At 63.5% G+C, this 114,880-nt stretch carries 105 protein-coding genes and 1 riboswitch (2 of these 106 running past the window's edge); of the genes, 64 read left to right on the forward strand and 41 right to left on the reverse strand.

Annotation, left to right across the window (positions count from 1 at the left end; genetic code table 11):
- The 6 genes from FJ977_RS04740 to FJ977_RS04770 form a co-directional block, all read left to right on the forward strand.
- Nucleotides 1–505 carry the 3' portion of a methyltransferase gene (locus FJ977_RS04740; RefSeq protein WP_140768998.1) on the forward strand. 311 nt of this gene lie to the left of the window's left edge, so the window shows 505 of its 816 coding nt (coding positions 312–816); its start codon lies off the left edge, out of view; it ends in the stop codon at nt 503–505.
- A gap of 80 nt (nt 506–585) precedes the next feature.
- Nucleotides 586–1,446: a S49 family peptidase gene (locus FJ977_RS04745; RefSeq protein ID WP_140769000.1), complete on the forward strand. Its 861-nt coding sequence runs from the start codon at nt 586–588 to the stop codon at nt 1,444–1,446.
- A 140-nt stretch (nt 1,447–1,586) separates the two neighbouring features.
- Nucleotides 1,587–1,772: a membrane protein gene (locus FJ977_RS04755; RefSeq protein WP_013896713.1), complete on the forward strand. Its 186-nt coding sequence runs from the start codon at nt 1,587–1,589 to the stop codon at nt 1,770–1,772.
- A gap of 26 nt (nt 1,773–1,798) precedes the next feature.
- A complete protein-coding gene (locus FJ977_RS04760; RefSeq protein ID WP_140769004.1) occupies nt 1,799–2,686 on the forward strand; it encodes a 4-(cytidine 5'-diphospho)-2-C-methyl-D-erythritol kinase in 888 nt (295 codons plus the stop codon).
- A gap of 1 nt (nt 2,687) precedes the next feature.
- The gene (gene moaB / locus FJ977_RS04765) at nt 2,688–3,242 is read left to right on the forward strand and encodes a molybdenum cofactor biosynthesis protein B (protein WP_140769006.1); all 555 of its coding nucleotides are present in this window, start codon (nt 2,688–2,690) and stop codon (nt 3,240–3,242) included.
- Between the two features lie 142 nt (nt 3,243–3,384).
- A complete protein-coding gene (locus FJ977_RS04770; protein ID WP_140769008.1) occupies nt 3,385–3,804 on the forward strand; it encodes an aldehyde-activating protein in 420 nt (139 codons plus the stop codon).
- Nucleotides 3,805–3,810: 6 nt separating this feature from the next.
- On the opposite strand, the gene FJ977_RS04775 is transcribed toward FJ977_RS04770, so the two are convergent.
- Together FJ977_RS04775 and FJ977_RS04780 are read right to left on the reverse strand one after the other, a co-directional pair.
- Nucleotides 3,811–4,785, reverse strand: coding sequence for a hypothetical protein (locus tag FJ977_RS04775; RefSeq protein WP_140769010.1), 975 nt, complete (start codon nt 4,783–4,785; stop codon nt 3,811–3,813).
- 144 nt (nt 4,786–4,929) lie between these two features.
- On the reverse strand, nt 4,930–5,457 hold the full coding sequence (locus FJ977_RS04780; protein WP_140769012.1) for a glycosyltransferase: 528 nt from the start codon (nt 5,455–5,457) through the stop codon (nt 4,930–4,932).
- Nucleotides 5,458–5,607: 150 nt separating this feature from the next.
- On the opposite strand from FJ977_RS04780, the gene FJ977_RS04785 reads away from it, so the two are divergent.
- The gene (locus tag FJ977_RS04785; protein ID WP_140769737.1) at nt 5,608–6,762 is read left to right on the forward strand and encodes a PA0069 family radical SAM protein; all 1,155 of its coding nucleotides are present in this window, start codon (nt 5,608–5,610) and stop codon (nt 6,760–6,762) included.
- 153 nt (nt 6,763–6,915) lie between these two features.
- Nucleotides 6,916–7,611 carry a ribonuclease HII gene (locus FJ977_RS04790; protein WP_140769014.1) on the forward strand — a complete coding sequence of 232 codons (696 nt, stop codon included), beginning with the start codon at nt 6,916–6,918 and terminating at the stop codon, nt 7,609–7,611.
- 238 nt (nt 7,612–7,849) lie between these two features.
- On the opposite strand, the gene FJ977_RS04795 is transcribed toward FJ977_RS04790, so the two are convergent.
- The 7 genes from FJ977_RS04795 to FJ977_RS04825 all read right to left on the reverse strand — a co-directional run bounded on the left by FJ977_RS04795 (nt 7,850) and on the right by FJ977_RS04825 (nt 13,457).
- Nucleotides 7,850–8,341, reverse strand: a complete 492-nt coding sequence (locus tag FJ977_RS04795; protein WP_140769016.1) for a F0F1 ATP synthase subunit B — start codon at nt 8,339–8,341, stop codon at nt 7,850–7,852.
- Between the two features lie 10 nt (nt 8,342–8,351).
- Nucleotides 8,352–8,954 (reverse strand): F0F1 ATP synthase subunit B, encoded by a 603-nt coding sequence (locus FJ977_RS04800; protein ID WP_056564126.1) that lies wholly within the window; start codon nt 8,952–8,954, stop codon nt 8,352–8,354.
- 64 nt (nt 8,955–9,018) lie between these two features.
- Nucleotides 9,019–9,243 (reverse strand): F0F1 ATP synthase subunit C, encoded by a 225-nt coding sequence (locus FJ977_RS04805; RefSeq protein WP_013896722.1) that lies wholly within the window; start codon nt 9,241–9,243, stop codon nt 9,019–9,021.
- Nucleotides 9,244–9,327: 84 nt separating this feature from the next.
- The gene (locus FJ977_RS04810; RefSeq protein WP_019856924.1) at nt 9,328–10,086 is read right to left on the reverse strand and encodes a F0F1 ATP synthase subunit A; all 759 of its coding nucleotides are present in this window, start codon (nt 10,084–10,086) and stop codon (nt 9,328–9,330) included.
- 84 nt (nt 10,087–10,170) lie between these two features.
- Entirely contained in the window at nt 10,171–10,578 is a 408-nt protein-coding gene (locus tag FJ977_RS04815) for an AtpZ/AtpI family protein (RefSeq protein WP_140769018.1), read from the reverse strand.
- Between the two features lie 256 nt (nt 10,579–10,834).
- Entirely contained in the window at nt 10,835–12,019 is a 1,185-nt protein-coding gene (locus FJ977_RS04820; protein ID WP_140769019.1) for a cell wall hydrolase, read from the reverse strand.
- Between the two features lie 145 nt (nt 12,020–12,164).
- Nucleotides 12,165–13,457 (reverse strand): MFS transporter, encoded by a 1,293-nt coding sequence (locus tag FJ977_RS04825; RefSeq protein WP_140769020.1) that lies wholly within the window; start codon nt 13,455–13,457, stop codon nt 12,165–12,167.
- 117 nt (nt 13,458–13,574) lie between these two features.
- On the opposite strand from FJ977_RS04825, the gene FJ977_RS04830 reads away from it, so the two are divergent.
- Complete coding sequence (locus tag FJ977_RS04830) at nt 13,575–14,492, forward strand: LysR substrate-binding domain-containing protein (RefSeq protein WP_140769022.1); 918 nt, start codon at nt 13,575–13,577, stop codon at nt 14,490–14,492.
- Nucleotides 14,493–14,509: 17 nt separating this feature from the next.
- Here FJ977_RS04830 and der read toward each other — a convergent pair whose 3' ends face one another.
- Entirely contained in the window at nt 14,510–15,949 is a 1,440-nt protein-coding gene (gene der / locus FJ977_RS04835) for a ribosome biogenesis GTPase Der (protein WP_140769024.1), read from the reverse strand.
- A gap of 63 nt (nt 15,950–16,012) precedes the next feature.
- Nucleotides 16,013–16,678: a tetratricopeptide repeat protein gene (locus FJ977_RS04840; protein ID WP_140769025.1), complete on the reverse strand. Its 666-nt coding sequence runs from the start codon at nt 16,676–16,678 to the stop codon at nt 16,013–16,015.
- Nucleotides 16,679–16,893: 215 nt separating this feature from the next.
- On the opposite strand from FJ977_RS04840, the gene FJ977_RS04845 reads away from it, so the two are divergent.
- Nucleotides 16,894–17,901 (forward strand): polysaccharide deacetylase family protein, encoded by a 1,008-nt coding sequence (locus FJ977_RS04845; protein WP_140769027.1) that lies wholly within the window; start codon nt 16,894–16,896, stop codon nt 17,899–17,901.
- A gap of 33 nt (nt 17,902–17,934) precedes the next feature.
- Here the strand turns inward: FJ977_RS04845 and sbmA are convergent, their stop codons facing one another.
- Both sbmA and FJ977_RS04855 read right to left on the reverse strand, forming a co-directional pair.
- Complete coding sequence (sbmA, locus tag FJ977_RS04850) at nt 17,935–19,194, reverse strand: peptide antibiotic transporter SbmA (protein WP_140769029.1); 1,260 nt, start codon at nt 19,192–19,194, stop codon at nt 17,935–17,937.
- A gap of 111 nt (nt 19,195–19,305) precedes the next feature.
- Nucleotides 19,306–20,463 carry a YbfB/YjiJ family MFS transporter gene (locus FJ977_RS04855; RefSeq protein ID WP_246682818.1) on the reverse strand — a complete coding sequence of 386 codons (1,158 nt, stop codon included), beginning with the start codon at nt 20,461–20,463 and terminating at the stop codon, nt 19,306–19,308.
- 440 nt (nt 20,464–20,903) lie between these two features.
- Here FJ977_RS04855 and FJ977_RS04865 point away from each other — a divergent pair, with 440 nt between their 5' ends.
- From FJ977_RS04865 to FJ977_RS04875, 3 genes are read left to right on the forward strand one after another with little or no spacing between them, the layout of a single operon-like run.
- Nucleotides 20,904–21,866 (forward strand): LysR substrate-binding domain-containing protein, encoded by a 963-nt coding sequence (locus FJ977_RS04865; protein WP_140769031.1) that lies wholly within the window; start codon nt 20,904–20,906, stop codon nt 21,864–21,866.
- Between the two features lie 26 nt (nt 21,867–21,892).
- Complete coding sequence (locus FJ977_RS04870; protein WP_140769033.1) at nt 21,893–23,149, forward strand: aminopeptidase; 1,257 nt, start codon at nt 21,893–21,895, stop codon at nt 23,147–23,149.
- Nucleotides 23,150–23,174: 25 nt separating this feature from the next.
- Nucleotides 23,175–23,531, forward strand: a complete 357-nt coding sequence (locus FJ977_RS04875; protein ID WP_140769035.1) for a DUF488 domain-containing protein — start codon at nt 23,175–23,177, stop codon at nt 23,529–23,531.
- A 220-nt stretch (nt 23,532–23,751) separates the two neighbouring features.
- Here FJ977_RS04875 and FJ977_RS04885 read toward each other — a convergent pair whose 3' ends face one another.
- Complete coding sequence (locus FJ977_RS04885) at nt 23,752–24,102, reverse strand: ArsC family reductase (protein ID WP_140769040.1); 351 nt, start codon at nt 24,100–24,102, stop codon at nt 23,752–23,754.
- 170 nt (nt 24,103–24,272) lie between these two features.
- Between FJ977_RS04885 and FJ977_RS04890 the strand changes: the two genes are divergently transcribed.
- Nucleotides 24,273–24,629, forward strand: coding sequence for a metalloregulator ArsR/SmtB family transcription factor (locus FJ977_RS04890; RefSeq protein WP_140769042.1), 357 nt, complete (start codon nt 24,273–24,275; stop codon nt 24,627–24,629).
- Nucleotides 24,626–25,105: an SRPBCC family protein gene (locus FJ977_RS04895; RefSeq protein ID WP_140769044.1), complete on the forward strand. Its 480-nt coding sequence runs from the start codon at nt 24,626–24,628 to the stop codon at nt 25,103–25,105. Before FJ977_RS04890 ends, FJ977_RS04895 begins: the two co-directional genes overlap by 4 nt.
- Before the next feature lie 93 nt (nt 25,106–25,198).
- On the opposite strand, the gene FJ977_RS04900 is transcribed toward FJ977_RS04895, so the two are convergent.
- The 8 genes from FJ977_RS04900 to FJ977_RS04935 all read right to left on the reverse strand — a co-directional run bounded on the left by FJ977_RS04900 (nt 25,199) and on the right by FJ977_RS04935 (nt 32,584).
- Nucleotides 25,199–25,552, reverse strand: coding sequence for a SnoaL-like domain-containing protein (locus FJ977_RS04900; protein WP_140769046.1), 354 nt, complete (start codon nt 25,550–25,552; stop codon nt 25,199–25,201).
- Nucleotides 25,553–25,691: 139 nt separating this feature from the next.
- A complete protein-coding gene (locus FJ977_RS04905) occupies nt 25,692–26,309 on the reverse strand; it encodes a 2'-5' RNA ligase family protein (RefSeq protein ID WP_140769048.1) in 618 nt (205 codons plus the stop codon).
- Between the two features lie 152 nt (nt 26,310–26,461).
- Nucleotides 26,462–27,889 carry an aldehyde dehydrogenase family protein gene (locus FJ977_RS04910; RefSeq protein WP_140769050.1) on the reverse strand — a complete coding sequence of 476 codons (1,428 nt, stop codon included), beginning with the start codon at nt 27,887–27,889 and terminating at the stop codon, nt 26,462–26,464.
- Between the two features lie 38 nt (nt 27,890–27,927).
- Nucleotides 27,928–29,013 carry an ABC transporter ATP-binding protein gene (locus tag FJ977_RS04915; RefSeq protein ID WP_140769052.1) on the reverse strand — a complete coding sequence of 362 codons (1,086 nt, stop codon included), beginning with the start codon at nt 29,011–29,013 and terminating at the stop codon, nt 27,928–27,930.
- A complete protein-coding gene (locus FJ977_RS04920; protein WP_140769054.1) occupies nt 29,003–29,611 on the reverse strand; it encodes a cupin domain-containing protein in 609 nt (202 codons plus the stop codon). Before FJ977_RS04920 ends, FJ977_RS04915 begins: the two co-directional genes overlap by 11 nt.
- A gap of 176 nt (nt 29,612–29,787) precedes the next feature.
- Nucleotides 29,788–30,855, reverse strand: coding sequence for an ABC transporter substrate-binding protein (locus FJ977_RS04925; RefSeq protein ID WP_140769055.1), 1,068 nt, complete (start codon nt 30,853–30,855; stop codon nt 29,788–29,790).
- Nucleotides 30,856–30,881: 26 nt separating this feature from the next.
- Nucleotides 30,882–31,703: an ABC transporter permease gene (locus FJ977_RS04930; RefSeq protein WP_140769057.1), complete on the reverse strand. Its 822-nt coding sequence runs from the start codon at nt 31,701–31,703 to the stop codon at nt 30,882–30,884.
- Nucleotides 31,700–32,584, reverse strand: coding sequence for an ABC transporter permease (locus FJ977_RS04935; RefSeq protein WP_140769059.1), 885 nt, complete (start codon nt 32,582–32,584; stop codon nt 31,700–31,702). Before FJ977_RS04935 ends, FJ977_RS04930 begins: the two co-directional genes overlap by 4 nt.
- Before the next feature lie 350 nt (nt 32,585–32,934).
- Here FJ977_RS04935 and FJ977_RS04940 point away from each other — a divergent pair, with 350 nt between their 5' ends.
- The 6 genes from FJ977_RS04940 (at nt 32,935) to FJ977_RS04965 (ending at nt 38,579) form a co-directional block, all read left to right on the forward strand.
- On the forward strand, nt 32,935–34,092 hold the full coding sequence (locus FJ977_RS04940) for a fumarylacetoacetate hydrolase family protein (protein WP_140769061.1): 1,158 nt from the start codon (nt 32,935–32,937) through the stop codon (nt 34,090–34,092).
- Between the two features lie 103 nt (nt 34,093–34,195).
- Nucleotides 34,196–34,360, forward strand: coding sequence for an ATP-binding cassette domain-containing protein (locus FJ977_RS04945; RefSeq protein WP_140769063.1), 165 nt, complete (start codon nt 34,196–34,198; stop codon nt 34,358–34,360).
- Between the two features lie 223 nt (nt 34,361–34,583).
- Nucleotides 34,584–35,519 (forward strand): substrate-binding domain-containing protein, encoded by a 936-nt coding sequence (locus FJ977_RS04950; protein WP_140769065.1) that lies wholly within the window; start codon nt 34,584–34,586, stop codon nt 35,517–35,519.
- A gap of 117 nt (nt 35,520–35,636) precedes the next feature.
- Entirely contained in the window at nt 35,637–36,623 is a 987-nt protein-coding gene (locus FJ977_RS04955; RefSeq protein ID WP_140769067.1) for an ABC transporter permease, read from the forward strand.
- Nucleotides 36,624–36,626: 3 nt separating this feature from the next.
- Complete coding sequence (locus FJ977_RS04960; RefSeq protein ID WP_140769069.1) at nt 36,627–37,418, forward strand: ATP-binding cassette domain-containing protein; 792 nt, start codon at nt 36,627–36,629, stop codon at nt 37,416–37,418.
- Between the two features lie 138 nt (nt 37,419–37,556).
- The gene (locus tag FJ977_RS04965) at nt 37,557–38,579 is read left to right on the forward strand and encodes a LacI family DNA-binding transcriptional regulator (RefSeq protein WP_140769071.1); all 1,023 of its coding nucleotides are present in this window, start codon (nt 37,557–37,559) and stop codon (nt 38,577–38,579) included.
- Nucleotides 38,580–38,892: 313 nt separating this feature from the next.
- On the opposite strand, the gene FJ977_RS04970 is transcribed toward FJ977_RS04965, so the two are convergent.
- Nucleotides 38,893–39,483, reverse strand: coding sequence for a TetR/AcrR family transcriptional regulator (locus FJ977_RS04970; protein WP_140769073.1), 591 nt, complete (start codon nt 39,481–39,483; stop codon nt 38,893–38,895).
- Between the two features lie 479 nt (nt 39,484–39,962).
- Between FJ977_RS04970 and FJ977_RS04980 the strand changes: the two genes are divergently transcribed.
- Together FJ977_RS04980 and FJ977_RS04985 are read left to right on the forward strand one after the other, a co-directional pair.
- The gene (locus FJ977_RS04980) at nt 39,963–43,148 is read left to right on the forward strand and encodes a multidrug efflux RND transporter permease subunit (RefSeq protein ID WP_181179600.1); all 3,186 of its coding nucleotides are present in this window, start codon (nt 39,963–39,965) and stop codon (nt 43,146–43,148) included.
- A 15-nt stretch (nt 43,149–43,163) separates the two neighbouring features.
- Nucleotides 43,164–44,318: an efflux RND transporter periplasmic adaptor subunit gene (locus tag FJ977_RS04985; protein ID WP_140769079.1), complete on the forward strand. Its 1,155-nt coding sequence runs from the start codon at nt 43,164–43,166 to the stop codon at nt 44,316–44,318.
- Between the two features lie 44 nt (nt 44,319–44,362).
- On the opposite strand, the gene FJ977_RS04990 is transcribed toward FJ977_RS04985, so the two are convergent.
- A complete protein-coding gene (locus FJ977_RS04990) occupies nt 44,363–45,271 on the reverse strand; it encodes a LysR substrate-binding domain-containing protein (protein ID WP_140769081.1) in 909 nt (302 codons plus the stop codon).
- Between the two features lie 101 nt (nt 45,272–45,372).
- Between FJ977_RS04990 and FJ977_RS04995 the strand changes: the two genes are divergently transcribed.
- The 9 genes from FJ977_RS04995 to FJ977_RS05035 all read left to right on the forward strand — a co-directional run bounded on the left by FJ977_RS04995 (nt 45,373) and on the right by FJ977_RS05035 (nt 57,641).
- Complete coding sequence (locus FJ977_RS04995) at nt 45,373–46,161, forward strand: 2OG-Fe(II) oxygenase (RefSeq protein WP_140769083.1); 789 nt, start codon at nt 45,373–45,375, stop codon at nt 46,159–46,161.
- Between the two features lie 122 nt (nt 46,162–46,283).
- Nucleotides 46,284–47,009, forward strand: coding sequence for a GntR family transcriptional regulator (locus tag FJ977_RS05000; protein ID WP_140769743.1), 726 nt, complete (start codon nt 46,284–46,286; stop codon nt 47,007–47,009).
- Between the two features lie 56 nt (nt 47,010–47,065).
- The gene (locus FJ977_RS05005) at nt 47,066–48,169 is read left to right on the forward strand and encodes a mandelate racemase/muconate lactonizing enzyme family protein (RefSeq protein ID WP_140769084.1); all 1,104 of its coding nucleotides are present in this window, start codon (nt 47,066–47,068) and stop codon (nt 48,167–48,169) included.
- 1 nt (nt 48,170) lies between these two features.
- Nucleotides 48,171–49,355 (forward strand): mandelate racemase/muconate lactonizing enzyme family protein, encoded by a 1,185-nt coding sequence (locus FJ977_RS05010; protein WP_140769086.1) that lies wholly within the window; start codon nt 48,171–48,173, stop codon nt 49,353–49,355.
- 260 nt (nt 49,356–49,615) lie between these two features.
- Nucleotides 49,616–51,280, forward strand: coding sequence for an ABC transporter substrate-binding protein (locus FJ977_RS05015; protein ID WP_140769088.1), 1,665 nt, complete (start codon nt 49,616–49,618; stop codon nt 51,278–51,280).
- Between the two features lie 134 nt (nt 51,281–51,414).
- Complete coding sequence (locus FJ977_RS05020) at nt 51,415–53,775, forward strand: molybdopterin-dependent oxidoreductase (RefSeq protein WP_140769090.1); 2,361 nt, start codon at nt 51,415–51,417, stop codon at nt 53,773–53,775.
- 2 nt (nt 53,776–53,777) lie between these two features.
- Entirely contained in the window at nt 53,778–54,731 is a 954-nt protein-coding gene (locus FJ977_RS05025; protein ID WP_081294671.1) for an ABC transporter permease, read from the forward strand.
- Complete coding sequence (locus tag FJ977_RS05030; RefSeq protein ID WP_140769092.1) at nt 54,728–55,606, forward strand: ABC transporter permease; 879 nt, start codon at nt 54,728–54,730, stop codon at nt 55,604–55,606. Before FJ977_RS05025 ends, FJ977_RS05030 begins: the two co-directional genes overlap by 4 nt.
- On the forward strand, nt 55,599–57,641 hold the full coding sequence (locus FJ977_RS05035; protein ID WP_140769094.1) for an ABC transporter ATP-binding protein: 2,043 nt from the start codon (nt 55,599–55,601) through the stop codon (nt 57,639–57,641). The genes FJ977_RS05030 and FJ977_RS05035 overlap by 8 nt, the downstream gene beginning before the upstream one ends.
- A gap of 37 nt (nt 57,642–57,678) precedes the next feature.
- Here the strand turns inward: FJ977_RS05035 and FJ977_RS05040 are convergent, their stop codons facing one another.
- Nucleotides 57,679–58,581, reverse strand: a complete 903-nt coding sequence (locus FJ977_RS05040) for a LysR family transcriptional regulator (RefSeq protein WP_140769096.1) — start codon at nt 58,579–58,581, stop codon at nt 57,679–57,681.
- Between the two features lie 115 nt (nt 58,582–58,696).
- Here FJ977_RS05040 and FJ977_RS05045 point away from each other — a divergent pair, with 115 nt between their 5' ends.
- From FJ977_RS05045 to FJ977_RS05070, 7 genes are all read left to right on the forward strand, one after another.
- Nucleotides 58,697–60,352, forward strand: coding sequence for an ABC transporter substrate-binding protein (locus FJ977_RS05045; RefSeq protein WP_140769098.1), 1,656 nt, complete (start codon nt 58,697–58,699; stop codon nt 60,350–60,352).
- A gap of 172 nt (nt 60,353–60,524) precedes the next feature.
- Entirely contained in the window at nt 60,525–61,394 is an 870-nt protein-coding gene (locus tag FJ977_RS05050) for a DUF427 domain-containing protein (protein WP_140769100.1), read from the forward strand.
- 93 nt (nt 61,395–61,487) lie between these two features.
- Nucleotides 61,488–62,252 (forward strand): SDR family oxidoreductase, encoded by a 765-nt coding sequence (locus tag FJ977_RS05055; RefSeq protein WP_140769102.1) that lies wholly within the window; start codon nt 61,488–61,490, stop codon nt 62,250–62,252.
- 250 nt (nt 62,253–62,502) lie between these two features.
- Complete coding sequence (locus FJ977_RS35700) at nt 62,503–62,658, forward strand: hypothetical protein (protein WP_181179603.1); 156 nt, start codon at nt 62,503–62,505, stop codon at nt 62,656–62,658.
- 27 nt (nt 62,659–62,685) lie between these two features.
- Nucleotides 62,686–63,660 carry an ABC transporter substrate-binding protein gene (locus FJ977_RS05060; protein ID WP_140769103.1) on the forward strand — a complete coding sequence of 325 codons (975 nt, stop codon included), beginning with the start codon at nt 62,686–62,688 and terminating at the stop codon, nt 63,658–63,660.
- Nucleotides 63,661–63,738: 78 nt separating this feature from the next.
- Nucleotides 63,739–64,818 (forward strand): glycine betaine/L-proline ABC transporter ATP-binding protein, encoded by a 1,080-nt coding sequence (locus tag FJ977_RS05065; RefSeq protein WP_140769105.1) that lies wholly within the window; start codon nt 63,739–63,741, stop codon nt 64,816–64,818.
- Nucleotides 64,815–66,794 (forward strand): ABC transporter permease subunit, encoded by a 1,980-nt coding sequence (locus FJ977_RS05070; RefSeq protein ID WP_140769107.1) that lies wholly within the window; start codon nt 64,815–64,817, stop codon nt 66,792–66,794. The genes FJ977_RS05065 and FJ977_RS05070 overlap by 4 nt, the downstream gene beginning before the upstream one ends.
- Nucleotides 66,795–66,815: 21 nt before the next feature.
- On the opposite strand, the gene FJ977_RS05075 is transcribed toward FJ977_RS05070, so the two are convergent.
- A complete protein-coding gene (locus FJ977_RS05075) occupies nt 66,816–68,174 on the reverse strand; it encodes an NAD(P)/FAD-dependent oxidoreductase (RefSeq protein ID WP_140769109.1) in 1,359 nt (452 codons plus the stop codon).
- 258 nt (nt 68,175–68,432) lie between these two features.
- On the opposite strand from FJ977_RS05075, the gene FJ977_RS05080 reads away from it, so the two are divergent.
- Entirely contained in the window at nt 68,433–69,152 is a 720-nt protein-coding gene (locus FJ977_RS05080; protein ID WP_140769111.1) for an XRE family transcriptional regulator, read from the forward strand.
- Nucleotides 69,153–69,200: 48 nt separating this feature from the next.
- On the opposite strand, the gene FJ977_RS05085 is transcribed toward FJ977_RS05080, so the two are convergent.
- The 4 genes from FJ977_RS05085 to FJ977_RS05100 all read right to left on the reverse strand — a co-directional run bounded on the left by FJ977_RS05085 (nt 69,201) and on the right by FJ977_RS05100 (nt 73,063).
- The gene (locus tag FJ977_RS05085; protein ID WP_140769113.1) at nt 69,201–70,241 is read right to left on the reverse strand and encodes a DUF3445 domain-containing protein; all 1,041 of its coding nucleotides are present in this window, start codon (nt 70,239–70,241) and stop codon (nt 69,201–69,203) included.
- 9 nt (nt 70,242–70,250) lie between these two features.
- A complete protein-coding gene (locus tag FJ977_RS05090; RefSeq protein ID WP_140769115.1) occupies nt 70,251–71,216 on the reverse strand; it encodes a PDR/VanB family oxidoreductase in 966 nt (321 codons plus the stop codon).
- A complete protein-coding gene (locus FJ977_RS05095; protein ID WP_140769116.1) occupies nt 71,213–71,809 on the reverse strand; it encodes a dimethylamine monooxygenase subunit DmmA family protein in 597 nt (198 codons plus the stop codon). The genes FJ977_RS05090 and FJ977_RS05095 overlap by 4 nt, the downstream gene beginning before the upstream one ends.
- A gap of 120 nt (nt 71,810–71,929) precedes the next feature.
- Nucleotides 71,930–73,063, reverse strand: coding sequence for an aminomethyltransferase family protein (locus FJ977_RS05100; RefSeq protein ID WP_140769118.1), 1,134 nt, complete (start codon nt 73,061–73,063; stop codon nt 71,930–71,932).
- 287 nt (nt 73,064–73,350) lie between these two features.
- Between FJ977_RS05100 and FJ977_RS05105 the strand changes: the two genes are divergently transcribed.
- The 16 genes from FJ977_RS05105 (at nt 73,351) to FJ977_RS05180 (ending at nt 91,145) form a co-directional block, all read left to right on the forward strand.
- Entirely contained in the window at nt 73,351–73,638 is a 288-nt protein-coding gene (locus tag FJ977_RS05105; protein ID WP_056564288.1) for a hypothetical protein, read from the forward strand.
- A gap of 12 nt (nt 73,639–73,650) precedes the next feature.
- Nucleotides 73,651–74,028: a hypothetical protein gene (locus FJ977_RS05110; RefSeq protein ID WP_140769120.1), complete on the forward strand. Its 378-nt coding sequence runs from the start codon at nt 73,651–73,653 to the stop codon at nt 74,026–74,028.
- A 39-nt stretch (nt 74,029–74,067) separates the two neighbouring features.
- Nucleotides 74,068–74,223: a hypothetical protein gene (locus tag FJ977_RS05115; RefSeq protein WP_181179683.1), complete on the forward strand. Its 156-nt coding sequence runs from the start codon at nt 74,068–74,070 to the stop codon at nt 74,221–74,223.
- A gap of 14 nt (nt 74,224–74,237) precedes the next feature.
- Complete coding sequence (locus tag FJ977_RS05120; RefSeq protein WP_140769124.1) at nt 74,238–75,641, forward strand: amino acid permease; 1,404 nt, start codon at nt 74,238–74,240, stop codon at nt 75,639–75,641.
- A 44-nt stretch (nt 75,642–75,685) separates the two neighbouring features.
- Nucleotides 75,686–76,375 carry a hypothetical protein gene (locus FJ977_RS05125; RefSeq protein ID WP_181179606.1) on the forward strand — a complete coding sequence of 230 codons (690 nt, stop codon included), beginning with the start codon at nt 75,686–75,688 and terminating at the stop codon, nt 76,373–76,375.
- Nucleotides 76,372–76,701, forward strand: a complete 330-nt coding sequence (locus tag FJ977_RS05130; RefSeq protein ID WP_140769126.1) for a hypothetical protein — start codon at nt 76,372–76,374, stop codon at nt 76,699–76,701. The genes FJ977_RS05125 and FJ977_RS05130 overlap by 4 nt, the downstream gene beginning before the upstream one ends.
- A gap of 103 nt (nt 76,702–76,804) precedes the next feature.
- On the forward strand, nt 76,805–77,701 hold the full coding sequence (locus FJ977_RS05135; RefSeq protein ID WP_140769128.1) for a glutamine amidotransferase family protein: 897 nt from the start codon (nt 76,805–76,807) through the stop codon (nt 77,699–77,701).
- A gap of 4 nt (nt 77,702–77,705) precedes the next feature.
- Nucleotides 77,706–78,437, forward strand: a complete 732-nt coding sequence (locus FJ977_RS05140) for a GXGXG domain-containing protein (protein WP_140769130.1) — start codon at nt 77,706–77,708, stop codon at nt 78,435–78,437.
- A gap of 6 nt (nt 78,438–78,443) precedes the next feature.
- Nucleotides 78,444–79,772, forward strand: a complete 1,329-nt coding sequence (locus FJ977_RS05145) for a glutamate synthase-related protein (protein WP_010914750.1) — start codon at nt 78,444–78,446, stop codon at nt 79,770–79,772.
- Nucleotides 79,773–79,807: 35 nt separating this feature from the next.
- Nucleotides 79,808–81,115 carry a type III glutamate--ammonia ligase gene (gene glnT / locus FJ977_RS05150; protein ID WP_140769132.1) on the forward strand — a complete coding sequence of 436 codons (1,308 nt, stop codon included), beginning with the start codon at nt 79,808–79,810 and terminating at the stop codon, nt 81,113–81,115.
- A 93-nt stretch (nt 81,116–81,208) separates the two neighbouring features.
- Nucleotides 81,209–82,462: a sarcosine oxidase subunit beta family protein gene (locus tag FJ977_RS05155; RefSeq protein WP_140769134.1), complete on the forward strand. Its 1,254-nt coding sequence runs from the start codon at nt 81,209–81,211 to the stop codon at nt 82,460–82,462.
- A 16-nt stretch (nt 82,463–82,478) separates the two neighbouring features.
- Nucleotides 82,479–82,754, forward strand: coding sequence for a sarcosine oxidase subunit delta (locus tag FJ977_RS05160; RefSeq protein ID WP_140769136.1), 276 nt, complete (start codon nt 82,479–82,481; stop codon nt 82,752–82,754).
- Entirely contained in the window at nt 82,754–85,735 is a 2,982-nt protein-coding gene (locus tag FJ977_RS05165) for a sarcosine oxidase subunit alpha (RefSeq protein ID WP_140769138.1), read from the forward strand. The genes FJ977_RS05160 and FJ977_RS05165 overlap by 1 nt, the downstream gene beginning before the upstream one ends.
- Nucleotides 85,728–86,351: a sarcosine oxidase subunit gamma family protein gene (locus FJ977_RS05170; RefSeq protein ID WP_140769140.1), complete on the forward strand. Its 624-nt coding sequence runs from the start codon at nt 85,728–85,730 to the stop codon at nt 86,349–86,351. Before FJ977_RS05165 ends, FJ977_RS05170 begins: the two co-directional genes overlap by 8 nt.
- A 269-nt stretch (nt 86,352–86,620) precedes the next feature.
- The gene (locus FJ977_RS05175; protein WP_140769142.1) at nt 86,621–88,990 is read left to right on the forward strand and encodes an aminomethyltransferase family protein; all 2,370 of its coding nucleotides are present in this window, start codon (nt 86,621–86,623) and stop codon (nt 88,988–88,990) included.
- 445 nt (nt 88,991–89,435) lie between these two features.
- The gene (locus FJ977_RS05180; protein ID WP_140769144.1) at nt 89,436–91,145 is read left to right on the forward strand and encodes an APC family permease; all 1,710 of its coding nucleotides are present in this window, start codon (nt 89,436–89,438) and stop codon (nt 91,143–91,145) included.
- Nucleotides 91,146–91,217: 72 nt separating this feature from the next.
- Here the strand turns inward: FJ977_RS05180 and FJ977_RS05185 are convergent, their stop codons facing one another.
- The 5 genes from FJ977_RS05185 to FJ977_RS05210 all read right to left on the reverse strand — a co-directional run bounded on the left by FJ977_RS05185 (nt 91,218) and on the right by FJ977_RS05210 (nt 100,020).
- A complete protein-coding gene (locus FJ977_RS05185; protein ID WP_140769146.1) occupies nt 91,218–92,573 on the reverse strand; it encodes an LLM class flavin-dependent oxidoreductase in 1,356 nt (451 codons plus the stop codon).
- A gap of 192 nt (nt 92,574–92,765) precedes the next feature.
- Nucleotides 92,766–95,906, reverse strand: coding sequence for an efflux RND transporter permease subunit (locus FJ977_RS05190; protein ID WP_140769148.1), 3,141 nt, complete (start codon nt 95,904–95,906; stop codon nt 92,766–92,768).
- Between the two features lie 243 nt (nt 95,907–96,149).
- Entirely contained in the window at nt 96,150–97,292 is a 1,143-nt protein-coding gene (locus FJ977_RS05195) for an efflux RND transporter periplasmic adaptor subunit (protein WP_140769150.1), read from the reverse strand.
- Nucleotides 97,293–97,340: 48 nt separating this feature from the next.
- Nucleotides 97,341–97,946 carry a TetR family transcriptional regulator gene (locus tag FJ977_RS05200; protein ID WP_140769152.1) on the reverse strand — a complete coding sequence of 202 codons (606 nt, stop codon included), beginning with the start codon at nt 97,944–97,946 and terminating at the stop codon, nt 97,341–97,343.
- A gap of 433 nt (nt 97,947–98,379) precedes the next feature.
- A complete protein-coding gene (locus FJ977_RS05210; RefSeq protein ID WP_140769156.1) occupies nt 98,380–100,020 on the reverse strand; it encodes an acyl-CoA synthetase in 1,641 nt (546 codons plus the stop codon).
- A 202-nt stretch (nt 100,021–100,222) separates the two neighbouring features.
- On the opposite strand from FJ977_RS05210, the gene FJ977_RS05215 reads away from it, so the two are divergent.
- Nucleotides 100,223–101,188: a sugar-binding transcriptional regulator gene (locus FJ977_RS05215; RefSeq protein ID WP_140769158.1), complete on the forward strand. Its 966-nt coding sequence runs from the start codon at nt 100,223–100,225 to the stop codon at nt 101,186–101,188.
- Between the two features lie 87 nt (nt 101,189–101,275).
- Complete coding sequence (locus FJ977_RS05220) at nt 101,276–103,330, forward strand: bifunctional aldolase/short-chain dehydrogenase (protein ID WP_140769160.1); 2,055 nt, start codon at nt 101,276–101,278, stop codon at nt 103,328–103,330.
- Nucleotides 103,331–103,397: 67 nt separating this feature from the next.
- On the opposite strand, the gene FJ977_RS05225 is transcribed toward FJ977_RS05220, so the two are convergent.
- From FJ977_RS05225 to FJ977_RS05235, 3 genes are all read right to left on the reverse strand, one after another.
- The gene (locus FJ977_RS05225; RefSeq protein ID WP_140769162.1) at nt 103,398–104,450 is read right to left on the reverse strand and encodes a substrate-binding domain-containing protein; all 1,053 of its coding nucleotides are present in this window, start codon (nt 104,448–104,450) and stop codon (nt 103,398–103,400) included.
- Nucleotides 104,451–104,498: 48 nt separating this feature from the next.
- Entirely contained in the window at nt 104,499–105,494 is a 996-nt protein-coding gene (locus FJ977_RS05230; RefSeq protein WP_140769164.1) for an ABC transporter permease, read from the reverse strand.
- 81 nt (nt 105,495–105,575) lie between these two features.
- Entirely contained in the window at nt 105,576–107,087 is a 1,512-nt protein-coding gene (locus FJ977_RS05235; protein ID WP_140769166.1) for a sugar ABC transporter ATP-binding protein, read from the reverse strand.
- A 137-nt stretch (nt 107,088–107,224) separates the two neighbouring features.
- Here FJ977_RS05235 and mtnK point away from each other — a divergent pair, with 137 nt between their 5' ends.
- Nucleotides 107,225–108,499 (forward strand): S-methyl-5-thioribose kinase, encoded by a 1,275-nt coding sequence (gene mtnK / locus FJ977_RS05240; protein ID WP_140769168.1) that lies wholly within the window; start codon nt 107,225–107,227, stop codon nt 108,497–108,499.
- Nucleotides 108,496–109,590 (forward strand): S-methyl-5-thioribose-1-phosphate isomerase, encoded by a 1,095-nt coding sequence (gene mtnA / locus FJ977_RS05245; RefSeq protein WP_140769170.1) that lies wholly within the window; start codon nt 108,496–108,498, stop codon nt 109,588–109,590. Before mtnK ends, mtnA begins: the two co-directional genes overlap by 4 nt.
- A 10-nt stretch (nt 109,591–109,600) precedes the next feature.
- Here the strand turns inward: mtnA and FJ977_RS05250 are convergent, their stop codons facing one another.
- The gene (locus FJ977_RS05250; RefSeq protein ID WP_140769172.1) at nt 109,601–110,140 is read right to left on the reverse strand and encodes an Lrp/AsnC family transcriptional regulator; all 540 of its coding nucleotides are present in this window, start codon (nt 110,138–110,140) and stop codon (nt 109,601–109,603) included.
- A gap of 48 nt (nt 110,141–110,188) precedes the next feature.
- Between FJ977_RS05250 and FJ977_RS05255 the strand changes: the two genes are divergently transcribed.
- The 4 genes from FJ977_RS05255 to dhaL all read left to right on the forward strand — a co-directional run bounded on the left by FJ977_RS05255 (nt 110,189) and on the right by dhaL (nt 113,911).
- Nucleotides 110,189–111,364, forward strand: coding sequence for an MFS transporter (locus FJ977_RS05255; protein ID WP_140769173.1), 1,176 nt, complete (start codon nt 110,189–110,191; stop codon nt 111,362–111,364).
- A 102-nt stretch (nt 111,365–111,466) separates the two neighbouring features.
- Nucleotides 111,467–111,625: riboswitch (FMN riboswitch) on the forward strand.
- A 77-nt stretch (nt 111,626–111,702) separates the two neighbouring features.
- Nucleotides 111,703–112,176 (forward strand): 6,7-dimethyl-8-ribityllumazine synthase, encoded by a 474-nt coding sequence (locus FJ977_RS05260; protein ID WP_140769175.1) that lies wholly within the window; start codon nt 111,703–111,705, stop codon nt 112,174–112,176.
- Nucleotides 112,177–112,246: 70 nt separating this feature from the next.
- Entirely contained in the window at nt 112,247–113,260 is a 1,014-nt protein-coding gene (locus FJ977_RS05265) for a dihydroxyacetone kinase subunit DhaK (protein ID WP_181179608.1), read from the forward strand.
- A 15-nt stretch (nt 113,261–113,275) separates the two neighbouring features.
- Nucleotides 113,276–113,911 carry a dihydroxyacetone kinase subunit DhaL gene (dhaL, locus tag FJ977_RS05270; RefSeq protein ID WP_140769177.1) on the forward strand — a complete coding sequence of 212 codons (636 nt, stop codon included), beginning with the start codon at nt 113,276–113,278 and terminating at the stop codon, nt 113,909–113,911.
- Here dhaL and FJ977_RS05275 read toward each other — a convergent pair.
- Nucleotides 113,908–114,348, reverse strand: a complete 441-nt coding sequence (locus FJ977_RS05275; RefSeq protein WP_140769179.1) for an RpiB/LacA/LacB family sugar-phosphate isomerase — start codon at nt 114,346–114,348, stop codon at nt 113,908–113,910. The genes dhaL and FJ977_RS05275 overlap by 4 nt on opposite strands.
- Nucleotides 114,349–114,376: 28 nt before the next feature.
- A protein-coding gene (locus tag FJ977_RS05280) for a triose-phosphate isomerase (RefSeq protein WP_140769180.1) crosses the window boundary here: on the reverse strand, nt 114,377–114,880 show its 3' portion. 255 nt of this gene lie beyond the right edge of the window; only the last 504 of its 759 coding nucleotides appear in the window; the start codon falls outside the window, past its right edge — the gene reads right to left on this strand; the stop codon is at nt 114,377–114,379.

The raw sequence follows: 114,880 nt of genomic DNA on the forward strand, positions 1-114,880 counted from the left end.
CGGCAATGCCCATCTCAGCGATCGCGCATCCGTGCTCGTCGCCGATGTCGCGGTATCCGGCCAGGCCCGGGCGGCGGCAGGTTTGGCCGACAATGATTTCGACTACGTCATCATGAACCCGCCCTTCAACGCCGCCCGGGACCGCGCCACGCCTGACCGGCTGCGAAAGGAAGCCCATGTCATGGAGGACGGGCTGTTCGAAAGCTGGATCCGCAGTGCGGCGGCGGTGGTCGGGCCGCGCGGCGGGTTGGCCGTCATCGCGCGGCCCGAACAGCTCGGCGCCATCCTCGACGCGATCGCGGGCCGTTTCGGCGATGCCGAGATGCTCGCCGTGCACCCTCGCCCCGACGCAGCGGCGATCCGCATCGTCGTGCGCGCGGCGCTGGGAGCCCGCGGAAAGCTCGCCATCCGTCCGCCCCTGATGCTGCACGCGCAATCGGGCAATGGCCCCGACGAGCGCAGCGAAATGATCACCAACGGTCTCGCCTCGCTGTTTGGAGATTGAGCTATTCCTGGCCGCCACATTGCCGTTGGCCGGGAAATCCCTACATGCCTGCAACGCAATCGACCGGAGACCGCGTCCTCGTGAAACGTCTTTTCAACCGCCTGCTGCCGAAATCCTGGCGCTCCACCGTCGTCACCATTCCGGTCATCCGGCTGCACGGCACCATCATGTCGGGCGGCCAGTTCCGGCAGAACCTGTCGCTGGCCTCCACCGCCGGCCTCATCGAGAAGGCCTTTTCCTTCGACGCGCCGGCGGTCGCCGTCTCGATCAATTCGCCCGGTGGCTCGCCTGTGCAGTCGCGGCTGATCTTCAAGCGCATCCGCGACCTGGCGAACGAAAAGAACAAGAAGGTCCTGGTTTTCGTCGAGGACGTCGCCGCCTCCGGCGGCTACATGATCGCGGTCGCCGGTGACGAGATTTTTGCCGATCCCTCCTCCATCGTCGGCTCCATCGGCGTGGTTTCGGCGTCGTTCGGCTTTCCTGAATTGATGAAGAAGATCGGCGTCGAGCGCCGTGTCCACACCGCCGGCCAGAACAAGGCGGTGCTCGATCCGTTCAAGCCCGAGAAGAAGGAGGACGTCGAGCGGCTGAAAGCACTGCAGCTTGAGGTCCACGACACCTTCATCGATCTGGTCAAGGAGCGGCGCGGCACGAAGCTGAAGGACGATCCGGACCTGTTCACCGGCCTGTTCTGGACCGGCAAGAAAGGCCTGGAACTCGGCCTCGTCGATGCGCTCGGCGACATGCGCACCGTGCTGAAGACCCGGTTCGGGGCGAAGACCCAGCTCAGGCTGGTCTCGGCGCCGCGCGGCTTCCTCAGCCGCTTCGGCCTGTTCGGCTCGAGCAAGGGCTTTTCGGCGCCCGATATCGCCGGCGCTGCCGCCAGCGGCATCATCGATGCGGCGGAAGAGCGCGCGCTGTGGGCTCGCTTCGGGCTTTGAAAAGCGGGCGAAACCGTCTAGCATGAGCGCTTGTAGTCTTGTGCATGTCGTTTTCCCAAAACCGGACACAGTTTTGGGCAACATGCATCAACCGACCCGACCGGCCGCCTTCGCCGGCCCTCCGTGGGAGGAGTTTTGACATGCCGCAGATCATTTTCTTCACCGTCGTTGGCGTCGCCGCCTATTTCGGCTACCGCACTTTCGTCCGGGAAGCCGAGCGCGTGACGGCCAAGGTGCGGCGGACTGAAAAGCAGGCGGCCAACGGCGCCATGGGTACGCTGGTCAAGGATCCGAAGACCGGCGAATACCGGCTGGCCAAGGACTGAGCATCATCCCCCACACGACTGACGCCGTGGACACCGAGATCGGTTCGCGCACCTGGCCCGCGCATGCCAAGATCAATCTGGCGCTACATGTCACCGGCAGGCGGCCTGACGGCTATCACCTGATTGAAAGCCTGGCCGTGTTCACGCGTTTTGGCGACCGGGTCGAAATCGCGCTCGCCGACAGCGACGATTTCACTGTGTCCGGCCGCTATGCGCCTGCGGTTCCCCTCGACGCCAGCAATCTCGTGCTGAGGGCGCGCGACGCCTTGCGAAGGGAGGCTGGCTCCGAGCGAACTCCGCCCGTCGCCATAAAACTCGAAAAGAACCTGCCGGTCGCCTCCGGCGTCGGCGGCGGATCGAGTGACGCGGCGGCCGTATTGCGCGCGCTGGTACAGACATGGGACCTGGCCATCGACGATGCCGGGCTGGCACGGATCGGCCTCTCGCTTGGCGCCGACGTCCCGATGTGCCTGGCGGCAAAGCCGCTGGTGGCGCGCGGCATTGGTGACGAGCTGTCGATGGTGCCGGATTTTTCGGCGCTTGGACTGGTGCTGGTCAATCCGGGCACGCCGGTCTCGACGGCGGAAATCTTCGCAGCGCTCTCCCGCCGCGACAATGGACCACTGGCGCCACTGCCGCGCAGCATCGATTTTCACAGCCTGCGCAACTGGCTGGAGGTCACCCGCAACGATCTCGAACCGGTAGCCGTGGCGCTGCAGCCCGCCATAGGACGGGCGCTGTCGTGGCTTGATAAGGCCGGATCAGGGTTTTCACGCATGTCCGGATCGGGCGCGACATGCTTCGGCCTGTTCGAGACCGGCAATGTCGCCAAGCGGGCGGCGGCCGAAATACGCGGCCGCCAGCCCGACTGGTTCGTCGCGGCGACGCGCAGCATCGCATCGGAGGCTGAGTGATATGCCTGGGACTAACGAGAGCCGTTCGTTCATTCCGGTTCGCATCGCGGTGCTGACCGTTTCCGACACGCGCAGCCTTGCCGACGACAAATCCGGCCAGACATTGGCTGATCGCGTCACCGAGGCCGGCCATATCCTGGCCGCCCGCGACATCGTCACCGATGACCGCGACAAAATCCGCGACACGGTCCTGGCGTGGTCGCGGGACAAGAATATCGATGTCGTCATCACCACCGGCGGCACCGGCTTCACCGGGCGCGACGTGACCCCGGAAGCGCTGGAGCCGATCTTCGAAAAGCGCATGGACGGCTTTTCCGAAGTGTTCCACCGCATCTCCTACGACAAGATCGGCACCTCGACGATCCAGAGCCGGGCGACCGGCGGCGTCGTCAACGCCACTTTCGTCTTCGTGCTGCCGGGCTCGCCCGGCGCCTGCAAGGACGCATGGGACGGCATCCTGAAGGCGCAGCTCGACTACCGCCACATGCCGTGCAACTTCGTCGAGATCATGCCGCGCCTGGACGAACATCTGCGGCGCGGCAAGTCGGCTCCGTAAAAGCCGAGGGCAAGCCCCGGTTTCACGCCGCGTTTGCCAGGCAGAACGGCGCCGGCGCCTTCGAAACGCCATTCCAAACCCGATGCCGGAGAAAGTACCTTTTCGTGGAACGGCAACAGCCGATCCCGGCAAGGACGATGCGATGAACGAGTATACCGGCGGATGCCATTGCGGCAACATACGCCTGCGATTTTCAACCGAACTCGATCCATCGCAAATCGAAGTCCGCGCCTGCCAATGCTCGTTCTGTATCAAGCATGGCTCGCGCGCCGTCTCCGACCCCGACGGCAGGCTGAGCGTCTCTGTTAGGAATATCGAGCGGTTGCGCAGATACCGTTTCGGGTTGAGGACGGCCGACTATCTGATCTGCGCCGATTGCGGCGTCTATGTCGCCGCGATCACCGGAGACGATGCTAGAGCAATCGTAATCATCAATGCCCTGGACGACCAAAAGGCGTTCAGCCGCGAGCCTGTCCCTGTCGATTTCGACGGGGAAGGCAGAGAGCAACGCGAAGCCAGGCGTCGCCTCCGCTGGATGCCGGTCGAGATCAGCTTCGACTGATCCCGCTCAGCGGATGACCGGCTCTCCATGGAAGCGCCGGCGTGACGGGCGCGAAACACCGAAGCCCACCTCCATCATCAGCCTCGGCGTGCGCGCCGGCACGGTGCCCATGTGGAAGCCGAACGGGTCCTCGACGAAGCCGAGGCCAGCTTCGCCTGTCAGCGTCACCGGGCTTTGCTCGCCATAGACGTCCAGCACCTCCTGGGCGGGATGGCCGACCAACAGGGTCAACTGATGCTTTATGGCGCGGCGCCTGTGGCTGCCCCTGACATAGACATGCGGACCGGTGTCGGCGTCGACAGGCCTGAGGTAGAAGAAGAATTTCAGCATGCGCCAGTCATCGAGGTCGAAATGATACTTGCCGAGCGAGGCAAGGTTCTTGTCGGCGTCGGAGGCCTCGCCGGTTGGAAAGCTCCACCAGACGCGTGTGGTGATCAGTTTCGCCTGGCCGCCGAGATAGTGCGCGGCAATGTCGAGCAGCAGCGGGTCGCGCTGTATGGCGAGTGCCGCCGGGCAGTCGAGGATACGCTCGAAATAGTGTCCGCTGAGCAGCGAGCGAGCCAGGCGTTTCTCGGCTTGCGCATGCTCGCCCGGCATGAATTCGAGACGGCGGTCGAAATTGCCGAAGCAAGGCGTGCGGTCCGCGAAACGCGCGATCTCCTCATGAATTTCCGATGGCAGGACCAGGCCTGAAAACAGGCCGTCAGAGCGCAGCGCATCGACCACCGCCGCCCGCTCGACACCGGAAAACATCGTATCCCCAAGATTGTCGGCAGGACGGGCGCGTTTTGCACCCAGCCAATGCATTCGGCGCCCGGGCATTGTGCGCGCCAGCATGAACATCGGCAGCCAGGCAGGGTTTTCGCGCAGATCCGTGAGATAGGTCGGAATGCGCACGGCGATGCGCCGCAACAGGCCGCCATTGCGCGCAATGGCCTCGAGACTGGCGGCGCCGGATTTGTCTGGGGTTGAAAGGTTCATCGGGTCCTCGTCCGTGAGCGTGAACCCGATGCCGCATCGGTGCTCACCGCTCGTATGACCCAAACCCACTTCACCACCTCCGGGAGAGGTTAACCCCGCGTCACGTTTTGTGCAATGCACAATGGACAGAGCACATGCAAAAAATCACTTTGGCGAGCGCTGCTGCTGCTTCGGCGGCGCTACCCAGATCTCGGCGTCGAGCCTCTTTGTCGCCAGGCCACGCGCCAGCGCCTCGGCGCTACCGGCGCTCTTCGACAAGGACGCGGCTTGCCGCTTGCTGATCACCAGCCCATCGGCGAGCGCACGGTTTCCCGAAAAGACCCGAGCCAGGAACGGTGTGCGGCTGCCCCGCGCGCGTGAGAATCGCGCCGCCATGGTTTGCCGCGCCGTGTGGGCGACAACCGCATCGATCCAACCCTCCACCAGCCGCGCGCCCGGCTCCAGCAGCAGCAGCCAGTCACCCTTGGCCTGCCGGATCCCCAAGGCAATGCCGCCGCTTGCCACGTACTGGCAGCCGGCATGCTCGGCGACATGATGCGTCTGGTCGGTGGAGCCGGTGTCGCAGACGACGACCTCGCGCACCACGCCCTCGACAGCGCCGCCAATCAGCGAGCTGAGCGTACGGGCGAGAGCCTCCTCGTCGTTGCGCGTTTCAATGAGAACACTGAGCATGTTTAGCCGAATAGCGGAAAGCAGCGCACAGCGCTAGTTTTTGCAGCGCAGCATAGAAAGTTCTTGATTTGTTCCCATTGAGAAAATAGGAATAATTTCATGAACCGAGCGATTCGAAACAACATGGACAGTCCCGGGGAGCGGGCCAAGATGGAACCGATCGTGCGCGCCGACATTGCAGCCTTCGGAGCTGGACGAGCCGAGATGGCCAATGCGATGATCGAGCAGAGTGGCATGCGTATCCGTCCGGACCGCAATCGCGGCCGGTCGGCGGGCATCAATCCGTCCGGCCGGTTCGAGCCGGTCAGCCGCCATGTCTTCGATGATGGCTGGGATTCGCTGGAGGAGCTGCCGCCCTTCAAGACCGAAGTGCAGGTTGAAAAGCCGCGCACCATCATCACCCGCAACGAATCGCCTGACATCTCCTTCGACCGGTCGATCAACCCTTATCGCGGCTGCGAACATGGCTGCGTTTATTGCTTCGCACGGCCGACGCATGCCTTCATGGGCCTGTCGCCGGGCCTCGATTTCGAATCCAAGCTGTTCGCCAAGCCGGATGCGGCACGGTTGCTCGACAAGGAACTGTCGAAGGACGGCTACCAGCCGCGCACCATCGCCATCGGCACCAACACCGACCCTTACCAGCCGATCGAAAAGCAATACCGGATCATGCGCGAGATCCTCGAAGTGCTGGAAGCGCGTGGCCATCCGGTCGGCATCGTCACCAAGTCCGCATTGGTGACGCGCGATATCGACATCTTGTCGCGCATGGCCGAGCGTGGGCTCGCCAAGGTGGCGCTGTCGGTGACGACAATGGACCGCATGCTGGCGCGCACCATGGAACCCCGCGCGTCGACGCCGACCAAGCGGCTGGAAGCGATCCGGCAGCTTTCGGATGCCGGCATTCCGGCTTCGGTCATGGTGGCGCCGATCATCCCCGGCCTCACCGACCAGGAGATGGAACGGATCCTCGATTCGGCGCGCGCGGCGGGTGCGCGCGAGGCGGGCTACGTCGTTCTGCGCCTGCCTTTGGAGGTCAGCCCGATCTTCAAGGACTGGCTGCTGCGCCACTATCCCGACCGTTACCGCCACGTGATGTCGCTGATCCGTTCGATGCGCGACGGCAAGGACTACGATTCGGAATGGGGCAAGCGCATGAAGGGCGCCGGACCCTACGCCTGGCAGATCGGCCGCCGCTTCGAGATCACCGCCAAACGGCTCGGCCTCAACGCTGAGCGGCGCACGCTGCGCACCGACCAGTTCGTCGCGGCCGGAAAGGACCAGGAGCAGTTGATGCTGCTCTGAACGCCCCCTTCGCCGCCGCCGCTTCATTGCGGTCGCGGCAAAGAATCCCGTCCGGCCTGCCCCGGCCTGCAGACGGTGCCCTCCCGGTCCGGCGCCCCACCCGACCCGGAGGGACTTGCGGAGAATCGGAGCCGATGCGAACCTCGCCGCAACATGGCTCGCTCGCGTTCCGATTCTCCGCTTCTCTTCGAAATCGTCGAGAAACCCGATTTCTCCTTCGAGACGAAGGCGATGGCTGACGGGCTGTGGCCTGTCGCGGGGATGGATGAGGCCGGCCGCGGCCCGCTGGCCGGGCCGGTGGTCGCGGCCGCGGTGGTGCTCGACCCCGCCAACATCCCCGAAGGCCTCGACGATTCCAAACGTCTCAGTCATTTGCAGCGCGAGGCGCTGTTCCTGCGCATTCTTGGCTCCGCACAGGCGGTTTCGATGGCCTCGATCAGTGCCGAAGGCATCGATAGCAGCAACATCCTCAAGGCAAGCCTGGAGGCGATGCGGCGCGCGCTGGTCGGGCTGTCGGTCCGCCCGAAACTCGCGCTTGCCGACGGCCGCGATGTGCCGCCCGGACTGCCGTGCGACGGCCGCGCGTTGATCAAGGGCGATCAACGCTCGCAGTCGATCGCCGCCGCCTCGATCGTCGCCAAGGTGATGCGCGATCGCATGATGTGCGGCTGCGGCAGCCATCACGACCGCTACGGCTTTGAAGTCCATATGGGCTACGCCACGGCCCGCCACCGCACGGCGATCGAGGCGCACGGCCCCGTCGCGCGGCTGCACCGCGTGTCGTTTGCGCCGTTCAGGCTGGGCGGGGCTGAAGTGCTTGAAGAAGAGAGCCTGGCCGGGCTGGATTGAGCTGACGAGCGATCTCCCCCATCGAGGGGGAGATGGCCGGCAGGCCGGACGGAGTCGCCGCTCATGAAGCGCCGACTTTTTCTATTCTACGCCGCAAAGATTGCGTTGAGACCGGTCGAACCGACCCCCTCTGTCGCCTTCGGCGACATCTCCCCCTCGAGGGGGGAGATTATCCGCGCCACAACAAAAAAGCCGCCAGGTTGCCCGGGCGGCTCCATGTCGGCGGTTCAAGAACCGCTCAGTTCAGCTTGGCCTTCACGTCCGCGAGCGAAGCCTTGAACAGGTCGGCGCCGGCCTTGACATCGACCTTTGCGGCCAGCAGTGCGCGGGCGGCTTCGACTGCGATGTCGACGGCGCTGGCGCGCACCTCGGCGACCGCATCGCGTTCAGCCTGACCGATCTTCTGTTCGGCAAGAGCGGTGCGCCTGACAACGTAGTCCTCGGTCTTCTTGTGTGCGTCCGCGGCGAGCATTTCGGCCTCGCGCTTGGCGGCCGCGACGATGTCGGCAGCCTCCTGCTCGGCTTCCTTGCGCTTCTTCTGGTACTGGCCGAGCAGCTGCTGGGCCTCGTCGCGCAGCTTGCGCGCCTCGTCGAGCTCACTGCTGATCCTGGCGGCACGGGCATCGAGCGCCTTGGCGATCAGACCCGGCACCTTGATGTAGATGGCGACGCCCAGGAAGATGATCAGGGCTATCGTTGCCCAAAGCGTTGCGAGAGATGTGGCGTCCATGATGCGCTCCTCACCGAGCCACGGATTTGACCGCGGCCGCGATCTCGGTCTTGCTGGCCTTGCCGCCGCCGACCAGTGCCTCGACGATTGCCGAAGCTGTATCCTCGGCGATGCTGCCGACTTCCTTCATGGCATTGGCCTTGATGGAAGAAATGCGTGCTTCGGCCTCGCCAAGCTTCTCGTCGAGCGCGGCCTCGATCTTCTTGCGCGTGGTCTCGGCTTCCGCCTTGGCCGCATCGTTGGCCTGCTGGCCGATCGAGTTGGCGTTCTTCTTGGCTTCCGCCAGTTCCTGCTCGTAAGCGGCAACGGCGGCGTCGGCCTCGCCCTTCAACTTGCTCGCCTGGTCGAGATCCTGGCTGATGCGGTCGTTGCGAACATCGATGATGCCGCCGACGCGCGGTACCACGACCCGCTTCAGGAAGAGGTAGAACAGCCCAAAAGTGATCGCCAGCCACAGAAGCTGCGACGGGAAGGTCGCAGGATCGAACGGCGGAAATGCGCCATGTGCCTCGGCAGGCACGCTGGTGCCGGAATGCGTGTCGCCTCCGGTCGCGGCATGGCTGGTATCGGCGGCAGGCGCTGACTCTTGCGCGAAGGCAGATGTCACGAACATGGACTATCCCCTGATATCAGGCCCGCCGCTTTCGCGGCCGGCCTGTCCAATCTTCCCAGTTGCTTCAGCCGAACAGGGCCAGAAGCGCGATGAGAAGCGAGAAGATGCCCAGAGCTTCGGTCACGGCGAAGCCGAAGATCAGGCGGCCGAACTGACCATCAGCAGCCGACGGGTTGCGCAGCGCGCCCGAGAGGTAGCTGCCGAAGATGTTGCCCAGGCCAATGCCCGCGCCACCCATGCCCAGGCAAGCGATGCCGGCGCCGATGTACTTTGCTGCTTCTGCGTCCATTTGTTAACTCCTTTGGATCTGAAATTCCGTTGGTATTCCATCCGGGCCCAATGTTCGAAACTCTTGGGCCGGAAACTCTTTGGCTCAGTGCCCGGGATGCAGGGCGTCGTTGAGGTACATGCAGGTCAGCACCGCGAAGACGTAGGCCTGCAGGAAGGCAACCAGCAATTCAAGCGCCGTCAGCGCCACGGCCATCGCCAGCGGCAGGACAGAGCCCGCCACGCCGACCGCGCCAAGCGCGGAGAGGCTGACGACGAAGCCTGAGAACACTTTCAGCGTGATGTGGCCGGCAAGCATGTTGGCGAACAGACGAACCGAGAGGCTGACCGGGCGCGACACAAAGGAGATGACTTCGATCAGCACCACCAGCGGCAGCAGGAATACCGGCACGCCGTGCGGCACGAATAGTTTCAGGAAGCCGAGACCATGCTTCATGAAGCCGTAGACCACCACGGTTCCGATCACCAATGCAGCAAGGCCGAAGGTGACGATGATGTGGCTGGTGACGGTGAAGAAATAGGGAAACAGGCCGAGCAGATTGGCGACCAGCACGAACATGAACAGCGAGAACACGAACGGGAAGAACTTCATGCCCTGCGTGCCCGCGGCGTCGCGCAACATGTTGCCGACGAATTCGTAGGCCATCTCGGAGATCGACTGCAGCCGGCCGGGAACCAGGCTGCGGCTCGACGTCGTGAGGAACAGGAACGCGGCAGCCACCACCACGGTCGCGACCATGAACAGTGCCGAATTTGTGAAGGACAGGTCATAGCCGCCGATGTTAATCGGAACCAGCTTGATGATATGGAACTGGTGGATCGGATCGACCTTGTCAGCTGCCACGTTCTAACCCCGTCAATGCCGCGAACGGCCAAATTACCATTGCCGCACGAGGGCGGCTATTTCCAAATACCGCCTGAAGGGCGGTCATTTGCTGTCGTCCCGGTCAGAGCGCGATTTATTGCCCTGTCCGAATTCTGCCACAACGCCCGCGGAACGCATGACATTGAGCACGCCGGCGCCGAAACCAAGCAGCAGGAAAACGATCAGCCCCCATGGCGAGGTCCCCGCCATACGGTCGATGATCCAGCCGATGCCCGCGCCCACCACCACGCCAGCGATAAATTCACTGGAGAGTTTGACCGCCTGGCCATATCCGGCCGCACTGCCCGCTTTCGCGTCGTCTTTCCCCTCGAGCCGGTTCGGTAGCCTTGTCGCAAGCGATGCTTCAAGTTCACGCCGACGTCGCTCAAGATCGTCGTCACGGATGCCGGTTTCATGCTGATTGCCGCGGCCGGTTTCTCCGGTTCCGTCTGGCCTGTTTTTCTCGGCCATCGCAACCCCCCTGCCCGGTCAGACCGTCACCGTCCGTCCGCTTCTAAAGTCGCCGGCAACATAGTTAGAGGGTTTGCGCCCGTCAAGCCACGGGCGGAAGATCATTGCCATGTATTTTTGGCAATGAAATCAAATAATTAGTGAGGTGCGACATCGTGCCCGCCGCGACGATGGGGATGCGTCGTGCGAATCCCCCGGGCAATGGCTCCCCAATCAAGCCCGTAGCCGGCGGAAAAGACCAGCGGCCGACAGGCCCTCAGCTCCACCCGCCGCCATAGGTGCGGTAGAAGATATGCAAGCCGATCTTGGTCATCTTCTGCATCGTGCGCGCCCAGCCCGGATGGACATATTGGGCATAGTAGTGCGTCGACGATCCGACCTCCGGGATGAATATCTTGCCGGCGGTGACCGCCATGGCGATGTCCTGCGCGGTCTTGTAGGCGACCGGGCTGTCGATGCGCTTCTTCCTGCCGTCGCAAGCGAAGGAGAACTGGCAGCGGTTGAACCAGCTATCGTTCTGGTAGACGACGCCGCAGATCGAATTGGGATAGGCCGGATTGCGGACGCGGTTGAGGATGACCTGGGCAACGGCAGCCTGGCCGCGCACGGACTCGCTCCTCGCCTCGAAGTAGATGCCGTTGGCCAGGCATGCCTGCTCCTTCTTGGAGAAGACACTCTCGGGCAGCGGATTCTGTATCCACCAATGGTCACCCTTGGCCATCGGTGGAATGAAGCGGCCACTGTTGGGCTGCTCATCCTGAAGCAGGGCTTCGAAGGGCGAGGCCTTGGCATAGTCCGGCTCGGATTGCGCATAGGCCGTTGCCAGCACATCCGGATGATCGTTGTTGACCAGGGCCGCAAGCATGGCCGGCACGCCGGGATCCGGCTTCTTGTCTTCACGCGCATGGAATTCCGCGGCGATCTGGATTTCCTTGCCTTTGATCTGGGGCTTGGCAAAGGCCATTTTCAGGTCGCTGTCCATGCTCGGCCGCATCAAGGAGGAGGTCCGCTGGAAGATCGAACCGGCGTTGAAATTCTTCGGCGGTGCAACGGGAGACACCTGGACGATGCGGCCCTTCTTGTCGGCGCGCATGACGCGATCCTCGTCGGGCGAGCCGCTGACCTTGCCGCCCTTGCCGCGAAACGAGACAGAGCCGACACCCGCCAGGTGAATGCCCGATCCGGAGATCGAGCCGGTGACATCGGAATCGACGAACGGCATCTCGGCGGCATGCACCGAGCCGGCGACGGATCTCTCGACATAGGAATTCCAGCGCGCGGTCGGCGATTCGAGGCCGGAAACCAGGCTGGTCATGTCCTGGTAGGCGGCGACGGTCGGGAAACCGATCCAGATGCCGAGGCCGATGATGAGCGGAGACACAAAATTGCGCTTCTTCTCACCGGCGGCGGCAGCAAGCCGCTTCAAGACGCGTCGATGCACGGAACTCTCTCCAGGAACGCTACTGACCCCACTGGAGAGCAAAATGATGCATTAACCTTGATGGGACGTTAACGAGATCGATCGGGTTTTCCCGGCCGGCTCAAGGTCGTGGTTTCGAAGTCGGGCGGTTTTGCGGCGGGAGCGTTCAAGCCGGCCGCAGGAAAATCGGCCATGCGATCAGCGCGCAGATGGCAGCCGACAGCCAGACGCCGGACCATGACCACAGGTGCAGCAGCCCGGGAATGGCCACCGGCACCAGGAAGAAGCCAACGAAAACAAAGGTGTTGGCCAGGCTGAGCGCGGTTCCGACATGGCCGGCGCCGGCAAGCGTGGCAAGCTCGGTGTAGGCAACACCATGCCAGGCGGAGACCGAGATGCCTGCGGCAATCAGCACCAAGGGAAGAACAGGGATCAGGAAGGGCTGGCCGCCCGGCATGGCGGGGCTGGCCAGGACCAACACCCAGAGCACCACGAAGGCAAGCGCGCTGAGCGCACTGCATCTGCGAAGAAACTGGCGACGATTGCCGTGGCGGTCGGTGAAGCGGCCGCTCCAGACGCGCATGACCATGGCGCCGATCTGCACGGCCGCGAGGCTCGCACTGATCGCGGCGGTTCCCAGCCTTGCGAAGTCGTGCAGAAACACAGACGCGAAAGTGAGCACCGCCACCTGCGGGAAGCAGAGCAAGCCGATGGCGGTCGCGATGCGCCAGACCTCGATGTTGCGCAGCGGCGCCGATCCGGCCGCGGCCGGCGAAACGCCGTGATCCACGGTCGGCGGCTCGTGCAGCCAACGCCAGGCGAACAGGGCGGAGAGAGCAGATGTGCCGGCCAGGAGTCCGAACACCGCGGAAAAACCGAGAACCAGGGCGAGCGACGGCAGGACAAGCGCGCCCAGGCCACCGCCAAGCGGCACCGCCGTCTGACGGATGCTCATGGCAAAGCCACGTTCGTTTTCCCGGAACCAGCCCATGATGGCGCGGCCGCTCGAGCCGTTGACGCTGCCGCCCAATAACCCGGTGACGAGCAGGCTTGCCGACAGGAGCGTGACATCGGGAATGCCTGACCTCGTCGGTACAACGAGCATGGCCATGGCAAGCAGCCAGGCCGCCGTCGCGCCAAGCCCGATCAGAAGCACACGGCGATCGCCCCAGCGATCGGTGAGCAAGCCCCAGGGCAATTCGCTGAGCGCAACGCCCAGTCCGAGGAGGCCAAGCGCCAGGCCAAGTTCGGCATTGCTCAATTGGTAGCCCTGCCGAAGCACGACGGCCGTTGCCGGTATGCCGGAGAAGGTGGCCGAAAAACTGGCGTTCGCGGCGACACCGATGCCCAGGACCTTCCAACGATGGCCGGGGCTGAACACCCTTTCGGCGGAGCCGGCAGCCCTGTCTTGCAGGATTTGTGTTGGCTCTTGGTCGGCGCAGTCGGCGATGGCGGACATGATTTCGTTCCCATGAGGGTCCAGTCGCCTGGACCTTGACGCCATCTCTAGCGTCATAGTTTTGTCCTTAAAATCAGGAACTTTTTGACTATACATCCTGAAAAACAGGACGTTTCCATGCAACGCGTGACCTTCGACCTTGACGTTCTGCGCAGTTTCGTCACCGGCATCGAGCTCGGCAGCTTTGCCAAGGCCGCCGAAAGGCTTGGCCGGTCGACCTCGGCGGTCAGCGCGCAGTTGAAGAAACTGGAAGAGCAGGCAGCGACGCCGATCTTCCGCAAATCGGGGCGCGGCCTCGCCTTGACGGAGGCCGGCGAGACCATGCTGGGCTATGCGCGCCGGCTGCTCGAGTTGAATGACGAGGCGGCGGCCGCCATCCACGATGTCGAACTGGAAGGCTGGGTGCGGCTTGGCCTGCAGGAGGATTTTGGCGAGGCGGTGCTGCCCGACGTGCTCGGCCGCTTCACCCGTGCGCATCCCAAGGTCAAGATCGAGGCCAGGATCGCGCGCAGCTTCGAGCTGGCCGACAAGATCACGTCAGGCAGTCTCGATATCGCGCTTGCCTGGCACAATGGCACGATGCTGCCCTATAGCGAGCACGTCGCCGACGTTCCAATGCGCTGGGTTGGTCCGGCCAAGCGCATCGAGACCAGCCTGCGCGACGGCGAGCCACTGCCGCTGGTGGCACTGGAAGCACCGTGCCTGCTGCGCACGGTGGCGACGGAAACGCTCGACCGCGCCGGATTGCCCTGGCGCATGGCCTTCTCCAGCCCGAGCCTTGGCGGCATCTGGGCGGCCGTGGCCGCGGGGCTGGGGTTGACGATCCGCACCGACATCGGCCTTCCAGCCAGCGTCAGCGCGATCAAGCCGGAGATTGCCGGCCTGCCGGCGCTGCCCAAGATGGCGCTGTACCTGCATCGCCGGGATGCCGAACTCGAGCCGGTGGCGGCGCGGCTGGCGGACATATTGCTGGAGGCGGCGCGGCAGGCATTGCCCGACAATGCGCGGACTACCGGCTTGCGCGCCGTGGCCTGATCGGACGAGCGCTGGGCTCAGCCGCGTTTCTTCGCCCTACCCGCGAACGGGTTGTCCGAGGTGCGCAGCGCGATGCGGATCGGCACGCCCGGCATGTCGAACGCTTCGCGCAGGCTGTTGGAGAGATAACGCACATAGGATTGCGGCATCGCGTCCGGGCGCGAGCACTGGACCACGAAGCCCGGCGGCCTCGTCTTGGCCTGCGTGACGTATTTGACCTTCAGCCGGCGCCCGGCAACCGCGGGTGGCGGATGATGCGCCAGGATGGCTTCAAGCCAGCGGTTGAGCTTGCCGGTCGAGACGCGGCTGTTCCAGACCTTGTGGGTCCTCAGCACCGCGTCCATCAGCTTGTCGAGGCCGCGCCCTGTCTCGGCCGAGACCGGAACGGCCTGGATGCCGCGCACCTGCGGCAGCAGCCGCTCGGTCTTTTCGCGCAGTTCCGCCAGAAGCTCCTGCGGATGATCGATCAGATCCCATTTGTTGAAGGCGATCACCGGCGCCCTGCCCTCGCGGATGATCAGGTCGGCAATCTGCAGATCCTGCTTCTCGAAAGGGATCGTGGCGTCGAGCACGATGATGACGATCTCGGCGAAACGGATGGCGCGCAAACCATCCTGCACCGACATCACTTCCAGCTTTTCGTGGATCCTGGCCTTGCGGCGCATGCCGGCCGTGTCGAACAACTTCAGCCGACGGCCATGCCAGTCCCAGTCGACCGAGATCGAATCGCGGGTGATGCCGGCTTCCGGTCCGGTCAGCAGCCGCTCCTCGCCGATCAAGGCGTTGATCAGCGTCGACTTGCCGGCGTTCGGCCGGCCGACGACAGCGATGCGCATCGGCTTGGTGTCGTCGTAAGTGTTCACATCCTCGGCGTCGGGATCAGCAATGTCCTCGCCGATCAGCACCTCACCGGCGGCGATCTCGTCGTCTTCGCCATCTTCGTCTTCACCGAAGGCGCGGGCTTCGCCAAGTGCCGCGATCACCGCGTCGCGCAGATCGGGCATGCCCTGGCCATGTTCGGCCGAAACCGGGATCGGCTCGCCAAGGCCGAGTTCCCAGGCCTCCAGCATGCCGCCCTGGGCGCCTTTCGCCTCGGCCTTGTTGGCGACCAGAACGACCGGCTTGCCGGATTTGCGCACGATTTCCGCAAAGGTCCTGTCGTCCGGCAGCAAGCCGGATTTGGCATCGATGGTGAAGAAGATCAGGTCGGCTTCGTGTATGGCGATCTCGGTCTGCGCGCGCATGCGGCCAGGCAAGGTCGAGGCGGCGGCATCCTCGAAACCGGCGGTATCGATGACATCGAAATGCAGGTCATAGAGCTTGGCGGCATGGACACGGCGATCGCGGGTAACGCCCGGCGTGTCGTCGACAAGCGCCAGCTTCCTTCCCACCAGTCGATTGAAAAGAGTCGATTTGCCGACGTTAGGTCTGCCGATAATGGCGACTTTGAAGGTCATACGGTCCTACAATCATGGATGTCGTTGTCCCAAAACCGCTGCACACTTTTGGGCGACATGCATTTACGAGGCATTGCCCGAGCCGCGGATCAGCTCGGACATCAGCGTTGCCCGCTCGCGGGTGTTGCGCGGGGCGCCATCATCGGCGGCGATCTGGTCGAACAGTTTCAGCGCGTCCTGGGTCTTGCCTTCCTTCCACGCGGCAAGGCCGAGCGCCTCGCGTGCTGTATGGCGTAGCGTGTTGGTGTCCGATGTCAGCGCCTCGACGCGGCTGGAAACGTCGGCGAAGGAGCCGTGGTCGACGAGCAGGAGCGCTGCCCGCAGCCGGGCCATGTCGCGAATGCCCTGGGGTATGGCGGTGTCGGCGGCGACTTCGTCGAAGTCCTTGACGGCGGCATCGGCGTCGCCCTTGCTGGCCTTGACGGTGGCGGCGCGCATGCGGGCAAGCAGGGGATAGGCGCCGTAGCCATCCTTCTCGAGTTGATCGAGCGCGGCCAGCGCCTCGTCGTTCTTGCCGTCATTGGCAAGCTTCAGCGCCTGCGAGAACGCATCGCCGGAGCGGTTGGCGCGCGTCTCGTCCCAATAGCGATAGCCGACGAAAGCGGCGGTGCCGAGCACCACGAGAACCGCAATGACAAGCAAGGCCGGGCCGAAACGGTCCCACAGCGCCTGCGCCTGTTCGCGACGGATCTCGTCATTGACTTCACGGATAAAACTGTCGTCGGACATCAATCAAAACCACTTTTGCCCCGGGCCGGGCGGTTCATGAGCCCGCGTTTTAGCGAAATTTTGTCGGCATGGAAGGGGTTCGGGCGGAAAATCGCCTATTCCCCAGGGCAAACCGATGTTTGCCCCGGGCAAACGGACAAAATGACCCAATCGCACCCACGCCACATTTCGGGGATAGCCGGCTTGCTGACTGTCCGGAGCCTGTAAGTTTGCCGATGCCTTGTTTGTCTCGCGTTGTTGCGTTCGCGCTTGCCTCGCTCGCCACCACTGGCGCGGCTCTGGCCGACCCGCCCGCGCCGCCGAAGCCGGCAAAGCCGAAGCAGGTCGTCATCATCTCCTTCGACAGCGCGCGCGACATCTCGCAATGGAAGCGCAGCCGGGCGCTGGCGCAGCGCACCGGCGCGCATTTCACCTATTTTCTCTCCTGCGTCTTCCTGCTGTCGCCGGAGACGCGCAAGGAATACACCGCACCCGGCAAGACATCAGGCAAATCCAACATCGGCTTTGCCGCCTCCAAACAGGAAGTGGCCGAACGGCTCGACCAGATCGGCCTTGCCGCGCATGAAGGCCACGACATTGCCAGCCATGCCTGCGGTCATTTCGACGCCAAGGACTGGAGCAAGGCCGACTGGCTGAAGGAGTTCGGCTCGTTCGAGCACATTCTCGAGAACGCCTATGCGATCAACGGCATTACGCCCGAACCGGATGGCTGGCGTGATTTCGCGCGACACGCCGTTGTCGGCTTCCGCGCGCCGTATCTGTCGACGAACAAGGCGCTTTACGAGGCCTTGCCCGCCGCCGGCTACCAGTTCGACGCCAGCGGCGTTTCACAAGGCCCTGCCCTGCCACCGACCGTCGGCGGCATCACCCGCTTTTCACTACCGCAAATCCCGGAAGGACCGAAATCCCGACCGGTGATCGCGATGGACTACAATCTCTATGTCAGGCATTCCGGCGGCTTCGAGCGGCCGAGCAAGGCGGGCGAATTCGCCGACCGGACCTATCAGGCGTTTCGAGCCGCTTTCGACACGCAGTATCAGGGCAAGCGTATTCCGCTGGAACTCGGCTTCCATTTCACGCTGATGAATGACGGCGCGTATTGGGACGCGCTGGAGCGCTTTGCTGGCGAGGTCTGCGTGAAGGCCGATGTCGAATGCATCAGTTTTCGCGATTATGTCACGCGGCAAAGCGCTGGCCAGAGGCAGGCAACGGTCGGCGGCTGAGCCGCCAGCCCGCTCGGATCAAACCCGATCGTCTCAGGCCGGATCTTCGGCGCCATGCCTTGCCAGATAACGCTGGTCGATCTCGGGCAGCGGCTCGCCCAGGAGCGTGGCCTCGAAGGCGCGCAGGCGCTTGTGGACCGACTGGAGCTCGACGATGGTCGACCAGGAGGTGAGCAGAAACTGCAGCGAACCCGTCACCTTGCCAAAGGCGTTCGAGATCTGGTTCAGCGCGCCGAACGTTATCTTGTGGGCGACGAGCGACGGACCCAGGATCAGCAGGGAGAAGATATTGTCGGCCTGCAGGTAGGTGTACCGGACGACGTTGAAATAGATGTAGTGGAAATAGAGCCTGAAGTAATTGTGCCTGACATTGGCGAACAGCTCGGCGGTGGTGGCAGGCTGTGCACGATCCGCATGATCCTCGCCGTAAACCAGTTCCTTGCGGTAAGCGGCCTCGACGCGCTGGTTACGGAACTGCAGCCCCGGAAGCTTCAGGCCGGCTATCATCACCGAGATCGTTCCGAACAGACACCAGGCGAGTGCCGCGACCACCAGGGGCTGGGGGATCGCGCCGATGATCGGCAACTCGCTGATATGGGCCTGCAACTGGATCATGACCGGGAGGAAGGCGATCAAGGTCATGATCGACTGCACGAAGCTGGAGCCGAGATCTTCCATGATCTGCGAGAACCGCATCGTGTCTTCCTGGATACGCTGCGAGGCACCTTCGATATGGCGCAACCTGGCCCAGTTCTCGATGAAGTAGTTGTTCATCGCCGTGCGCCAGCGGAAGATCCAGTGGCTGACGATGAAGGCATTGACCACCTGCACATTCATGCCGACCAGCGCGAGCCATGAGAAATCGGCCAGTCCGGTATAGAATTCAGCGTTGGTCGATTTGCCCGTCCCTGACATCAGCCCTTGCACATAGTCAAAGAACGGTCCGTACCAGGCGTTGACGGCGACGCTGACCTGCACATTGAAATAGATGAAGAACAAGATGACCGCCGTCATCAGGATCGACCAGCGTTGCCAGGGATGCGGCGAATACCAGCTCCAGAACGCGTAGAAGATGGCCACGCACACCACGAAGTAGATGTAGAACCAGAGGAACGGCTTCGACACCAGGACGGCAATGCCGATGATCGGCGGCGCGTCGGCGGCCGCCGCCGGCAGGCCGAAAACGGCGCCCAATTGCTCACCACCGAAAAACCAGAACAGGATCGCCGCAAGGCTCCAGATGGCGGCCGAAGAAAAGAAGAGCTTCGGCTGCGGGAAGAAGGATACGAACACTGGGCGAATTCCTTGCTTTAGGCGCAAATCAGCTGACAACAGCGGGCATAAAGTCACACATTAGAGGGAAAGAAAATGCCTGCCCGATGCCCGGTGCCAGCAAGACCACAATCATGGCGATTTTGGCGCGGCCGACCAGGTGACGGCGCCGGAGACCACCAGCATGGCCGCGGCGAGGAGCGAAGCGAGGAAGAAATCACCTGATATCTGCGCCAAAAAACCGGCAACGATCGGGCCGATGATCTGGCCCAGGCCGAACGACGCCGTCATCAACGCAAAGATGCGCCGGGGCGCCTTTGGTGCCTGCTGGCGGGCGGCCTGCAAGCCAAGCGCGGTGATGGCAATGAAGGTGCCGCCAAGCAGCAGGCCGCCAAGCAGCGGCCCCGAATGTCCGCCAAGCGCCACGCTGGCGGTGACGCCGATCACTTCTATGAAACATGCCAGCGCATAGGCGGCGTAGAGGCCAATCCGCGCGGCGATCTTCTGCCAAAGCCACGTCGAGGGAAAACCGGCAAGGCCGGCGACCAGCCACACCATGGCCTCGAAGACGCGGCTGCCGCCGCCCTGGCGGACGATGGCGACCAGGAATGTCGCGGTCACCACATAGCCAAACCCGAACAGGCCGTAGGCGACGATGATCTTCATCAGCGACCGGGCTTTCGGCAAGGCCGGCTCACGGGCGGCTTCGCCGTTGACGAGCGGGCCTTCGTTCGCCAGCAGCGCCACGACGACCAAGCCGCAAGCCGAAATCAGAGCCGACCACAACCAGCCCGCCGCCCAGCCGGCATGTTCAGTGACCAGCACCGCCATCATCACCGCCGAGATCGCCATGCCGAGCCCGACACCGCCGAAATGCCAGGCCTGCAGGTCGCCACGACCGGCGGCATTGATATGGCTGAAAACGATGCTGGCCATGAAGACCATGACGAAGGCGCTGGCCAGACCCGCCAGAAAGCGGATGAGGAGAAAGGCAGGCATGGCGTCGGTCAGCCCCATCATCGCGGCCAGGACAGTGCTGGCGCCGAGGCCCGCCAACATCAGCAGACGTTCGCGGCCATGCGCCCAACCACCGGCCGCGGCAAACGCGCCGACGAGATAGCCGAGATAATTGGCCGAAGCGATCCACCCCGCATTGGCCGGCGACAGATGCAGCTCTTCCATCATGCCGGGCAGGATCGGCGTGTAGACGAAGCGGCCGATGCCCATGGCGACGGCCAGCGCGATCATGCCGGCGACGGTGAAGCGAAGCTCTTCTGAGGTCGATTTCATTGCGGCGCACAATAAATGCCGACGTCGCTGAAACAACCCGCCTTTCGTTGGGCCAATACGACCGCCAATGCGCCACGCTCTGTCCGACATTTCCTCAAGCCGGACCGCGTGGCCTCGGCTCAGCGGCGTTCACCCAAACCGGCATGAGGTGAGCAGGTCTCGTGCTCGGTCCGCCGCGCAGTCAGCCTGAACGGCATGTCGCCGAGCTCGCGCTCCGACATGGTGTTCAGCACAGGATGTGAAAGCGGGTCTGTCAGCCATCCCTGCGCCTCGCTCCCAGAGCGAGGCGGGCACAAGGTATTCGTGGCGAACATGCCCCTCAGCGACGACACCATCCTCAACATTTCCGGCTCCGCGGGTCTGTCTCCCATCAACAAAGTCTGCCGTTCCGATGTGAGTTTCAATTGAGATTTCGGCCGGATCAGTTTAGAAAATCTCAAATGGCCATGCTCAATCGCGTTCATCTCAACGGCCTTCGGGCCGTCGAAACCGTTGCCCGTCTCGGCTCGCTTGCAGCGGCCGCCGGCGAGCTCAACGTTTCCGTCAGCGCCGTCAGCCAGCAGATAAGCCGCACGGAAAAGCAGCTCGGCCAGGCGCTGTTTGAGCGCACGGCCAGCGGTCTCGTGCTGACCGAATTCGGCGCCGTGTTCGCGACCCGCCTTGGTGCTGGATTTCGCGAGCTTACCCAAGCCGTGGCGCTGGCAGATGAAGCGACCCAATGCACATTGGTGGTTTCGGTGGCGCCGGCCTTTGCCTCGAAATGGCTGCTGCCGCGACTGTCGCGTCACTTCGACCGGCATCCCAATGTGCTGCTGCGCATCGACGCTTCGGTGCGGCTGGCCAATCTGGATCATTCCGACATCGACATCGCCATCCGGCTTGGCGACGGCAAATGGCCTGGCGGGCGCGCGGAACTGCTTCTGGCGCAGGAGGTTTTCCCGGTCTGCGCTGCTGGCATCGCCAGGAAACTGAGCTCGATCGAGGACCTTGCCCAGACCTGCGCCATCACCGACGAGCGGGCGATGATCAACTGGGACAGCTGGTTCGCCGCCGCCGGTGTTGCACCCGTCACCTTCCAGAAGGGCGCCCGCTTCACCGATCCGATGCTCTGCCTGGAATCGGCGATTGCCGGCCATGGCGTGATGCTGGGCTGGCAGTTGCTGGCGGCGGATGCGCTGGCCGATGGACGGCTGGTGGCGCCGTTCGGGATCCGTGCCCAGAGCGGGCTCGGTTACTGGCTGGTGACCTCGTCGACGAAGGCGGAAAGCCGCAAGGTCCGGGACTTCAAGATCTGGATCAAGGAAGAGATCGAGACGACGATGGCGCAATTCGGATCGGCGACTGCAGCTCCCGCCGGCGCGATCGCGGTGGAAAGCACCGCGTCACCGGTCTATGTAGAGTGAGATATCCAACTACGGCAGGCAGGATCATGACCACACATTCGCGCGGCGTTTCCGCAACGATCGACCCGGTGAAGCTCGACAGGCTGGCGGAAGTCGCCATCAAGGTCGGGCTGCAATTGCAGCCGGGACAGGATCTGGTGCTGACCTCGTCGATCGCGGCCCTGCCGCTGACCAGGCGCATCGTCGAACACGCCTACAAGGCCGGCGCCGGGCTGGTGACGCCGATCTTCAACGACGACGAGATGACGCTGGCGCGCTACCGCTTCGGCGCCGACGCCGGTTTCGACCACGCCGCCGGCTGGCTCTATGAAGGCATGGCGAAGGCCTTTTCCAACAATGCGGCCAGGCTTGCCGTGCGCGGCGAGGATCCCTCGCTGTTGTCGGCGCAGGACCCGGCGAAAGTGGCGCGCGCCAACAAGGCGAATTCCATGGCCTACCAGCCGGCGCTGGAAAAGATCACCGGCTTCGACATCAACTGGAACATCGTCGCCTATCCGGACCTCGCATGGGCCAAGCAGGTTTTTCCCGGCGATGCCGACGATGTCGCCGTGGTCAAGCTCGCCGATGCCATCTTCGCCGCCTCGCGGGTGGATGTGGAGGACCCGATCGGCAACTGGAAGGCGCATAATGCCGCTCTGCGCGGCCGCACCGAATGGCTGAACGGCCATAATTTCCATGCGCTGCATTTCACCGGGCCTGGCACCGACCTCACGGTCGGGCTGGCGGACGGCCATGAATGGATGGGCGGCGCCTCGACCGCCAAGAACGGCATCACCTGCAATCCCAACATCCCGACCGAGGAGGTCTTCACCACGCCGCATGCCAGGCGGGTCGAAGGCCACGTCTCCTCGACCAAGCCGCTGTCCTACCAGGGCACGCTGATCGATGACATCTCGGTGCGGTTCGAGGGCGGACGAATCGTCGAGGCCAAGGCTTCGAAGGGGGAGGATGTGCTGAAGAAGGTGCTCGACACCGACGAGGGATCGCGCCGTCTGGGCGAAGTCGCGCTGGTGCCGCATTCCTCGCCGATCTCGGCCAGCGGCCTGTTGTTCTTCAACACGCTGTTCGACGAGAACGCCGCCTGCCACATCGCGCTCGGCCAATGCTATTCGAAATGTTTCGTCAACGGCGCCTCGCTCAGCCAGGACGAGATTGCGGCCCGCGGCGGCAACAAGAGCTTCATCCACATCGACTGGATGATCGGTTCGGACAAGATCGACATAGACGGCGTCCACAAGGACGGCAGCCGCGTGGCGGTCATGCGCAAGGGCGAGTGGGCCTGACGGCTTGCCAGCCTGTGAGGGCAGGATGACTTTCGATATCGCGGTCAAGCGCATCTACGAAGCACCCGACAAGGCCGATGGCCAACGGGTGCTGGTCGATCGCATCTGGCCGCGCGGCGTCAGCAAGGAGCATGCCGCGCTGGCGCTGTGGCTGAAGGAGATCGCGCCGAGCGACGAGCTGCGCAAGTGGTTCGGGCATGAGCCGGCGCGCTGGGCGGAGTTTCGGGAGCGGTATCGCGTTGAGCTGGATGGAAATGACGAGGCGGTGGCGCAACTGCGCGGTCTGCTTGGCGAGGGCAAGGTAACGCTGCTCTACGGCGCGCATGACGAGGCGCACAACAATGCGGTGGCGCTGGCGGGGTATTTGCGCGGGACGGGTTGAAGCGGCTGACATTTCTGAGGTCGGCGGGACAGCGCCCCCCTATGTCCTGCCGGACATCTCCCCCACTTGGGGGGAGATCAGTAGCTTCGGCGCCGCAGATCCCTTGCAGCGTAGCTGATTGGCGAAGGCCACGATGACTCCAATCTCCCCCCTCGTGGGGAGATGTCCGGCAGGACAGAGGGGGGCGTCGGCCCGCGACGGGCGAAGGCGAAGGTCGCCCCTACTTCCCGACCGCCTGCTCATAAGCCTCCGGCTTGAACCCAACCAGAACCCGATCCCCCACCTCCAGCACCGGCCGCTTGACCATCGTCGGCTTGGCCAGCATCAGCGCCTTTGCCTTCCTCTCATCGAGGCCCTGCTTGTCGGCGTCCGGCAGTTCGCGGAAGGTCGTGCTGCCCTTGTTGAGCAGCTTTTCCCAGCCGACCTTGCCGACCCAGCCATCAAGCCGCTTGGCGTCCAGCCCCTCCGCGCGAAAATCGTGGAAACGATAGGCAACGTCATGGCTCTCCAGCCAGACGCGCGCCTTCTTGACCGTGTCGCATGTGGTAATGCCGTAGATCGTAGTCGTCAAAGCGCGTTTCCCTTGGGCTGGCGGTCGAATCCGTCCCCACAACCTAAAACCGCCCTTCCCGCATTGCCAGCGCCCAGGCCCGCAACCGCGGAATTTTTGGGGCTTGCCAATACTAAGGAATTTTCCTAAGTATTTTTAGGCCGCTTTTGACAGCGCCTCAGGATCGATCAATGACAAGCCTCCAGACCGCCAATCCGAGCCTCCCGCCGATCGACGGCATCTTCCGCGCGCTTGCCGATCCGACGCGGCGCCGTGTCGTCGAACGGCTGAACCGCAGCCCGGCCTCGGTTAGCGAACTGGCGCAGCCTTTCGAGATGGCCCTGCCCTCCTTCATCGAACACCTCAAGGTGCTGGAAGGCTGCGGGTTGGTGCGATCGGAAAAGATCGGCCGCACCCGGACCTACCAACTGGCACCCGAGCCCCTGAAGCTCGCCGAAAACTGGCTGGCCGAACAGCGGACACTGTGGGAACGCCGCCTCGACCAGTTCGACGCCTATGTGATGACCCTCAAGGAGCAGGAAAAATGAGCTATCCCTTCAAGCCCGATCCCAGGCTGGACCTCGTGCTGGAGCGCGTCATCGATGCGCCGCGCGAATTGCTGTGGCGGGCGTGGACGAAGCCGGAGCATGTCAAGCAATGGTTCACGCCGAAGCCGTGGATGATCACCGACTGCGAGATCGATCTCAAGCCAGGCGGGTTGTTCAGGACACGCATGCAGTCGCCCGACGGAAAGGAGGTCAACGACCGCCGCTGCTGCTATCTCGACATTGTGCCGAACGAGCGGCTGGTGTGGACGGATGCGCTGCTGCCGGGCTATCGGCCGTCAGGCGAGCCCTTCATCACCGCGGTCATTTCCCTCCAGCCCGATGGCCGGGGCACGCGCTACACCGCCACCGCCATCCACCGCGACGAGGCGACCCGCAACAGCCATGAGGAGATGGGGTTCTTCGATGGCTGGGGCACGGTGGCCGACCAGCTTGCCGAGTATGTGAAGACGATTTGAGCCTCTCACATGGCGGCCAGGACGGATGTCCCGGCCGCCATGCTTGTATCTCGAAGCGAAGAGCAGGCTCCGAGGTCGGAGGCATCTCCTGGCTCAGTAGTAAAAACGCTCTTCGGTGATCTTGCCGTTCTTGACCGTGTAGAGGCCAACCTCGTCCATGGTTACACGCTGGCCGGTAGCCTTGGGCGTGACGTCGAATGTGAAGCGCACCGCGAACTGGTCGCCGTTGACATAGGGTCCCTCGACCGAGCCACCGTGGACCTCATGGTTCTCCTGCCACCATTGGCCTTTCTGCCTGAGGGCCTCCTTGCCGTGGCTGACGGCCATCGGTCCCTCCATGGCTTCGTAGCTGGCGATGTCATCGGCATTGTATTTTTCGGCGGCACCGTTGTGGTCTCCCTGCTTGAGGAGCTCGGTGAAATCCTTGGCAATTTCCGCGATGGTCATTTTGTGTTCCTCCTGTTCAGACGCACTCGAAGTAGGGATACGCTTGCCGGCCCGCCACCCCTGCCCGCATGACAGCTGACAAGGTGTGTCAGGACGATCGATATAGCGCGGCTGTGTGACGATGATTTGCGGCGGCGGCTCACATACCCGCAAGGGAATCGTCCTGACCGGTCAGCTGCCAGATCGCCGGACATTCGTATTTGCCCTGATAGCTGCGGATCAGCGCAAAGCTGCGCACCTTCCAGGATATCGGCTCGACAATCTTTTCCCGCACGTTCGGCATGCCTTGTCTATCACGAAGCAGCGTGACATGTGGCTCCAACGAACTCGTGACGAACGGCTGCAGCGGGCTGTCGTCGATCACAGCAGAGAGCTTTCGCCAGAAGGCTTGCAGGGTCGGCGAATGGTCGCTGCTGCGAAGCACCAGCGCTCCGCCGCCGAAGGCCGACAGGCGGTCGAAGCAAACTTCGAATGGCGCGGCCTGTATCAGCAAGCCGACATGGCGGGCGATCTCCACCACGCGCTTCTCTTTGCCGTCGCCAAGGCCCATAAGGGTTATGTGTATCTGATCGGTTGGCGTCAGCCATCCTCGCAACCCCAGTTCCCGATTGTAGTGCTCTGCCCTACGCCGCAGCATCACGTTGACCGGGGCTTCGACCAGCAATGCGTAGAACAGATGCGGGTCCCGGATTGGACTCGGTTCCTCAAATGGAAAAGAGGTCTGGTCGTTCTTTGCGAATGCCGGTTGCCTACTCATGACGGAACTCGTTCGGCAAATTGAATCCAGTCGAGCAATATAGAACATAAAGTGAACAAATCAAGCTGAAACGAAACAGGCGCTGATGCTCTCCGCGTCAACGCCTGCAACTTCAAGATTGAGGGAGCCCTGCCAGGCAGGGCTCCCGAAACCTACGCCCCGTAGCCGATGATGCCCTTGACCTCGAGGAAATCGTGGATTGCCCAGTCGGCATATTCTCGGCCGTTGCCCGACTGCTTGTAGCCGCCGAACGGTGCGAACGTGTCCCACTCGGGATAGTTGATCGAGACCTGCCCGGCGCGCAGCTGGGCGGCGACCTTGCGAGCGCGTTCGATGTCATGCGACTGCACATAGGCGGCAAGGCCGTAGACCGTGTCGTTGGCGATCTTCACCGCGTCGTCGTCATCCTTGTAGGAAATGACCGACAGCACCGGCCCAAAGATCTCTTCCTTCTCGATGGTCATGCCTGGTGTGACATGGCCGAACACGGTCGGGCGGACATAGTAGCCGCGGTTGAGGTGTTCCGGCCGGCCGGGACCGCCGGTAACCAGCGTTGCGCCTTCCTTGATGCCGGCCTCGATCAGCCGCTGGATCTTGTTGAACTGGAGCTCGCTGACGACCGGGCCAAGTTTGGTCTCTTCATTGCGCGGATCGCCGACATTGTGTGCTTCGGCCGCCTTCTTGGCGATGGCCAGCGCCTCGTCGTGGCGGGCGGCCGGCACCAGCATGCGGGTCGGCGCGTCGCAGGACTGGCCGCTGTTGCCGAAGCAGCCCTCGACGCCCTTGCGCACCGCCGTTTCGAAATCGGCGTCTGCCAACACGATGTTGGCCGACTTGCCGCCCAGTTCCTGCGCCACGCGCTTGACCGTCTGCGCCGCCGTCTGTGCGACGATGATGCCGGCGCGGGTCGAACCGGTGAAGGACACCATGTCGACGTCGGGATGGCCGGCCATGATCTGCCCGACATCGGGCCCGGTGCCGTTGACCATGTTGTAGACGCCCTTCGGCACGCCGGCGGCTTGCATCACTTCAGAGAAAACAATGCCGCTGATCGGCGCGATCTCCGAAGGCTTCAGCACGACGGTGCAGCCGGCGGCGATGGCCGGCGCCACCTTGCAGACGATCTGGTTGAGCGGCCAGTTCCACGGCGTGATCAGCGCGCAGACGCCGATCGGCTCCTTGACCACCATGGTGCCGCCGCGTTTCTCCTCGAATTCATAGTCCTCCAGCGCCTTGATGGTGGCTTCCATATGTGCGCGGCCGGCCCAGGCCTGGGCCTCGCGCGCCCAAGTGATCGGCGAACCATTTTCCTGGCTGACCGCCTGGGCGATATCCTCATAACGCTCGTTATAGACTTCAAGGATGCGCTTCAGCAGTTTCAGACGCTCGGCCTTGCTGGTCTGCGAGAAGGATGGGAAGGCGGCCTTGGCGGCGGCGACAGCGTTGTCGACATCGGCCTTAGAGCCGACCGAAATTTTCGTATAGGCCTCTTCGGTGGACGGGTCGATCACGTCCAGCGTCGCCGGCACCACGGGCGCCACCCATCTGCCGTCGATGAAGAAGTTGAGATGATTGCTCATTGGGTGTGCTCCGATTGTTTGGAAAGGATTGGGTCAGATTAGCTTGAAAGCATAGGGCAGTTGGCGCCACGGCGCAGGCTGATATGCGCCACGTCGCCGACGCTGAATTGAAAACCCTCGGCCTGGCGCGGGGCATCGATGACAACAGGCGCGCCTTTTTCGAGTTCGGCATGCAGGCGCAGCGTGCGGCCGTGAAAGACGATGCTGTTGACACGTGCCGGCGCCGTGCCGGGCGCGGCCTCGGTCGTCGCCAGCAGGTCCTCCGGACGCACGCCGATAGTGCGCACCTCGCCTTCGCCCGGTGACTGGCCGGTTTCGGAAATGGCCTCCAGCGGCAAGGTGCCGGCGGTGAAACGCAGGCGATCGCCATCGCGGCCGACAAAACGTGATTGCAGGAGATTCATGGTGCCGATGAAGCTCGCCACGAACTTGGTTGCGGGCCGATCATAGAGGGTCGCCGGCGGCGCGATCTGCTCGACGCGGCCCTTGTTCATGACGACGATACGGTCGGAGATCGACAGCGCCTCGGTCTGGTCGTGGGTGACCATCACGAAGGTGGTACCAAGCCGCGACTGCAGCCGCTTCAACTCGACTTGCATCTGTTCGCGCAGATGCGCATCCAACGCCGACAGCGGCTCGTCGAGCAGGAGCACGCGCGGCTCGCAGACGATGGCGCGGGCGAGCGCGACGCGCTGGCGCTGGCCGCCCGACAGTTCCAGGACGCGAGCGCGAAGCTTGTCGGCGAGACCGACCATCTCCAGGGCTTCGCCGACGCGCTTCGCCTGCTCGGCGCCCGACAGTTTTCGCAGGGACAGGCCGAAGCCGACATTTTCGGCGACGTTCATATGCGGAAACAGCGCATAGTCCTGGAACACGGTATTGACCGGCCGGTCGAAGGGCCGAAGGGCAGTGATGTCACGACCGTCGAGCAAGACCTTGCCGCTCGACGGGCTTTCGAAGCCGGCAATGACACGCAGGCTGGTGGTCTTGCCACAGCCGGACGGCCCGAGCAGCGTGATGAATTCGCCGCTGACAATGTCGAGATCGACGGCATCGAGCCCGACGATGCCACCTGGAAAAACCTTGGAAACCGCCTGCAGCCGAACGAGTGGATCAGGCGCCATCGCGAACCTCGGACGGCTTCGTGGTGTTGACCCAGAGGATCTGGCATTGCTCGGCGCCGGGATTGCGGAAGGCATGCAACAGCGTGCTCTTGAAGGCAAAGCTATCGCCGGTCTTCAGCCCGTATCTTGTCGAATCCACCACCAGTTCGACCTCGCCAGAAAGCACGAAGCCGAATTCATGGCCGGCATGGGCGTAGGCTTCCGCCGTGCCGCCACCGGCTTCCACGGTCACCAGCATGCCGGTCAGCGTCGCGCCGGGCGGCGATAGCAGTGCCTTGGCGATGCCTTCGGATTTCACCGGAATCGCGCGGCGGCTGTTGGCGCGCACGCAATAGAGATCGTTGACGGCCTCGTTGCCGTCGGCGATCAACGCCGAAGGCTCGATGTCCAGCGCGGCGGCGAGCGGCCAGATTACCTTGACCCGCAACGAGGACATGCCGCGCTCGATCTGGCTGAGCGCGCCGATCGACACGCCTGCCCTCGCGGCCAGTTCGGCCAGCGACAGGCGGCGCTCGAGCCTGAGCGCCCGCACGCGCCGGCCGACCCGCACGTCGGCATCGTCCTTCCGCTTCTCCGCCGCTTCGTCAAGAACATCCATGCATTCGTCCTCGTTTGCTTCTTCCTTCTCCCCTTGTGGGAGAAGGTGGATCGGCGCGTAGCGCCGAGACGGATGAGGGGTGGGTGACGGATCACCGTCGGCGCCAAGCTGGAGCACCCCTCATCCGTCGCCTTCGGCGACACCTTCTCCCACAAGGGGAGAAGGAAGAACCAGCGTCAGCCGCCAGCCTTCACTTTCTCGAACATCTTCGCCACATCGTCGTTCTGTTTCATCGGGCCGGTGAAGATGGTGCTCTTCAGCATCACCTCGGGGTCGGACGGCAGTTGCAGCTTCTCCAATTCGTCCTTCGCCACGCCGGCGAAAGCGGTGCTGAGCGAGCTGCCATAGCCATAGGACTGGATCAGGAATTTGCCGGAGTCGGCGTCGAGCCGGCTGTTGATGAAGTCGTAGGCGAGATCGACATTCTTGGCGTCCTTCAGCATGACGAAGCCGCAGGCCCAGGTCAGCATGCCTTCCTTCGGCTTCATGAACTCGACCGGCACGCCCTGCTTCTTCAGCGACGTGGCCGATGCGTTCCAGGTCATGGCGGCGACCAGCTGGCCGCTGGCCAGCGCCTGCTCGACCGAGGTCATGTCGGTGGTGTAGCTCGACAGCAGCGGGCGCTGTTCGCGCAGCTTTGCCGCGACCTTGTCCATCTCAGCCGGCGTCATGTCGAACGGGTTCACGCCGGCGAGAAGTGCGGCCACGATGGGCGTGTCATGGACGGCGTCGATGGTCGCCATGCGGCCGGCATATTGCTTGTCCCAGAGCAGGTTCCAGCTCGCCTCGGGGTTCTTCACCAGATCGGTGCGATAGAGGATCGAGGTGTTGCCCCAGTCCCACGGCACCATCCAGACCTTGCCGTCGCCGGCCTGCAGATCGGGCAAGTTCTTGAACACCGGGAAGATCGAATCCCAGTTCTTGATACGCTTGGTGTCGATCGGCTGCAGCAGGCCTTCCTTGTTCCAGCGCGCCACCTTGTCATAGCAGGGATGGGCGATGTCGGGACGGAAGCCGGCCTTGACCTTGGTGAAGGCATCGTCGTCGTCGCCGAAGATCGAGGCCTCGACGCCATCGGGATGCGCGGCAAGGAAGCTTTTGTTGAAGTCGGGCAATTCGTAACCCGACCAGGTGAAATACTGCAGTTTTTCGGCGGCCAGCGTCACGGTCGAAGACAGTGCGAGCGCCAATGCCGCGAGGCCGGCCCGGGCCTTGTGTCCGGTTATCGATTTCAGGAATGCCATTTTCGTTCTCCTCTTGGTTGTTATGGTCAGGCTGGATTGCGGCGCGCCGCACCGAGCCCGCGATGGCGCAGGATCTCGGCGGTACCGGCGACGATGAAGGAAACCGCCAGGATCACCGTCCCCAGCGCCATGACGGTCGGCAGCGATCGGGGGAAGCGCAGTTGGCTCCAGATGTAGAGCGGTAATGTCGGCTCGGTTCCGGCGAGGAAGAAGACGACGATGAATTCGTCGAAGGAGATCAGGAAAGCAAGCATGAAGGCCGACAGTACGGCCGGAAGGCTGAGCGGCAGCATGACGCGCCGGAACGTGGTCCAGTCGGAAGCGCCAAGGTCGAGGGCCGCCTCGCGAACGGTCTTGGGGATGGCGGCGAAACGGCTGCGCATGATGACCACGGTGGTCGGCAGAGCCACCAGTATGTGGCCGAGAACGATGGCGATGCGCGATGGCCCGAGGCCGATCAGGTTGACAAGGATCAGCAGCGATATGCCGACGATGACGCCGGGGATGAGGATCGGCAGCCGTGCGATGGCGCTGATGGTGGCGGCCAAAGGGGAGCGGCCATAGAGATCCATATAAGACACGGTGATGCCGCACAGCGTGGCGCCCGAAGCCGCGACAACGCCGATGACGAGGCTGTTGGCGAGCGCGCCCGAAAGCGCCGGATTGCCGTAGAGCGTCGCATACCATTGCAGCGTGAAGCCCTGCAGCGGAAACGCCGCCTGGATGGAATCGTTGAAGGAAAACAGCGGGATCAGCAGGACCGGCAGATAGAGGAACACCAGATAGGCAAGTACGTAGAGGCCGAGCCAGCGGCCATCCCGTTTCGTGCCGGCGCGTTCGGCCCTCATGTGCGGCTGCCAAATCTGCGGTCGGCGCCACGCGCCACCAGCACAACAAGGAGGATGACCAGCATGACGCAGACCGAAAGTGCCGCGCCGAACGGCCAGTCATTGGCCTTGCCGAACTGTGACTGGATCAGCGTGCCGATCATGGTGCTGGCCGGGCCGCCGACCATGGCCGGCGTGACATAGTCGCCGACCGTCGGCACGAAGACGACAAGGGCCGCGGCCAGAACGCCGGGCATGGAGTTTGGCAAAACGACGCGGCGGAACGCGGTGAACGGCCGTGCGCCAAGATCGGAGGCGGCCTCGAGCAGCGATTTCGGGATCGTGTCCAGCGCCACATAGATGGGCAGGATGGCGAACGGCGCGTAGGCATGAGCGAGCGTGACGACCACCGCCGCCGGCGTGTTGAGGAAGGCCAGCGTAGGCTCGGACCAGATGCCGCTTTCGATCAGCGCCGAGTTCAAGACGCCATTATAAGCCAGCACGATCTTCCAGGCGAAGACGCGCAGGAGATAGCTGGTCCAGAACGGCAGCGTGACCAGGAAAAGCAGCAGGCCGCGCCGATGCCCGGCATGGAAGGCGAGGTAGTAGGCGACGGGATAGGCGGTGATGACGGTTGCCAGCGTCACCAGGCCGGCAATGACCAGCGAGCGCAGCGTCACCGTCCAGTAGAGCGGATCGGTGGCCACGGTGGCGAAGTTTTCGACGGTCAGCCCAACGCCGAGCAGCGAGCCGTCATTGCCGCGGAAGGCGAGGAACAGCACCAGGCCAAGCGCAAACAGGATCAGCAGGAACGTGACCAGCGCCCCCGGCAGCAGCATGGCGAGCCGGAAGCCCGACAAGGACCGGGACTTGGGCACCTCTGCTGCAACCAGGGTCGACATGGACTTGCCCATCGAGATTTTGAAATTGGCTAAGATTTTTTCATATTTGTGAAACTGTCAAGCGGAATCCCGCAGGCAGAAATGGCTGCGATCAACGCCTGAATTCGCCGAGACCGCAGCCGCACGGGCTTACGTGTCCCTCATGAAAATCCATTGAGCGTTTCATGTTCTTGAAATAGCTCGTGGTTTTGTGGCGCCTAGCGCAGACCGGCTGTCCCGGATCCGGAGTTTCACAACCAAAGCCCGGCACCTTGGATCACCATCGATGGGATAGACCTTTGAGCGGAATCCGGTGAAAGTGCCGCGCCGATCCGGCAAGCCGCATTTTCGATGATCAGAGGATCCCACGCATGACAATCCCGACGCATCTGCCCACCGAGGGCCTTTTTGTCGGCCGCGCCAGGAGTGGCGATGTCTCGCATCCCATGGTGGTCACGGTGCGTGACGGGACCGTCTTCGACATCACGTCAAGCGCGGCGCCAACCGTGCGTGATGTCTGCGAGATGGCCGATCCGGCAGGGCATGTGCGCGCGGCCAGGGGCAAGCCGATCGGCTCGCTCGATGACATCGCTGCCAACAGTTTCGAGGCCGGGCGCGATCCGGCAAGACCGCATCTCCTCTCCCCTGTCGACCTGCAAGCGGTCAAGGCATCGGGCGTCACCTTCGTCGTCAGCCTGCTCGAGCGGGTGATCGAGGAACAGGCGCGCGGCTCCGCTGAAAAAGCCGATGCCATCCGCGCCGACATTGCCGGACTGATCGGCCATGATTTGTCGAAGCTCAAGCCCGGATCGCCGGAGGCCATGGAGATCAAGGCCAAGCTCATCGCGCGCGGCGCCTGGTCGCAATATCTGGAAGTGGGCATCGGCCCCGATGCCGAGATCTTCACCAAGTGCCAGCCCATGGCCTCGGTCGGCTTCGGCGCCGATGTCGGCCTGCACCCGGTGTCGACCTGGAACAATCCGGAACCGGAGATCGCCATGATCGCCGCCTCGAGCGGCAGGATCGTCGGCGCCACTATCGGCAACGATGTCAACCTGCGCGACGTCGAAGGGCGCTCCGCACTGCTGCTTGGCAAGGCCAAGGACAACAACGCCTCCGCATCGCTTGGCCCCTTCATCCGCCTGTTCGACGAGACGTTCTCGATCGACGATGTAAAGCAGGCCGTGGTGCGCCTGAAGGTCGAGGGCGAAGATGGGTTCTCGCTGGAGGGCGCAAGCTCGATGGCCGAGATCAGCCGTTCACCAGAAGAGCTGGTTGCCGCAGCCATGGGGCCGCACCACCAGTATCCGGATGGGCTGGCGCTCTATCTCGGCACCATGTTCGTGCCGTCGAAGGACCGCGGCGAAAAGGGCAAGGGCTTCACCCACAAGGTCGGCGACATCGTCACCATCTCGTCGGAAAAATTCGGCGCGCTGGTCAACCGGGTGCGGCTGTCGCCTGATTGCCCGCACTGGACCTATGGCGCCAGCCATTTGATGCGCGACCTGGCGAAAGCCGGTCTTATCTAGAATCTTTGCCCAAACGGCCGCAATCAACATGATTTTGTGCGGAACCGGATGAAGGCGGACGCAATCCGCTTCAAGATCGCGGTGCGGTCGGGAGGGCGCTCCGATGTCCAGTTCTCCGATCCTGTTCGTGCGCAACGTCGCCAGGTGCTTTGGCGGCACGGTCGTGCTCGAAGACATGAACCTTATGATCGAGCGCGGTTCGATCCACGCGCTGGTCGGTGAAAGCGGCGCCGGCAAATCGACGCCGACAAAGATGCTGGCGGGCTGAGGCCTTCACCGATCGTCCGGCTGCCCTGAAAAGTCACCCCAACTGATGCAATCTGATGGGTCTGCTGATGGCGGCGCGTCGGGCGGCAATTACACCTGCAGATGGAGGCTTGCCATTCGTCGAAAAAGGGAATGCTCTTAGGTATCCGAGCGGCGCTGGCAAAAGACGCAATCCGGCCGAGCCGGAACAAGGGACGGATCATCTTCAACCGGGAGGAAATGAAATGCTGACAAGACTGAGACTTGTGCTCTATGGCCTGCTGGTCGCGCTGACGGTCATTCCCGCCGCGGCGCAGGCCAAGACCTTCTACTGGATTTCACATGGCGGCCCGGCCGACCCGGTCTGGACCTACTTCCTGGCCGGCGCCAAGCAATGGGCCAAGGACACCGGCAATACCGTCAACACCTCGTTCCACAATGGCGATGTCGCCTCGCAGCAGGAAGCGGTTCGCGCCGCGCTGTCGGCCAAGGCCGACGGTATCGTCACCACCAGCCCCGATCCGGGCAGCCTTGTCGAGATCGTCAAGGAAGCCCGCGCCGCCAACATCCCGATCATCAACTTCAACACACCCGATCCCAAGGCCAATTTCAATGCCTATGTCGGCGGTGACAACGTCACCTTCGGCAAGCATTGGGCGCAGTATCTGGTCGACAAGGGCCTGGTGAAGAAGGGCGACTTCGTGTGGATGCCGGTCGAGATTCCCGGCGCCACCTATGGCGTCCAGGAAGAAGAAGGCATCAAGAGCGTGTTCGGACCGCTCGGCATCACCTATGAAGTGACCGAAGCGACGCTCGACCAGGCCGAGGTGATCAACCGCATGGTCGACTACCTCACCGCCCACAAGGGCAAGGTCAACGCCATCATCGGCCTCGGCGACCTCGTCACCGGCTCGATCAAGCGGGTGTTCGACCAGGTCGGCGTAAAGCCGGGCGAAATTCCGGTCGTCGGCTGGGGCAATTCGCTCGACACCACGCAGGAAGTGCTGAACGGCTATGTCAATGCCGGCCAGTGGCAGGACCCGCAGGCGACCAGCTATGTCGCGCTGTCGCTCGCCAACATGGCCGCGTCAGGCATTCCTCCGGGCTTCAATGTCATCACCGGCGCGCTCTACGAAAAGGACACGGCCGCCATCTACGACAAGATCCTGTCCGGCAAATAACCGCGATCCTGGCGCCGCACCGTCCTGGCACGCGGCGCCAGGCTTCTCTTGCGCCGCGACTGACCCGCCCGATGCGGTGGAGATCGCGGCCCGTTCCAACCATGTCGCGGGTTCCCTGTGGAAAATCATTCGCTCATCCAACGCCTGATCGCGCGGCCTGAATTTGGTCCCTTCGTGCTGCTCGTCGTCGAGATCGGCGTTTTCTGGGGCTTCAACCATGACTTCCTGTCGCCGCAGAACATCTCCAACACACTGGCCTTCACCGTCGAGCTCGGCCTGATCGCGCTGGCGATGACATTGCTGATGACATCAGGCGAATTCGACCTTTCCGTCGGCTCCCTGTTCGGCTTTTCGCCGGTGCTGATGTGGACGCTGTTCAACAGTGGCGTCACCTCGCTGGAAATGGGCTTCGTCGTCGCGCTGCTGGTGGCCGCCTTGATCGGCTTGGTCAATGGCTGGTTCGTCACGCAGCTCAAGATCCCGTCCTTCCTGGTGACGCTCGGCATGCTCTTGGTGGTGCGTGGCAGCGCCCTTTTCATCACCGACGGTTTTCCGCAGCGCACCTGGAGCGCCGAAGGCAGCTGGCTGGCGGAAGCGCTGGTCGGCGACTTCTTCATCGGGCCGTTCCGCATCTACATGTCGCTGTTCTGGTTCATCGCCGCGGCGATCGCGCTCGGCTATGTGCTGACGCAGAGCCGGACCGGCAACTGGATCCAGGCGGCGGGCGGCAATCCCAACGCCGCGCGGGCCCGCGGCGTCAACGTCAACCGCGTCAAGATCGGCCTGTTCGTGCTCTCCTCGGTCATGGCTTCGCTGGCCGGCGTCATCTCCTCGCTGCGCACGTCCGCCGCGAACCCCAACAGCGGCACCGGCTACGAACTCGAAGTCATCGCCATGGTGGTGATCGGCGGCACGGCGCTGACCGGCGGGCGCGGCACCATCATCGGCACCGTGCTCGGCATCCTGATCCTGCGCGTGATGCGCAACGGCATCGTGCTGATCGGCGTGCCGGGCCTCGCCTACAACATCTTCATCGGCGCGATCATCCTTGGCATGATGGCGCTCCACTCATGGCTGGAACGCCGGCATCAGGCAGGGACTTGAACCATGGCCGAGCCATTGATCCGCATGCAGAACATCCGCAAGTCCTATGGCCGCGTGCAGGCGCTCGAGGACGCCAATTTCCATGTCAATGAGCGGGAGATCGTCGGCCTGCTCGGCGACAACGGCGCCGGCAAGTCGACGCTGATCAAGGTGCTCTCAGGCGCCGTGCCGCTGACCAGCGGCGACATCTTCATCCGCGGCAAGAAGGTGACCTTGCACAGCACCAGCGACGCCATCGCCCAGGGCATCGAGACGATCTACCAGGACTCGGCACTGGTCACGCAACTGTCGATCGCCCGCAATTTGTTCCTCGGGCGAGAGCCGATCAAGCCGCCGCGTTTCCTCAACCGCATGGACCAGGAGGCGATGAATACTGTCGCCCGCGACCTGCTCAAACAGGTCGGCATCTCGAAGAACATCCCGCCGACGACGCCAATCGGCTCGCTGTCGGGCGGCGAGCGCCAGGCGGTGGCGATCGCGCGCGCCATGCATTTCGACAGCGACCTCATCATCCTCGACGAGCCGACCAACAATCTTGGCGTCGCCGAAACGCAGGGCGTGCTGAGCTTCGTGCGCAACGCCCGCGATTCCGGCCATTCCTGCATCTTCATCGCGCACAACATCCATCATGTCTTCCAGGTGGTCGACCGCATCGTCGTCATGCGCCGGGGCAAAGTGGTCGCCGACGACATCGACCCGAAGAAGACGACCGTGACGGAAGTCGAACGGATCATCACCGGCATGTCGGACAAGGAAATCCGCGACGCCGTCGCCGACGGCAAGCCGTCACACTGAGGACGGGCGGAAGCCGTCTTGTCGAGGCAGCCGAATGCGCGTCGCGGTGATGGGTGTCGATCACCCGTCACTCATATCGCATCGGCCGCCAAAATCGCTTGTTTGGCGCGCCACCGCATCGGCGCATAGGGTTACGGCATGAAGGCCACGGTCTCCGATATCGCCAGGAACTGCGGGCTCTCGACCGCGACGGTCGACAGGGTGCTCAACAATCGGCCGGGAGCAAGCGCCGCAAACCGGCAGCGTGTGATGGAGGCCGCCAAGCAGCTCGGCTATCTGCCGGTTGCCGACCAGGTGACGCTTCCCTCGAAGCCTGCAAACCTTGAATTCTTCCTGCCGATCGGCAGCAATGCCTTCATGCAGGATCTGGCAAGACACATCGAGGACTATGCATCGCGCCTGCCGCTGGTCGCCTCCTGCCGGATCCACAACCTCGCCGGCATCGCGCCCAATGCGCTGCAGAGCGCCGTCGAGAACCTGTCGCTGAGGGCCAATGGCGTCGGTGTCATCGCCATCGACCATCCGCGAACCCGCAACATCCTGCGCGACATTGTCGACGCCGGCATCCGCCTGGTGACGCTGGTGTCCGATATTCCGGCCGCTCCCCGCTCAGCCTATGTCGGCATCGACAACCGCGTGGCGGGACGGACCGCCGCGCTCTTGATGGGACGCTTCCTCGGCGGCCGCGAGGGCCATCTTGCGATGGTCGTCGGCTCGCGCTCCTATCGCGGCCATGAGGAACGTGAAATGGGCTTTCGCTCCGTGCTTGGCGAGGAATTTCCCAACCTCACCGTGACCAGTGCCGTCGAGATCAACGATGAGCCGGATGCCAGCTATGCCGAAACCATGAAGGCGCTGCACAACGAACCGGAACTGCTCGGCATTTATTGTGTCGGGGCCGGACGCTCCGGTGTTGCAAAAGCCATCCGGGAAGCCAGGCCCAACCGCAAGCCGGTCTTCATCTGTCACGACCTGACGAGAGAAACGCGTGGCTACCTTGTCGACGACCTCGCCGATGTCGTCATCGACCAGAACGCCAGGCTGATCGCCGAGCAGTCGGTCATTCGCCTGCTGGGCTCCATTGCCTCATCGGCACCCTACCTGACGCGAAAATTCATCGAGCCACGACTGATCTTCCGGGAAAACGTTCCGGTGCAATGAGAACGCATTTCCCCGCTTTTGCGGGCGGCACGGCAAATCTGCACAGCAGCTATGCACAATTCATTGTTGCCGAATCATTGGGCAACTCGTAGCTTCTGGTTGTCGGCCATCTACTCCTCCCAGATGCGATGCCGACGCTGAATGGGGTGCACCTCCTCCCGCACCACATTCGAAATCGAGCCCGCTGCCACCTCCTCCCGGCAGCGGGCTTTTTTCGTTCAGCCATCAAGAGTAGCGGCACAGCCGACGCCAAAGGGCGCACGACATCGCCTCGGTCATATGACCGGCAAACCAACGACAGAGGCGGAGGAACTCAACCGGCGGCGGCACCCCGGAAGGAAACGATCAGCCCTTCGGCCATGCGCACGAACTGCGTGCTCGGACCTTCGGCGCCCACCGTCTGCACGCTGACACGCGCGCCCTCGAACAGCAGCGACAGCGTGTCGGCGAGCAGTTCGGCCTGACCAATGCCCGCATCCCGGCACAACGTCACGAGGCGCTCGCGCTGAGCCTCCTTGAGTTCCTTGATCACCAGCCTGGCTGGATGGTCCGGCTCGGTCAGCTCGGCGGCGGCATTGGCCATGTCGCAGCCGCGGCCGTCAGCATTGAGCATGGCAGCCGCCTTGCGAACCCAGGCATGCAACTGCGCAAGCTTGTCGCCAGGAAATTCGGCCTCGAACGTGTCCCACATGGCGCCGGCCTTGGCCGCGTTGGCGCGCAGGCACTCGACGATCAACTCGTCCTTGGATTCGAAGTGACGATAGAGCGTCATCTTGTTCGTGCCGGCAGCTTCGGTAATGGCGTCGACGCCGACGCCCTTGATGCCGTGCTTGTGGAACATGTCGCGTGCCGTCTCCAGGATTCGATCCCGGGGACGAGAGCGCTCCACGACGCCGTCTGTCATCATGATCTCCTTTCGTTTCCAAAAAACCCTCGGCCACCTCTTGACTAGGGTGTTACCGGTCTGTAACTTCCAGCATGTTACTTACTGGTAACACCTATGTCGTCCGTCGTCAATAACAAGGCCGTGAACTGGTCCTGCCAGATGAGAGGGACGAGAAACTGCCAATCATGCGGCCTCGGCCGGTGAAGAAATGAAAACGGTTCGCGAGCATGGGCTGCGAATCGACAGACAAGGAGCCGGCCAATGCCACAGCGCCGCGATCTTACCATAGATGAGGCCGTCCGGGATCCGATGATCCGGCTGGTCATGAAAGCAGATGGGGTCGACCCCCGCGCTTTCGAGAAAATGCTTCGCTCGCTTGCCGATGGGCAGCGTCGCGAGGTGCCGTTGCTGCGTTCACGGGAATCTTCCCGTGACGGGCACGGCCAGTTGTCCAGGGTTGCCAGTGCCTTCGGGCGGGCAAGAGCAGCCGGCGAGGCATGTGTGTCGTGGTAAACTTTTTCATTCACCGTCCGATCTTCGCCTCGTCGATCGCCATCATCATGGTGCTCGCCGGGACGATTTGTTATTTCCTGCTGCCGGTCTCGCAGTTTCCCGACATCACACCGCCCCAGGTCGTGGTCAGCGCCCATTATCCGGGCGCCAGCGCGCAGGTGGTCGCCGATACGGTGACGACGCCGCTGGAGCAGCAGATCAACGGCGTTGAAGGCATGACCTACATGTCGTCGACGAGTTCCAATGACGGCTCCTCGACCATCACAATCACCTTCGATGTCGGCTATTCCCTGAGCACGGCCGCCGTCGACGTCCAGAACCGCGTCTCGCAGGCGGCCTCGTCGCTGCCGGCGATCGTCAACCAGGGCGGCGTGACGATCAAGAAGCAGAACCCGAATTTCGTTCTCATCGTCAACCTGACCTCGCCCGATAAATCGGTTGACCCGGTGGCGTTGAGCAACCTCGCCTATCTGCAGGTCGTCGATCCGCTGAAGCGTTTGCCCGGCGTTGGCGACGTGCAGATCTTCGGCGAGCGGCGCTATTCGATGCGTGTCTGGCTCGATCCCGACAAGCTCGCCAATCTCGGCATCACCGCGGTCGACGTCCAGAACGCCATTTCGGAGCAGAACGTCCAGGTCGCGGCCGGCAAGATCGGCCAGTCGCCGGCGCCGGCCGGCACCGCCTTCGAAATGCAGGTCAACGCCGTCGGCCGCCTGAGCGACCCTAAGGAGTTCGGCGACATCGTCGTGCGCGCCAACACCGACAGCGGCTCGCTGGTGCGGCTGCGCGACGTGGCCCGCATCGAACTCGGCGCCCTGCAATATTCGTCCTCGGCCTTCTTCGGCAAGGACCCGACGGTCGTGCTCGCCGTCTACCAGATGCCCGGTTCCAACGCGCTCGATCTTCAGCAGCACGTCAAGGACAAGATGCAGGAGCTGTCGGCGCGTTTCCCCAAGGGCGTCTCATATGCCATGCATTACGACACAACGCGCTTCGTGTCGGCCTCGATGCATGACGTGCTGATCACGCTCGGCGAAGCCTTGGTGCTGGTCGTCGCCGTGGTGTTCGTCTTCCTGCAGAGCTGGCGCACGACCATCATTCCGACCATCGCCATTCCGGTGTCATTGGTGGCGACGATGGTCGTCATGGAGATGATGGGCTTCTCGCTCAACATGCTGTCCCTGCTCGGCATGGTGCTGGCCATCGGCCTCGTCGTCGACGACGCCATCGTGGTGGTCGAAAACGTCGAACGACAATTGGAGGCGGGCCTCAAACCGCTGGCGGCGACCAAAGCCGCGATGGCCGAGGTCACCGGACCGATCATCGCAACCACGGCGGTGCTGATGGCCGTCTTCGTGCCCGTCGCCTTCATTCCCGGCGTCTCCGGCAAGCTCTACAATCAGTTTGCGCTGACGGTGGCGATTTCGGTCGGCATCTCGGCCTTCAACTCGCTGACGCTCAGTCCGGCCCTCAGTGCTGCCTTCCTGCGCCATCGCGGCGAGACGCAGTTCGCCCCGTTCCGCTGGTTCAATACAGGCTTCGACAAGGCGTCACATGCCTATGCCCACGGCGTGCGCATCCTCATCCGGCTGCGCTGGATCATGCTCGGCCTGTTCGCGGCCGGACTGGTGGCAACCTACTTCGTCTGGCAGAAGCTGCCGTCGACCTTCCTTCCGGTCGAGGACCAGGGCTACTTCTTCGTCGTCATCCAGCTGCCCGATGGTGCCTCGCTGGAGCGCACCGACGCGGTGGCCCAGAAAGCGCGCGACATATTGCAGGCGACACCCGGCGTCGACATCGTCGGCTCGATCAGCGGCCTGAACTTCCTGACCAGTGCGGCGCAATCGAACTCGGCGGTCGAATTCGCCATCCTGAAGCCATGGGAAGAGCGTGGCCCCGACCAGAGCGCGTCCAAGCTCGTCGCCGATGTACGTGGCAAGCTGATGCAGATTCCGGAAGCCTTTGCGCTCTCCTTCGATCCGCCCTCTATCCCGGGTATCGGCACCACGGGCGGCTTCGAATTCGTCGTCGAGGACCTCACCGGCCGCGGCAGCACGGCCCTCAACGACGCGACGCAAGCCGTGATCGCCGAGGCGCGCAAGCAGCCGGAAATCAATCCGCAGCAGCTGTTCTCGCCGTTCTCGACCTCGACGCCGCAGTTCAACTACGACCTCGACCGGGCCAAGGCGAAACTGCTCGGCCTCAACCTGCCCGACGTCTTCAACACGCTGCAGATCTATCTCGGCTCCCTCTACGTGAACGACTTCAACCTGTTCGGCCGCACTTTCCGGGTGACCATCCAGGCCGACAAGGATGCACGTGCGGGTGCCTCCGACATTTCACGGCTCTATGTGCGCAATGCCTCAGGCGGCATGGTGCCGCTCTCGACATTGGGCAAGCTGGTGCCGTTCGTCGGCCCGGAAACCGTGCCGCACTACAACAACAACGCCTCGGCCACGATCAATGGCGGCGCTGCCCCCGGCTTCTCTTCAGGCCAGGCGGTCGCCGCAATGGAACGGGCCGCTGCCACCGCGCTGCCCAGGGATTTCGGTTTCGAATGGACCGGCATCACCTTCCAGGAGCTCAAGGCAGGATCGATCGCGTCGGTCGTCTTCGGCCTCGCCATCGTCTTCGTCTTCCTGATCCTGGCGATGCAGTATGAGAGCTGGGCGATGCCGTTCATGGTGCTGCTGGCGGTGCCACTGGCCCTGTTCGGCGCCTTCGTAGCCCTGTTGCTGCGCGGTATGCAGATCGACGTCTACTCGCAGATCGGCTTCGTCATGCTGATCGGCCTGGCGGCGAAGAACGCGATCCTGATCGTCGAGTTCGCAAGACGGCGGCGCGAAGAGGGCCTCAGCATCGTCGAGGCGGCGATGGAAGCCGCGCGGCTCAGGCTGCGGCCGATCCTGATGACGGCATTCGCCTTTATCCTCGGCGTGCTGCCGCTGATGTTCGCCACTGGCGCCGGTGCCGCGAGCCGTCAGTCGATCGGCACCACCGTGTTTGGCGGCATGGTCGCCGCGACCATCCTGTCGCTGGTGTTCGTGCCGGTCTTCTACGCGGTCATAGAACAACTGCGGGAGCGCCGCGAAAGCGGCGAGCCCGCCTCCAAGCACACTGAACCAACTGCCGAACCCGCCTTCCCTCCCCTGGCGGAAGCGGCCGAATAAGATTGGAGACTAATCATGCGTAAATGGAAAATCGCGTTAGGAACGGCTGTCGCACTGGGCGCGATCTCGGTGGCCAGCGTCCATCTGCTCGACATGGGTAACCTCAGGTTGAGCGGCGCCACGGCGGGAGCGGCGACGCCGGCTCCGGCGGCATTCGTCATGCCGGTGCCGGTGGCGAGCGTCGTCAAGAAGACGATCCCGATCTATCTCGACTATGCTGCCCGCATCGAGCCTATCCGCAGCATCACGCTGCAAGCGCGCGTGCCGGGCTATCTGCAGGAACAGACCGCGCAAGACGGCGCCGATGTGCGGCAGGGCGACCTCCTCTACAAGATCTCGCCCGACGACTTCCAGGCAGCTCTCGACCAAGCGAAAGCCCAGGTGCAGCGCGATACGGCGACGCTCGACTATGCGCGTTCCAATCTCGGCCGCGGCACCGAGCTCGCCAAGAGCGGTTACCTGGACAAGGACAGCTTCGACCAGCGCACAAGCACCTTGCGCGAAGCGCAGGCGTCGCTGGCGCTCAACCAGGCAGCGGTGCGCACGGCGGAGCTCAATTTGAGCTATGCCGAGATCCATGCGCCATTCACCGGGCGCCTGGGCCGCAATCAGGCTTCGGTCGGAACGCTGGTCAGCGTCGCCGGCACGGTGCTCAACACGCTGGTGCAGCTTGACCCGATCTATGTCACCTTCAATCCGAGCGAGACGGATCTGGCGGAGATCGAGCAGGCCCGCGCGGCCGGTCCGATCGAGGTCGAGGTTCTGCTTCCGGGCGAGACCGAGACCAGCCAGAAGGGTGAACTGACCTTCATCGACAACACGGTCGACCATTCGACCGGAACCATCACCGCACGCGCCACCATCGGTAATGCGAAGTTCACGCTGATGCCTGGCCAGTATGTCCGCGTGCGGCTGCATATCAGGCAGCAGCCTGATGCGCTGATGGTGCCGCAGACCGCGCTGGGTTCGAGCCAGCTCGGCAAATATCTCTACGTCGTCGGCAAGGGCAACACGGTCGACCAGCGTCTGGTCTCTCTCGGCCCGACCAACGGCGATCTGGTGGCCATCCTGAGCGGCGTCGCCGAAGGCGACCAGATCATCACAGGCAATCTGCAGAAGATCGGACCCGGAATGCCGATCTCGCCACTGCCACAGAAACCGGCTACCTGAATCCCCCGCAGGCCCGGTTTCCGCGCGGCGCCCTCGACCTTTTCTCAGGTCGCGGGCGCCGTTTTCACGAGCAGGCCGACAAGAGCGGCCACATCCGCGCGATCGGCTTTGGCCGGCGGCATGAAGGCGCAATAGGGATGGCCGAGGCGCACTGAAACGGTGGAAAGCGCAATCAGGCGGCCCGCCTCCAGATCGGCTTGCGCCATCACCCGCTGGCCAAGGGCAATGCCCAGGCCGAGCCTCGCCGAGGCAATCGCCAGACTGGACAGGCCGACGCGGCGCCCATGCGACGGGTCTGGCGAGCGGCTCGCGCCGCATGCCGCGAACCAGTCGGCCCAGGTTGGGTGCGAGGCATAGTTAGGACCCCAATTGGTGTGAATGAACAGGCTCTCATGCAGGTCCGTGAGCCCCGGATCACCATTGCCGTGCCGGTGCCAGAATTCCGGCGCGCAGACCGGCAGCACATCGTCATGGACGAGGCGGATCATCCGCAAGCCGGGATAGTGATAGTCGCCATAGGAAATGCGCAGATCGACATTCTGGCGCATCAGATCAATCGGATCGTCTTCCGCGCGCACGTCGATCGCCATGTGCGGAAAGGCATCGAGAAGCGCAGCCAGCCTCGGCGCCAGCCATAGCTCTGCCAGCGAAAACGGCACGCTGACGACCAGACGCGTTCTCAGGCCGCCTTCCAGCATGCGCTGGCCGATGGCGGCGATGTCGCCAAGCGCACGCGCGGTCTGTGGGTAAATGGCGTGGCCGGCGTCGGTCAGCGTGATGCGGTTGCCGGTGCGCACGAACAGCTGCTTGCCGAACCAGGTTTCGAGATTGCGGATCTGCTGGCTGACCGCCGCCGAGGACACGCCAAGCTCGCTCGCGGCCAGGGTGAAGCTGCCGGCACGAGCGGCGACCTCGAAGGCCTTGATCGCGTTCAGCGGCGGCAGTCTTTCCATGCCAAGCTCCATAAGATTTTCTTGGTCGGTCGTAATAATTTTCCGCGTTGAGGGAAAGAATTTTTTGCCGTTCTCTGTGCCCAGCCCAAGGAGCACGCGACATGAAGGACATTCTCGATCTCGACCGTTATCCGCTCGACCGCGAAGGCAGCGGCGACTGGAAGCGCCTCGTCGAGCAGTCCGTCGCGGCGCTCAAAGCCGACGGCATGTTCAATCTCGAAGGTTTTTTGCGGCCCGGCGTCGCCGAACAGGCGGTGCGGGAAATCAAGCCGGTCATGGACACGCAGTCCCATGTCCACAAGCGCATGCACAATATCTATTTCAAGCCCAGCATCCCCGAACTGGCGCCCGACCATCCCGCTTTGCGCAAGGTCGAGACCATCAGCCACACTGTCTGTGCCGACCAGCTTCCCGGCAGCACCGTGCTTGCCATCTACGAATACGAGCCGCTTGTGCGTTTCCTGGCGGCGACGATGGGCAAGGCAGAACTGCATGTCATGCAGGATCCGCTGGCCCGCACCAATGTCATGGCCTATCGCGCCGGCGAGGCGCTGAACTGGCATTTCGACCGCTCGGAATTCACCACGACGCTTCTGCTGCAGCAGGCGCAGAGTGGCGGCGACCTCGAATACCGCACCGATCTGCGCTCGGACGACGATCCGAACTATGACGGTGTCGCCAGGTTGCTCGAAGGGCGAGACCCCGATGCAAAAATCCTGCGCATGAAGCCCGGTACGCTCAATGTCTTCCGCGGCAAGAACACCGCGCACCGTGTCACCACCGTCGAAGGCGAACGCGAGCGCATGATCGCGGTGTTCTCCTATTACGAGAAACCCGGCGTGATGTTCAGTGCCGAGGAACGGGTCGGCTTCTACGGCCGGGCGGCCTGAGCCGCCCTCCACCGATCCGGGGCGGGTTTTGCCTGGCGCCGAGAAAAAATCCGAAAATGAGACCTTGTTAGATTGTCGACAATCTGATTGTCTTGCGGTCTGTTCTCGCTGGAGTGGGCCGGATAGTGAAGACGGAGTTCAGCCCGATTGCCGACACCACGCGCCGTGCCGAGATCGTGGCGCTGCTTCGGCGCGCGATCCTGACCGGCCAACTGGAGCCCGGCCAGAAGCTCAACGAGCTCAGGATTTCCGAGCAGATGCGGGTCAGCCGCGCGCCATTGCGCGAGGCGATGCGCGAGCTGGTGCAGGAAGGTCTCCTCGCCAGCATTCCCTACGCCGGCACCTTCGTCGTCGACGTCACCGCCAAGGATATCGACGATGCCTATTCGTTGAACAAGGTTCTGGACGAATTCGCCATCGAGCGCACCTGGCCTCTGCGCGACCAGCGCTTCTTCGACGAGATCGACCGGCGCCATGAGGCGGTGAAGCAAGCGACGCGGGCTCTCGACACCACGCGTCAGATCGAGACCGCGCTGCAACTGCACGGACTGATTTACGAATGGGCCGACAATTCGGTGCTGCTGGAAACCTGGCAGCGGCTGACCAGCCGGCTGCAGATGTATTTCGCGCTCCATCTGCATGCCCGCAACGAGCCGGTGCCGGTCGAGGACATGCACGAGACCTATGTGCGGCTCATGAAAGGCAAGGATATGCGCGCCGCCCAGCGCTATGCCCGCGAACATATCGACATCGATTTCGAGGAACTGCTCGCCTATGCGCGCGGGCTGGAACAAAGGGAATCGAAGGGCGCCAAGGCCGATCGCGCCGGACGGAACAACAACGGCTGAGGGCTTCGCCGCCAAGGCGATGCTTTCCTGAAATCACCGACAACGGACAGACAATAGTGCAGATCAAATCCATCAAGGCCTACCATGTCGTTCAGTCCTTCGTGGACGGCCCCTACCGCATGTCAAAGGGGCGGGTCGCCGACTGCTTCGACGCGGTCATCGTCGCCATCACTTCCGATAGCGGCGTGACCGGCTGGGGCGAGATGGCGCCGCTCGGCAATTTCTACTCGGCCGCGTTTCCGGCGGGGACACGCGCGGGCGTGCCGGAGATCGCGCCGCATCTCATCGGCCAGGATCCGCGCGGGCTGGCCAGCATCGGCCGGCTGATGGACACGGTGTTCAAAGGCCATCCCTACATTAAATCGGCGCTCGACATGGCCTGCTGGGACCTGGCCGCACGCGCCGCCGACGTGCCCCTGGTGACCATGCTCGGCGGCCGCGAGAGCGATATGGCGGAGACCTACCGGGTCGTCACCCACGGCACGCTCGACCAGATGGCGGCACTGGCAAAAAGGATCATCGCCGAGGGCTGTCGCCGTCTGCAGGTCAAGGTCGGCGGCAATGTGCACGACGACATCGAGCGGGTAACGACGGTCGCCTCTGCCGTGCCGAAAGGTACGGTGATTTTCTGCGACGCCAATGCCGGCTGGACACCCTATCAGGCACGGCAGTTCGCCGATGCCACGCGTGGCATAGACTACACGTTCGAGCAGCCCTGCACGACGATCGAGGAGAACATGTCGGTGCGCCGCATGCTCGACAAGCCGATGGTGCTCGACGAATCCGTGACGTCGCTGGAAGAGATGCTGGAGATCCACCGCCTGGGCGCGGCCGACGGGTTGACGCTGAAGATCTCGCGGCTGGGCGGCGTGACCAGGACCCGGCAGATCCGCGACGTCGCCGTCGACCTCGGTTTCATGATCACGGTCGAGGACACAGGCGGCGCCGAGATCGACACGGCGGCGATGGCACATCTGTCGCTGTCTACACCGCAAGAGCGGCGATTGCATGCCATTGCCTTCCATGAATGGGTGACGGTGCGCACGGCCTTCAACGCCCCGCCGGTCACCGGCAGCCATATGGGCATTCCGGATGGGCCTGGCCTCGGCATCGACGTGGACCCGAGCCTGCTCGGCAAGCCTTTCTTCGAGATCGGCTGAGATGAAAATCCGCAGCATCAAGGCCACGCCGATCAATCTTCGCCTCGAAGCGCCCTATGGCTGGGTCTTTGGCGAGCTCGACGGCTTTTCGCAGACCATTGTCGAGGTCGAGACCGAGGATGGGCTGATCGGCCTCGGCGAAGCGCCGACGCCGGCGGCAGCCGCGATCATCAACGATGTTCTGGCCGAGCGCCTGGTCGGCCGCGATGCCTTCGACATCGCCGGCGCCGAATATGTCTGCCTGCCCTATTGGACCGGCGTGCAGTCGATCAACGATCGCACCCGCATCATGGCCTTCGGCGCCATCGAGATGGCGTTGTGGGACCTGCGAGGCAAGGCGTGGAAGCAGCCCCTCTACCAGCTGCTCGGCGGCGCCGTGCGCAAGGACATCCCGTTCACCGACTATTTTTCGCTGCGCGGCGACGGGCCCAAGGTGAAGGGCGAGACGACGCCTGAAGAAGTCGCCGACTATTGCGTCGAACTCAACGAGACGCACGGCACGACTTTCTTCGAAGGCAAATTCTCGACCGAGGATCCGAGGGTCTCGCTGAGAATGGTCGAGCTGATCCGCGAAAAACTCGGCGACGAGGCGATGATCCGCATCGATTCCAACCAGGCCTATTCGCTGGCCACCGCGCGGCGGCTGGCGCGGCCGCTCGAAGACCTCGGGGTGCGCAACTGGGAGGATCCCGTGGCGACGATCGAGGAGATGCGGCAGTTGCGGCAGCATTGCTCGATCCCGTTCTCGACCCACAACATCGATATCGCGCGCGCCATGGACCTCAAGGTTCCTGACGCCTTCGTCGGCAATCCGACAGCGCATGGCGGCATCGGCCGCCTGCTGCGCTTCGTCGGCGCCTGCGAACATGCCGGCGTCGATTTCTGGTGCTACAGCGGCGACAGCGGCATCGGCAGCGCGGCCTATCTGCATCTGTGCGCGGCGCTCGGCTGGATCCGGGAGCCGAACCAGTCGCTGTTTCGCATGCAGCCGATGGACATCACCGAAGAAGGGCCGTTTTCGCCGAGGAACAATGTCGTGCGCGTGCCGGAAGGCCCCGGTCTCGGCGTTACCTTGTCGCGGAAAAACCTCGCGGCCTGCCATCGCGACTTCACCGAGAACGGCCCGTGCAACAAATATCACGACCCGGCAAAGCCCGGAACATATCGCCGCCTGCCGCTGAACTAGGAGAAGGAAAGGAGACTAGCCGACAACAAGGGTCCGCCGCAGCGATTTGCATCGCCAAGGCAGCACCTGACGGGTGGAAGCATTTGCCTCAAGAAAATCTGACCCCTGCGCCGCAAGGATCGGATGGACCAGAAAAGACAGCATGCTACAGTCCCGGTCGACCGACTTCGTTGATGGCCGGGACAGGAGAACTCCACGGAATTTCGTCAACCGCAAGTGCATTCTTCAGCCATAAGAAACAAGGGGAAAGGGTTAAACCCATGAGCAAGAACTACCGCATTCTCGACCTGATCCGGCGCAACCGCTCGCCGCTCGAAAATCACCTTATCGACGGTCTCGTCGACGGCCGCGTCAGCCGTCGCGACTTCATCCGCCACGGCAGCCTGCTCGGCCTGTCGCTGCCGCTCCTGGGCGGCATCACCACGGCCGCCGGCTTCAGTGGCATGCCGTCGCTCGCCCGCGCCCAGGGCGCGCCCGGCGCCACCATCCGCGTCGCCAGCAGCGTGCCAGCGGCAGCCATCGACCCGGTCACCATCGCCGACGCCGGCGGCCTGCTGGTCATGCAGCAGGTTGCCGAGTTCCTCTGCGTCGATGGCCCGGACCTCGTGCTCAAGCCGGCGCTGGCCGAAAGCTGGAAGCCGAACGACAACGGCTCAGTGTGGACCTTCAAGCTGCGCAAGGGCGTGAAATTCCACTCGGGCGGCGAGATGAAGGCCGAGGACGTGGTGGCCAGCATCGACCGCCTTGCCGACCCGGCAAACTCGTCCAACGCGCTGTCGGTGTTCACCGGCATCCTGTCGAAAGGCGCCAGCAAGAAGGTCGACGACTACACGGTGGAGTTCCACCTCGACGCGCCGAACGGCAACTTCCCCTACATGCTGTCATCGGACAATTACAACGCCGTCATCATCCCGGCGAGCTACAAGGGCGACTACGAGAAGAGCTTCGACGGCACCGGTCCGTTCAAGGTCGAGAAGTACACGCCGAAAGTCGGCGCATCCTTCGTCCGCAACGAGAATTATTGGGGCGAGAAGGCCCTGCCCGATCGCACGGAATTCACCTTCTTCACTGATGTGCAGCCGATGATCCTGGCCCTGCAAGGCGGTCAGGTCGACATCATCAATCAGATGCCGGTCCTGGCCGGCGTCGCCCTGCTCAGCGATCCGAGCGTCGACATCATCAGCCTGAAGTCCTCGGCGCATCAGCAACTGCACCTGCGCTGCGACGACGGTCCGTTGAAGGACGCGCGCGTGCGCCGCGCCATCGCGCTCAGCATGGATCGCGACAAGCTGGTCGCCGGCCTGATGAAGGGTCGCGCCGTGGCGGGCAATGACAGCCCGTTCGCAGCGGTCTACCCGTCGACCGATACCGGCGTGCCGCAGCGCAAGCAGGACATCGCGCAGGCCAAGCAGCTGATGGAAGCGGCGGGCGTCGGCAATGGCTTCAAGATCACGCTGACCACCGAGCGCTACCTCGAAATCCCCGAATATGCCCAGCTCATCCAGAACTGGGTCAAGGAGATCGGCATCGAGCTCGAGCTCAACATCCTCGACCAGAGCGCCTATTACGGCGATGCGGTGTTCGGCAAATCGAACTGGCTGGATTCTGTGATGGGCATCACCGACTATGGCCACCGCGGCGTGCCGAATGTCTATCTCGCTGCCCCGCTGAAGAGCGATGGCACCTGGAACGCGGCGCACTTCAAGAACAAGGACTACGACGCGCTGGCGACCAGCTACATCGCGGCGCTTGATCTCGAGGCTCAAAAGGCCGACGCCGGCAAGATCCAGAAGCTGCTGCTCGAGGAAACGCCCGTTATCTTCGGCTATTTCTACGACTACCTGACGGCGACGGCGAAAGGCGTGGCCGGCGTACAGCCGACCGCCATGTCGCAGCTGTTCCTCGAAAAGGCGTCGAAGGCCTAAGCGGAGGCAGACAAGCCCATCCCGCGACCGCCAGCCCCCAGTAGGGGCTGGCGCTTTCGCTGCCAGGCCGAGGCAAGGCGCTGCGCGCCGGCCTGACGCGGAGCCTCGCGTTGCGGGACGATCGATCATTGCCCATGGAGTCCGAGACCCTGCTCACCACCATGCATTGGGGGACCTACGAAATCCGTGCCGAGAACGGCAGGCTCGTCGGCGTCGAGCCATGGAGCGGCGACCCCGATCCATCGCCGATCGGCGAGTCCATGCTCGGCACCGTGCAGGGCGACCTGCGTGTCTCCCGTCCCGCCATCCGGCGCGGCTGGCTGGAGGGGAACAGGTCCGGCGGCAAGGACGGACGCGGCAGCGAGGCTTTTGTCGAAGTCTCCTGGGAAACAGCGTTGGACATCGTTGCGTCCGAACTGGACCGTGTTCGCGTCGCGCATGGCAACAGCGCCATCTATGCCGGCTCCTATGGCTGGGCGAGCGCGGGACGGTTCCACCATGCCCAGAGCCAGGTCCACCGCTTCCTCAACACGATCGGCGGCTATACGAGCTCGGTGCTCAGCTATTCCTACGGCGCGGCCGAGATCATCCTGCCGCATGTGCTTGGCGGGACCGATGGCCTGACGGGCAATCATTCCACTTGGGACGGGATCGAGCGGCATAGCGAGCTGATCATCGCTTTTGGCGGCCTGCCCTGGCGCAATGCGCAGATACAGGGTGGCGGCGCGGCCCGTCACGAAGCCGCCGCGGCCTTGCGCAATGCCGTTGCCAACGGCGCCCGGCTGATCAATGTCTCGCCCGTGCGCGATGACGCACCGCGCGGCGTCGAGACCGAATGGCTGGCGCTGCGACCGAACAGCGACACCGCCTTGATGCTGGCCCTGTGCCATGTCCTCCTCGGCGAGCACCGTCATGACGAGGCGTTCCTGGCGCGCTACTGCACCGGTTTCGAGGCTGTGCGGGCCTACGTCCTGGGAGAAACCGACGGCCAGCCGAAGAGTCCGGCATGGGCCGCGGCCCTGAGTGGCGTCGCCGAGGACAGGATTGTCGCCCTGGCCAGGGAAATGGCCGCCAAGCGCACGATGTTGATGGTGAGCTGGTCGCTGCAGCGCGCCGACCATGGCGAGCAGCCATACTGGGCGGCGATCACGCTTGCCGCGATGCTCGGCCAGATCGGACTGCCGGGCGGCGGGCTTGGCTTCGGCTATTCATCGACAAATGGCGCCGGAAGACCGGAGATGGGATTCCGGTGGCCATCCGTGCCGCAAGGCAGGAACCAGGTTACGGACTTCATCCCGGTCGCGCGGATGGCCGACATGCTGCTCAAGCCGGGCGGTTCCTTCGAATTCAACGGCGCCGCGATGGCCTATCCCGACATCAGGCTGGTCTACTGGGCCGGCGGCAATCCGTTCCATCATCACCAGGACCTGAACCGGCTGGTCGAGGCTTGGCGGCGGCCTGAAACGATCATCGTCAACGAGCCCTTCTGGACGGCGACGGCGCGCCATGCCGACATCGTGCTGCCGGTCACCACGCCGCTGGAGCGAAACGACCTCGCCTTCTCGAACCGGGAAAACCTCGTCGTCGCCATGAAGCAAGCGATCGACCCAGTTGGGGAGGCGCGCGACGATTATCGGATCTTTGCCGACCTGTCGACGCGGCTCGGTACCGGCGAGGCCTTCATAGAAGGGCGCGCAGCCAGCGACTGGATCCGGTTGCTTTACGAGCAGGCCAGGGATAATGCCAACGCGGCCGGCGTCGGGATGCCTCCCTTCGACCGTTTCTGGCATGACGGCCACGCCGACCTTGCCCGGCAGGTGACGTCGCAGACTTTGCTCGGTTCCTTCCGCGCCGATCCGGAGCGCCATCGGCTGGCGACGCCATCGGGCCGCATAGAGCTGTTCTCGCAGACGATCGACTTCTTCGGCTATGACGACTGTCCCGGTCATGCCGTGTGGCGCGAGCCGAGGGAATGGCTGGGCAGCGAGCTTGCCAGCCGGTTCCCGCTGCATCTCCTGTCACCGCAGCCCGCCGACAAGCTGCATAGCCAGTACGATCACGGCTCGGTCAGCCGGGCAGGCAAGGTGTCGGACCGCGCGCCGCTGTGGATCAACCGGGCGGATGCCGCAGCGCGCGGTATCGTGGACGGAGCTGTCGTGCGCGTCTTCAACGATCGCGGAGCGTGCCTGGCAGGCGCCGTGCTGACGGATGGCCTGATCCCCGGCGTCGTCCAGTTGCCAACCGGTGCATGGTTCGACCCCTCCACGCCGGGACAGCCGCACAGTCTGGAAAAGCATGGCAATCCGAACGTGTTGACGCCCGACCGGGGGACGTCGCGCCTTGGCCAGTCACCGACCTGCAATTCGACGCTGGTCGAGGTATCTCGATTTGACGGAGCCGTCCCCCCGGTGACAGCCTTCGATCCGCCTGCCACAGTGCGTTTAGCCGATGTGCCCGGCCTGGCCGGACCGCAGCCCCATCACAAGGAGGCTTAGCCATTCTTTCCTTCTTTGCCCGGCGTGTTTCCCTGTCGCTTGTGACGCTGTTCCTGCTCAGCATCATGGTGTTCCTGGGCGGCCAGGTGCTGCCCGGCAATGTCGGGCGTGCGATCCTTGGACCGTTTGCCGACCAGCGCGCGGTCGACGCTCTCAATCATACGCTGGGCGTCGATCGCCCGCTGCTCACCCAATATGCGACCTGGATCTGGAATTTTGTCCGCGGCGACATGGGCACGTCCTACATCTTCCGCTCGCCGGTGGCGCCGTTCGTCATCGATGCCTTGGGCAATTCGATGAAGCTGGCGGCGGTCGCCTTCGTGCTGGTGGTGCCGATCGGCATTCTTGGCGGCGTCGTGGCCGCGCTCAACCTCAACCGCCCGCTCGACCGCATCATCAGCCTTGGCGGCCTGTCGGTGACAGTGCTGCCGGAGTTCGTCACCGGCATCATCCTGATCCTGATCTTCGGCGTGTGGCTGCGCTGGCTGCCGATCTCGGCGGCATGGCCCAAGGATGCCGGCTTCTTCACGCAGCTCTACTACCTGATCCTGCCGTCGCTGCCGCTGTTCCTGGTGCTGTTCGGCTATATCGCGCGCATGGCGCGTTCCGGCATGATCGAGGCGCTCGATTCCGACTATACAAGAACGGCGGTGCTCAAGGGCCTGCCCTGGCGCACGGTGATCTGGCGCCATGTGCTGCGCAATGCCTTGCTGCCGACCATCACCGTCATCGCCACCCAGACCGGCTATCTCATCGGCGGCCTGGTGGTGATCGAGACGCTGTTCCGTTACCAGGGCATCGGTTCGCTGATCTTCACCGCCGCGCGCGGCAAGGACTTTCCGATGCTGGAATCGGGAATCCTGACCATCGGCATCGTCTATGCCGTGGCGACATTGATCGCCGACTTCCTCTATTCCGTGCTCAATCCACGCATCCGGCTGGGGTCAGACCAATGAGCGCCGTGCAGATCACCTCTCCCCCACAGGACGGCACGCGCCGGCGCAGTCCCCTCGCGGAAGTCTTCTTCTCGCTCATGCGCTCGCGGACATTCCTTGTCGGCCTTTTCATCGTGCTGTTCTGGGTCGCCTGCGCGCTCTTCGGCGAGCACTTCGCACCCTACGACCCGCTTGCCGACGACATCATCAACGCGCTGGCGCCGCCTTCGTCCGAACATTGGTTCGGCACCGACCAGATCGGCCGCGACGTCTTCTCGCGCGTCATTGTCGGCTCGCGCGACATCCTCACCGTCGCGCCACTGGCGACCTTGCTGGCGACGGTTGCCGGCACGGCACTCGGCCTGCTCACCGGTTATTTCCGCGGCATTGTCGACGATGTCGTCAGCCGCATCCTGGAAGCCTTCATGGCCATCCCCGTGGTCATCGTCGCGCTGCTGGCCATCGTCGCGCTCGGCACCTCCAAGGCCACCGTCATCGTCGTCATCGGGCTCAGCTTCGCGCCGATCATCGCCCGCACCGTGCGCTCGGCGGTGCTGGCCGAGCGCGAACTCGATTACGTCGCTGCCGCGCAGCTGAGGCACGAGAGCGCCTTCCACACGATGTTCGTCGAGATCCTGCCCAACGTCATCCCGCCGATCCTGGTCGAGACCACCGTGCGGCTGGGCTACGCCATCTTCGCGGTCGCGACACTCTCCTTCATGGGCTTCGGCATCCAGCCGCCCTCACCCGACTGGGGGCTGTCGATCTCCAGCAATTACGGCATGATCGGCGGCGGCTTCTGGTGGACGGTGCTGTTCGACGCGCTCGCCATCGCCTCGCTGGTGATCGGTGTCAACCTTGTGGCCGACGGCGTTCATGGAGCGCTCAATGACTAACTCCGCGAAGGCGCAAAACGCGCTCGAACTCACCGATCTGTCGGTCGCCTACCGGGTGGCCGGGCGCAACCGCGCCGTGCTGCGCAATCTCAGCCTCAACATCGGGCAAGGCGAGGCCTACGGGCTGGTCGGCGAATCCGGCTGCGGCAAATCCACCGTCGCGCTCACCGTCGTGCGCTATCTGCCAAGAAACGGCTCGATATCGGGCGGCGCGATCTCGCTCGACGGCCAGGACGTGATGAAGCTCGATGCCGAGGCCTTGCGGCGCGCGCGGGCCGAAAGCGTGTCCATGGTCTATCAGGATCCAGGCAAGGCACTGAACCCGTCGATCCGCATCGGCCGTCAGTTGACCGAGATCTTCGAGCTTGGCGGCATAACGGGCCAGGCGGCCACCGATCGCGCCATCGCCATGCTGAACCGGGTGCGCATCTCCGATCCGCCGGGTGTCATGCAGCGCTATCCGCACCAGCTCTCCGGCGGCATGCAGCAGCGTGTGGCGATCGCCATGGCGCTGGCCAACGATCCCTCGATGCTGATCCTCGACGAACCGACCACCGGCCTCGATGCGACGGTCGAGGCCGAGGTGCTCGACCTCATCGTGCAGCTCAGGCAGGAGCTGTCGGCCTCGATCCTGTTCATCAGCCACAACCTCGCCGTCGTGTCCAACATGTGCGACCGGGTGGGCGTGCTCTATGCCGGCATGCTGGTCGAGGAAGGACCGACCGATGTCGTCTTCAACGATCCGCGCCATCCCTATACGGTCGCGCTTCTGCGCTGCCTGCCGCGCGGCGGCCAGCGCAAGGACCAGGGGCGGCTCGACACCATTCCGGGCTTCCTGCCGGGTATCGGCGCGGACATCAAAGGCTGTGCCTTCGCCGACCGCTGTGCCTTGGCGGACGACCGCTGCCGCACCGAATTGCCGCCGCTCTATGATCTGAGCGACGAGCGAGGCAAGCGCCTGTCGCGCTGCTTCCATCACGACAAGGCGCAAGCTTTGCCACGTGCCACACCGAGCGATGTGGCGGCAGCGCCCAAGCCGGCAACCGCACCGGTGCTGCGCGTCGCCGGGCTGAACAAGACTTATGCCAGCCACGGTCATCCCTTGCGCGCCGTCAAGGATGTCTCGCTCGATCTGAGGCCCGGCGAGACGCTGGGGCTGGTCGGCGAATCCGGCAGCGGCAAGACCACCTTCGCCCGGCTGCTGCTCGGCCTTGTGCCGCCTGACGATGGCGGCAGCATAGAGCTTGAGGGCAAGGCGCTGGCGCCGAAGCTGGAGAACCGTGGCGACGACCAGGTCAAGGCGATGCAGATCGTCTTCCAGAACCCGGACTCGGCGCTCAATCGCTCGCATTCGATCCGCCATATCCTTAGCCGCGCCTTGAAGCGGCTGGCTGGCCTCTCCGGCAAGGCGCAGGAGGCGCGCCTCGATGACCTCGTCCGCTCGGTACGCCTCACCGATCGGCATCTGGCCGTCAAGCCGCGCCAGCTCTCAGGCGGGCTGAAGCAGCGCGTCGCCATTGCGCGTGCTTTCGCCGGCGATCCGCGCATCGTGGTCTGCGACGAACCGACCTCCGCGCTTGACGTCTCCGTCCAGGCGGCGATCCTCAACCTGCTCGCCGATTTGCAGGCCAAGGAGGATGTCAGCTACATCTTCATCTCGCACGACCTTGGCGTGGTGCGTTACCTCTCCGACAAGATCGCCGTGCTCTATCTCGGCCGCATCATGGAGATTGGGCCGTCGGAGGAAGTCTTCTCCGGACCGCATCACCCCTATACCGAAGCGCTGCTGTCTGCCGTGCCCAAGCTCGACCAGACCGAGACGGCACGCATCAGGCTCGACGGTGAAATCCCCAGCGCCACCAACCCGCCCTCGGGATGTGTGTTCCACACGCGCTGCCCGCGCAAGATCGGCCCGATCTGCGAGCAACAGGAGCCGCCACTGGCCGAGGCACAGCCCGGACATTCCATCCGCTGCCATATCCCCTATGCGGAGCTGGCAAGGCTGCAGAAGCGGCTCGTGGCCGAACCGGCGTAGCGTGACATCGCAGCAGATGACCGCATGGGCCGGCCGGCTACACCTGGCCGGCCATGCCGAGCGAACGTTCACCTTCCGAAAAGCCCTGGCCTTTGGCCCAATCCTTGGCCAACGCACGCAAACCCGTCAGTGCGACATCCAGCACATCAGACGAAACCGGATTGGAAGGATAGGCAAGGTAGATCGGCCGCTGGAACACCGGCGCGTTGTCGATGCGCCGCATTTCCCCGCGTTCGACATGGCCGCTGACGGCGCTGAGCGGCAGATAGGCCGCCGCCTGCTGCGACAGCACGTGCTGAAGGCCTATGAAGACCAGCCCGGCTGAAATGGCCGGCTTGACCATATCGGCAAAGGCGCGGTCATGCTCGATGCGGAATTCGAGCCCCCAATCCATCAGTATGTAGTTTTCGGTCCATGGCTTCGTCTGCGCGGCGTGCTGGACAAGCACGACCTGATCGACGGCAAGCGTCTCATAGACGATGCCGGGATGCGGGCGCGGCAGATAGAGGATGCAGATGTCGAGCAGGCCTTCCGCCAGTTGGTCGATCGCCAGATCCGGAAAACTGCCTTCGAGCCGCAGCGCCACATTCGGCCGCCTGGCGCGCATCCACTCCACCCATGGCGAAGTGATGCGCTCCCACAGATAGGCGGGTGCTGTCAGCCGCAGCAGGCTGTCATAGCCATCGGGAACTGCGATATCCTGCCTCGATTGCTCCCAGGTGCGGGTGATGGAAGAGGCGTGCGGCAGGAACTGCCGGCCGGCCGGCGTCAGCGTGACGCCGTCGCGGTCGCGCACGAAAAGTCGGCGCCCCAACTGCTCCTCCAGCCCCCTGATCCGCGCGCTGACGGTGGACTGCGCAAGGTTGAGCCGGCTGGCCGCGACGGTGAAGCTGCCATGTTCGGCGACTTCCAGGAAACTACGCAGGTTCTCGGTATCCATGGCCACACCTCGCATCGAAAATTTCGATGACCCCTATCAAAAAATATCGCTTTCCGGTCGCGGTCAACAATGACCTAAATGGCAGATCCCCCGAGGGCAAGCGAGGAATGCAGCCATGCCAAGGCCTTTCGTGACAATCGACGCCGCCCGCAAAAATCTGACGGCAATCGAAAATTCCGCTGTCGACGAATTGCTGGCCGGCAGGCTCGACCGCCGCGATTTCCTGCGCCATGGCAGCGTTCTCGGCCTTTCCCTGCCATTCCTGGGCAGCCTTGTCGCCGCTGCCGGCCTCGGCACGCAAAAGGCCCGCGCCGAGGGCAAACCGGGCGGCACGGTGCGCGCCGGCGTCGCCACGCCGGGCGGCGCCATCGATCCCGTCACCTATTATGACAGCGGCAGCTACCAGCTGGTCTTCCAGACCGCCGAATTTCTCTGTGTCACGCAACCGGATCTCACCTTGAAGCCGGTGCTGGCGGAAAGCTGGTCGCCGAACGCGGATGGCAGTGTCTGGACCTTCAAGCTGCGCAAGGGCGTGAAATTTCACAATGGCGAGGACTTCAAGGCCGACGACGTGGTCGCGACCTTCGACCGGCTGGCCGATCCCAACGGTGCTTCGAACGCGCTTTCGGTGTTCAAGGGCCTGCTGTCGAAGGGCGGCACGCAGAAGGTCGACGACCACACCGTCGCCTTCCATCTCGATCAACCGAACGGCAGCTTTCCCTATTCGGTGTCGATCGACAATTACAACGCCGTCATCCTGCCGGCGAGCTACAAGGGCGACTACGAAAAGACCTTTGAAGGCACCGGCCCGTTCCGGCTGGAGAGCTACACGCCGAAGGTCGGCGCCACCTTCGTGCGCAACGAGGACTATTGGGGCGAGAAGGCGCTGCCCGACCGGCTCGAATTCAAGTTCTACGGCGACGTGCAGCCGCGCATCCTTGCGCTGCAGGCCGGCGAAGTCGATGTCCTCGACGCGGTGCCGCTCGATGTCAGCCAGGTGGTGCTCAACAACCCCGACATCACCGTGCTGCGCGTCGCCTCGACCGCGCACCGCCAGCTCCACATGCGCTGCGACACCGGCCCGTTCACCGACAAGCGCGTGCGCCAGGCGCTGGCGCTCAGCATCGACCGTTCCAAGCTGGTCGACGGCCTCTGCCGCGGCATGGCGGCGACAGGCAATGACAGCCCGTTCGCGCCGGCCTTTCCCGCCACCGACAAATCCGTGCCGCAACGCGTCCAGGATATCGCCAAGGCCAAGCAACTGCTCGAAGCGGCCGGCCTCGCCAGCGGCTTCGACATGACCCTGACGACGCTGCGCTATTCCGACATCCCCGGCTACGCGCAGCTGTTCCAGAACTTCGCCAAGGAGATCGGTGCCCGCATCGCGCTCAACATCGAGGACCAGGACAAATATTACGGCAAGGCGGTGTTCGGCCAGTCGGACTGGCTGGACAGCCCGCTCGGGATCACCGACTACGCGCACCGCAGCGTGCCCAACGTCTTCCTCAAGAGCCCGCTGGTCAGCGACGGCCCGTGGAACGCGGCGCATTTCAAGAGCCCGGCCTATGATGGCATGGTCACGAGCTATCTCAAGGCGCTCGACATCGGTGCGCAGCGCGCGGCGGCATCCGACATCCAGAAACTGCTGCTCGACGAGACGCCGGTGATCTTCAGCTATTTCCCGGATCTGCTGGTGCCGGTGCGCAAGAATGTCAGCGGCCTGCCGCCTATCGCCGCCGGGTTGCTGCTCGATCGCGTATCGCTGGGATAGAGGCTGGATTGGACAATTCTGCGTTTCGGGCGGTGAGGCTATGCCCTGGCAGGTTGCAAAGAGCGATGGGGGGCCATCGCTCGAGCCGCTCGATGCAAGAGAAACCCGCCGCCCGGAAACCCTCAGACACCATGGCTCAATCCAGGTTCATCTCGCTTTGCGCCAACGCTCGATGACAAAAGAAAAGAAACGGGAGACTACCATTCGCAAGCCTCATTTGCGCGGTCGCGGACCGCATTTCCCCCTGCTCGACACTATCGTGCAGTATGAGTCGGAACCCGGCTATGTCGCTTTCACCATGCCGACGCAGAAGCGGCTGCGCGTGCAGGTGGGATCGATGATCGTCGCCGACACGACCAAGGCGCTGGTGCTCTACGAATCCGACCATCTGCCGGTCTATTACTTCCCGATGAGCGATGTGCGCGAGGAGTTCCTGCTGCCCAGCACGACGACGACCGAGAGCCCGTTCAAGGGCGTCGCCACGCATTATTCGCTGAACACCGGCATCACGCTGGTCGAGGATGCCGCATGGCGCTATCTCGATCCGGTCAAAGGATCGCCTGACCTGTCGGACTACATGTCCTTCTATTGGCCCAAGATGACGCACTGGTATGAGGAAGACGAGGAGATTTTCGTCCATGCCCGCGATCCGTTCCGCCGGGTCGACTGCCTGCCGTCGTCGCGGCGGGTGCAGGTCATCCTCGACGGCGAGCAGGTCGCCGATTCACGCCGTGGCGTCTTCCTGTTCGAAACCGGCCACCCGGTGCGCCACTACTTGCCGATCTCCGACACGCGGCTCGATATGCTTACGCCCAGCCGCTACATTTCGCGCTGCCCCTACAAGGGCATCTCCAACTACTATCACGTGACGACGCCCAAGAAGCGGCACGAGAACCTCGTCTGGTACTATCCCGAGCCGGTGCACGAGGCCGAGCGCATCAAGGGCCTGGTCTGCTTCCACCACGAACTGGTCGACAAGATCCTGGTCGACGGCGTCGAGATCCCGAAGGAATTCACGGCTGCCTCGAGCGGCTATTTCTAGGCATCGCCCGCCCTCCCTTGTCGGCTTGCGCGCCGACCGCTTGATCGAAAGGCGGCTCCGCGCATACCTTCCCTATGGCAGGGAGGGCTATCGATGGATCTTTTCAAGCTGGACGGCGATGTCGCGCTGGTTACCGGCGCCGGCAGCGGCATTGGCCAAGCAATCGCGATCGGACTGGCTGAGGCAGGGGCCGACGTCGCCTGTTTCGGTCATGCATCGAAAGGCGGGCTGGAAGAAACCGCGCACCGGATCACGGCACTTGGGCGCAAGGCTTTGGTGCTGACCGGCACGGTCACCTCGCAGAGCGATCTGGCGGCGGCAATCGATCGCGTCGAGACCGAACTCGGTGCGCTGAGCGTCGCCGTCAACAATGCCGGCATCGCCGGTTCGGAACCGTCCGAGACCTTGTCGCTGGAGACATGGCAGAAGGTGCACGAGGTCAACGTCGCCGGCGTGTTCCTGTCCTGCCAGGCACAAGCCCGCAAGATGCTGGCGCGTCGCAAAGGCTCGATCATCAACATCGCCTCGATGTCCGGCACCATCGTCAACCGGGGGCTGACGCAGGCGCACTACAACTCCTCGAAAGCCGCCGTCATCCACATGTCGAAGAGCCTCGCCATGGAGTGGGCCGATCGCGGATTGCGCGTCAACGTCGTCAGTCCCGGCTACACGCTGACGCCGATGAACAAGCGGCCGGAGGTGGCTGAGGAGATCAAGATCTTCAAGCGCGACACGCCGATGGGGCGCATGGCCGCGCCGGAGGAAATGGTCGGGCCGACGGTGTTCCTGGCCAGCCGCGCGTCGAGCTTCGTCACCGGCCTCGATCTGATCGTCGATGGCGGCTACGTCTGCTGGTAGAACTATTCAACGGCGGCGTATCGGACTCGCCTTCGCCTGCAGTCTGAAATTGTGCATCAGCGAAGCGTTAGTCGTTGCGCGAGATGAACGTTGGTATATATAATTTCATCTTATGAAACGGTTGGCGAGACGGGGCTCGCCATGCCGGTAGCCGAGATCATGGGACCTTGATGGCTCGCACCTTGCAGGGCGCCGCAAGACTGGCAATTGATCCGCAGATGATCGCAGTCGTGGCGATGCATCGGCAGCCATGACGCTGACCTTCCCGGCATATTCCACCGTCACCGAAATTCAGCATCATTTCGCCTGCGCCGGCTTCAGCCGCGACGTGGCGGCAACGGTCTTGCGCAACGACCAGCCTTTCGGGAACAATCAAGAAAAGACGCAAGAAGGGAACGACCGATAACCGTCACAGCTTGAAGGAGAACAAGCAATGCCATTTCGCAGTGTGATTTCGAAACTCTCGATGGGAGCCCTGGCCCTTGCCGCGGCAAGCGCAATAAGTCCGATCGCCCAGGCCGCCGCACCCGAATCCAACGACCCGATCAAGATCGCGCTGTTCGACTGGACCAGCGTCAACCTGAACGCCAAGATCCTCGGCGGCATCCTGGAAAAGCTCGGCTATACCGTTGAATACCCGACCGCCGACTACCTCTCCAGCCTGACCACCGGCCTGACCAATGGCGACCTCGATGTCGGCCTGGAATTCTGGGACACCACCGCCGGCGAAGCCATGAAGGCCTCCGATGCGACCGGCCAGACCGAACGTCTCGGCAAGCTCGGACCGAAAGCCAAGGAAGAGTGGTGGTTTCCCGAATACATGAAAGAGAAATGCCCGGGCCTGCCCAACTGGGAAGCGCTGAAGGACCCGAAATGCGCCGAGGCCTTCTCGACGGCGGAGACTGCACCGAAGGGTCGCTATCTCGGCGGTCCGGTGACCTGGGAAGGCTTTGACGACGAGCGCGTCGCGGCGCTGAAACTGCCCTTCACCGTGATCCACGCCGGCACCGACGCGGCGATGTTCGCGGAACTCGATTCAGCCTATCAGCGCAAGGCGCCGATCATGCTGTGGATCTATTCGCCGCATTGGGCGCCGGCCAAATACAAGGGCGAATGGGTGCAATTCCCCGAATACACGCCCGAGTGCTACAACGATCCGAAATGGGGCGTGAACCCAGACGCCAAGTATGACTGCGGCAAGCCGCATGGCGAAATCTGGAAATATGCCTGGAACGGCATGAAGGACAAATGGCCGGTCGCCTACAAGGTTGCCAAGGCCTATACGATCGACACCGACGAACTCAACAAGATGAGCGGCGAGATCGACCTTGACGGCAAGACGCCGGAGGACGTCGCCGCCGCCTGGATCGCTGCGCACGAAGCCGACTGGAAAGCCTGGGCGCAGTAATCGTTTCGACTGGAAAAGCGAGACCCGGCTGTCTGATCGGCCGGGTCTCAAATCTTGATGTTCCAGAAGGACGATTGGATGACGGACAGGACTGAACAGGGGTCGGCTCGACCGGGCACGGATGACCGCCCGGTAAAACTTGCCTGCCGCAATGTGTGGAAGCTGTTCGGCGCGAACGCGGCCAGTTTCATCCGCGAGCACGACGGCAAGGCCAGCTTGGCCGATGTCACGGCCGCCGGATTGGTCGGCGCGGTGCGGGCCGTCGACCTCGAAATCCGCCAGGGCGAAATCTTCATCATCATGGGCCTCTCGGGTTCCGGCAAATCGACCCTAGTGCGCTGCATGTCGAGACTGGTCGAGCCGAGCCACGGCAAGGTCGAGTTCGAAGGCAAGGACCTGCTGAAGATTTCCGACGCGGCACTGATCGAACTCAGGCGCCATCGCATGGGCATGGTGTTCCAGAACTTCGCGCTGCTGCCCCACCTCAACGTGCTGGACAACATCGCCTTTCCGCTCAGCATTCAGGGCCAGGACCGGCCGACACGCGAGGCGCGCGCCCGCGAGGTCATCGAACTCGTCGGCCTGCGTGGCCGCGAACATTTCTATCCGCGCGAGCTTTCCGGCGGCCAGCAGCAGCGTGTCGGCATCGCCCGCAGCCTGGCGACAAAACCGGAGATCTGGTTCCTCGACGAGCCGTTCTCCGCGCTCGATCCGCTGATCCGCCGCGAGATGCAGGATGAGTTGATGCGGCTGCAGACCATGCTGCACAAGACCATCGTCTTCATCACCCATGATTTCGACGAGGCGATCAGGCTCGCCGACCGTATCGCCATCATGAAAGACGGCGAGGTCATCCAGACCGGCACGCCGGAAGAACTGGTGGTCAATCCGGCGACCGACTATGTCGCCGAATTCACCCGCGACGTCGACCGCGCCAAGGTGATCTCGGCGCGCAGCCTGATGCGCGCCTGCGACGGCACGGAGCATGGCGGGACGGTGGCGCCGGAGGCCAAGATCGCCAGTTTTTCCGCCAGCATCGTTTCCGCCGGCAAGCCGTTCGCGGTGGTCAACGGCACCGGCAAGCCAATCGGTGAAGTCACACCGCAAGCGGTGATCGACCTTTTGGCCGGCATCGAACATGCGGGAACCGGCGCATGACGGTGACGGCAAGCGCCAGCGAGCCGAGGCCACCGCTTCAGCGGTGGCTGCTGGTCTGGGCGGCGGCACTTGCCGCCGTGCTGGTGGTGTTCCTGCTGCAGGACAGCGTTCCCTGGGCTGTCAACTATCCGGCCAACGCGATCGTCCCCGTCGCAGACTGGGTCAGCGCGCTGATGGGCTGGATCAAGTCGAACCTGTCGTGGCTGACCCGCTCGATCACCGCGGTGCTGGGCGTGCCGCTCGACTTCGCGCTCAATCTGCTCGCCAAGAACTTCAAGATCGGCCACGGCGCGGACGCCTTCACGCTGCCACGCCTGTCCTGGGTCGGGGTGTGTGCTGTCGCCTTCCTCGCCGGCTATGCCGTGGGCGGTCGCAAACTCAGCCTGCTGGTCGGCGGCTGTTTCCTCTACATCGCGCTGTTCGGCCAATGGACCAGCGCCATGCTGACGCTGGCGCTGATTTCCATCGCCGTGCCGTTCTGCATCGTCACCGGCCTGTTCGCCGGGATCTGGGCCTGGCGCAAGCCTTGGGCGGAAAGGCTGATCGTCTCCCCTGCCCTCGACCTGATGCAGACGATCCCGACCTTCGCCTACCTCATCCCGATGCTGCTGCTGTTCGGCAACAGCCCGGTATCGGCGATGATCGCCACCGCCATTTTCGCCACGCCACCGATGGTGCGGGCGACGATGCTCGGCCTGACGCGGGTGCCGCTGGAGATCGGCGAATTCAGCGACATGGCCGGCTGCACGGCGCGGCAGAAACTGTGGCGGGTACTGCTGCCCTCGGCGCGGCCGACGTTGATGGTCGGCGTCAACCAGGTGATCATGCTGGCGCTGAACATGGTGATCATCGCCTCGATGATCGGCGCCGGCGGCCTCGGCTACGATGTGCTTCTGGCGCTGCGCGCGCTGAAGGTCGGTGAGGCCATGGAAGCCGGGCTCGCCATCGTCGCGCTGGCCATCGCGCTCGACCGGCTGAGCCAGGCCATCGCGCACAAGCAGGCAAAGGGCTATGTTCATCAGGCGGCGAACCCGAGCTTCTGGCGGCGCTACCCCAATCTGACGCTGGCCATCGCCATCCTTGCCGTCACCACGCTGCTCGGCCTGTTCGTGCCGGCTTTCGCGGCGGTGCCGAAGGCCATCACCTTCACCACCGCGCCGCTGTGGAAGGCGGCGGTGAACTGGGTGACGATCAACTTCTTCGATGCGATCGAAGCCTTTCGCGTGGCGCTGATCCTCAACGTGCTGAACCCGCTGCGTGCCTTCTGTGAAGGCTTTCCATGGCTTGGGGCGGTGTTCCTGCTCGGCCTCGCCGGCTATCAGCTCTCAGGTCCGCGCCTTGCCGCCCTGGTCGCGGCACTGACCGCCTTCTGCGCCGTCACCGGGCTGTGGGAAAAAACCATGGCGACTGTCTATCTCTGCGGCATCTCGGCCTTCATCGCCTGCCTGATCGGCATCCCGATCGGACTGATGGCGGCGCGCAGCGACCGCTTCGAGAAGATCGTCACCCCGATCATCGACACGCTGCAGGTGCTGCCGTCCTTCTGCTTCATCATTCCGGTGGTGATGTTGTTCAGGGTCGGCGACGTCACCGCCATGATCGCAACCATCGCCTTCGCCGTGGTGCCGGCCATCCGCTACACCAATCACGGCATCAGGCAGGTGTCGCCGGCATTGATCGAGGCGGCCAAGGTGTCGGGCTGCACGCCGCGCCAGACCTTCTTTCGCGTGCAATTGCCGCTGGCGCTGCCGGAGATCATGCTCGGCGTCAACCAGACCATCCTGATGGCGCTGGCGATGATCATCATCTGCGCCATGGTCGGCACGCGCGACCTCGGCCAGGAGGTGTTCATCGCGCTGTCCAAGGCCGATTCCGGCCGTGGCATTGTCGCGGGCCTCGCAATAGCCTTCATCGGCATCGTCGCCGACCGGCTGTTCAACGCCTGGACGGCGAAAGCGCGGGCAAGGCTGGGATAGGGCAGGACGATGCGCCGCGGCCTACTCCGCCGCGACGCCCTTCACCTCGAGATAGCTCTCCATGGAATCGTCCAGCGCCTGCAGCCACGGCGTATGATGCAGCGGCGCCATGGTGCCGGTCATCAGCGAGCGATAGGCGTGATCGCGGAAGCTCATGATGTCTTCCACCTTGTGGTGTTCCCATTCCATGAAGGTCTGGTTGACCGCCTCGACATCGAAGCCGGGATAGTCGGTCTGGTCCATCAGTTCCTTGGTGTAGTCGCCCTGGAACCAGATCATCTGCTCGGCGTCCTCCAGCGTCTCCTCCCGCGCCCGCCACTTGGCACTGTGTTCAGCCATCGCCTTGGCCGAGGGAAGCTTGATGCGGCCCATGATGACATCCCGCGCGAACCAGGCCTGCGCGTCGAACATGTTGAAAGTGTAGAACTGGTCCTGCATGCCGATATAGGACAGCTTCGGATTCTTCTCCCACACCACGCCTTCATAGAGGTCGAGCGGCCACATGCGGTTGGCGGTCTTGAGCTTCAGGTCGTCGGTGAGGAAGGGGAAGGAATGCAGATAACCGGTGCACAGGATGATGGCGTCGACATCCTTGGTGGTGCCGTCCTTGAAGTGCGCGGTCTTGCCGACGACTTTCTGCAGCAGCGGCACCTCTTTCCAATTCTCCGGCCATTTGAAGCCCATCGGCTTGGAGCGGTAGCTGGAGGTGATCGACTTGGCGCCGTATTTGTAGCATTGCGAGCCGATATCCTCGGCCGAATAGGAGCGGCCGATGATCAGGATGTCCTTGCCCTTGAATTCCATCGCGTCGCGGAAATCATGGCTGTGCAGGATGCGGCCGTTGAAGGTCGAGAAACCCTCGAAGTACGGCACATTGGGCACCGAGAAATGCCCGGAGGCGACGACGACATTGTCGAATTCTTCGGAATAGGTGACGTCGTTGGTGCGGTCATGCGCGGTGACGGTGAATTTCCTGGTCTCGTCGGAGAAGGTGACCATGCGCACCGGGCTGTTGAAGCGCACCCATTTGCGCAGCCCCGATTTCTCGACCCGGCCCTTGATGTAGTCCCACAGCACGGCGCGCGGCGGGTAGGAGCCGATCGGCCGGCCGAAATGCTCCTCGAATGTATAGTCGGCGAATTCCAGGCATTCCTTGGGTCCGTTCGACCAGAGATAACGGTACATCGAACCGTGCACGGGGTCGCCATGTTCGTCGAGGCCGGTGCGCCAGGTGTAGTTCCACAGGCCGCCCCAGTCGGACTGCTTTTCGAAGCAGACGATTTCGGGAATCTCGGCGCCCTTGTCGGCAGCCGACTTGAAGGCCCTGAGCTGTGCCAGGCCGGACGGTCCGGCTCCGATGACGGCAACGCGAGTTTTCATTTCCAGGCCTCCTTTTTTGATTTCCCCAGCGAAACAAATTTCACTGGGAGTGACAGTAATTGGCCCTTCCGTGCTGTCAACAGACATCTGCTGGAACGGCATTTGCGCGCAACGGATTCCTGGCGAAAAACCTGCGGCGATTGCAATCGCCGAGCCGGCACATGCGACACAAGATGGCTTGCCGTCGCGGTTGCGCTCATGTATCGGCACCTGAGGTGTTCACCGTGAGTGAAATAAATCCTGAGGTTGCGGGGCGAGATGGCAAAGACAATTTCCGATTCGAAGGCCGGTTCTGGTCCAGCAAAAGCCAAGCCGTTGCCAAAGGTCTCCGCGGACGGAAAGACCATCCGCGCGCCGCTGACGCAGAACCCGCACGCCATCCGCGACACACGCGAGAAAGTGCTGGAGGTCGCGATCGGCCGCGAGGTGCGGGCGTTCCGCAAGAAGCTCGGCATCACCGTCGCCGATCTGGCGGTCGCCACCGACATTTCGCTGGGTATGCTGTCGAAGATCGAGAACGGCATCACCTCGCCGTCGCTGACCACCTTGCAGGCGCTGTCACGGGCGCTCGGCGTTCCCGTCACCGCCTTCTTCCGCCGCTTCGAGGAAGAGCGAAGTGCTGTCTTCGTCAAAGCCGGCGAAGGCCTTGATGTCGAGCGCCGCGGCACGCGTGCCGGTCACCAGTACAATCTGCTCGGCCATATCGGCTCCAACACCAGCGGCGTCGTCGTCGAGCCCTATCTGATCACCCTGACCGAGGACTCCGACGTGTTCCCGACCTTCCAGCATGAAGGCATGGAGTTCCTCTATATGCTGGAAGGCGAGGTCGTTTACCGGCACGGCAGCAACCTCTACCCGATGAAGCCCGGCGACAGCCTGTTCTTCGACGCCGACGCGCCGCACGGACCGGAGCAGCTGACGAAACTGCCGATGCGGTATCTGTCGATTATTTGCTACCCGCAGAACAGCGCTGGTTAGCTAATCTCCCCCGTTGTGGGGGAGATGTCCGGCAGCTTCGCGGGCAGTTCAATCCGGCCCAAAACCCGGGCTGGTCGCACTCCCGTCATCCAGCCTCGACAGCCACTCCACCAACGTCGGCCTGTAGCGCGTCAGACCCTTGTAGGAGGCGAGTTCCTCGGGCAGGTCGCGGATCACCCGGTGGAGGCGCCGCGCCCATTTCGGCTGCGTCACCAGTTCGTCCATCTTGATCAAATAGCAGCGGATCGGAAAGACGATGCCGTTGGAGCGCGGCAGCCGCCAAAAACTTTGCAGCTCGACGCGCAGATGCACCTTGTCGCCGACATTCTCCGGCGTCACGGTTGTCCGGTCCGGACCCCATTTGTGATAATTCTCCGGGCTGGTGTCGAGGCGCGGATTGATGGTCATCGTCCAGTTGAGACGACGCGCCGGCTTGCCCTGCTGGATGTTGGTGAGGAACTTCAGCGCCCTGACGAAGATGCCCTTCTCATGCGCCAGCGGCACCGGCGCGTGCCATTCGAAGAAGTTCATGCCGATGTCGAAATCGAGCGACCAGTCGGCCTGGGTGGTGACCATGCCGGCATCCATCCACAGATTGCCGTCGCGCTGGTCGAGGATGCAGAAATCGCCCTGGCTCTGCCTCGTGATATATTCCATCGGGCCGTAAGGCAGCGTCGAGGTGTCGCCGAAGGTGAAGGTATCGTCGATGCCGAGCGGCCGGTTGATCCAGCGCCAGCGGTCACCGTCGCGCGTCAGCGTGAAATGCTCGGGATAGCCGAGCGCCTGCTGCTCCATCAAAAGCTCAAGCAGGTCCCAGCCGGCCAGCGTCATGTGCGGCAGTGACTGGCAGCGCAGCGGATCCTCGGCCAGCACCAGTGCGCGGTCCTGCATCTCCGCGACATAGTGCTCGTCGACGTCGATCAGGTTCTCGAGCACGCTGCCCTTCGGGCCGACGACATGCGGCTCGATGTTGACGGCATACATGTAGGCGTCTTCATGGAACGGAAACGGGAACCGCCTGATATGCTCCGGGCTGTTCCTGAAGGTGAAATCGTCGCGGAACGTTTCCTTGCGAAAGGTGATGCCCATGATTTCCTCCTACCGCTCCAGCACCAGCGACCGGCCCTCGAAGCGCGACACGCACGGCATGATCTTGCAGCCGGAGCGATGGTCTTCCTCGCTCAGCCAGTGGTCGTTGTGGATGAACTTGCCATCGTAGGAGATGACGTTGGTCTCGCACTGGCCGCAGACGCCGCCGCGGCAGAGATAGGGCGGATCCACGCCGGCCGCCTCGATGGCCTCCAGCAGGCTCTGCTGTTCGCCGACGCGGATCGTCTTGCCGCTGACGGCCAGCGTCACGTCGAAGGGCAGTCCCGGCTGGGGTGCCGCGAAATGCTCGAAATGCACGGCCTCCGACGGCCAGCCCAGGCTTGCCGCGCGGTCGCGCACCCAGTTGATCATGCCGGCCGGGCCACAGACATAGAGATGCGTGCCGAGCGGCTGCGTCGACAGCAGCCGGTCGAGGTCGATGCGCTCGTCACGGTCGTCATGGTAGAGCCTGATGCGCCTGTCGTAACGCTCCCGCAGCACATCGGCATAGGTGCCGAGCGAGGCTGTGCGGCAGGTGTAGTGCAATTCGAAATTGCCGCCCTCCCCGGCCAGCTGCGCGGTCTGCGCCATGAAGGGTGTGATGCCGATGCCGCCGGCAAGCATCAGGTGTTTCTTTGCGCGCAGGTCGAGCGAGAACAGATTGACCGGATAGCTGATCACCATCTCCAGCCCCGGCTTGACCGACCTGTGCATGAACAGCGAGCCGCCGCGGCCGACATCGTCGCGGCGCACCGAGATGGTGTATTCGCGCGTGTCGAGCGGCGAGCCCATTAGCGAATAGGGATTGAGCCGGGTGCGATCGCCGTCGCGCATCTCGACCACGACATGGGCGCCGCCGGAAAAGGTCGGCAACATCTGCCCGTCGCGCCGGCGGAAATGGAAGCGGGTGACCAGTTCGTTGACCGGAACGACGTCGCTGACCACGACATTGAGCTTGGTGGTGCCGGTGCTCATGGGAAGGCCTCCTCCATCGGAGGAATCTCGGAGCGATCCTCGGCATTGATGCACACGCCCTGGAAAGCGGCGAGGCGCCTGGAATAATGATCGCGCACCAGAAGCAGCAGCCCACAATGCGAACAGGTGGCGGGCTGCGTCGTCACGTTTTCGGTGATGCCTTTGCAGTGCACGCATTGCATGCGCCGCGCCAGGGAACCGCGATGCTCGGTCTGCATGGAGGTATGATCGATGCCGGCTTCGAGCGCGACCTGCATGGCCTGGCCGATCAGCCCTTCGGTGCCGGCGAGGTATAGGCGCAGGCCCATATGGGCATTGGCCAGCGTCTGCTTCAGCCGTGGCAGCAGGCTGGCGAAGGACGGTGCCTGATGAAACTGCGCCGGCTTCAGCGCTTCGAGGACGGCGACGTGCTTGCCGTCGGGGCCCGGGATGAAGACGATCTCGGCGCCGTCGAAGAAGCCGGGCGGAGCCGTCTTTGCCATATCAAGGATCGCCAGCGCACCTTCCGCATCGGCGATGAAAAGATGATGCTTGCCGGGCTGCGGAGACAGGGTTCCGTAAATGGGCCGGCTGATGATCGTCTTGGCTGCCATTCTCTCTAGATCAGTTGGAGCATGATCTTGGACAAACGAAACTGTTTGTCCGAGAAAACCGGTTCCCACTTTTCGGGATCATGCTCTAGTGCCTTAAAACCCCTCGCTGCTTATGATGCCTCAACCCTTGGCGGTGCGCTTGGTCTTTTTGGGATCGTCGAAAGGCAAGGGCTGCGCCGTCGCCTTGATCGATCCGCTCTTGTTGCGGATCTCGAGCTTGGTGTCCTTGACCGCACAGTCGACGTCGAGGCGGGCGATGCCCATCGATTTCTTGACCAGCGGCGAATACATGGCACATGTCACCACGCCGACCTTTTTGCCGTCGCGATAGACCGGTGCGCCTTCATCGGCGGGCTCCTTGCCGTCGAGCAGCACGCCATAGATCTTGAAGCGCTCCTTGCCCTTCAGCCGGTAGTGTTCCTCGGCCCCACGGAAGCCGGTCTTGCCGGGGCTGACCGTGAAGTCGAGGCCGAGCTCCCACAGCGTGTCGCCGGGGCCTTCGTCCTCGAACGGATATTTTTGCGAATTATCGTACGGGTAGAAAAGCAAGTAACTTTCGACACGCAGCATATCGAGCGTGGTGAAGCGGCACGGAATGATGCCGGCGCTCTTGCCCTCATCGAGAATCCTGTCCCAGATCGTGCCGGCATCCTGGCCGCGGCAGAAGATCTCGTAGCCGCGTTCGCCGGTGTAACCGGTACGCGAGATCATGACCGGGAAACCGAACAGTTGCGTCTGCATATGATGGAAATAGTTGAGATCGCGGATACCGGGCACATGCTTGGCCAGATAATCGACCGCGGTTGGTCCCTGCAGCGACAGATCGTGCAGATTGTCGTCAAAGCGAAGCGAGACATCGCGGCCCATCGCGGCGCGCTGCAATTCCTCATGGCCGGTGCCCGAACCATGCACCACCATCCAGCTGTTCGGGCCGGTGCGGTAAAGGATGCAGTCGTCGGTGAATTTTCCCGCCTCGTTCAGCATGCAGGCATAGGCCGACTTGCCCGGATAGATCTTTTCCACGTCGCGTGTGGTGGCGAGGTCGATGAGGTGCGAGGCATGCGGCCCTGATATGTGAACCTTCTTGAGCCCCGACACATCCATCAGACCGGCCTTGGTGCGGATGGCGATGTACTCTTCGTCGGCGTCCTTGTCGTAGGTCCAGGCGGTCCCCATGCCGCTCCAGTCTTCGAGCTTCGAACCCAGCGCGCGGTGGCGATCCGCCAGGGTCGAAAATCTCCAGGATGCCGTCATCCGCTCGTCCTCCGTTCAAAAATCCACTGTTCCCTGCTCCTTGGCGCGGGGGCCGGAGCTTTGGCTTGAATATTGACCGCAAACGCGGGAGAGCCGCAATCCCCTGAAAGCAAATAATTTCATTGTCAGGCAAAATTGGCCGTCCCGAGCAAATGGTTAACCCAACGTAAATTCATCTTGACAATTGCGGGAAACGGTCTGAATTTATGAAAAAAATTTCACTCTCTTGAAAGAGAGCGGCGCGCGGAGGATTTCGGAACCGGGCGCCCGGAAAAGGGGAAAAACCGATGTCAGACCTGCAGCAGCGCATCGAAGCGCTGTACCGTTCCGACTTGCGCGGAGCCGCGTTGCTGATCATCTGCCTGTGGGCGACGATCCTCTTCGTGCTCTTCATGACATGGCCGTACATTCCGCACGACGGCATCAAGGCCGTCGTCGCGATTGCCGCCGCCGCCGTGCTGATCTTCAACACGGCCGCGATCCTGGCGATGGTCAAGCACTACAAGGAAGACAAGGACTTCATCTACGGTCTCGACATCAAGAACGCCGACGCGTCCCGCAACCGCAAGTCCTGAGGGGTACAACGCATGTCCCGCTATACACCGCCGGAGCAGAGCAAGGCCGGCCAGGTTTTCGACATCGTGGTCGTGGTGGTCGCCATTTTCGTGGCGCTGTGGCTGCCGCTGAAACTGGGCCTTGCCGGAGCCGCCAAATCCATCGACGCGCTCGACGCCAAGACTTGGGAAGCGCTTGGCCAGAACCCGACAATGGCCTCGATCTGGGAAAAGCTCGGCTACACGCCCGAGACCGCGCACGACATCATCCAGAACCGTTTCCACTACGTCATCGACTGGCCGACGCTGATCATCATGGCGGCGGTACTGATCGGCTATTTCGTCTTCCTGTTCCGTGCATCCGATCGCGAATATCGCGAAGTCATCAACGAGAAATTCGACGACAAGTAAAAGTTCTGGCGACGAGTCATCGGGGACACGATCATGTGGATGGCACTTTCTTACGCAAGCTGGGGCATCTCGATCTTGCTCGCACTGTGGATGCTCTACGACTGGTTCAAGGTCGATACGACCTATTCCGAGGACGTTCTGACCTCGTCACGCGAAGGCGAGCTTGAAGCCGTTTCCGAAAAACACCGGATCTGAGTGGGGATTGAACGATGACGGTCGCGCTTGAAACGGCAGAAACGGTAGTGCATGGCGACAGGGTCTCGCTGCTCAGGGTGCTTGGCCCTTCCCATGTCTGGGCGCTCGGCGTGGGTATCGTTCTGGTGGGCGAATTCACCGGCTGGAATTTTGCCGCGGACAAGGGCGGCACGCTGGCGGCTCTAATCGTCTGCTGGATCGTCGGGCTGCTCTACACCTCGGTCGCCATGATCGATTCCGAGGTGACGTCGACAGTTGCCGCCGCCGGAGGCCAGTACGCGCAGGCAAAGCACATCGTCGGGCCGTTGATGGCATTCAACGTCGCGCTGTTCCTGGTCTTCGCCTACACCATGCTGGAGGTTTCGGACGCGATCCTGCTCGGCGATACGATCGTCGCCAAGGCGGGGGTCGAGGGGCTGAACCACAATGCCTTCATCGCCGCGACCATCGTCGTGCTGGCCTGGCTCAATTACCGCGGCGTGCTGATGACCCTCAACGTCAACTTCGTCATCACCGCCATCGCCTATGTCTCGATCGTCATCCTGTTCTTCTCGGTCAGCCCGTGGACGCAAGGTGCCGTGCTGAAGCTGAACGAACTGGTCACCCCCGCCAATGCGCTGCCCTATGGCTGGATCGGCGTCATCGCCGCCTTCCAGTTCGGCATCTGGTTCTATCTGGGCATCGAAGGCACCACACAGGCCGCCGAGGAAGTTCGCTCGCCGGCCCGCTCCCTGCCCTACGGCACCATGGCCGGCATGATCACGCTTCTGATCGCCGCCGCCATGACCTGGTATGTCTGTGCCTCGCTGATGCCCTGGGAGTATCTCGGGATCACCTACTACCCGCTGTGGGACGCCGGCAGGCTGACCGGCAGCCCGCTGCTCGAGAACCTGCTGTTCTTGGCCACGCTGCTCGCGGCCCTGGCATCGGCCAATGGCTGCATCAACGACGCGGCACGCGCCTGGTTCTCGCTCGGCCGTGACCGCTATCTGCCGAGCTGGTTCTCGGCCGTGCATCCCAAATACCGCACGCCTTACCGGTCGATCCTGTTCCTGCTGCCGATCGCGCTCGCCTTCGCCTTTATCGCCGACCTCAACCAGGCGATCACCTTCTCGATCCTGTCAGGCGTGCTGCAATACACTTTCATGAGCATCAATATCATGATGTTCCGCAAGAAGTGGCCGCTCGGCACGATCCGCCGCGGCTATACGCATCCCTTCCATCCGCTGCCGGCAATCGTGCTGTTCTGCCTGTGCGTGGTGACCTTCTTCGCCATCTTCCTCGGTTTCGGTTCGCAGCTGAGCGCCATGGTCGCCTTCTACTTCCTGATCTCGCTTTGGTTCCACTTCTACCGCTACAAATTCGTGCGGCGTGGCGACCAGTTCACCATGCCCTGGCCGAAACCGCAGGGCTATTGATGGGAGTAGGCTCGCCCGGATCCGGGTGAGCCTGGCATGACAAAATGTCCGAAGTGACATCAGCACTGTTCGCCGGGGTCATTGTCCTGGCGCTTGTCCTCCATCTTGCGTGGCTGGCGCGTCGCAGTCGCAACAGGGTCTTGGCGGCGCTTGCCGCCGAGGAGGCCGCCATCCGAACCGTCATCGCCGATGCGGCCAATGTTTCCGACGGCACCGCCGGTGTCATCACCTGGGAAGGATCGTGGAGCGGCCAGCACGTTCAACTGCGCACCATCGTCGATACGCTGGCGACAAGAAAACTCCCGGCGCGCTGGCTCAGCGTTTCGATCACCGAAAAGGTCGCGGTGCAAGCCACGTTCGACATGATGATGCGGCCGGGCTCGCCGACGACCTTCTCCAATTTCGACCATCTCCAGCATACGCTGCCCAAGGCTCCGGGATTTCCAGCCGAGGCGGTGCTGCGAACCGACCGTCGAGGCACGCGTTTCCCGCAAGGCATCATCGCCGACCACCTGGAGCCTTTTTCGGAAGGGCGCGCCAAGGAACTGTTGATCACCCCCGGCGGCGTGCGCATCGTCTGGCTGCTGGCCGAGGCCGAGCGGGCGCGCTACGGCGTTTTCCGGCAGGCCGCGTTTGGCGACGCACGGATCGATCCGACGCTTGTTCAGCGGCTGCTCGTCTCCCTCTCTGCGCTGCGCGACGCCATCAACCGCAGCGAACGGCAAGCCGCATGACCAGTTCCAACCCGCAGCCGGCGCCGGTAAACCCTTATCTCGTCCTGGGTTCGGCAATCGTGCTGCCCGCAAGCGGCCATGTCATTCTGGGCGTGCCGGTGCGCGGGCTGCAGTTTCTGTTCTTCATGGTGATCCTGGCCTGGGTGACCGTCAGGGTCGCGCCGCCAGATGCCGGCTTCATCGGCCGTCACGCCGGTGGCTTCCTGATCTATGCCCTGTCGATCCTCGACGCCTACAAGCTCGCCCGCATCCGTCACGCCCGGTGGGTTCACAATGCCGTGCAGGACAGCGATAATTCGCATGGCGGCATTGCGCCGCATACGTAACTAGAGGAAAATTTTTTTCATATGATTGAATTCGAGCAACGCATTCGGTACATCATCTCTTAGCTACAAACGATCTCTTAGCTAGAAACGCCGGGAGGCTGACATGTGTGGAATTGTCGGACTGTTTTTGAAGGACAAGTCGCTGGAGCCGAAGCTCGGCGCGATGCTGTCGGAGATGCTGGTGTCGCTCAGCGATCGCGGGCCGGACAGTGCCGGCATCGCCATCTATGGCGCGCCCTCCAGGAATGAAGCCAAGATCACCATCCAGTCGGCAACGCCGGCGCGCGATTTTCGCGACCTCGATACCGAGCTTGCCAAAGCGATCGGTGTGCCGGTGAGCATCGCGGTGAAGTCGACCCATGCCGTCGTCAGGACAGCGCCTGCCAAGATCGACGAGGCGCGCGAGGCGATCCAGGCGCTGCGCCCCGACATCCGCATCATGGGCGCCGGCGACGTGGTCGAGATCTACAAGGAAGTCGGTCTGCCGGAGGCGGTCGTCGATCGCTTCGATGTCCGCAAGATGGCAGGCACGCATGGCATCGGCCACACCCGCATGGCGACGGAATCGGCGGTGACGACGATGGGCGCGCATCCGTTCTCGACGGGCGCCGACCAGTGCCTGGTGCACAATGGTTCGCTCTCCAACCACAACAATGTCCGCCGCGAACTGGTTCGCGAAGGCATGAAATTCGAGACCGAGAACGATACCGAGGTCGCCGCCGCCTACCTCTCCTCGCAGATGGCGCATGGCAAGAATCTCGGCGAAGCGCTGGAAGGCACGCTTTCCGACCTCGACGGCTTCTTCACTTTCGTCGTCGGCACCAAGAATGGCTTCGGCGTGGTGCGCGACCCGATCGCCTGCAAGCCCGCCGTCATGGCCGAAACCGACCAGTATGTCGCCTTCGGCTCGGAATATCGCGCGCTGACCAAGCTGCCCGGCATAGACAATGCGAGGGTCTGGGAACCGGAACCCGCAACCGTCTATTTCTGGGAGCATTGAGTTCATGCCGGCAACCAAACTTTCGAAGGCAGCAACGCAAGACCACGCCTCCCGAATCTTCGATCTCGATGTGTCGTCGCTGCGCGAGCTCAACCAGGCGCTGCACAATCTGGCTCCGGGCTCGAATGAAACGGCATGGGAAGTGCTGCACCCGAAGGGCAGCCATTCGGTCGCCGTCGGGGTCGACCAGCCTGTTGCCATCGATGTGCGTGGCAGCGTTGGCTACTACTGCGGCGGCATGAATTCCGGCAGCACCATTACCGTGCATGGCTCGGCGGGACCCGGCGTGGGCGAGAACATGATGTCGGGGTCGATCATAGTGAAAGGCGATGCCAGCCAGTATGCCGGGGCAACCGGCAAGGGCGGCCTGCTGGTCATCGAGGGCAACGCGTCGTCGCGCTGCGGCATTTCGATGAAGGGCATCGACATCGTCGTGCACGGCAATATCGGCCACATGTCAGCCTTCATGGCGCAGTCTGGCAATCTGGTGGTGCTGGGCGATGCCGGCGATGCGCTGGGCGATTCCATCTACGAGGCGCGGCTGTTCGTGCGCGGCAAGGTCGACAGCCTGGGTGCCGACTGCATCGCCAAGGAGATGCGGCCCGAGCATCTCGAGTTGCTGCAAGGCCTGCTCGACCGCGCCGGCGTCACCGGCGTCAAGCCGTCGGAGTTCAAGCGCTACGGCTCGGCGCGCACGCTCTACAATTTCAATATCGACAACGCCGACGCGTATTGAGGCAGCATGACCTATCGCAACCCGCCGACGACGCCGCGCAAATCCGCGACCTTCGACGACTACACGCTTTCCGAAATCCGCCGTGCCGCGGCGACCGGTATCTATGACATCCGGGGCGCCGGCGCCAAGCGCAAGCTGCCGCATTTCGACGACCTCTTGTTCCTCGGCGCCTCGATCTCGCGCTATCCGCTCGAAGGCTATCGCGAGCGCTGCGACACATCAGTCGTACTCGGCTCGCGCCACGCCAAGAAGCCGATCGAGCTGAAGATCCCGATCACCATCGCCGGCATGAGCTTTGGTTCGCTGTCGGGCCCGGCCAAGGAAGCGCTTGGGCGCGGCGCGACGCTGTCAGGCACCTCGACCACGACGGGCGATGGCGGCATGACCGAGGAGGAGCGCGGCCATTCCAAGCAACTGGTCTACCAATATCTGCCGTCGCGCTATGGCATGAACCTGCGCGACCTGCGCCGCGCCGACGCCATCGAAGTCGTTGTCGGCCAGGGCGCCAAGCCGGGCGGCGGCGGTATGCTGCTTGGCCAGAAAATCTCCGACCGCGTCGCCGAGATGCGCACGCTGCCGAAAGGCATCGACCAGCGCTCGGCCTCGCGCCATCCCGACTGGACCGGCCCGGACGATCTCGAGATCAAGATCCTCGAACTGCGCGAGATCACCGACTGGGAAAAGCCGATCTACGTCAAGGTCGGCGGCGCCCGCCCCTATTACGACACGGCGCTCGCCGTGAAGGCCGGCGCCGATGTCGTCGTCGTCGACGGCATGCAGGGCGGCACGGCTGCAACGCAGGAAGTGTTCATCGAGAATGTCGGCCAGCCGACGCTTGCCTGCATCAGGCCGGCGGTGCAGGCACTCCAGGATCTCGGCATGCACCGCAAGGTGCAGTTGATCGTCTCCGGCGGCATCCGCAACGGCGCCGATGTCGCCAAGGCGCTGGCGCTCGGTGTCGATGCCGTCTCGATCGGCACGGCAGCCCTGGTCGCGCTCGGCGACAACGATCCCCGCTGGGAGGCGGAGTACAACGAACTCGGCACCACGGCCGGCGCCTATGACGACTGGCACGAGGGTCGCGACCCCGCCGGCATCACCACGCAGGATCCCGAACTGATGAAGCGGGTCGATCCGGTGGCCGCCGGCCGCCGGCTCGCCAACTACCTCAAGGTGATGACGCTCGAGGCGCAGACCATCGCCCGCGCCTGCGGCAAGAACAGCCTGCACAACCTCGAGCCCGAGGATCTCGTCGCGCTCACCATCGAAGCCGCCGCCATGGCTGGCGTACCGCTGGCCGGCACCAACTGGATACCGGGGAAGAACGGCTTCTAGCACATCACAAAATCCATAAGCGAGGGAACTACATAATGGGGAACGATCTCGCCGCATTCGCCAAGGAGAACGGCGTCAAATATTTCATGATCTCCTACACCGACCTGTTCGGTGGCCAGCGCGCCAAGCTGGTGCCGGCGCAAGCCATCGCCGACATGCAAAAGGACGGCGCCGGCTTCGCAGGGTTTGCTACCTGGCTCGATCTGACGCCGGCGCATCCGGACATGCTGGCGGTGCCGGATCCGGATTCGGTCATCCAGTTGCCATGGAAGCCCGACGTCGCCTGGGTCGCCGCCAACTGCATCATGGACGACAAGGAGGTCGACCAGGCACCACGCAACACGCTGAAGCGGCTGATCGCGGAGGCTGCCGGCGACGGCATGCATGTGAAGACCGGCGTCGAGGCCGAATTCTTCCTCATCTCCCCGGACGGCAGCGTCATCTCCGACAAGTACGACACGGCCTCAAAGCCCTGCTACGACCAGCAGGCCGTGATGCGCCGCTACGACGTCATCGCCGAGATCTGCGATCACATGCTGGCGCTGGGCTGGGGGCCCTACCAGAACGACCACGAGGACGCCAACGGCCAGTTCGAGATGAACTGGGCCTTCGACGATGCGCTCGCGACCGCCGACAAGCACTCGTTCTTCAAGTTCATGGTCAAGTCGGTGGCCGAGAAGCACGGCCTGCGCGCCACCTTCATGCCAAAACCCTTCCAGGGCCTGACCGGCAATGGCTGCCATGCTCATATCTCGGTGTGGGACAAATCGGGCAAGACCAATGTCTTTGCCGACAATTCGATGGAACTCGGCCTGTCGGCCAAGGGCAAGAATTTCCTCGGCGGCATCATGAAGCATGCCTCCGCGCTTGCCGCGATCACCAACCCGACGGTCAACTCCTACAAGCGCATCAACGCCCCGCGCACGATCTCCGGCGCGACCTGGGCGCCGAACACCGTCACCTGGACCGGCAACAACCGCACCCACATGGTGCGTGTGCCAGGCCCCGGCCGCTTCGAACTGCGCCTGCCGGACGGCGCGGCCAACCCTTATCTGTTGCAGGCCGTCATCATCGCCGCCGGCCTCGACGGCATCCGCTCGAAGGCCGATCCGGGCAAGCGCTACGACATAGACATGTACCAGTTCGGCCATACGGTGAAGGGCGCGCCGAAGCTGCCGCTCAACCTGCTTGACGCGCTGCGCGAGTTCGACAAGGACAAATCGCTGAAGACGGCGCTGGGTGAGGAATTCTCGTCGGCTTACCTAAAGCTGAAGCACCAGGAATGGAATTCCTATGCTTCGCACTTCACGCAATGGGAGCGCGACCACACGCTGGACATCTAGAAGCATCGGACCGAAAAGTGCGGAGCGGTTTTCGGTTGAATCCGATGCGTTAAGAAAAGGTCCCAGCGGTGCGAGCGGCCTCGGAATGAACTGATGAAATACTCGATCTTCTCGCTCGCACGTGCCGCCCTTTCCGGCCACAAGAACTGGCAGCGTACCTGGCGCGACGCCACGCCGAAGGATCGCTATGACGTGGTGATCGTCGGCGGTGGCGGCCATGGCCTGGCCACCGCCTGGTTCCTTGCCAGCGAATACGGCATCCGGAACGTCGCGGTGCTGGAAAAGGGTTGGATCGGCTCCGGCAATGCCGGCCGCAACACCACCATCATCCGCTCCAATTATGGCCTGCCCGGCAATACCGGCTTCTACGAACTGTCGATGAAGCTGTGGGAGCGGATGGAGCAGGACCTCAACTACAATTCGATGGTCAGCCAGCGCGGCGTGATCAACCTCTACCATTCGGACGCGCAGCGCGACGCCTATGCGCGGCGCGGCAACACCATGCGCATCAACGGCATCGACGCCGAACTGCTCGACCTCGCGGCGGTCAAGAAGATGATGCCGTTCCTGAATTTCGACAATGCGCGCTTTCCCGTGCAAGGCGGGCTGTTGCAGCGGCGTGGCGGCACGGCGCGGCACGACGCCGTGGTCTGGGGCTACGCCCATGCGGCGAGCGGGCTCGGCGTCGACATCATCCAGAATTGCGAGGTGACAGGCTTTGTCAGGGACGCCAACGGCAAGGTAACCGGCGTCGAGACCTCGCGCGGCAGGATCGGCGCCGGCAAGGTCGGCATGGCGGTCGCCGGCTCCTCGTCGCGCGTCGCTGCGATGGCGGGCCTGCGCCTGCCGATCGAAAGCCATGTGCTGCAAGCCTTCGTCTCCGAGGCGATCAAGCCGCTGATCCCAAACGTCATGACCTTCGGTGCCGGCCATTTCTACGTCAGCCAGTCGGACAAGGGCGGGCTGGTCTTCGGCGGCGACATTGACGGCTACAACTCCTATGCCCAGCGCGGCAATCTGCCCGTGATGGAAGACGTCTGCGAGGGCGGCATGGCGCTGATGCCGATGATCGGCCGCGTGCGCCTGCTGCGCCAGTGGGGCGGCATCATGGACATGTCCATGGACGGCTCACCCATCATCGACAAGACGCCGGTCGACGGCCTCTACTTGAACGCCGGCTGGTGCTATGGCGGCTTCAAGGCAACGCCAGGATCGGGCTTTGTCTTTGCCCATCTGCTGGCCCGCGACACGCCGCATGAGGAAGCCGCACGGTTCCGCCTCGATCGGTTCCGGACCGGCGCCATGATCGACGAAAAGGGCCAGGGCGCCCAACCGAACCTGCACTGAGGACGGCCAGAAAATCATGCGTATTGTCTGTCCCTTCTGCGGCGAACGCGAACTCGGCGAGTTCACCTATCTCGGCGATGCCAAACCGGTGCGGCCGGCGGCGGATGCCGGCGAGGACGCGGTCTTCGACTATGTCTATCTGCGCGACAACATCGCGGGTGTAATGAGCGAGAACTGGTACCATGGCGGCGGGTGCCGGGCCTGGCTGAAGGTCACGCGCAACACGCTGACGCATGAGATTTCCGCAGTCGAACCGGCGGCGGGCGCCGGTGCCGCGAAGGTTGGCGCGTGATGGCCGGCGCGCAGACAAACCGGCTGGATAATGGCGGTCTCATCGACCGTTCGGCGCCGCTCAACTTCCGCTTCGACGGCAAGAGCTTTTCCGGCTTCCAGGGCGACACTCTGGCGTCGGCGCTCGTTGCCAACGGCGTCAAGCTGGTCGGCCGCTCGTTCAAATACCATCGCCCGCGCGGCATCCTGACATCAGGCTCGGAAGAGCCCAACGCGCTGGTTGAACTGCGCACCGGCGCCAGGCGAGAGCCTAACACCAAGGCAACGACGGCCGAGCTCTATGAAGGGCTTGAGGCCGCCAGCCAGAACCGCTGGCCGTCGCTGCGCTTCGACGTCATGTCGGTCAACCAGCTGTTCGCGCCGATCTTCGTCGCCGGCTTCTACTACAAGACCTTCATGTGGCCGGCGAAGTTCTGGGAAGCGATCTACGAGCCGGCGATCCGCCGCGCCGCGGGCCTTGGGCGCGCCGCCGGTGTTGCCGATCCCGACCACTACGACAAGGCCTGGGCACATTGCGATGTGCTGATCGCAGGCTCCGGTCCGGCTGGCCTTGCGGCGGCACTTGCCGCCGGCCGCAGCGGCGCCCGCGTCATCCTGTGCGAAGAGGATTTCGCGCTCGGCGGCCGCCTGCTCTCGGATGGCGGCACGATCGATGGCCTGCCGGCCGCCGAATGGCTGTCGCGGACCGTGGCTGAGCTCACGGCAATGCCCGATGTCCGCATCATGACCCGCACGACGCTGTTCGGCGTCTATGATGGCGGCACCTATGGCGCGCTGGAGCGGGTCAACGACCACCTGCCCTCGCCGCCCGAACACCAGGTGCGTCAGCGGATGTGGCGGATCGTTGCGAAGCGCTGTGTCGTCGCGGCGGGCGCCATCGAACGGCCGATCGTCTTTGCCGGCAATGACACGCCCGGTGTGATGATGGCCTCGGCGATGCGCACCTATGTCAAGCGCTACGCCGCCACTCCCGCAAAACGCGTCGCGCTGTTCACCAACAATGAGGATGGCTGGCGCACGGTCGAGACCGCACTCGCAGCCGGGCTGCAGATCGCCGCGGTCATCGACGCACGGGCCGACGTCTCCCCCGCCCATCGCTCGCTTGCCTCCAAGGGCGGCTTCCCGGTGCTGCACGGCGCTGTCAGCGGCGTTGACGGTGGCAAGGATGGTGTGAGGAAAATCGCCGTGTCGCTGACCGGTGGCGCACGCGCCGAGGTCGAGGCCGACGGGCTTGCCGTTTCCGGTGGCTGGAATCCGGCGGTCGGGCTCACCTCGTATCATCGCGGCCGGCCAAAATGGCGCGACGACATCGCCGCCTTCGTCCCCGACGGCGCACCTCCCGGCATGGTCGCGGCGGGTGCGGCCAACGGGGATTTCGGCCTTAGCACCTGTCTGAGCCAGGGCTTTGCCGCCGGCGCGGCGGCGGCGCGTGATACAGGACATGAAGGCAAGGCAGGCACCGCGCCCGGCGCCGACGACGAGGCGTTCTCATTAGCGCCGCTCTGGCATGTCGCCGGCAAGGGCAAGGCCTTTGTCGACTACCAGCACGATGTCACCGCCTCCGACATCGAACTGGCGCAGCGCGAGGGTTTTGAATCGGTCGAGCATCTGAAGCGTTACACGACGCTCGGCATGGCGACCGACCAGGGCAAGACCTCGAATGTCGCCGGCCTCGCCATCATGGCTGATGTGAGCGGCCGCTCCATTCCCGAGACCGGCACGACGATCTACCGGCCGCCTTATGTGCCGGTCGCCATCGGTGCCTTTGCGGGCCATCATCGCGACGAGACTTTCCACGCCACAAGGCTGACGCCGTCGCATCACTGGGCAGCCGAACAGGGCGCCGTTTTCGTCGACACCGGCCTGTGGAAACGCGCGCAATGGTATCCGCGCGCCGGTGAGAAGGACTGGCTGGAATCGGTGACCCGCGAAGTCAAGGCGGTGCGCGGTGGCGTCGGCTTCTGCGATGTCTCGACGCTTGGCAAGATCGACGTGCACGGCCCGGATGCTGGCGCTTTCCTCGACCGCGTCTACATCAACACTTTCTCCAACCTCGCCGTCGGCAAGGCGCGCTACGGGCTGATGCTGCGCGAGGACGGTATCGTCTATGACGACGGCACGACGTCGCGGTTGGCCGAGGACCACTATTTCCTCACCACCACCACGGCGAAGGCCGGACTGGTGATGCAGCATCTCGAATATTGCCGGCAAGTGCTGTTCCCGGAACTCGACGTCCAGTTGACCTCGGTCTCCGACCAGTGGGCGCAGTTCTCCATTGCCGGACCGAAAACCCGCGATCTGCTGAAGGAGATCGTCGACCCGGCGGAAGACCTGTCGAATGAAGGTTTTCCGTTCATGGGCGCGCGCGAAGTCGCCTTGCGCGGCGGTATCAAGGCACGGCTGTTCCGCATCTCCTTCTCCGGCGAGATGGCGTTCGAGATTTCCGTGCCGGCACGCTACGGCGAAGCGATGGCGCCCAATCTGATGCTGGCCGGCAAACAATTCGGCGTCACGCCTTACGGCACCGAGGCGCTCGGCGTGATGCGCATTGAAAAGGGCCATGTCGCCGGGCCGGAACTGAGCGGCACGACGACGGCCGCCGACCTTGGCCTCGGCAAGATGATGTCCACCAAGAAAGACTTCATCGGCCGTGTCATGGCCGGGCGCGAGGCGCTGGTCGCGCCGGATCGTCAGGTCGTCGTCGGCGTCAAGCCCACGGACAGAGCGCGCCGGCTGCGCTCCGGTGCGCACATTATCCCGAAGGGGCAAACGCCCGGGCCAGGCAACGACCAAGGCTATATCACCTCGGTCTGCTTCTCGCCCACATCAGACCAGTGGATCGGGCTGGCGCTTGTCGAGCGCGGCCGCGAACGCATTGGCGAGATCGTCCATGCGCATGACCCGATACGCGGCGAAGACTATGATGTCGAACTGTGCAATCCCGTCTTCTACGATCCGGATGGAGGGCGCCAGCGTGGCTGAGTTTTCCTGGGACATCCGCAGCCCGCTCCACCGCGCGCTCGTGTCGGGTGCTTATGGCGCACGTGGCGATGCCGGCGTGTTGCTGACCGAGATCCGCAATTTCGACCTCGTCCAGGTGATGGCGCGGCGCGGCAAGGCAGCCGACATGGCCAAGGCCGCGAAGAGCAGGTTCGGCGTTGCCGCTCCGGAAACGCCGAACGCGATCGCGGCGGCGGACGCAACACTGATCTGGTCGGGACCGGATCAGTTTTTCATCCTGTCGCAGGGCAGCAGGCATGGGACGGGAGCGCTTGCGCCTGCCTTTGCCGCATCGACGTCGCTGTCCGACCAATCGCATGCGCGCGTGCTGATCAGCATCTCCGGCGCCAAGGCACGCGCAATGCTGGCCAAGCTGTCTTCGATCGATCTGCATCCCGATACGTTCGCGGTTGGGGCGGCTGCCGCGGCCTCGATGGATCACACCAGCGTCACGCTCTGGCGCGGCAATGATCGAGATGGATTGGCGGTGTTCAACCTTCTGGTGTTTGCGACTTTCGCCGAAAGCCTGTGGCACACGATGCTGGATTCCGCTGCTGAATATGGCGTTGCTATCGGCCATTCCGAGGAACTGGCGTAGCGTCGGAGCGCGGCCCTTCCTTCTCCCCTTGTGGGAGAAGGTGGATCGGCGCGCAGCGCCGAGACGGATGAGGGGTGTTCCAGCGAAGTGAGACGTTCGCTTTCCCTGGAGCACCCCTCATCCGTCGCCTTCGGCGACACCTTCTCCCACAAGGGGAGAAGGGGGAGCTTACATCACCTTCGCCTTGCCAAACGCTATCGCCCTGCTATTCTTGCTGCTAAAATAATTTCACACACAGGCAAACTTGTTTCTCGAACCGCAAGGCTGAGATGAGCCAGTCGCCCTACCCCACGGTCACAGCAGGACCGCCGCGCCCAAGCCTCATCCTGAGGCCTGGGCAGATCGCGCTGCCGCCGGGCATGGAGCGCTACACGATCCAGGGCAATGGCGCGGTGCTGATCGAGGTCGCGGCCGGCGATACGATCACGGTCCGCAATGTCGAGGGTGGCCAGGCCTGCGAACTGCTGGCCTGGGACGCCACAGGCGTCACCGATGCCGCCATCCTCGGCGAAAGATCCAACAGCAATGCCGCCGGCATCAAGGCGTTGCTGACCGAAGGCGATGACAGCCTCGCTGCCCTGCGGCGGGGCATCGCGCGCCGGCAGGTTCAGCTTGACCAGGCCAAGGCGGTCCGCGTCTTCGGCAGTGCCACGCCCGCAGGCGCCGAACAGGGTTTTACCGTCGCTCGCGACGGCTCGATGATCGTCGCTGCCCCCGGCGGCCCGATGCTGGTCGATGGTCACGACACGGCAACGCCGCTTACGGTTGTCGTGCGCCGCGCCGCGATCCGCCTCAAACCAAGATCGCAGTTGGCCGATCCGCTCGCCGATCCGGTGCTCGACCTCAGGGTGCACTCGGCAACAGCCGAATCCTATTTCGTCAAGGCGGGCGACTATCTGCAGATCATCGATGTCGATGGGCGCCAGTGCACCGACTTCCAGTGCTTTTCAGCGCGCAAGCTCGACAAGGGCCTCGACCATCCGCTCGACGTGACCACGACGCGCACGCTGATGGGATCGAGCTATCCGATGCCGGGCCTGCATTCGAAATACTATGACCAGGACATGGAGCCGCTGGTCGAGGTGGTGCAGGATACATGCGGTCGGCATGACGCCTTCGCGCTCGCCTGCGCGGCGAAATACTATGACGACATCGGCTATCCCGGCCACACCAACTGTTCGGAGAATTTCAACGGCGCCCTGGCCGGCAAGGGCGTCAATCCTCGCGCCGGCTGGATGGCGATCAACTTCTTCTTCAACACCGCGATCGACGCGCATGGCGTCATGGTCTCGGACGAACCATGGTCGAGGCCCGGCGACTATGTGCTGCTGCGCGCGCTGACCGACATCGTCTGTGTCTCCTCCGCCTGCCCCGACGACACGACGCCGGCCAATGGCTGGAACCTGACCGACATCCACGTGCGGACCTATTCCGGCCAGCACAAATTCTCGCGAGCGATCGCCAGACGCATGACGCCCGATTCGGAACCGAAAATGACCCGCGAGACAGCCTTTCATTCGAGCTTTGCCAAGCACACCCGCAACTTCGCCGAGTACAGGGGCTATTGGCTGGCCAACTCCTTCGCCAAGGATGGGCCGATAGCCGAGTACTGGGCATGCCGGCAGGACGCGGTGATCATGGACCTGTCGCCGCTGCGCAAGTTCGAGGTCACCGGCCCGGATTCCGAAGCGCTGCTGCAATACACGCTGACCCGCGATGTGAAGAAACTCGGCGTCGGCCAGGTCGTCTACTCCGCCATGTGCTACGAGCATGGCGGCATGATCGACGACGGCACGCTGCTGCGTCTCGGCAAGGACAATTTCCGTTGGGTCGGGGGCGACGATCTTTCCGGCGAATGGCTGCGCGAGACGGCAAAAAAGCTCGACCTCAACGTGCTGGTGCGCTCGTCGACCGACCAGATGCACAATGTCGCCGTGCAGGGCCCAAAAAGCCGCGACATCCTCAGAGAAGTGATCTGGACTTCACCGTTGCAGCCATCGATCGATGAGCTCGAATGGTTCCGCTTCGCCGTCGCCCGCATCGGCGGCGGCAACGGCGTACCGGTCGTCGTCTCGCGCACCGGCTATACCGGCGAACTCGGCTACGAGATATGGTGCCATCCGCGCGACGCCGAAAAGGTGTTCGACGCCATATGGCAAGCCGGCCAGCCGCATGGGTTGAAACCAATGGGCCTGCAGGCGCTCGACATGGTGCGCATCGAGGCCGGACTGATCTTCGCCGGTTACGAATTCTCGGACCAGACCGACCCGTTCGAGGCCGGCATCGGCTTCACCGTGCCGCTGAAGAGCAAGACCGATGATTTCATCGGCCGCGAGGCGCTGATCAGGCGCAAGGAAAACCCGCAGAACAGACTGGTCGGTCTCGACATCGACGCCAATGTCGCTGTCGGCCATGGCGATTGCGTCCATGTCGGCCGTGCCCAGATCGGTGTCGTCACCTCGGGCATGCGTTCGCCGGTCCTGAACAAGAACATCGCGCTGGCGCGGCTCGACGTCACCCATGCGGCCATCGGCACCGAGATCGAGATCGGCAAGCTCGACGGCCATGCCAAAAGGCTGCCGGCGCGTGTCGTCGCCTTCGCCCACTACGATCCACAGAAGACCAGACCCCGTTCCTGAGCTCTGTGACCCTTGCCTTCTCCCCTCGTGGGGTGAGCAGCCGGTTCGCCGAAGGCGAATTCGTCGTGCCAGTGGCACGATGAAAGGCTAGCGAACGCCGGGACGCTGCGAAGCAGCGGGGACCCGGCAGGTGGATCGGCCCCCCCGGCCCTTCGCAGGCTCAGGGCGCTCGAAGCTCGAAAAGCCAAGCAATTGGCTTTTCGTCCGCTACGCGAACCGCTTCTCACCCCACAAGGAGAGAAGGGAAGAGCGTGCGCGCGCAACCGTGATGTGCACGGTTTCACAAAACGCTTGACCTGAAAGCGCGCCGGATCAATCTTCACTCTTAAGAAAAAAATACGACTGAGTGGAAACATTGGAGTCGTGACGTCATGGGCCGGGGAGCAAGCTTCGCAAAGTCGAGGCATCGCCGGCGGGGAACATCGAAAAAGGGGAAGTCACTGACATGAGCACCATAAGTACGGCCCTGGAGCAGCCTGCCGAGAGCAAGCTGCTCAGGCATATCGACTGGCGCGGCGCCTTCTGGGTGGCAAGCGGCGTTCCAGCACTGGTTCTGTTTTCGATCGGCGGCATTGCCGGCACGACCGGGACGCTGGCCTTCCTGATCTGGACGGTGTCCATGATCATGGGTTTCCTGCAATCCTTCACCTATGCCGAGATCGCCGGCCTGTTCCCGAACAAGTCCGGCGGCGCCTCGATCTACGGCGCCACGGCCTGGCTGCGCTATTCCAAGTTCATTGCGCCGCTGTCGGTATGGTGCAACTGGTTCGCCTGGTCGCCGGTGCTGTCGCTCGGCTGCTCGATCGCGGCCGCCTATATCCTCAATGCGCTGGCGCCGGTGCCGCTGTTCACCGAGACCTCGGCGGAAGTCGTCGCCTATATCGCAGCGCATGCCGGAACGGCGCCCGCCGACGCGATTGCGGCAGTGACGACCGCCGCGACGCCGGCAATCCGCAACTGGACGCTGTACAGCCACACGCTGGGTCCGGTCTCCTTCACCTTCAATGCGACCTTCTTCATCGGCGCGGTGCTGATGCTGATCATCTTCTCGATCCAGCATCGCGGCATCCTCGGCACCGCCAATGTGCAGAAATATATCGGCCTGCTGGTCATCGTCCCGATGCTGATCGTTGGCGTCGTGCCGATCTTCACCGGGCAGATCAACTGGGCCAACTTCTCGCCGCTGGTGCCGCTGGCCGCCGCCTATGCGCCAGACCCAGGCGCATGGAACATCCCCGGCTGGACGCTGGTGCTCGGCGGCATGTTCATTGCCGCCTGGTCGACCTACGGCTTCGAAACCGCCGTCTGCTACACCTCCGAATTCAAGAACCCCGGCACCGACACCTTCAAGGCCATCTTCTATTCCGGCCTGCTCTGCATGTTGTTGTTCATCCTGGTGCCCTTCACCTTCCAGGGCGTGCTGGGCCTCAACGGCATGCTGGCAACGCCGATCGTAGACGGCTCCGGCGTCGCTGACGCGCTTGCCGGCATGGTCGGCGGCGGCAAGCTCATCCACAGCCTCTTGGTGATGCTGATGATCCTGGCGCTGGTGCTGTGCATCATGACGGCGATGGCCGGCTCCTCGCGCACGCTCTACCAGGGCTCGGTCGACGGCTGGCTGCCGCGCTATCTCAGCCACGTCAACGAGCATGGCGCGCCGACCCGTGCCATGTGGACCGACCTCTGCTTCAACCTGATCGTGCTGGCCATCGCCTCGGCCGATGCGACAAGCTTCTTCTTCATCCTCGCCGTGTCGAACTGCGGCTACATCATCTTCAATTTCCTCAACCTCAATGCCGGCTGGATCCACCGCATCGACAACGGCCATATCGCACGGCCATGGAAGGCGCCGACCTGGTTGCTCGGAATCGGAGCGATCTTCGCCTATGTCAACGCGATCTTCATGGGCGCCGGCGCCAAGGTGTGGAACCCGATGGCGCTGTGGGCCGGGCTGATCACCGCGGCACTGATCATTCCGGTGTTCTGCTTCCGCCACTACATCCAGGACAAGGGCAAGTTCCCTGACCACATGCTGGCCGATCTCGGTATGACGGGAACTGACCTCTCGGTGAAGAAAGCAGGCATGCTGCCCTATCTGACGCTGGTCGCCGGCGTGGTGGTCATGCTGATCGCCAACTGGATATTCGTCATCTGACAGGGCAACTTGACAAGTATCGGGCGCGCTTCGGCGCGCCCTATGCTTTTCGGCCACCAGGTAGGCTTCGCCTCACCCAGCCTTGCGGACCGACGCTTCGGTATCTTCGAAGAACTGGTTGGGTGGCCGCTTCAGGCCGAGATTCTCGCGCAGCGTCGAGCCCTCATACTGCCGCCTGAAGATGCCGCGCCGCTGCAGCTCGGGCACCACCTTCTCGACGAAGTCGTCGAGCCCGGCGGGCAGATGGGGAAACATGATGTTGAAGCCGTCCGATCCCTCGGCGACCAGCCATTCCTCCATCTCGTCGGCAATGGTTTGCGGCGTGCCGACGAAGGCGAGGCCGGAATAGCCGCCCAGCCTCTGGGCAAGCTGGCGCACGGTCAGGTTTTCATCCCGGGCCAGTTCGATGACGCGCTCGCGGCTGCTCTTCGAGGCATTGGTCTCCGGTATTTCCGGCAGAGCGGCGTCGGGATCAAAGGCCGACGCGTCATGTCCAAGAGCGATCGACAACGAGGCAATGCCACTCTCGTAGTAGACCAGGCTGTCGAGCTTCGCCCGCTTGGCCCGCGCCTCCTCGACACTGTCGCCGACAATGACGAAAGCGCCAGGCAGGATCTTGATATCGTCGCGGGAGCGGCCAAGTTTCTGCGCCCTGCTTTTGACATCGGCGAAGAAGCGTTGGCCCGACGCGAGATCACCATGGGCGGCGAAAATGACTTCCGCAGTTTCCGCGGCCAGCTGCCGCCCGGCCTCCGACGCGCCGGCTTGCACGATGACCGGCCAGCCCTGTACCGGCCGCGCGATGTTGAGCGGCCCGCGCACAGAGAGATGTTCGCCCTTGTGGTCAAGCACATGCAATTTGGCGGGATCGAAATAGAGGCCGCTTTCGGCATCGCGGATGAAGGCGTCGTCGGCAAAGCTGTCCCAGAGGCCGGTGACGACATCGTAGAATTCCCGCGCCCGGTGGTAGCGCTCGTCATGCTCGACATGTTCATCCAGCCCGAAATTCAACGCCGCATCGGGATTGGACGTCGTGACGATGTTCCAGCCGGCGCGTCCGCCGCTGATATGGTCGAGTGACGCGAATCGACGGGCGATATGATAGGGCGCGTCAAAGGTCGTCGATGCGGTGGCGACCAGCCCGATGTGATCGGTGACGGCGGCCAGCGCCGACAACAAGGTGAACGGCTCGAACGAGGTCACCGTGTGGCTGCGCCGAAGCGCCTCGATCGGCATATTCAGCACAGCCAGATGATCGGCCATGAAGAAAGCGTCGAATTTCGCCGCCTCCAGCGTCTGCGCGAAACGCTTCAGATGCGCGAAGTTGAAGTTGGCGTCGGGATAGGCGCCCGGATAGCGCCAGGCGCCGGTGTGCAAACTGACGGGACGCATGAAGGCGCCGAGCCGCAATTGCTTCTTTTCTGCCATGGGAAGACACCCTGATAAGGACGAGCGTTGCCGCTCCGGTGCCGCTCAGCATGGTACCGCTTGGCCGCACTGGGAAGGAATTCTGTTTTGCAGAATCGGCGCCAGGGAGCATTTTAATCGGCGTGATGGGATCAGCCGCCGCGCCGGACCATCCGCCATCGACATCAGCGATGGCGGATGGTCAGCGCCGCTCTATTCGGCTGCCAGCGCCAGTTGCGGCCTTTCCGGCTGTTCGGTCGCGGATGCTTCCGCAGCGTCGACACCACGCTTCTTCGGCTCGCGGCCAAAGAACAGGGCATAGCCGGCGGGCAGCACCAGGATGGTCAGCACGGTGGCGACCACGATGCCGCCCATCATCGCATAGGCGAGCGGCCCCCAGAACACGGCGCGCGAGATCGGGATCAGCGCCAGCACCGCCGTCATCGCAGTCAGCACGATCGGCCGGAAACGGCGCACGGCCGAACCGATGATGGCCTCCGAGCGCTCCATGCCTCTGGCGATGTCCTGGTCGATCTGGTCGACCAGGATGATCGAGTTGCGCATGATGATGCCGAGCAGCGCGATGACGCCGAGAATGGCGACGAAGCCGAAAGGCGCGCCGCTGATCAAAAGGGCCGCGGCCGCACCGATGATGCCGAGCGGACCGGTGGCCAGCACCAGCATCGCCTTGCCGAAGTTCTGCAGCTGGATCATCAAGAGCACGACGATAATGGCCAGCATGATCGGCGCCTTGGCGGCGATGGAAGCCTGGCTTTCGGCCGAATCCTCGGCACCGCCCTGGATTTCGATCTTGTAACCGGGCGCCAGGCCGTCGCGCAGGCCCTGGATGTCCTTGTACATCTTGGTGACGACGTCATTGGACTGCACGCCGTCGGGCAGCGTCGCCCGCACGCTGATCGTCGGCAGGCGGTCGCGGCGCCACTCGATGCCTTGCTCCAGCACCGGAACCACCTTGGCCACCTGCGACAGCGGCACGAAGCCGCCGAAGTCGGTTGGGATATAGACCGAGTCGACCGAGGACAGCAGGCTGCGGCTGACGTCCGGCTCGCGGGCGACGATGGAGACCGTCTCCTCGCCGTCGCGGAAATTGTCGAGCGGCGCGCCGGACATCGTTGCCTGCAGCATCTGGCGGATGCGCTGCGAGGTGACGCCCAGCGCACGGGCACGGTCCTGGTCGATCACCAGCTTCATCGCCGGCACCGGTTCGAGCCAGTCGTCATGGACCGCGCCGAGCAACGGATTCTCGCGGAACTTCGCTTTCACCTGGTCGGCGATGCGGCGCACCTCCTGGCGATCCGGGCCCATGACACGCATCTGCACCGGCCAGCCGGTTGGCGGTCCGAGGAACAGGCGGTCCACCTTGGCACGGATCGAGGGGAAGTCCTCGGCCAGAACCGTGCGCAGCTTGACAATCAGCCGCTCGCGGGCCGGCTCGTCATTGGCCATCACCAACATCTGGGCGAAGTTCGGATTGCTGAGCTGTTGGTCGAGCGGCAGGAAGAAGCGCGGCGCGCCTTCGCCGATATAGGTGGCGATGAAGCGCTTGTCCTTGTCGTCCATCATCTTGGCCTCAAGCGCCTTGGCCTGCGCTTCGACCTCCTTGATGCTGGTGCCTTCCGGCAGCCACAGGTCGACGAGGATTTCCGGCCGCGATGATTGCGGGAAGAAGTTTTGCGGAATGAACTGGAACGCCCACAGGCTGGTACCGAAGGTCACCAGCGTCATCACCAGGACGATGATGCGATGGCGCACCGCCCAACCAACGGTCGAGCGAAGCCGGCGATAGAAGCGCGTGTCGAAGGCGTCGTGATGGGTCCCGGCATGCTTGCGCTGCTTAAGGATCATATGCCCAAGCCACGGCGTGAAATAGACCGCGACAAACCACGACACGATCAGCGCGATGCCGACGACATAAAACAGCGTGCGCACATATTCGCCCGCCGTGGAGGCGGCGAAGCCGACCGGAATGAAGCCGGCGGTGGTGATCAGCGTGCCGGTCAGCATCGGGAAAGCGGTCGATGTATAGGCGAAGCTCGCCGCCTCGATCTTGACCAGCCCCTCCTCCAGCTTTCGCTCCATCATCTCGACGACGATCATGGCGTCGTCGACTAGCAGGCCGAGTGCAATGATCAGGGCGCCCAGCGAAATGCGCTGCAGGTCGATGCCGAGCTCGTACATGATGGCGAAAGTGGCTGCGAGCACCAGCGGAATGGCGATGGCGATGACCAGGCCGGAACGCCAGCCGATCGACAGGAACGAGACGACAAGCACGATCAGCAGCGCTTCGCCGAGCGCGTGCATGAATTCGGCCACCGCATCCGTGACGACGCCCGGCTGGTCGGAGATCTGGTCGACCGACACGCCATAGGGCAACGCCTCCTCGAAGCGCTTGTAGGTCGCCTCGACATCCTTGCCGACATCGGTGACCTTGAAGCCCTTGGCCATGACGACGCCAAGCTGCACGCTTTCGTGACCGTTGAAGCGGTATTTGCGCTGGAAGGGATCTTCTAGCCCCGAGGTTACGGTGGCGATGTCGCCGAGCCTGGTGACCTGGCCGCCGGCGCGCAGGCGCAGTTCCCTGATATCGGCCGCCTTGGTGACGTCGCCTTCGACCGAGATGCGCACCGAATTGACGCCGGTGTCGACGGCACCGGCCGGATCGACATTGTTCTGGCCCTTGATGGCGTTCTGCAGGTCGGTCAGCGTCAGGCCGCGTTCGGCCAGCGCCTTGGACGAGACGTCGATGTAGAGCTTTTCCGGCTGGTCGCCGATGATGACGGCCTTTTCGACGCCGGGCGTGGTCAACAGCATATCGCGCGCCTGGATGGCGAATTTCTTCAGTTCTGGATAGGAGAAGCCATCGCCGCTGATCGAATGCAGCGTGATGAAGGTGTCGCCGAATTCGTCGTTGAAATAGGGGCCGAGCAGCCCTTGCGGCAGGTCGCCGGATATGTCGCCGACCTTCTTGCGCACCTGATAGAAGGCATCCGTCACCTCCGCGGCGTTGGTATCGCCCTTGATCTGCACCGTGATGATGGCGCTGCCGGCGCGGGTGAAGGAGCGCACGAAGTCGAGATGCGGCGTTTCCTGCAGCTTGCGCTCGATCTTGTTGACGACCTGATCCTCCATCTCCTGGATCGAGGAGCCCGGCCAGATCGCCTGCACGACCATGACGCGGAAGGTGAAGTCGGGGTCTTCCTTCTGGCCCATGCGCATAAGGCCGAGCGCACCGGCGATGATGATCAGCCCGAACAGGAACCGCGCTATGGAGGGGTGGCCGATGGCCCAACGCGAAAGGTTGAAGGGCCGCTTTTCTTCAGTGGAGGTCGTCATCGGTGCTGTCCACTTTGCTGTTTGCCGGCGCCTGGTGCTTCGAAGAAGCGCGGCGCGCGAAAACGAAATCATTTGCGTTCGATACTGGCTTCCGGGCGGCGAGGCTTTCCGAGCGGAGAGACACTCATCGCGGTGGGACGCTAGGGTCGATGCGGGGGTACATCGGCCTTGACGTCTCGACCTTCGGGCGCACGCCGCCCGGAAACCTGCGGCCGCGGGAACGCGCGGCCGACCTGTCTGTCGTCAGCGCAGCCGGCTGGCGTCGTCGCCATCGGCCGAGGCGGACTGCTGCGCGATGCCGCCGGCGAGTTTCACCTTCAGATTCTCGGTCATGAACTGTGTGCCGGCGGCGACCACGATATCGCCGGGATTCAATCCTTCGGCGACACGCACGCCATCGGCGGCGAACTTGGCAACCTTCACTGGACGGGCATGGACGGTGTCGGCGCCACGATCGACGGTCCAGACGATCGACTGGCTATCTTTCTCAGCCAACGCGCTCAGCGGGATCGATACGAGTTGCTTCTCATTGGCCGCCGACGCCTCGATATTGGCCGTCATGCCGAGAAGCACGCGCTGGTCGTTGGGCAGGCTGACGCGGACGGCGAAGGTGCGCGACTGCGGATCGGCGCTGCCGGCAACCTCGCGGACCTTGCCGTCGAGCGTCAATGTGTTGTCGGACCAGAAGCCGGCCTTGACTGGTTTGCCCGGCTTGAACTCGGCGATCTCCATTTCGGGGACCGCGATCAGCACTTCCTTCTCGCCGTCGACGGCGACGGTGACCACCGGCGCACCGGAGCCGACCACCTGGCCGACATCGGCGTTCACCGCCGTGACGATGCCGTCCTTGTCGGCCTTGAGGTCGGTATAGCCGACCTGGTTCTTGGCCTGTGCAAGCGACGAACGGGCGGAGTCGCGCGTGGCGACCGCCTGGTCATGGGTCAGCGTCGCCTGTTCGAGCTGCGATTTCGGTGAGAAGTTCTTGGCGAAAAGCTGCTCGGCGCGCTTGCGCGCAAGCTCTGTCGTCTCGACCTGCCGTTCGGCGGCATCGAGGGCTGCCTGCGCGCTCTTGACCGAGAGGTCGTAGTCGGTGGGGTCGATGCGGGCGAGCACATCGCCCGGCGCCACGTGCTGGCCGATGTCGACAAGGCGCTCGGTGATCTTGCCGTTGACACGGAAAGCCAGCGCGCTTTCGGTGCGGGCCCGCACCGAACCGGAATAGGAGAGCGTACGGGTGTCGTGCGCCTGGGCAATCTCGACGACCTTGACCGGGCGGATGATCTCCTTGACCTCGGCCTTCTCCTGGGAGCAGCCGGCAAGCGTGAGCCCTGCAACGACCAAGCCCGCGACCGGCAACCGGCGGATGATGGAATTGGACAAAGACATCGTGGTACTCCCGACTAAAGGCGGACTGTCGACACCGGCGACCGGCGGCTATTTCAAGGCTCTGATGGCGTAGTCGATAAGTTCGTCGGGCATTGCCCGGTTGGTCTTGGCAAGGCACTGCGCCACCATCTGCGGGTGGCAGAGGATGACGGTGGCGGCGCCAAAGCAGCGCGAGGCGGCTTCGGGATCCTGCTCCCTGAACTCGCCGGTCTCGACGCCCTCGCGGATCACCTCGGCGAACAGGTCGTGAATGCTGTTGACGTGCTTGTCGATGACGCTCCAGTCGCGCTCGAGCGCGACGATGACCATCTCATGGACCTTCTGCTCGTCGAGCATGGTCTCGAGCGTCATCTTGTACTGGGCGTGAATGTAGCGACGCAGCCGCTCCTCCGCGCTGATCGGCAGGTGCATGATCTCGTAGGCCATCTTGTAGCTGGCGCCGAGCATTCGGCCGCAGACGGCTTGGTGGATTTCAACCTTGGAGGCGAAGAAACGGTATATGTTGGCCGGCGACATGCCGAGTTCGCGGGCGATGTCCGCGACATTCGTCTTGCCGTAGCCATAGTGCCGGAACAGGCGCTCGGCGCAGTCGAGAATGCGTGTCACATTCTCCTGCCTGGCGGCATCGACCATGATGTTGGCGGCTTCGGACATGGATCCCTGTCGTTTTACGAGTGACGAATTTTAATTTTCGTCAGTCGTAAATTGAAGAGAGGGCGATGTCAACGCGAAATCGACGTACGCGTATAATTGGTGACAGATGGTGACAGTGGCGGACGCGACAACCGGCGCTCGCGATTGGCGACGCCGCCCAGAATTCGTCATCCTAGAGCGGAGCAAGGAGCGTAGCGACGCGGCGCAGACCCTAGGATCCATGCCGCGGCGTCTGCCGAAGAATGAGGCGGATCAAAGCGTTACGCGGCTCAGCTCCGACAGCCTGCGAAGAGCCGTTGGAGCACGGCCGCCAGGTCACGGCATGGATCCCAGGGTTTCCGCGACGTCGCTTCGCGACTGCTCCACCCTAGGATGATGAAGTCAGGCAGGTGCGCGACAAATTGTCGAGGCCAGAGCAAGAATGACGGTACAGCTACGTCCCCTTGGCCATCTCCCGCAGCCGGAACTTCTGGATCTTGCCCGTCGACGTCTTCGGGATTTCGGCGAAAATCACCGCTTTCGGCACTTTGAAGCGGGCAAGCAGCGCACGGCAGTGCTCGATGATCTCCGCTTCGGTCGCGGTCTTGCCGGGCTTCAGTTCGACATAGGCCACGGGCACTTCGCCCCACTTGTCATCATGGCGCGCCACCACGCCACAAGAGGCAACGGATGGGTGTTTGTAGAGTGCGTCCTCGACCTCAATAGAGGAAATGTTCTCGCCACCCGAGATGATGATGTCCTTGGAACGGTCCTTGAGCTGGATGTAGCCGTCGGGATGCATGACGCCGAGATCGCCGGAGTGGAACCAGCCGCCGGCGAAGGCTTCGTCGCTTGCCTTGCGGTTCTTCAGATAACCCTTCATGACGATGTTGCCGCGGAACATGACCTCGCCGATCGTCTCTCCGTCGGGCGGTGTCGTCTGCATCGTCTCGGGATCCATGACGGTCAGGCCTTCAAGCGCTGCGTAGCGGACGCCCTGCCTTGCCTTCTTGGCGCTGCGCTCGCCTTTTGCCAGACCGTCCCATTCACCGTGCCATTCGTTGACCACGGCCGGACCATAGGTCTCGGTCAGGCCGTAGAGGTGGGTGACGGCAAAGCCGGCATCGGCCATGCCCGACAGCACGGCTTCCGGCGGCGGAGCGGCCGCGGTGTTGAACGTCACGATCTGCGGGAACTCACGCTTGTCCTCGTCCCGGGCATTGATCAGCACCGACATGACGACCGGCGCGCCGCAAAGATGGGTGACGCCGTGATCGGCGATGGCGTCGTAGATCGGCTTCGGCCGCACCCAGCGCAGGCAGACATGGGTGCCGGCCTGGACGGCCAGCGTCCACGGAAAGCACCAGCCATTGCAATGGAACATCGGCAGCGTCCAGAGATAGACGGCGTGCTTGGCCATGCCGGCATGGATGGTGTTGGTATAGGCCATCAGGGCGGCACCACGATGGTGGTAGACGACGCCCTTCGGATTGCCTGTCGTGCCCGAGGTGTAGTTGAGCGAGATGGCGTCCCATTCATCGTCGGGCATCGACCAGGCGAAATCCTCGTCACCGCCGGCGACAAAATCCTCATAGTCCGATGCGCCGATCCGCTCGCCTTTCGGATAGGGCGCGTCGGCGGCGTATTCGGGATCATCGTAGTCGATGACCAGCGGCTTGACCTTGGCCAGATCAAGCGCCTGCCGGACGACACCTGAGAATTCACGGTCGACGATCAGCACCTTGGTCTCGGCATGGTCGAGTTGGAAGGCGATGACCGCGGCGTCGAGGCGGGTGTTGAGCGAATGCAGCACCGCCTTGGTCATCGGCACGCCGAAATGCGCCTCCAGCATTGGCGGCGTGTTGGACAGCATGACGGTGACCGTGTCGCCCTTGCCGATGCCGCGCTTCCGAAGCGCCGATGCGAGCTTCAGCGAGCGGCGCCAGAAATCACGATAGGAGATGCGCAGGCCGCCATGGATGATGGCAACGTGGTCGGGATAGGTCTTTGCAGCGCGCTCCAGATAGGTGAGAGGCGTCAGCGGCTGGTGGTTGGCCGCGTTCCTGTCGAGATCCTGTTCGTAGGGATTGCCCATCCCGTCCTCCCCAAAGTTCTTTTCGAGCTTTCTAACCTTAGGACTCTCGTCAGGCCATCCCCCCGGATGGCCGAAAATGCTATGCTATCCAGGCTTTGTAGAACGGCGATCCCGGATGAACCTTGCCGAGAGACGATCGTGTCCCCGCATCCGAATTTGACTTTTGTCGAGAGCCGTGACTAATGTCAGCCGAGGAGAAGGCATGGCGATCCGACCGGCAGAACAGCTCATTCACAAGGCCGCCTGGCTCTACTACGCGCATGGTTTGCGGCAGGACCAGGTTGCGAGCCAGCTTAACATTTCCCGTGCTTCGGTGGCCATGTATCTGCGCAAGGCGCGCGAGACCGGCATAGTCAACATCTCGACCTCCACCCAGCTGTTCACCGACGATGTCATGGCGCGCAAGCTCGAGGACGCGCTGGGCCTCGACGCAGTCTGGATCGCGCCGGAGAACGGCCATATCCCGGACCCTTCGACTGACATCGCCGTGCTGGCGGCGAGCGTCTTTCTGGAACTGGTCAAGAAGGGCGACCGCATCGGCGTCGCCTGGGGCCGCACCGTCTACATGATCGCCGACATCATGTCCTATGCCGACCTGCAGGATGTCACGGTGGTGCAGCTCTGCGGCAATCTCGGCGCGCCCTACTCCTATAGGCCCGACCAGTGCACCATGGAAATCGCGCGGCGGCTCAACGCCAAGGGATTGAACTTCTATGCGCCGCTGGTGCTGTCGACGGAAGAGCTGGCGCGCGCGCTGCGGGACGAACCGGTGATCCGCGAGCAGTTGTCGGGAATCAAGGACTGCGATCTCGCGCTCTACTCGGTCGGCGCGGTCGACGCCGAGAGCCATCTGGTCAAATGCGGAGCTCTGACACCGGGCGAGATGGCGGAGCTGCGCAGCCGAGGTGCCGCGGGCGTCATTGCCGGGCAGATCATCGACGCCCAGGGCAAGGCGCTCGACTGCAGCTACAACCGCCGGGTGATCTCCGCCGAGCTTGCCTCGCTGCGCGCCATCGCCAGGCGCCTGATGGTGGTGCAGGAGGACAGCAAGTTCGAACCGCTGCTCGCGGCTATCACCGGCGGGCTTTGCACGCATCTGGTGGTCGGCGCGCATATGGCGCAGCGGCTGCTCGATCATGCCGGAGCGGCAACCCAAAAGGCATCCTGAATAAGCAACCATTCGCCGGCGCATTGTCATCAAGGCGTCGCGGCATTCCTGTTTCACCACCCAAGACAGCAACTGGACGAAGCGAACATGAAGAATCTGTGGAACGACGAAGCGGCCGAGAAACTTGTTGCCGACTATGCCAAGAAGGGCGTCGGCCGCGACCTGGCCTTGCGCGTCTACACCACGCGGCTGCTGGGTGGCGTGCCGCAGCTGGTCTTGCATGGCGGCGGCAACACCTCCTGCAAGATCAAGGCGACCGACCTCGTCGGCGATGAATGGGACGTGCTCTGCGTCAAGGGCAGCGGCTGGGACATGGCCGTCATCGAGCCGCAAGGCTTGCCGGCGGTCAAGATGGGCGCCCTGCTCAAGGCGCGCGCGCTGGACAAGCTCTCCGACGAGGACATGGTGGCGCTGCAGCGGGCGAACCTGATCGATCCGTCCTCACCCAATCCCTCGGTCGAAACGTTGCTGCATGCCTTCCTGCCGCACAAATTCGTCGACCACACCCATTCGACCGCGATCCTGGCAATCGTCGACCAGGAAGACTCGAAACCGCTGGTGACGACGGTCTTTGGCAGCAAGATGGGCTACGTGCCCTACATCATGCCAGGCTTCGACCTTGCCAAGGCGGCCGCCGACGTCTTCGATGCCGACCCGACCGTTGAAGGCCTGATCCTCGACAAGCACGGCATCTTCACCTTCGGCGACGACGCCAGGCAGGCCTATGACCGGATGATCCACTATGTGAACGTCGCCGAGGACTATGTGGCCAAGCACGCCAAGCCGACGGCGGCAAAGGCCGCGCTGCCGGCAAGGCTCGCGACACCGGCCTCCATTGCTCCGATGCTGCGCGGCGCCGTCTCGGTGTCGCGCGGCGAAGGCCGCTTCGACCGCATGATCTCTGACTTCCGCACCTCGGACGCGATCGTCGATTTCATCAACTCAGCCGCGATCGCCGACTATGCCGGACGCGGCGTGTCGACACCGGATCTGTCGATCCGCATCAAGACAGGCCCGATGGCGGTGCCGGCGCCCGATGCCGACAAGGCCGGCGACTACAAGGCCGTCATCAAGAGCCATGTCGACGCGTTCGCCAAGGATTATCGCGCCTATTTCGAGACCAATGACGCGCTCGACGACGTCAAGCGCATCATGCTCGACCCGATGCCGCGCCTGACGCTGGTGCCGGGGCTGGGCATGTTCGGCCATGGCCGCACGCTGAAGGATGCCAAAATCGCTTCCGACGTCGGCGAAATGTGGATCGAGGCGGTGCGCGGCGCGGAAGCGGTCGGACGGTTCCATCCGCTGTCCAAGGCTGATCTGTTCCCGTTGGAATACTGGTCGCTCGAACAGGCCAAGCTTGCCTCCAACAAGCCGAAGCCGCTGACCGGCCAGGTGGTGCTGATCACCGGCGGCGCCGGTGCGATCGGTGCGGCAACGGCGAAACTGTTCGCCGACAATGGCGCCCATGCCGTGGTCGTCGATCTCGACGCCGAAAAAGCCGCTGATGCCGCCAAGAAGGCCGGCAACAATTCGATCGGCGTCGCCGCCGACATCACCGATCCGGCCCAGGTGCGTGCCGCCTTCGACAAAGCGGTTGCCGTCTTCGGCGGCGTCGACATCCTGGTCTCCAATGCGGGGGCTGCCTGGGAAGGCCGGATCGGCGAACTCGATGATGCGCTTCTGCGCAAGAGCTTCGAACTCAATTTCTTCGCCCACCAATCGGCGGCGCAGAACGCGGTGCGCATCATGCTCGAACAGGGCACAGGCGGGGCGCTTTTGTTCAACACCTCCAAGCAGGCGGTGAACCCCGGCCCGAAATTCGGCGCCTATGGCGTACCGAAGGCGGCGACTTTGTTCCTGTCCAGGCAATATGCGCTCGACTACGGCGCCCATGGCATCCGCTCCAACGCCGTCAACGCCGATCGCATCCGGTCCGGCCTTCTGACCGACGCCATGATCGCCAGCCGCTCCGGCGCGCGCGGCGTCTCGGAGAAGGAGTACATGTCCGGCAATCTGCTCGGCCAGGAAGTGACGGCACAGGACGTGGCACAGGCCTTCCTGCATCACGCGCTGGCCGAACGCACCACCGCTGACGTGACGACCGTCGACGGCGGCAACATCGCGGCGGCGCTGCGGTAGGCATTTCCGGCTGACAACAAAAAGGGCGGCTCACGGGCCGCCCTTTTCATATCTGTCGTGACGACCCTTACTTGGCGTTCGGGTTCGGCATCCAGGCCGGCATGGCGACATCGGCATGGGCGAATTGCGGCAGCTTGGCCGACAGGTCTTCCATGTTCTTGATGTCCTTGTCGATCAGTTCCTTCTGGGTGATCAGCGTCGGCGGCACGATGACGTTGTGGCCGGGGTCCTCACCGGCGAGCAGCTGTGCCAGAGCGCGCACCGAGACCTGGCCGACAACGGCCGGGTTGGTCGCCGCGGTCGCTGCCCAGGCGCTGTCGGGCTCGCGCATCGCCGCGATATCCGAAGTCGAGATATCGGCCGAATAGATCTTGATGCCCTTGTTGAGACCCGCTTCGTCGACGGCGATCTTCACGCCCTTGGCGAATTCGTCATAGGGGGCGAACATCACCTTGATGTCGGGATGAGCCGACAGCACCGAACGCGCCTGGTTGGCGACGGAGTTGGCGATCGGATTGTCGAGTGTGCCGAACATGGCCACTTCCTTGATGCCCGCATATTTCTTCTTCACATCGACCCAGGTCTCGTTGCGGCGGTCGAGCGGCGCGATGCCGGCGACATAGACATAGCCGGCATTCCAGCTTTCGCCATTGTCCTTGACGGCCTGCTCGAGCGCGAGGCGGGCGAGGTCCTTGTCCGACTGTTCGATCTGCGGGATCTTGGGGTTTTCGACGTTGACGTCGAAAGCCACCACCTTGATGCCGGCATCGACAGCGCGCTGGGCGGCGTCCTTCATCGATTCCGTCAGGCCGTGCTGGATGATGATGCCCTGCACGCCGAGCGCGATCGCCTGGTCGACCATGTCGGACTGGAGGGCGGCGTCCTGGCGGCTGTCGAGCACGCGCAGGTCGATGCCGAGCGCTTTCGACTGCGCTTCGACGCCCGAGAGATAGGCCTGGAAGAAGTCGCCGGTCGAGAGATAGCGCACCAGCGCGATCTTGACGCCGGGCTTGTCGAACGGCGCCGGCTTGTCCGCGGCAAGAGCCGGGACCTGCATCAGCATGGTTGCGCCGGCCAGCCCGAGCGCGACCTTCCCCAGAAGTCTTCTTGTGATGTTCACCTTGTTTTCCTCCACTCTTGTTGAGCCCAAAAACCTATCCGGCCGAAACTATCTCCGGCCCCTGCCCGACAAGGCAAAGGTGAAGACAAGGGCGACGACCAGAACCACGCCCTTGACGAAATCCTGCGTGTAGTAAGGCGCGTTCATCATCGTCAGGCCTTGCAGCAGGATGCCGACGAACAGCGCGCCGACGGCGGTGCCGAAGGCGTTCGGCTTGGCGGCGCCAAGCACCGCGTAACCGATCAGCGCCGCGGCGACCGCATCGAGCAGCAAATTATTACCCGAGGCGATATCGCCGCGTCCAAGCCGAGCCGCGAGCAAAATGCCGCCGATCGAGGCAAAAACTCCTGAAATAACGTAGGCCCAGATCTTGTATGCCTTGACAGGCGCACCGGCGAGTTCAGCGGCGCGCTCATTGCTGCCGACCGCATACATCATCCGCCCGAAGCGCGTGTATTCGAGGAAGAACCAGATCAGCACGGCAAGCACCAGCAGCACGACCACCGACACCGGAATGAGGTTCGGGATGAAGAAGTCGAAGCGGTGGCGGCCGAGCGCAAGGAAGGCGTCGGAGAATTTGCCATTGGCGACCGAGCCGTCGGGCATGGTCATGCCGGTGGCGATCGATCGGCCCTCGGTCGGGATGCGCTGCAAGCCGACAAGCAGGAACATCATGCCGAGCGTGGCGAGCAGATCCGGCACGCGCATGTAGACGATCAGCCAGCCATTGATGAGGCCGACAATGGCACCGATGAGCAGACAGACAACCACGGCGACGACGGCATTCTGCTCCAGCACCACCATGACATAGGCAGCCGCCATCATGGCCGATGTGGCGACCGAGCCGATCGACAGGTCGAAGCCGCCGACGACCAGCGTGGCGGTGACGCCGAGCGCCAGCACGCCGGTGATGGCGACGGACTGGAAGATGAAGACGGCACTTTGCGGCGAGACGAAACCGTCGGCCGCGATCGCGAAATAGGCGACGAGCCCGACCAGCAGGACGATGAACCCGTAGCGGATTGCGTAGTCGCGCAGCGTCATTCAGCGCACCCCGGCGCCGCTGCCCACTTTACCCAACTCGAACCCATGGTCTCTCCATTCCAATTCTATCGACCGCCACGCTCAGGCAGCGCTGTGCAGCGGCCCGCCGGCGACCTCGGCCAGCAGGCGATCGAGATCGACTTCGGCGTTGCGGTGTTCGCCGACGATCGTGTGTTCCGACATCACCAGGATGCGGTCGGCCGTCTCCAGCGCCTCGTCGAGTTCGGTGACGAACAAAAGCGTCGCGCGGCCAGGGGCGCTTGCCCTGAGCTTGGCGGCGATGTCGCGCCTGGCCGAGATATCGACGCCCTGAAACGGCTCGTCGAGGATGAACAGCGCGGCGTTCTGCGCCATCCAGCGGGCGACCATCACCTTCTGCTGGTTGCCGCCCGACAGTGCCGACATTTCGTCCTTCTCGGAGCGGCAGACGATGCTGAGCTCCTCGATCTGCCGGCGCGCGGTCGTGCGTTCGAGCCGGCGCTTGAGCACGCTCAGATTCGACATCCGCTTCAGGAACGGCAGGCTGACATTACGCTCGATGTTGAAGCCGCCGACAATGCCGCTGGTGGCGCGGTCCTTGGCGACGAGGAAAACGCCGGCCGCGATCGCATCGCCTGCAGATCGCGGCGCGTAGGGCCGGCCGTTCATCATCATCGTACCCGACAGCGGCTTGCGCACACCGAACAGCGCTTCGGCAAAAGCGGTCTTGCCGACACCGACGAGGCCGGTGATGGCGACGACCTCGCCATCGCCAAGCGTCAGCGAGATCGGCCTGGCGCCCTGCCCTATACGCAGGCCTTCAACGGTCAGGACCGGCTTGGCGGAACTTCTGGCAACGATCTGGTCGAGATGGATCTTGCGGCCGAGCATGGCATTGACCGCGCCTTCATAATCGAGCGGCTTGGTGTCGAAGGCACCTGAAACGATGCCGTCACGCATGGAGATGATGCGATCGGCAAGCCGCCTGATGTCAGACATGCGGTGCGAGATATAGAGGATTGCCACACCCTGCTCGCGCAGCCTGTCGACCAGGGCGAACAACCTGTCGGCTTCGGCGCTGGAGAGCGAGGAGGTCGGCTCGTCGAGGATCAGCACCTTCGGCTGATGCGCCAGGGCGCGTGCGATCGCCACCATCTGGCGATCGGCCAGCGAAAGGTCGTTGACGCGGGCCTTGAGATCGATGGCCAACCCCATGCGGTCGGCGACGGCCTTGGCCTCGCGCCGCACCCGGGCCGGATTGAACAGGGTCGGCGCGCCCTTGCCGCTCAGCCTGTCGAGCGTCAGGTTGGTGGCGACATCGAGGTCGGCCACGACACCGTCATTGATGTTCTGATGCACGGTAACGACGCCGGAGCGGATCGCTTCCGCCGGCGTGTTCGGCGCAAAGTCCTGCCCGGCAAGCGTCATGGTGCCGCCGCCACGCTCGTAGACGCCGCTGATGATCTTGACGAGGGTGGATTTGCCGGCGCCGTTGGCGCCCATCAGCACGGTGACTTCGCCGGAATGCAGCTCAAGCGCGATGCCGCCAAGCACCTCGTTGCGGCCAAAGGATTTCCTCAGTCCCTCTACGCGGAACACGGCATTGCCGACCATGCGTTCCTCCCTGACCTCGACGCTATGGTCAATATCGGCAATTGTCAACACGATTGACAATTGCCAGACAGCTTCCTAGCTTGGCCCCGCCGCTAAGGCTCCGTTATGATCGGAGCGCACAGGCGGGAGGGAGACGAATGACTGGGAAATTGCCGTTCGAAGCATTGTCGGTGGGGACGCTTGCAACGCGCCTCGGCGCGAACGAGGCGCTGTGCGCGAAGATCGGCAAGGACACGACACAATGGAAGGTTCGCGAAGTCGGCGACGGCAATCTGAACCTGGTGTTCATCGTCGAGGGCGCCGGCGGCGGCGCCGTCGTCAAGCAGGCCCTACCCTATGTCCGGCTGGTCGGCGACAGCTGGCCGCTGCCGCTGAAGCGCTCCTTCTTCGAGTATCACGCGCTGACCCGCCAGGAGGCGCGCGCGCCGGGCTCGGTGCCGGCGATCTATCATTTCGATGAAGGCCAGGCGCTGATCATCATGGAGTATCTGGCGCCGCCACACACCATTCTCAGGCGCGCGCTGATCGACGGGCGCCAGTTGCCCAACATTGCCAGGGATATCGGCCTGTTCATGGCCCGTACGCTGTTTCGCGGGTCCGACCTGTCGATGGTGGCCAGGGATCGCAAGGCCGATCTGGCGCTGTTCGCCGACAATGTCGACCTCTGCGACATCACCGAGAACCTGGTGTTCTCCGATCCCTATTTCGATGCCAAGTTGAACCGGCATACCTCGCCGCAACTCGACGGTCTGGTCGCAGACCTGCGTGCCGACCGCGACCTCAAGGTCGAGGCGCAACGGCTGAAGCACATCTTCGCCGCCAATGCCGAGACGCTGCTGCATGGCGATTTGCATTCCGGCTCGATCATGGTCACCGACACGCAGACCCGGATGATCGATCCGGAGTTCGCCTTCTACGGGCCGATGGCCTTCGATGTCGGCATGCTGCTCGCCAATTTCTGGATGTCCTTCTTCTCGCAGCGCGGCCATGAGCAGAACGGCAAGCGCGACGCCATGCGCACCTATCTGCTCGGGGTCACCGCACAGACATGGGCGGTGTTCCGCGCCGAGTTCTCGCATCTGTGGCGCACCGAGCGCACCGGGATGCTCTATCAAAAAAGCCTGTTCGAGGATCAGGGCGACATACTCGCCGCGGAGCAGGCGCTCGATCACGTGCTGCACCAGATCTGGACCGATCTTCTCGGCTTTGCCGGCATCGAGGTGCACAGGCGCATACTCGGCCTCGCCCACAATGCCGATTTCGAGACCATTGCCGACGAGGATCTGCGCGCCTCCTGCGAGGCGAAGGCGCTCAAATTCGGCCGTCACATCGCCGTCAACCGGCGCCAGATACATAGCATCGACGAGGTCAACACCCTGGCCGCGCTGATCGAACAGGAGAGCAGCATTTGAACGTCGGCGAGCGCCACTATCGCACCATCTGGCTGAGCGACGACGGACGTTCGGTTGACATTATCGACCAGCGCTGGCTGCCACATGATTTCCGCATCGAGACGATCGGCACGGTTTCCGGCATCGCCACCGCCATCCGCGACATGTGGGTGCGCGGCGCGCCGCTGATCGGCGTCACCGCCGCCTACGGTGTTGCCCTGCAGATGGCCGACGACCCGTCCGACGAAGCGCTCGATGCCGTATGGGAGACGCTGCACGAGACGCGCCCAACGGCGATCAACCTGCGTTGGGCGCTCGACGAGATGCGGCGCTTCCTCAAGCCACTGCCAAAAGAACAACGCGCCGAAGCCGCCTATCGACGCGCCGGTGAGATCGCCGACGAGGATGTCGGACTGAACCGCGCCATCGGCGAGAACGGTCTTGCCGTCATCAAGGCGATCGCGGCGCGCAAGCAGCCGGGCGAGACGGTCAACATCCTGACGCATTGCAATGCCGGCTGGCTGGCGACAGTCGACTACGGCACCGCCACCGCGCCGATCTATCTGGCAACCGAAGCCGGTATTCCGGTCCACGTCTATGTCGACGAGACCCGCCCGCGCAACCAGGGCGCCCAGCTTACCGCCTGGGAGATGGCAGGCCACGGCGTACCGCACACACTGATCGTCGACAATGCCGGCGGCCATCTGATGCAGCGCGGCGCGATCGACATGGTCATCGTCGGCACCGACCGGACCACCGCCGACGGCGATGTCTGCAACAAGATCGGCACTTATCTGAAGGCGCTCGCCGCCGCCGACAACAACGTGCCGTTCTATGTCGCGCTGCCCTCGCCGACCATCGACTGGACGGTGCATGATGGGCTGAACGAGATTCCGATCGAGCAGCGCTCGGCCGACGAGGTCTCGCTGGTCTGGGGCAAGACCGCCGGCGGCGAGATCGCCCAGGTGCGCATCTCACCCGAAGCGACGCCCGCGGCGAACCCGGCCTTCGACGTGACCCCGGCGCGGCTGGTGACGGGCTTGATCACCGAACGCGGCATCGCCAAGGCATCGCGCGAAGGCTTGAAAGCGATGTTCCCGGAGCGGGCGTAGCCGTAGCCGATTAATACAGCGGCTTGCTCATGTGGTTGGGCGTTGGCCATTGCGCGGTGACGCCAGGCTGCACCGGGCGCTCGAGATAGGTCGACAGCACCACATAGCTGCGGGTCGAGGTGACGCCGGGCGTTTCGTAGAGACGAGCGAGCAGGCCTTCCAGCGCCCTCGTATCTTCGGTGCGGACCTTCAGCAACATGCAGGTGTCGCCGGCGACGGTGTGGATCTCCTCGACTTCCGGATATTGCGAAACCGCCATCAGTTCTGGGGTCTTGCCCCAGCCCCTGGTGTCGATATGCACGAAGGCCAGCAGCGGCTTCTTCACCGCCTTGGGGTCGATGATCGCGGCCGTGCCACGAATGGCGCCGCTGCGCCGAAGGCGCTTGACCCGCTCATGCGCGGCTGGCGGCGAAAGCCCGACCCGATCGCCGAGTTCCGCATAACTGACCGTGGCATCGTCGACGAGAACGCCTAATATCTTTCGGTCAATTGCGTCGACATCGCGGGGCGCCGTCATGTTCCGCGGAATGGTATCTGTTTCTTCATCCATATCGACAATCCCGATTGCCACAGAATTTAATACGGCCATTATGGCTATATGTCGAACAGCAATCAAGCTACGGCCCTGCCAACGGATACCAGGCCACCGATCCCGGCCCTCGCCTATCTGTTGACTGGATGCATCGCCGTGATCGGCTCGAATTCGCTGGTCCTGGGCCCGATAGCCCCGGCCGTGGCGGCCTCCTTCGCCAGCAGCGTCCCGACCGTGATGATCGCAGCGGCCGCCTTTGGCCTCGGGACCTCGGCGAGCGCCCTGTTCCTGGCCCGCTATATCGACCGGCTCGGCGCCCGCCGGATGCTGCAGGGGGCATTGCTGTTGCTGGCCATAGCCCTGGTTGCCAGCGCGGCCGCACCGATGCTGATCATGCTGGTCGCGGCCCAACTCGTCGCCGGTATTGCCGCCGGCGTCGCCATGCCGGCGATCTATGCGAGTTCGGCGGCGATCGCGCCGCCCGGCCGCGAAAGCGGGACCATCGGCGTGGTGCTGACCGGATGGACGCTCAGCATGGTGGCCGGCGTTTCGCTCTCGGCCGTGCTTGCCGATCTCGTACATTGGCGCGCCGTCTTCGCGGCCGTCGCGGTGCTGGCAATGCTGGCGCTGGCCAGTCTCACGATGACCTCGCTGAGCGGCACAAGGAAGAGCGGCTCGGCCCCGACACCGCTGGCGGCGCTCAGCATTCCCGGCATCGTGCCGCTTCTCGTCGCCTGCGCCGCCTTCATGACCGCCTTCTACGGTGTCTATGGCTATCTCGGCGACCACTTGCACAGTGGACTGGGCAAGCCGGTGAGCGCCAATGGATGGGCAGCCCTTGCCTATGGCATCGGCTTCGGCACGGCTGCTCTCCTCGACGGGGTGATCGATCGCCTGGGCGCTCGCCGCGTCATGCCATTCGCCTATCTTCTTGTCGCCATCGTCTATGTCGCGATCGCGGCGAGCAGCAACAGTTTCGGCCTGACGCTCGCCATGGTGGCGGTGTGGGGGCTTGCCAATCATTTCGGACTGAATGTCCTGGTGATGAGCCTTTCGGCACTTGATCCCTCACGGCGCGGCACGATCATGGGCCTGAACAGCTCGGTAACCTATCTGGCGGTCTTTGTCGGCACCACCGGTTTCGGGCCGCTCTACTCCAGCTTCGGCTTTGCGGTCTGCGCGATGATTGCGGCATTGCTGATGCTGGTTGCCGCAGCGGCGGCCGCGTGGCGCACGCGATAGAACGCTTCTTTTGCGTGATTGCTCCAGTCGGCAGAACGTGATTGGCCACCGGCCTGTCGCCCGGTTGACAGTGGCACCCCTGCCCCTCCATACAAAGCCCGTTAATGTTCTCAGGGCGGGGTGAAAGTCCCCACCGGCGGTAAGGACTCTCGGTTGCACGGGACCCAAGCCCGCGAGCGCTTTCCAAGACAATTGGAAAGGTCAGCAGATCCGGTGTGATTCCGGAGCCGACGGTTAGAGTCCGGATGAAAGAGGACGAAACGGAAAACGGACCGCATCGGCGGGCCGGATTTCGTATCGTGCGTCCTGATTCTGGTTCGAAACGGAAGGATGGACCCATGAATCAGCATTCCCACAAAGACTATGAAACAACCCGCATCGCCGTTATCCGGGCGCGCTGGCACGCCGATATCGTCGACCAGTGCGTAAGCGCTTTCGAGGCGGAACTGGCCAGCATCGGAGGCGACCGCTTCGCCATCGATGTCTTCGACGTGCCCGGCGCCTACGAGATCCCGCTGCACGCCAAGACTTTGGCCGGGACCGGCCGCTATGCCGCGATCCTCGGCACGGCCTTCGTCGTCAATGGCGGCATCTACCGGCACGAATTCGTCGCCAGCGCCGTCATCGACGGCATGATGAATGTGCAGCTGTCGACCGGCGTGCCGGTGCTTTCGGCGGTGCTGACGCCGCACAATTATCATGACAGCGCCGAACACCACCGCTTCTTCTTCGAGCACTTCACCGTCAAGGGCAAGGAAGCGGCCAACGCCTGCGTGCAGATTCTCGCCGCGCGGGAAAAGATCGCGGCATGAAATCTTCCCGGCCGGGTGGAAATCGCGATAACACCCGGTAGTATTTGCGAAAATGCCGAGTTCGGGGAGGATGCCGGTGCAGACCAAGAAGATCATCAATGACGGCAACCGCGCCGTCGACGAGATGCTCGAAGGGATCCTCGCCGCGCATCCTCGCCACCTTGTGAGCGCGGACGGCAGCCCGCGCTCGATCATCGCCCGCGACGGGCCGCGGCCCGGCAAGGTCGGGCTGGTCATCGGCGGCGGCTCCGGCCACGAGCCGACCTTTCTCGGCTTTGTCGGCAAGGGACTGGCGGACGCGGCGGCCATCGGCAATGTCTTTGCCTCGCCACCGCCCGATCCGATCCTGGAATGCGCCAAGGCGGTGAGCGGCGGCGCCGGCGTCCTGTTCATGTACGGCAACTATGCCGGCGACGTGATGAATTTCGACATGGCGGCCGAGATGGCCGCGATGGACGATATCGAGGTACGCACGGTGCTGACCACCGATGACGTCGCCTCGGCACCGCGCGACCAGCGGCAGAAGCGCCGCGGCGTCGCCGGCAACTTCTTCATCTTCAAGGCAGCCGGTGCGGCCTGCGACCTCATGCTCTCCCTGGACGAGGTCGAGCGCGTCGCGCGCAAGGCCAACGACCACACCTTCACCATGGGCGTGGCGCTGTCGCCCTGCTCGCTGCCGCAGACAAGGCGGCCGAATTTCGAGATCGGCGCCGACGAAATGGAGATCGGCATGGGCATCCATGGCGAACCCGGCATCGCCCGCGGCAAGCTTGGGAGCGCCGACGAAATCACCGACGAGATGCTGGACAGGATTTTCGCCGAGATGGCGCCGAAGCGCGGCGACAAGGTCGCGGTGCTGGTCAACTCGCTCGGCTCGACGCCGCTGATGGAACTCTACATCATGAACCGGCGGGTCAAGCAGCGGCTCGACGACATCGGCGTTTCGATTCACGCGACCTGGGTCGGCAATTACTGCACGTCGCTGGAAATGGCCGGCGCCTCGGTGACGCTTTTCCATCTCGATGAGGAATTGCAGACCATGCTCGACCATCCCTGCGACTGCGCCATGTTCCGTGCCGGCTGACGAAAGAGCGTTCCCGTGACCATCGACGCCACCGACCTGAAAAGAATGTTCGATACGATCGCGGTGGCGATCGAGGCCGACAGGGACAGGCTCTGCCAGCTCGACGGCGTCATTGGCGACGCCGACCACGGCATTGCCATGGCGCTCGGCTTCGGCGCGGTGCGCGATGCGCTGGCCACGCTCGACCTTGCGGCGGTGGAACCGACGGCGCTGCTCAACACTGCGGCGAAATCATTCCTGAATGCCGTCGGCGCTTCCTCGGGCCCGCTCTATGCGACGGCCTTCATGCGCGCCGCCGCCACCGTCAAGGGCAAGGCGACGCTGGCGGAGGTGGATTTCATCGCCCTGTTCCAGGCCATGGCGCAAGGCATCAAGGATCGCGGCAAGGCGGAGCCGGGCGAGAAGACGATGGTCGATGCCTGGCAGCCGGCGACCGAAGCCGCCGCCGAGGCCAATCTTGCCGGCAAGAACTTGGCCGAGAGCCTCGGGGCAGCACTTGCCGCCGCCGAGCGCGGTGCGGAAGCAACCAAGGACATGATTGCCGCCAAGGGTCGCTCCTCGCGGCTCGGCGAGCGATCGCTCGGGCATATGGACCCGGGGGCTGCGTCCGCCGTCACCGTCATCGGCGCGATACGCAAGAGCCTGGGTTAAACCTTCGCCGCATCGAGCCTGTTGATCGCCTCGACATTGCCGGCCGACGGCCCCTTCTCGTCAAACTCGGAGGCAAGCCACGTGTCGACGATGGCCTTGGCCAATTCCGGGCCAATGACGCGGGCGCCCATGGTGATGATCTGCGCGTTGTTGGATTTCGCGGCGCGCTCGGCCGAATAGGTATCGTGGGTGAGTGCGGCGCGGATCCCCGGCACCTTGTTGGCCGAGATCGACACGCCGATGCCGGTGCCGCAGAACAGAATACCGCGATCGTTCTCGCCGTCGATGATGGTCTGGGCGAGTTTTTGCGAGAGGTCGGCATAGTAGCCGGCCTGGCTGAGATCGCTGACCGTCAGGCCGGATTTGGTGGCAAGGTGCGCGGCGATGACATCGAGCAGCGGCTTGCCGGCGCTATCGGCTCCAATGGCTATTTTCATGGTTTTTCCCTTTCGTATTTGGATGATTTCAGATCGCCGCCGAAGCGCGGCCGAGGATGTCGATGTAGCCATCCGCTTGCCAGGCGGAGCGGCCGATGAAGAGGCCGTCTATATTGGGCTGGCCGAGCAGTTCGGCGGCATTGCCGGGATTGACGCTGCCGCCATAGAGCACTGGCGGCACGGACGGCAGCAGGCCGCCGGCGACCTTCTTGATCAACGCCTGCTGCTTGTCGGCATAGTCGGAGCTGGCCGGAATGCCCTTGTCGCCGATCGCCCAGACAGGCTCATAGGCGAACAGGATTTTTGCGCCCTTCGCCTCGCCTTCGAGGAATTGCAGAGCGCCCTCGACCTGGGCGCTCAACACCGCATCGGCCTTGCCGCCTTCGCGCTCGGCCAGCGTCTCGCCGACACAGATCAGCGGTATCAATCCGTGCTTTACGGCGGCCACCGTCTTGAGACCAACCGTGAGGTCGGTCTCGCCGAAATGCTCGCGCCGTTCGCTGTGGCCGAGCTCAACCAGATCGAGCCCGCA

Origin of the sequence: Mesorhizobium sp. B2-1-3A, assembly GCF_006442655.1 — a bacterium.
Classification (GTDB): Bacteria; Pseudomonadota; Alphaproteobacteria; order Rhizobiales; family Rhizobiaceae; genus Mesorhizobium.

Coding starts and splice junctions, on each gene's coding strand:
- FJ977_RS04875 (WP_140769035.1), top strand. CDS start 23,175: ATGACTTTCGATATCGCGGTCAAGCGCATCTACGAAGCACCCGACAAG.
- FJ977_RS04935 (WP_140769059.1), bottom strand. CDS start 32,584: ATGTCGACCCTGGTTGCAGCAGAGGTGCCCAAGTCCCGGTCCTTGTCG.
- mtnK (WP_140769168.1), top strand. CDS start 107,225: ATGACTGGGAAATTGCCGTTCGAAGCATTGTCGGTGGGGACGCTTGCA.
- FJ977_RS05130 (WP_140769126.1), top strand. CDS start 76,372: ATGACCAGTTCCAACCCGCAGCCGGCGCCGGTAAACCCTTATCTCGTC.
- FJ977_RS04900 (WP_140769046.1), bottom strand. CDS start 25,552: ATGACCATCGCGGAAATTGCCAAGGATTTCACCGAGCTCCTCAAGCAG.
- FJ977_RS05065 (WP_140769105.1), top strand. CDS start 63,739: ATGACGGACAGGACTGAACAGGGGTCGGCTCGACCGGGCACGGATGAC.
- FJ977_RS04930 (WP_140769057.1), bottom strand. CDS start 31,703: ATGAGGGCCGAACGCGCCGGCACGAAACGGGATGGCCGCTGGCTCGGC.
- FJ977_RS05175 (WP_140769142.1), top strand. CDS start 86,621: ATGAGCCAGTCGCCCTACCCCACGGTCACAGCAGGACCGCCGCGCCCA.
- FJ977_RS04770 (WP_140769008.1), top strand. CDS start 3,385: ATGAACGAGTATACCGGCGGATGCCATTGCGGCAACATACGCCTGCGA.
- FJ977_RS05135 (WP_140769128.1), top strand. CDS start 76,805: ATGTGTGGAATTGTCGGACTGTTTTTGAAGGACAAGTCGCTGGAGCCG.
- FJ977_RS05050 (WP_140769100.1), top strand. CDS start 60,525: ATGACAAAAGAAAAGAAACGGGAGACTACCATTCGCAAGCCTCATTTG.
- FJ977_RS05015 (WP_140769088.1), top strand. CDS start 49,616: ATGAGCAAGAACTACCGCATTCTCGACCTGATCCGGCGCAACCGCTCG.
- FJ977_RS04775 (WP_140769010.1), bottom strand. CDS start 4,785: ATGAACCTTTCAACCCCAGACAAATCCGGCGCCGCCAGTCTCGAGGCC.
- FJ977_RS05120 (WP_140769124.1), top strand. CDS start 74,238: ATGACGGTCGCGCTTGAAACGGCAGAAACGGTAGTGCATGGCGACAGG.
- FJ977_RS04790 (WP_140769014.1), top strand. CDS start 6,916: ATGGCTCGCTCGCGTTCCGATTCTCCGCTTCTCTTCGAAATCGTCGAG.
- FJ977_RS05095 (WP_140769116.1), bottom strand. CDS start 71,809: ATGGCAGCCAAGACGATCATCAGCCGGCCCATTTACGGAACCCTGTCT.
- FJ977_RS05110 (WP_140769120.1), top strand. CDS start 73,651: ATGTCCCGCTATACACCGCCGGAGCAGAGCAAGGCCGGCCAGGTTTTC.
- FJ977_RS04920 (WP_140769054.1), bottom strand. CDS start 29,611: ATGGATGTTCTTGACGAAGCGGCGGAGAAGCGGAAGGACGATGCCGAC.
- FJ977_RS04925 (WP_140769055.1), bottom strand. CDS start 30,855: ATGGCATTCCTGAAATCGATAACCGGACACAAGGCCCGGGCCGGCCTC.
- FJ977_RS05100 (WP_140769118.1), bottom strand. CDS start 73,063: ATGACGGCATCCTGGAGATTTTCGACCCTGGCGGATCGCCACCGCGCG.
- FJ977_RS04845 (WP_140769027.1), top strand. CDS start 16,894: ATGCCTTGTTTGTCTCGCGTTGTTGCGTTCGCGCTTGCCTCGCTCGCC.
- FJ977_RS04945 (WP_140769063.1), top strand. CDS start 34,196: ATGTCCAGTTCTCCGATCCTGTTCGTGCGCAACGTCGCCAGGTGCTTT.
- FJ977_RS05055 (WP_140769102.1), top strand. CDS start 61,488: ATGGATCTTTTCAAGCTGGACGGCGATGTCGCGCTGGTTACCGGCGCC.
- FJ977_RS04950 (WP_140769065.1), top strand. CDS start 34,584: ATGCTGACAAGACTGAGACTTGTGCTCTATGGCCTGCTGGTCGCGCTG.
- FJ977_RS05180 (WP_140769144.1), top strand. CDS start 89,436: ATGAGCACCATAAGTACGGCCCTGGAGCAGCCTGCCGAGAGCAAGCTG.
- FJ977_RS05090 (WP_140769115.1), bottom strand. CDS start 71,216: ATGAGCACCGGCACCACCAAGCTCAATGTCGTGGTCAGCGACGTCGTT.
- FJ977_RS05145 (WP_010914750.1), top strand. CDS start 78,444: ATGACCTATCGCAACCCGCCGACGACGCCGCGCAAATCCGCGACCTTC.
- FJ977_RS05085 (WP_140769113.1), bottom strand. CDS start 70,241: ATGGGCATCACCTTTCGCAAGGAAACGTTCCGCGACGATTTCACCTTC.
- FJ977_RS04970 (WP_140769073.1), bottom strand. CDS start 39,483: ATGACAGACGGCGTCGTGGAGCGCTCTCGTCCCCGGGATCGAATCCTG.
- FJ977_RS05060 (WP_140769103.1), top strand. CDS start 62,686: ATGCCATTTCGCAGTGTGATTTCGAAACTCTCGATGGGAGCCCTGGCC.
- FJ977_RS05115 (WP_181179683.1), top strand. CDS start 74,068: ATGGCACTTTCTTACGCAAGCTGGGGCATCTCGATCTTGCTCGCACTG.
- FJ977_RS05045 (WP_140769098.1), top strand. CDS start 58,697: ATGCCAAGGCCTTTCGTGACAATCGACGCCGCCCGCAAAAATCTGACG.
- FJ977_RS05255 (WP_140769173.1), top strand. CDS start 110,189: ATGTCGAACAGCAATCAAGCTACGGCCCTGCCAACGGATACCAGGCCA.
- FJ977_RS05200 (WP_140769152.1), bottom strand. CDS start 97,946: ATGTCCGAAGCCGCCAACATCATGGTCGATGCCGCCAGGCAGGAGAAT.
- FJ977_RS04785 (WP_140769737.1), top strand. CDS start 5,608: ATGGAACCGATCGTGCGCGCCGACATTGCAGCCTTCGGAGCTGGACGA.
- FJ977_RS05155 (WP_140769134.1), top strand. CDS start 81,209: ATGAAATACTCGATCTTCTCGCTCGCACGTGCCGCCCTTTCCGGCCAC.
- FJ977_RS05230 (WP_140769164.1), bottom strand. CDS start 105,494: ATGACGCTGCGCGACTACGCAATCCGCTACGGGTTCATCGTCCTGCTG.
- der (WP_140769024.1), bottom strand. CDS start 15,949: ATGACCTTCAAAGTCGCCATTATCGGCAGACCTAACGTCGGCAAATCG.
- FJ977_RS04800 (WP_056564126.1), bottom strand. CDS start 8,954: ATGTTCGTGACATCTGCCTTCGCGCAAGAGTCAGCGCCTGCCGCCGAT.
- FJ977_RS05275 (WP_140769179.1), bottom strand. CDS start 114,348: ATGAAAATAGCCATTGGAGCCGATAGCGCCGGCAAGCCGCTGCTCGAT.
- FJ977_RS04795 (WP_140769016.1), bottom strand. CDS start 8,341: ATGGACGCCACATCTCTCGCAACGCTTTGGGCAACGATAGCCCTGATC.
- FJ977_RS04805 (WP_013896722.1), bottom strand. CDS start 9,243: ATGGACGCAGAAGCAGCAAAGTACATCGGCGCCGGCATCGCTTGCCTG.
- FJ977_RS05190 (WP_140769148.1), bottom strand. CDS start 95,906: ATGACGACCTCCACTGAAGAAAAGCGGCCCTTCAACCTTTCGCGTTGG.
- glnT (WP_140769132.1), top strand. CDS start 79,808: ATGGGGAACGATCTCGCCGCATTCGCCAAGGAGAACGGCGTCAAATAT.
- FJ977_RS05210 (WP_140769156.1), bottom strand. CDS start 100,020: ATGGGCAATCCCTACGAACAGGATCTCGACAGGAACGCGGCCAACCAC.
- moaB (WP_140769006.1), top strand. CDS start 2,688: ATGCCTGGGACTAACGAGAGCCGTTCGTTCATTCCGGTTCGCATCGCG.
- FJ977_RS05260 (WP_140769175.1), top strand. CDS start 111,703: ATGAATCAGCATTCCCACAAAGACTATGAAACAACCCGCATCGCCGTT.
- FJ977_RS05030 (WP_140769092.1), top strand. CDS start 54,728: ATGAGCGCCGTGCAGATCACCTCTCCCCCACAGGACGGCACGCGCCGG.
- FJ977_RS05040 (WP_140769096.1), bottom strand. CDS start 58,581: ATGGATACCGAGAACCTGCGTAGTTTCCTGGAAGTCGCCGAACATGGC.
- FJ977_RS05185 (WP_140769146.1), bottom strand. CDS start 92,573: ATGGCAGAAAAGAAGCAATTGCGGCTCGGCGCCTTCATGCGTCCCGTC.
- FJ977_RS04985 (WP_140769079.1), top strand. CDS start 43,164: ATGCGTAAATGGAAAATCGCGTTAGGAACGGCTGTCGCACTGGGCGCG.
- FJ977_RS04780 (WP_140769012.1), bottom strand. CDS start 5,457: ATGCTCAGTGTTCTCATTGAAACGCGCAACGACGAGGAGGCTCTCGCC.
- FJ977_RS04965 (WP_140769071.1), top strand. CDS start 37,557: ATGAAGGCCACGGTCTCCGATATCGCCAGGAACTGCGGGCTCTCGACC.
- FJ977_RS05075 (WP_140769109.1), bottom strand. CDS start 68,174: ATGAAAACTCGCGTTGCCGTCATCGGAGCCGGACCGTCCGGCCTGGCA.
- FJ977_RS04865 (WP_140769031.1), top strand. CDS start 20,904: ATGGCCATGCTCAATCGCGTTCATCTCAACGGCCTTCGGGCCGTCGAA.
- FJ977_RS04815 (WP_140769018.1), bottom strand. CDS start 10,578: ATGGCCGAGAAAAACAGGCCAGACGGAACCGGAGAAACCGGCCGCGGC.
- FJ977_RS04825 (WP_140769020.1), bottom strand. CDS start 13,457: ATGTCCGCCATCGCCGACTGCGCCGACCAAGAGCCAACACAAATCCTG.
- FJ977_RS05020 (WP_140769090.1), top strand. CDS start 51,415: ATGGAGTCCGAGACCCTGCTCACCACCATGCATTGGGGGACCTACGAA.
- FJ977_RS04870 (WP_140769033.1), top strand. CDS start 21,893: ATGACCACACATTCGCGCGGCGTTTCCGCAACGATCGACCCGGTGAAG.
- FJ977_RS05070 (WP_140769107.1), top strand. CDS start 64,815: ATGACGGTGACGGCAAGCGCCAGCGAGCCGAGGCCACCGCTTCAGCGG.
- FJ977_RS35700 (WP_181179603.1), top strand. CDS start 62,503: ATGACGCTGACCTTCCCGGCATATTCCACCGTCACCGAAATTCAGCAT.
- FJ977_RS04915 (WP_140769052.1), bottom strand. CDS start 29,013: ATGGCGCCTGATCCACTCGTTCGGCTGCAGGCGGTTTCCAAGGTTTTT.
- FJ977_RS05165 (WP_140769138.1), top strand. CDS start 82,754: ATGGCCGGCGCGCAGACAAACCGGCTGGATAATGGCGGTCTCATCGAC.
- FJ977_RS05215 (WP_140769158.1), top strand. CDS start 100,223: ATGGCGATCCGACCGGCAGAACAGCTCATTCACAAGGCCGCCTGGCTC.
- FJ977_RS04940 (WP_140769061.1), top strand. CDS start 32,935: ATGACAATCCCGACGCATCTGCCCACCGAGGGCCTTTTTGTCGGCCGC.
- FJ977_RS05160 (WP_140769136.1), top strand. CDS start 82,479: ATGCGTATTGTCTGTCCCTTCTGCGGCGAACGCGAACTCGGCGAGTTC.
- FJ977_RS04905 (WP_140769048.1), bottom strand. CDS start 26,309: ATGAGTAGGCAACCGGCATTCGCAAAGAACGACCAGACCTCTTTTCCA.
- FJ977_RS05235 (WP_140769166.1), bottom strand. CDS start 107,087: ATGGTCGGCAATGCCGTGTTCCGCGTAGAGGGACTGAGGAAATCCTTT.
- FJ977_RS04890 (WP_140769042.1), top strand. CDS start 24,273: ATGACAAGCCTCCAGACCGCCAATCCGAGCCTCCCGCCGATCGACGGC.
- FJ977_RS05125 (WP_181179606.1), top strand. CDS start 75,686: ATGTCCGAAGTGACATCAGCACTGTTCGCCGGGGTCATTGTCCTGGCG.
- FJ977_RS04895 (WP_140769044.1), top strand. CDS start 24,626: ATGAGCTATCCCTTCAAGCCCGATCCCAGGCTGGACCTCGTGCTGGAG.
- FJ977_RS04960 (WP_140769069.1), top strand. CDS start 36,627: ATGGCCGAGCCATTGATCCGCATGCAGAACATCCGCAAGTCCTATGGC.
- FJ977_RS04990 (WP_140769081.1), bottom strand. CDS start 45,271: ATGGAAAGACTGCCGCCGCTGAACGCGATCAAGGCCTTCGAGGTCGCC.
- FJ977_RS05035 (WP_140769094.1), top strand. CDS start 55,599: ATGACTAACTCCGCGAAGGCGCAAAACGCGCTCGAACTCACCGATCTG.
- FJ977_RS04995 (WP_140769083.1), top strand. CDS start 45,373: ATGAAGGACATTCTCGATCTCGACCGTTATCCGCTCGACCGCGAAGGC.
- FJ977_RS04840 (WP_140769025.1), bottom strand. CDS start 16,678: ATGTCCGACGACAGTTTTATCCGTGAAGTCAATGACGAGATCCGTCGC.
- FJ977_RS05250 (WP_140769172.1), bottom strand. CDS start 110,140: ATGGATGAAGAAACAGATACCATTCCGCGGAACATGACGGCGCCCCGC.
- FJ977_RS04980 (WP_181179600.1), top strand. CDS start 39,963: ATGTGTGTCGTGGTAAACTTTTTCATTCACCGTCCGATCTTCGCCTCG.
- FJ977_RS05220 (WP_140769160.1), top strand. CDS start 101,276: ATGAAGAATCTGTGGAACGACGAAGCGGCCGAGAAACTTGTTGCCGAC.
- FJ977_RS05105 (WP_056564288.1), top strand. CDS start 73,351: ATGTCAGACCTGCAGCAGCGCATCGAAGCGCTGTACCGTTCCGACTTG.
- FJ977_RS05010 (WP_140769086.1), top strand. CDS start 48,171: ATGAAAATCCGCAGCATCAAGGCCACGCCGATCAATCTTCGCCTCGAA.
- FJ977_RS05140 (WP_140769130.1), top strand. CDS start 77,706: ATGCCGGCAACCAAACTTTCGAAGGCAGCAACGCAAGACCACGCCTCC.
- FJ977_RS05265 (WP_181179608.1), top strand. CDS start 112,247: ATGCCGGTGCAGACCAAGAAGATCATCAATGACGGCAACCGCGCCGTC.
- FJ977_RS05195 (WP_140769150.1), bottom strand. CDS start 97,292: ATGTCTTTGTCCAATTCCATCATCCGCCGGTTGCCGGTCGCGGGCTTG.
- FJ977_RS04855 (WP_246682818.1), bottom strand. CDS start 20,463: ATGAAATCGACCTCAGAAGAGCTTCGCTTCACCGTCGCCGGCATGATC.
- FJ977_RS05080 (WP_140769111.1), top strand. CDS start 68,433: ATGGCAAAGACAATTTCCGATTCGAAGGCCGGTTCTGGTCCAGCAAAA.
- FJ977_RS04910 (WP_140769050.1), bottom strand. CDS start 27,889: ATGAGCAATCATCTCAACTTCTTCATCGACGGCAGATGGGTGGCGCCC.
- FJ977_RS04755 (WP_013896713.1), top strand. CDS start 1,587: ATGCCGCAGATCATTTTCTTCACCGTCGTTGGCGTCGCCGCCTATTTC.
- FJ977_RS04830 (WP_140769022.1), top strand. CDS start 13,575: ATGCAACGCGTGACCTTCGACCTTGACGTTCTGCGCAGTTTCGTCACC.